The organism is Mucilaginibacter sp. UYNi724, from assembly GCF_054057495.1.
Map to the genome: position 1 here is coordinate 115,343 of NZ_JBSRZI010000003.1, position 113,366 is coordinate 228,708.

The following is a 113,366-nucleotide window of genomic DNA, read 5'->3' on the forward strand; positions in this document are numbered from 1 at the left end:
TATTGAGCGCGTAGGAGAGCTTGCCGAGGCCTACAATGCCCTTTACCATAGCGATACGGTACAAACGGTAGGCCATTATAAACACGATCTTACGAAGCTTAAATTGCATTTTATGGTTTGTGGCGCGCATAAATTGCACGGGCCAAAAGGCGTAGGCTTCTTACACATCAACCATAAGGTTAAAATTAATCCTATGATCTACGGTGGTTCGCAAGAGCGTAACATGCGTGGCGGTACCGAGAACGTTTACGGTATTGTAGGCATGGCCAAAGCGCTTGAACTTGCTTATGCCGATATGGACGGCCACCAGGCGTATATACAGGGCTTAAAAAGCTATATGATAGCGCAATTGGAACAAAACATCCCAGGTGTTGCTTTTAATGGCGAAACAGATCCTTCTAAGAGTTTATATACGGTATTAAACGTATCATTCCCCGAAATGGAAATGGCCGATATGCTTTTGTTTAATCTTGATATTGCAGGTATTTCGGCTTCGGGCGGTAGCGCATGCAGTTCGGGTACGGATATTGGTTCGCACGTGTTAACGGCTATAGGCGCTAACCCAAACAGGCCTGCGGTTAGGTTTTCATTTTCTAAATACAATACAAAAGAAGAGATTGACTACACGGTAGCCAAACTGCGCGAAATGTGCATGGTGAACGTTTAATTGAGCGCTAATTTCTATTTTGTTAAAACATGGCCTCGTTTTTGATCGTTTATTACTTAACAATTAAAAACTAATAATATGGAAATCAACGAAACAAACCCGGAATATACTCCGGACCACAACCCGAACGAAACTCCTGAAGAGCAACAGTCTAACAACGAAGGCACAGGATATCGCCAACAAAATGAGCAGGAGCAGCAGCAGGAAGGTGCCGATACATCATTTAGCGAACAAAATGATGTAACACCGCCTGATCAGCACGAATTCCCATCAACGGGTACGGCTACAAAAACTGACTTTACCAGTCGTGACCAGGGCCGCACAACAGGCCGTATGGTAGGCCACGAACCGGGTACTGAAGGTATATAAGTTACATCCCTGCCCTTTAACGGAGAATAGAACTCAATAAAAAAGGCCATTCGTAAAACTAACGAATGGCCTTTTTTCATAGATATATTTCTTAAGCCTCAGCCTCAGTTTTTTCTTCTTTTGAAGGTGAAGGTGCAAGCATTTTTAAGAATGATGCCAGTTTCTCTTTCATTTCCCTGCGATCAACAATAAAATCAAGGAAACCGTGCTCCTGTACAAACTCTGCCGTTTGGAAACCTTTAGGCAGGTCCTTTTTAATAGTTTCTTTAATAACTCTTGGGCCGGCAAAGCCAATCAATGAACCCGGCTCGGCAATATTAATGTCGCCCAACATAGCATATGATGCGGTAACACCACCTGTGGTAGGGTCGGTTAATAACGATATGTAAGGTATTTTAGCCTGGCTCAATAATGCAAGCTTAGCCGATGTTTTAGCCATTTGCATTAACGAGAATGCAGCTTCCATCATACGTGCACCGCCCGATTTTGAGATCATCAGGAAAGGAACTTTGTTGGCGATGCTATAATCTATAGAACGTGCGATCTTTTCGCCCACTACAGATCCCATTGAACCACCTATGAAATTAAAATCCATACAGGCAATCATTAACTCCTGCCCGTTCATTTTGCCATGCGCAGCGCGGATAGCATCTGTTAACCCGGTTTTGTTTTTGGTCTCCTTTAACCTGTCGGTATATTGTTTGGTATCTGTAAAGTTTAGGGGGTCGCCAGAATGCAGGTTGGTAAACAGCTCAGTAAACTGGTTGTCATCAAACAAAATAGAAAAATATTCTTTTGAACCAATGCGTAAATGGAAACCACAGTAGTGGCAAACGTATTGGTTTTCAACCTGTTCAGAGTAGTGTAAAGGTTTTTTACAGTTGGGGCATTTATTCCAGATGCCATCAGGGGCTTCCTTCTTTTCCTCAGTAGTCGTAATTATCCCTTTAATTTCTCGCTTAAACCACGCCATGTCTATTTCTAAGTCTTTCAAGTACTGCAAAGAAACAAAAAATATCACAACAAGTTTGTAAATGTTAACAGAAGTTAAAGTTGTTGTAGGTGTATTTTTGGAGTAGCTAAGTGTAAAAATAACACCCTATATATTGCAGCAGGCAGGTTTTATGCACATTTATTGGCATTTAGCTAAGCATAATTGGCTAAAACTTTAATAATGATATAGGTAAAACCCATAATTTTTATAACTTCGAACCCCAAACATACGCTCATGGATTTAAAAAATATTAAAGGTGTTCTGCATGGTGACCAAGTGCAGGAACTATTTGAAGCAGCTAAAAAACATAAGTTTGCTTTACCGGCCGTTAACGTTATCGGCACAAACACTATTAACGCGGTAATGGAAACAGCTGCGGCTGTTAATTCACCTGTTATTATCCAGCTATCAAATGGTGGTGCCCAGTTTTACGCTGGTAAATCATTAGATAACTCAAAATTACAGGCCTGCATTTTAGGCGGTGTATCTGCTGCCAAGCACGTGCATTTATTAGCCGAGCACTACGGTGTCGCGGTGATTTTGCATACCGACCACGCCGCTAAAAAATTATTGCCGTGGATAGATGGTTTGTTAGAGCATGGCGAGAAATTTTTTGCTGAAACAGGCCAACCGTTGTTCTCATCGCATATGCTTGACCTTTCTGAAGAGCCTATTGAAGAAAATATCGAAATATCTGCTAAATACTTAGAGCGCATGGCCAAAATGGGCATGACCGTTGAGATCGAACTGGGTGTAACCGGCGGAGAAGAAGATGGCGTTGACAACTCTGATGTTGATAGCTCACGTTTATATACCCAACCAGAAGAGGTTGCTTACGCTTACGAAGAACTATCTAAAGTTAGCCACCGCTTTACCATTGCTGCTGCATTCGGTAACGTGCATGGTGTTTACAAGCCGGGTAACGTTAAATTACAACCGGTTATCTTACACAACTCGCAAGAGTTTTTGAAAGAGAAACATAACCTTACTGCCGAGAAACCAATCAACTTTGTATTCCACGGTGGTTCGGGCTCAAGCCAGGAAGAAATTCGCGAAGCGATATCTTATGGCGCTATTAAAATGAACATCGATACCGATATGCAGTTTGCATTTTGGGAAGGTATAAGGGATTACTACCAGGCCAAAGAAGGTTATTTGCAAGCACAGATTGGCAGTCCTGACGGCGATGATTCTCCAAACAAAAAATATTACGACCCTCGTGTTTGGTTACGCAAAGCAGAAGAAACTTTTGTAAAAAGGTTAACCGAAGCTTTCGGCGATCTTAACTGTATCGACGTTAATAGCAAACTATAGTAGTTTAAAACCACCTGAATAAAAAACCGCCCATGTTATAAACATTGGCGGTTTTTTTAGGTTGTAATGTAAATTAAATGCAATGGCTAAAGGGAAAAAAAATTTATTTGAGAGGTTTTCTAATTGGGCAACAGCTGCAACGGGCAGTTCGGCAGCGTTTTTAATTGCCATTAGTACTATTATAGTTTGGCTGGTCACCGGGCCGGTTTTTAAATACTCGGATACCTGGCAGCTTATCATCAATACAGGCACAACCATTATCACCTTTTTGATGGTGTTCCTGATTCAAAAATCGCAGAATAAAGATTCTAAAGCCGTACATCTTAAGCTGAACGAGCTGCTTGCATCGCACCAGGGTGCCAGCAACCGCATGGTTGATATTGAAGACCTTACCGAAAAGGAACTTGACCAGTTGCATAAATTTTATGTTCAATTATCAGACCTTGCCGAGAAAGAGGATGATCTTACCTGCACCCACTCGATAGATGCTGCCGAAGAGAACCACGAATCTAAATTATCCGGCTACCGTACAAAACCACATTACCAACATGCCGTCAAAAATAGAAGTAAGGCAAATAACTAATCCTACCGACATGCAAAAGGCCTTCGCCATAAGAAACGAAGTGTTCGTTTTAGGACAGAACTGCCCTGCCGACCTTGAACGCGCTAACGAAGAAGAATCGCACCATTTTTTAGTTACGGTTGATGACATACCTGCCGGTGCATCGCGGTGGCGCAAAACTGCCGATGGTTATAAACTTGAACGTTTTGCAGTCTTGTCAAAGTTTCGCGGCTTTGGCGTTGGGCAAGCCCTTGTGAAAGCCGTACTGGCTCATCTGCCTGCCGATGCAGACTATGTTTACCTTAATTCGCAAACACCTGCCATAAGCCTATATGAGCGCTTTGGCTTTAAGAAAACAGGCCCTGAGTTTGAAGAAGCGGGGATGATGCATTATAAGATGGTTTTAACCCGATAAAATCAGGAAGCAAGAAAACATTGCTCATGCGTCATTGCCACGTCGCTATTGCGCCTCGCAATGCACGCGCGTAAGAAAAGTGAATTAAGCTCACCCGAAAACCTTTCCAGAATAATCCATCGCTTCGCTTAATTTGTCAAGATCAAGCCCTAAGTCGAGGTTTTGATGCAAGAGGTACGCTATTAGGTTTTCGGTGGCGATGTTGCCTGTAAGGTCATCCGCGGCCATCGGGCAGCCACCATATCCTTTTAGCGCTACATCAAACTTTTTACAGCCCACTTCATAGGCCGCTGCTACCTTCTCTTGCCAGGTATTGGGTGTGGAATGCAGGTGTACGCCAAACTCTGTAATTTCAGACATTTGGGTTAGGGCAGGGTATAACGTGGTTATCTGTTCGGGTGTGGATGCGCCGATGGTGTCCGATAGCGCGATATAGCCAATGCCTTCATCAATCATTTTTTGCGCCCAATGCTGCACAATTTCGGTGTTCCATTCATCCCCGTAAGGATTACCAAAACCCATAGACAGGTAAATCAACAAACTTTTATTGTTTGCACCACATAGTTCGTTAATGCGCTTCACAGTATCAAACGCTTGTTCAATGGTAGTATTGGTATTACGTAACTGAAACGTTTCTGAGATGGAGAACGGGTACCCGAGGTAATGGATCTCCGGGTGAATCACCGCATCTTCCGCGCCACGGTAATTAGCTATAATCGCTAATAGTTTCGATGTAGTATTATCTAAATTGAGCTTGCTCAAAACTTCGGCTGTATCTCGCAATTGGGGGATAGCCTTTGGCGATACAAAACTGCCAAAATCAATGGTATCAAAACCCACTTGTAATAGCAGGTTTATATAGGTGGCTTTTACATCTGTCGGCACAAAATTATGCAGTCCCTGCAAGGCGTCGCGTGGGCATTCGGTAATTTTTATATGGTCGGCCATTGATTAATCGGGTTTAGAAACCTGCTCGTCTTTTTGTACAAGCTCTTCGCGTTTAAAGTTACGGATTATCAGCCTGCTGCCACCATTGTAGGTAACGTAGCTGGCAATCCAGTTAATAAAAACAATAACACGGTTACGGCCACCCATAAGCGATATCAAGTGTACAAACATCCATATCAACCAGGCAAAAAAGCCCTGGAATTTTAGTTTTCCCAGATCCGCAATGGCCTTGTTACGGCCAATGGTTGCTAACGATCCTTTATCGTTATACTTGAATGGTACAGTTTGTTCGCCCTTTATCAAACGGTATATGTTTTTACCTGTCGCTTCGCCCATTTGTATGGCAACCTGTGCTACCCCAGGGTGCCCTTTTGGGGTTTCTTCGGTAATCATAGCAGCAACATCACCAATAGCGAAGATATTGTTGCTGCCTGCAACGCGGCAAATGGTATCGGTTTTAATTTTGTTGCCTTTTTCTATGGCGTCTTTAGAAACGCCTTCTGGTACAACTCCCATAACACCCGCCGACCAGATCACATTTTTAGTAAGGATGCTCTTACCACCCTCAAATTTTATCTCGTCGCCATTATAGCTGTCCACTTTTACATTTAATAAAAGTTCTACACCCATTTTATGCAAGAAATCTTCCGCAGCTTTTGAACCTTCATCACTGAACGGACCTAATACCTTCGGAAGGAAATCTACAAGATAAACCTTCATTTCCTCTTTGGCAAGTTCGGGGTAGTCTTTGTTAAGCACATGATTGCGCAACTCGGCTAACGCGCCTGCAAGCTCTACGCCGGTAGGGCCTGCACCAACCAGCACGAAGGACAGGAATGGCGCGCGTTCTTCTTTAGACGGCTTTAAAATGGCCTCCTCCAAGTTTTGCAGCACCATATAGCGCAGGTTCAATGCCTCGGGTATAGATTTCATGGGCATAGCAAAATGCGCTATCTCTTCATTACCGAAAAAGTTGGTAGTTGAACCTGTGGCCACAACTAAATAATCATACGCTATATCGCCTATGGATGTTGCGACGATATTACGTTCGGTATAGATCTTATTAACTTCGGCATGGCGAAAACGCAAGTTTTTTTGACCCTCAAAATTTTTACGTAATGAGAACGCAATGGACTCCGCCTCCAGGCTCCCCGTTGCTACCTGATATAACAGCGGCTGAAATGTATGGTAATTGTGTTTATCTATCAGGACAATTTCTACAGGCTTATCTGCAAGTTGCTTAGCTACCTGTATGCCGCCAAAGCCGCCGCCTATAATGACTACCGTTGGAAATTTTGATTGACCAGTAGGGTTCATGAGAGTATGTTTTGTGTTTACGCCAAGTGGCTATAGTTGTAAACAAAAAAGGCTCCAAATGTTCTTTGGAGCCTTTGATTTTTATGTTGAAATGACTATTTCAGGTCTTTCTTTCCAAAGTCGATGATAACCGGTGAGGCTACACATATCGAAGAATAAGTACCAAAAATAACACCAATTAGCAACGCGAACGAGAAGCCTTTGATAACATCGCCACCAAATATGAACAATATCACCAATATCAATATCACTGTAAATGCAGTAATAATGGTACGGCTTAAGGTATTGTTAATAGCGTGATTGATTACTTCTTTCGGATCGGTATTTTTCTCGTTCAATAAGAACTCGCGGATACGGTCAAATACTACCACGGTATCGTTAATTGAATAACCAATAACGGTAAGCAATGCCGCGATAAACGCCTGGTCGATATCTAAAGAGAACGGAAGTACGTCTTTAAATAACGAGAAGAACGAAAGTACCAGCAATGAATCGTGCGCGGTAGCGATCATCGCACCAAGGCTAAACTGCCATTTACGGAACCTGATCAATATATAAGCAGAGATTACGATGATAGCTAAAATGATGGTCCACTTAGCAGAAGCCTTAATTTCGTTTGCTATAGTAGCCTCCACTTTTTGGTGGCTTAATATCTGGCTTTTCTCAATTTTGGTAGCCGGGTTAGCAGCTAAAGCTTTAATAAGGGCATCTTCTACTTTATCATCCGCAGTTGCAGAGTTATCATTGATAAGGTAGTTGGTGTTGATACTCATTTTATTATCAGTACCGTAAGTTTTAACCTCGGCGCCATGGCCAATAACACCATCGATAGATTCGTGGATCTGCTCGGTAGTAACCGGGCGGTCAAACTTGATGACGTACGTGTGGCCACCACCAAAATCTACACCATAGTTAAAACCACGAGTTGCCATTGATATTAAACCAGCGACGATAAATATACCAGAGAAGATATAGAATTTGTAACGGTTTTTAACAAACGCATAGTTGGCGTTTTTGAAAGTATGTGAGCTCCATGGGCGTGAGAAGGTGATGTCCCAGCCTTTTTCTAACATAAATTCAAAAATCAACCTCGAGATCAATAAAGAACAGAACAAGGTTGTTATAATACCTATCATCAATGTAGTTGCAAAACCCTGTATAGGGCCGCTGCCAAATAAGAACAAGATAACACCTGTTAAAAATGTACTGATGTTGGCATCCAAAATAGACGGTAAAGCATGTTTAAAACCATCTGCAACCGCTATACGAATAGATTTGCCTAAACCAAGCTCTTCGCGCACGCGCTCGTAAACCAATACGTTAGCATCAACTGCAACACCTAATATCAGGATTATGCCGGCTATACCAGGCAGTGTTAACACCGCACGGATACTTACCAGTACACCAATCAGGAAAAATACGTTAATCAATACCGCTATTACAGCTACCGTACCTGCACGTTTGTAGTAAGCTATCATAAAGATAAGGATAACCACTAAACCAAGTACACATGATAGTAAACCTGCGTTGATCGCCTCCTGGCCTAATGATGGGCCTACAACTTCCTCGCCAATGATACGGGCAGGTGCCGGTAAGCGGCCTGCTTTAAGGATGTTGGCTAAATCTTTTGTATCTTCTTGTGTAAAGTTACCACCGGATATTGATGATACACCACCGGAGATTTCATTTTGAACGTTAGGGGCAGAGTACACGTTATCATCTAACACGATAGCGATAGCCCTTTTTTGTGCTGACGCCGCAGCTTCGGCAGTAACGGTTTTCCATTTTTGGGCACCCTGGGCGTTCATATACATGGTAACCTCAAAGCCGCCCTTTTGCTGATCTACATCGGCACGTGCATCGTTTATTACATCACCTGATAATACCGGGCCATTTTCGGCACCCGCCAGTTTAATAGCATATAGTTCAAATACCTTTGTGTTTTTTATAGGTTTTACACCCCAAAGGAATTTCATGTTTTGCGGAATAACAGATTTCATATCTGCACTGTGCAGGTATGTGTTAACCTTAGCGGTGTCTTTAACTGCAGAGTAACCTACTACAGGGCCTTGGCTTAATTGCTGCTGTCCATCCTGGCCCTGAACAGTAACCGGCGACATTACCGCGAACAGCGGGTTTTGCGCGGCAATTTGTGTTTTATTCAAACCTGCAGAATCTTTACCGGTAGCAGCATTTTTTAATTTGCTTAGTAACGAAGCGGCAGAATCTTTTGCAGTTGTTGGTTTGGAAGTACCTGCAAGTTTTGCTTTAGTAGTGTCTGCTTTTACAGTGTCTTTTTTAGGGGCCGCAGTTTTTGCTTTAGCAGCTAATAAGCCATTAATGTTGTTTAACAGGCCGTAAACCTCGGTGTTATCATAAGTTTGATAAAACTCCAATTTAGCAGTTCCTGACAAAAGCTTGCGCACACGCTCAGGCTCCTTAACACCCGGTAACTCAATTAAGATCCGGTTGGTACTTTTTTGCAGTTGGATGTTCGGTTGGGTAACACCAAACTGATCTATACGGGTATGTAATACCGTGTAAGATTGTTGTACCGCTGTAGATGCCTGGTCTTTCAGGTAAGTCTCAACTTCGCTGTTTGATGAATTGAATTTTAATTTATCCTGGTTGTTGCTATTTGCAAATATGGCGGCAAGTTTACTGTTTGGTGCCAATTTCTCATACTCGTCAACAAAAAGGGTAATATAATCTTTTTGCTCGGTTACGCTGCGGGTTTGCGCGTTTGTTAAAGCTTGGTTAAAGGCAACATCGGCATTGTTGTTTGATAACGAAGTCACCAGCTCGCGTAACGAAATTTGCATCGTAACGTTCATACCGCCTTTTAAATCGAGGCCCAGGGCAAGTTCCCTGTCTACACAATACTGGTAAGTATGGCCAAAAACCGGGTAAACCGGTAGTGTTGAAACAGAATCGAGATAGGCTTTTTCCTTATCAGGATTGCCTTTAGAATACGCTTTGGCATCATTCTCAACTTTGTGGGCCACCCATGTAAATGAAAGCTGGTATAAACATACCACAGCCAGCAGAATGGCGAAAAATTTAATAACCCCTTTACCTTGCATCGCGAATTAAATATGTAATTAATTAGTTTATAAGCTTTTTAAATAAGACGGCAAATCTAATAAAATTTCACAAGCCTGAAATTTTTAATTGAAACAAAATAATCTGAGTTTTTGTTATCGCCGGTTTAGTGTAATAAATGAATAGGGAAGCGGGTTTTTCTCATCCGGCTCGTTGTATTCCCGGCTTGCTTCGTCCCATTTCAAGTAGTCAATTTCGGGGAAAAAGGTATCAGCATCAAATTCTTTATGGATGATGGTAAGGTAAATACGGTCGGTTTTATCCATCGCCTGGCGGTAGATCTCGGCACCTCCACCAATAAATACCTCGTCCTCTTGCGCGCAAAGGCTCAGGCCCTCTTCAATGGATTTTACAACCTCGCAGCCGGGGATTTGAATATCCTGCCTGGTCACCACTATATTGCGGCGGTTTGGCAGCGGTTTACCAACCGACTCGTAAGTTTTGCGCCCCATAATAATGGTGCGCCCTGATGTAATCTCTTTAAAATGTTTCAGGTCCTTCGGCATATGCCAAAGTAACTGATTGTTTTTGCCAATGGCGTAGTTTTGGGCTATGGCTACTATGATTGAAATGGTCATTGGGTTTTAATTGAATGCCGAGTGATCCAATCTTTAATTTGATCGAAGTTTATTTGGCCCATACTCGCGGCTATGGCCATGTTATATTTTTCTTTTTGCGATGCCACCATGGATATGTTTTCTTCCCGCAGAGTAACGCGAAGCAATAGGTAAGCTATACGCTTATTGCCATCCATAAAAGGGTGATTGATAATAAGACTTTCAAATATAGCAGCAGCCTTTTCAATGGCTGTTGGATAAAGTTCTTGCTGGTCAAACGTCATGTAGGGCCTGGCTATTGCAGCCTCTAAACCAGCAATGTCCCTAAATCCCTTACTTCCGCCAAATTGATCAATTAAACCGTTATGATATTTTTCGACTTCCTGTAAATCAATCATTGTGCAAGCTTCCTGAATACTTCTTCGTCCTCAGCAATTATTTCTTTAACATATTCGGCGCGCTTTGCTTTCTCTGCAATTTTAGTGTTCACGTCTTGTATATAACCTAAAACTTCTTGCAGCAAATTTTCAGGGGCACTCTCTGGGATTTGCCCAATAGCTTTCTGGATCTCTTCTTTTAATTCTGCAGTACTCATAACATCAAATTTACAAATTTACAACTTAAACCGCAACAACCCCTTTAATATGCGGGTGCGGGTCATAGTTCTCCAGGGTGAAATCTTCAAACTTAAAATCGAAGATGCTTTTTACATCGGGGTTTATTTTCATGGTTGGCAATGGCCTTGGGTCGCGGCTTAGTTGCAGCGCGGCTTGCTCCAGGTGATTATTGTAAATGTGCGCGTCGCCAAAGGTGTGGATAAAGTCGCCGTAGTTAAGGTCGCATACCTGTGCCATCATCATGGTGAGCAATGCGTATGACGCGATGTTGAAGGGAACGCCTAAAAATATATCGGCACTACGCTGGTAAAGCTGGCAGGATAGTTTGCCCCTTGTTTCGCCTTTTGATGCATCAGCAGGTTGTACGTAAAACTGAAACAAGCTGTGGCAGGGTGGAAGGGCCATTTGGTTTACATCGGCCACGTTCCACGCCGATACCATCATGCGGCGCGAATCCGGGTTGTTTTTAATTTGGTTTACCACCTGGGTTATCTGGTCTATGTGGCCGCCATCTGGTGTTGGCCAGCTGCGCCATTGGTAACCGTACACCGGGCCAAGGTTGCCGCTCTCGTCTGCCCAATCGTCCCAAATGCGTACGCCGTTATCTTTCAGGTACTGGATATTGGTATCGCCGGTTAAAAACCAGATCAGTTCATGGATGATAGATTTTAGGTGTAGCTTCTTTGTTGTCACCATCGGGAAACCATCTTGTAAATTAAAACGCATTTGGTAGCCAAAAACGCTAAGAGTGCCTGTACCTGTGCGGTCATGCTTTTGCGCTCCGTTCTCCATCACATGCTGCATCAGGTCGAGGTACTGTTTCATTTTAGGATAATTATTGATTTCGTGAATTGTTGAATTAGTGATTTCCGATCTTTTGGACGAAACCAACAATCCATAACTATTATTTAGTTGGCATTAAGAAACCAATCTCCCATTCACTTTATAAAACACTACAAATAAAAATAATCTATTTTTGGTATCCTACTGATGTGTATAAATACATGCGGTGTTAATTGAATTTTTGATGATAGCATTTCCCAACGCCAAAATAAATATAGGCCTTAACATTATTGCCCGCCGCCCCGATGGTTACCACGACCTGGAAACCGTTTTTTACCCCATCAAAATTAATGATGTGCTGGAAGTGGTAGAGGCTGATAAACTGAGTTTCGAATTATCTGGTTTAGACATTCCCGGGACGATGGAAGACAACCTTTGTATCAAAGGTTACCATTTGTTAAAAAAAGACCACGACCTGCCGCCGGTAAAAATTTTTCTGGAGAAGAATATCCCGATAGGTGCGGGACTTGGAGGAGGATCTGCCGATGCGGGGTTTTTCATTAAATTGATGAGCGATAAATTTGGCCTTGGGCTAAGCGATGACCGCATGGAAGAATACGCACGGATGCTTGGTGCCGACTGCGCTTTCTTCATCCGCAACAAACCGGTATTCGCGTTTGAGAAGGGAGATGAGTTCGAACCTATCAATCTCGACTTGTCCGCCTACAAAATTGTATTGGTGATGCCCGATGAGCACGTATCTACCGCAGAAGCCTACAGAGGCGTAAAACCTGCCGCGGTTCGCGATTCGTTATACGACCAGGTAAAAACGCCCCTTACAGCATGGAGAGGGCAGATTAAGAATGACTTTGAGGCCCATATCTTCCGCGATCATCCCGTTATACGTGGCGTAAAAGCAGAACTGTACGAGCATGGCGCCATATACGCCAGTATGAGCGGGAGCGGGGCGTCAGTTTTTGGTATTTTTGAGACATTGCCAGACCTTGGGAATATGAAAGAAAACTACCAGGTTTTTGAAAATGTGTAACAAGGCATGGGGTGTACAGCTATCTCAAATCTTAGGTCTTAAAACTCCTATCTAATCTTTGCTGATATATTCCCGGTCTTCGTCACTTAGTGTAGTTTTATCTTCATCGGCGTGTAGCTCATCGTAGTGCTCGCTGATGTTGTATTTCTTGTTTTTTGGGCGGCCCACCAATACGCCTAAAATAAACGCTGCAACCGCGATGGCCGTCATTACCGGCACCTTAGACATATAGGTAGTAGAGAATAGAATTGTGAACTTTACCTCATCAGTGTTTTGCATAATGATGATGGTTAGCAACACCACAATTACAAGCGCGATAATATTTTTAATGCTCATTTTTTCTCCCCCTGGTTTTAGTTTCTACAAGATGCGATTTTAAAACGTGTTTTTAAAATGTTGGATCTCGAGCGACATTAAACACCGGATAAATATTTGAACCGTAGGAGGTGGCCGGGCTCGCGAAAAATCAACTCTTCAATATTCTAACATGCAGATGCCCGCCTTGATTTGGCCACCAAATTTCATCAATTTTTATGGCACGATAATCGCGTTATGTCAATCGATTGTGCGTTAATTTTTAAGCCTGAAATTTCGCTCGAAAATCAAATTGGTATACAAGATCTGCACTTGTACCAGTTTCTATAAAATCTCACATCCGGACTTCGGTACACTTTCTTCCTGAAAATTGACTGTTTTAACAAATTAAGTTTATACTTTATTTAACTTGATATAAATACCTCATTTATAATCCACTAAGCGGTGTATTTAACTTCGAAAAAGGCAATTGCTATTATTTTTAGTATTTGCTTATTTTTTAAATTTGATATGCGTTAATTAATAATTTATATGTACTTAATAAATATTTGATTTTCAAGTATATATATAATTACTATAATTTTTATATTCAAATGTTTTTGTAAAAATATACCACTCTTCCGTGCTGTTTGTAAATAAAAACTGTAATCAATTTCAATACACTATTTGATTTTAAAAAATGCGTCAGTTTCCCTCGGATTTGTTGTGGCGGGAAGATGTATCGCTAAAATATAAGATGGCTTAGAATGGCTTAAAATGCCTTAGATATTGAAGTTTACTTTGCCCCTACCCTGGAGATTTGAGGTGAATTACGGGCGTAATTAGTTAGAGCAAAACGGCAGATTAACGGTTACGGCGCTTAGCTACTTGCTTCTGGGCGACAGGAAAAAGGAAGACTGTAGAAAGGATAATAGCAGAGCCTACCCAAAAACCAGCGGACATTTTATTCATCTCGCCAAAGAAAAGGAACGACATAATGATGCCATATACAGGCTCCAGGTTGGTAACAAGTGCTACCTTAAAGGCCGAAATTTCGCGCATTACCGATACGCCCGCAACATAGGCAAGCGCTGTACATACGGTGCCAAGGATAACAAGGTAACCAATATCAGATAGGTTTGGTAAGGCAAATTCAATGAGCCCACCTGTTACAAAAAGGTAAATAGTGATCCATAAAAGGGCGCCGCTTAGCTCATAAAAAGCAATCACAGGGGCTTCCAGTTTCTTTACAAAACGGCTGTTGATGATGGAAAACAGGCTTGCAAGAATAGCGCTAATTAGGCCTGCTATAATACCCTTAGTGTATTTAGATTCGAATTTAAAGATCAAAACAATGCCGGTAATAATTAAAATTCCGGCTATGATCTCCATTTTTGAGATGCGTGTTTTGTTGATCAGTGGCTCAAAAATAGCGGTAAAAAGTGTAATGGAAGACAAGCAAACCAAGGCCACCGGGATGGTGGAAAGTTTGATAGAAGCGAAAAATAGGATCCAATGGCCGCCCACTAAAGCGCCAGTAAAAGCCAATTTTAGTATCGTTTTAGCCTCTATTTTGAACGCGGTTTTGCTGAATTTGAAGTATAGAAACAACGATACTGCGGCAATTAGCACCCGGTACCAAACTAAATTTACCGCAGATATGGTGATAGCCTGGCCCAATATGCCGGTAAATCCCCAGATAAAAACGGTAAAATGGAGTATTAAAAGGTTTTTATTTAGTCCCGGAATCACCTTTTTTCGCCCCAAATTAGCCCCTGTTTCGGTCATTATTTGGGTGCTTTAATGATAAGGATGTAGGCTAATGTACCAAAAATGAGGCTAGGTGTAAGCACTGCTATGAGGGGTGGGAAGCCTCCTTTTATGGCAAAAACCAACGCGAATTTGTTAACTACAATGTAGGTAAAACAGATGAAAATACCAATCCCCAGGGGTAGGCCAACACCCCCGCGCACCTTTCTGGAAGAGATGGCAACGCCAATACAGGTGAGTACAAAGGTGGATAAGGGCTCTACAAACCGCCTGTATTTTTCAAATTGCATGTCAACAATTACGCCAGTGCTGCGAGTCTTTTCTTTCTCTATTCCCTGGTTCAACACTGCTAAACTCATAGTGCCGTAAATGTTGCTTATCACATTATCATGGGCTTCAAAGTCAATTGGACGCATGTCTAAGGCGGTATCTATAGGGGGTAAATTTGTTTTTAAAGTTTCTTTTAAACCGTTTACATAACGTATAGTTGCCATATTCAGCGTCCACTTATTTTTAAGCGAATCGTACTTTACACTGGTTGCTGTCAACTTCTCTTTTAGCTCATCGCCATCAAATTTTTCGAGCGTAAAATTGTACCCTGTTTTTAAGTTTGGGTCGTAAGTTTGGAGGTAAACAAAGGTGCGTTTATCCAATTGTATGTGCACTTCGCTCTTGGAAGGGTCGTCGTTTTTAAAGAAATGCGAACTCTCAAAAGATACTTTTAGCTTGTTTGTATAAGGTAAAACGTAGATATTTAAGAGCAGAGAAATAACAAATATCAATGATGCCGATATGATATAGGGCCTTGTAAAACGATAAAAACTGGCCTTGCTGGTTAAGATGGGCACAATTTCGGTTTGGTTGGCCATCTTCGCCGTGAAGAAAATTACAGCTAAAAAGTTGATGAGCGGTGATAGCAGCATCATATAAAACGGGATAAACCCGGCGTAATAAACAAATATCACATCATGTATGGTAGTAGCATCACCCAAAAAATTGTCCAAGTGTTCAGAAACATCAAACACTACCGATATCACCAAAAAAATACCCAGCGTAAACACAAATGTGCCCAGATATTTCCTCATGATAAAGGAATCGATAATGGTTAAATACTTATCTAAAAAGCGTTTCATTTATAATCTTTGGCCTAAACGGGTTACCATAACTTTCTTCCAGTCGTAAAACTCACCGCTGATGATTTTATTGCGTGCTTCCTGAACTAACCAGATGTAAAAGTGCAAGTTATGCAAAGTTGCTATCTGCGCCCCCAACATTTCGCCGCTATGGATCAGGTGGCGCAAGTAAGCTTTGCTGTAGCAGGTATCGGCATAAAGGTCGCTATCGGCCTCAATGGCGCTAAAATCGTTCTTCCACTTTTCGTTACGCATGTTCATGACGCCATTTTTGGTGAACAACATGCCGTTGCGTGCGTTACGGGTAGGCATAACACAATCAAACATATCAATGCCTAAGGCTATGTTTTCCAGCAGGTTAATTGGCGTGCCTACACCCATCAGGTAACGCGGTTTATGTTCGGGCAGTATATTACACACTACCTCTGTCATGGCGTACATCTCTTCGGCCGGTTCGCCTACGCTAAGGCCACCAATGGCATTACCTTCGCGTTCAAAAGAAGCGATAACCTCGGCAGAACGGATGCGCAGATCCTTATAAACAGATCCCTGTACAATAGGGAACAGCGTTTGATCGTACCCGTATTTAGGTTGGGTAGCATCAAAACGGTCGCAACAGCGCTTAAGCCAGCGGTGCGTCATCTCTATAGATCGTTTTGCGTAATTATAATCGCAGGGGTAAGGCGTACATTCATCAAAAGCCATAATGATATCGGCACCAATAGTGCGCTGGATATCCATCACATTCTCGGCCGTAAACAGATGTTTAGACCCATCTACATGCGAACGAAAGGTTACGCCCTCTTCCTTTATCTTACGTACCTCGGTAAGCGAATATACCTGGTAGCCTCCGCTATCCGTTAAAATAGGGGCTTCCCAGCCGTTAAATTTGTGTAGGCCGCCGGCCTGTTCAATCGTGTTTAACCCCGGCCGTAAGTATAGGTGGTAGGTGTTCCCTAAGATGATCTGTGCCTTAATATCGTCTTTCAACTCGCGCTGGTGGACTGCTTTTACCGTGCCGGCTGTGCCAACAGGCATAAAAATAGGCGTTTGTATAACCCCGTGGTCTGTAGTAACCTCGCCCGCGCGGGCCTTAGAAAGAGGATCGTGTGCTGTTAAATTAAATTTCATTTATCGGCACAAAATTAACAAAAGCTACCTTATTGTTGTAACCTTTAAAGGTAGCAAAGTGGTAATGTTTGTTGCTGATAGCTAAATGTTTTGCACATTTTGATGAAGTAATACCTTTAATATAAAATATGTTAACATTTCAGCTTTAAAACATGACAACATTACAACCTTTTTTAACAACTTTGCACCTTATTATTAAGGGGTTTGGAAGGTTATATACAAGAGGCATTATTTGTTTTATTTCAGTTATGTTTTATTGTACAGCTGTATTACCTCATTAGTAATCACAGCAAGCTAATGCGCTACACCCCGCAGGATAAAATGCCTGCCCCGGGTGTGGCAATTTCTGTTATTATCAGCGCCCGTAATGAGGCACGCAACCTTATACAAAACTTACCTTATATACTACAGCAAAATTACCCCGATTACGAGGTAGTTGTAATAAACGATTGCTCGAGCGATAACTCTCACGAGGTTTTGCAGGATATCCAGCGCGAGTTTGCGCACCTTAAGGTGGTGACCATTACCGAGCATGTACGCTTCAAAACCGGAAAAAAATTCGCGTTAACCCTGGGCATTAAAGCTGCTAAACACGAGCACCTTTTATTTACCGATGCCGATTGCAAGCCCGCTACTTTAAACTGGATAACCCGCATGGCGGCTAAATTCATCGGCGATACGCAGATCATTTTAGGCTACTCGCCATATACCCATACCGGTAATTTGTTAAACCCGTTCGTCAGGTTCGAGACGTTGAAAACCGCGCTCAATTATCTGTCGGCAGCGCTAAATGGTAACGCTTATATGGGCATTGGCCGTAACCTGGCCTATACCAAAACATTATTTTTTGGGGCGAAGGGTTTTGCGGCGCACATGCACGTAATATCCGGTGATGACGACCTTTTTGTAAACCAAAACTCAACAGCAACAAATACCGTAATTGAGATACACCCCGATACTTTTACTTATACCGATGCCAAAACAACTTTGGGCAGCTGGTTTAGGCAAAAGAAAAGGCACATGGGTGTTGGTAAACTGTATAAAAATAACCACAGGCGCATGCTTAGTTTTGATGCGGTAAGCGGCTTTTTATTTTACGTTTTATTTATATTGTGCCTGGTGTTTAAGTTTGAACCGCTATTAGCCATTGGCGTAGTGGTTTTTAGGTTAGCACTACAGCTAATTATTTACCGCAAGGTATTTAAACGGTTGGCTTGCGGTGATCTGGTATGGTCATTGCCTTTTGTTGATATGATATATTATATATATTTAAACGTGTTTGGATTGATAGGTACCTTTATTAAAACCACCAGATGGAAATAAATAAAAATTTCACCGAGAATGCGAAGAACGATTTTCACCTGGTTGTAAAGGCAAGGGAGGGAAGCCAAAAAGCTTATGCCGACCTGATGCACCGCTATAAAGATTCTATTTACTTTATGGTGCTGAAGATGGTGAACAATAAGGAAGATGCCAACGACCTTACCGTAGAAACCTTTGCCAAAGCCTTTGAAAAGCTGGAAAAATATCAGCCCGAGTATGCCTTTAGTACCTGGCTTTTCCGCGTGGCTACCAATAATTGTATCGATTTTATCCGTAAGAAAAAACTGAATACGCAGTCGATACATGGGATGCTTGATGAGGATGGTGACGAAAAGCCGCTGCAAATAAAATCGGATATACTAAACCCCGAGGAGTTTTCCATCAAAAAACAGCAAACCGAAGAACTTAAATTACTGATAGAGAGTTTACCCATCCGTTATCGTAACCTGATAACATTGCGTTACTTCGACGAGTTGTCGTACGAGGAGATAGCGCAACAGCTCGACTTGCCTTTGGGCACCGTTAAGGCACAATTGTTTAGGGCGAGATACCTGTTAGGTAACATCATTAACCGACATAATAAGGATGACATCTGATATCCTGCTTAAATACTTCCCCGAAATAACAGCCGGGCAACAAGCACAGTTTGCTCAGTTAAAAGAGCTTTACAGTCTTTGGAACAGCCAGATAAACGTGATATCCCGTAAGGATATCGACTTGCTTTACGAACGCCACGTGCTACACTCGTTAGGCATTGCTAAGGTGATGACCTTTTTACCCGGCGAAAACGTGTTAGATGTTGGTACCGGCGGTGGTTTCCCCGGCATTCCACTGGCTATTATGTTCCCCGAAACTAATTTCCATTTGGTTGATTCTATCGGCAAAAAAATAAAGGTAGTTAACGAAGTTGCCGCTGCTTTGGGGTTGCAGAACGTTAAGGGCACCCATGCCCGTGCTGAAGAGATTAAGGAGCAGTTTGATTTTGTTGTGTCGCGCGCGGTTACGCAGCTAAAAGATTTTTACCCCTGGGTAAAGGGCAAATTCAACAAAAGATCTAACAATAAATTAGCTAACGGAATCCTGTATTTAAAGGGTGGCGACCTTACACAAGAAATTGCCGAAGCGGGTTTAGCCGTTCAGCAATATCATCTCAAAGACTACTTTGAGGAGGAGTTTTTTGAAACCAAGGAGGTTATTTACGTGAAGGGGTAGAGTAGTCGTTAAGCCCAACAATTAATACCACTCCTGCATAATTAACTTTTTCTTCAATTTTTTGATCAACCAGCCCTGCTGAATGAAACCCGTCTTTGCCGGCAATATTAAAACTGCCGGAAATTAAATATTCTCCCGGCGAGATGTTTATTTGGCCTTTAAACGAGTTTAAGGCAGCCGTCATCTGTTCGTCACAACCACCTCCTATGCTTTTTACAAGCTTAATGCCATTGATCTTGTGATTACTGTTTACTTTGTAAGACACGATAACATTACCTACAGTATTATTTTCTCTCGCTTTTTTAGGATAAACCAATGCGTTTAACAGGTGATTGGAAAGACTGTCATAAGCCCAATCATTCAAGTTTAAATATGAACGTATTTGTACACGATTGCCAGGGATTAATTTCTCAACTGCCGGCACTGTTGACGTTGGGACCGGCCTTACCAGACTTGTAGCATTCCTGTTAACAACCGGGGTATCTATCACTATAGAAACAGCTGGCGGGGATTTTACGCCTTTTAGCTTTTTGTTTTCGATCGGCGGCGGTGGCGGCGGAAGTTTTATTTGATCTTTTACATTAGGGCGCGCCGGCAGCGGGAGCTTTACCTGGTCCTTTACTTTAGGGGGAGCTGGCGGTGGCGGCATACGGTTTTGTTTTGGCGGTGCAGGAGGCGGTGGCGGGCGTTTCCCGGTATCAGCCAGTTCTTTGGGGCGCTCAATAATGGCAAGGTTGTAGCCGCGTGCTTTTAACTCTTTTTTATCATTATCAGATAGTGTGTTTACGGTATAGGTGTGTTTAAAATTTGTTTTGGCATCCTCAACCATTACGATATCTGATGTGCCTTTGGTGCCATCGGGTGCTGTTAATTGCAGGGTGTGTGTCGCGCTATCGGTTCTTACAATGCGCTCGATGATAAACCCACCGTTTTTCAACGCCTCTGCTTGCTTTTCAGGAGTAAGATTAGCGGGGGTATAAGTAGTTTTTTCACCTGTTTTTTCATCAGTGTGCACCATCTTGTCTGATATTACAGTGATGCCACTTCGTTTTTCAGTTACTTTTAAAGTGTATTTAGCACTATCGATAGCTGGTTTTATAGCCTTTGCTTTCCTCGGAGCCAGTTCAATAAAGCCATAATCTTTACTAAACACCAGTGTTGATGCGCACAGCATGCCCGCGCAAAGCGGGACGGCTGCCAAGTACTTTAGCCTTGCTAACTTACCCGATCGATTTTTGTTTAACATAATGATCCTCTTTTTTAATAGGTTATAATTGAAAAATGAATGCGCTATAGAATTTCCCTGTATGCCGTAGGCGTTGTTCAATAAAAAAGAAGAGTAGGCGAGGGTGTCCTGCTCGTGGGCAGCGGTTTGCTCGTCGGCTATGTATTCATGAATGGTTTTAAGGCTGCGCTGTATCAGGTAGATAAAGGGGTTAAACCAGTTAAAAATTTTTACTATCTCCAGGAAAATTATATCTGCCGAGTGCTTTTGGCGGATGTGCACCAATTCGTGCGCTATAACGGTTTCGGGTTGTGGCACATTGCTGCCAATGAACAGGTAGTTAAAAAAAGAGAAGGCGGTGTTTTTATCTTTAAGTTTAACCAACTTATATTGGTTTGTATCTAACGCCTGGTTTTTACGGGTAAGGATGTACAACTTACGCAGGCGGAAAATCAGCACCAAAAGTGCAAGGGCCACACCTGCAACGTATAAATTAATTACTACATCATCAAAGGTGATTTTAGACGCAGGCGCGGCGGCTGTAGGGGCGTTTATTACAGGGTGGATAACTGAGCCTGTAAATGTTGGTTCCTCTATCAACGGCGCTATAATTTCGGCGGGTTTAAGGATGCTGAGTTGGGTAACGGGCAGCACAAAGGCTACTACGCAACTAAAAATCAAGTAAACGCGACTTAAAGTATAATGCGTATCGCGAATCAGAAACAGGCAATAGCACAAATAAAATACGCCCAGGTATATATTTGCCTCGATAAGGTAATGCAACCAGCTCATTTTTTTTGAGATTTAAGTTTGTTAATCAGTTCGGTAAGTTCATCCAGTTCTTTCAAGCCAAGGTCTTTTTCATCGGCGATGAACGATACCAGGCTCTTATAGGAATTATCAAAGTAGTTGCTCATCAGCTTATCAAACGTAAACTTCTTGTAGTCGTCCTCACTAATGAGGGGGAAGTACACGTGCGAGTTGCCATAGGCTTTATGGTCGATGAATCCTTTACCTTCCAACACTCTAACTACAGTTGATACCGTGTTATAGGCGGGTTTGGGCTCAGGGATCTTCTCGATAATATCTTTTACTATCCCTTCTTTTAATTGCCACAGTATCTGCATGATCTGTTCTTCGGCTTTGGTAAGTTCTTTAAGTTTCATAGCAAACTATTTTTGTAGTTGAATAAAGGTATAACTATTTCTATAGTTTGCAAACTATTTTTGTAGTTTCTATAGATTATTTTTTATAAAATATATTGTTACCTATAAATGCTAATTATTTTAGGAAAATATTTACTTTAGAAGTTCAGAAAAACGCATGTCTCTACTACACCAGGTTGCTTTAACATTTGTAAATAAGATAGGGCCGGTGCTTGCCCGGTCAATGGCAAGCCACTTTGGTGGTGCCGAAGAAGTATTCAAAAAATCTAAAGAGGCTTTAACGCAAGCCCGCGGGGTAGGCGCGAAACGGTTAGAACTATCCGACTTTGATGAAGCCTTGCGCAGGGCAGAGCAGGAGTTGAAGTTTATCCAAAACAACAAAGTAGATGTATTATATTATACGGATCCACGATTTCCGCGCAAGCTAAAGACTTGCCATGATGCGCCTTTGTTGTTATATTCAAAGGGTAATGCCAACCTTAACAATCATCGCATTATTAGTATTGTGGGTACACGCAACGCTACGGATTATGGCCGTAATTTATGTAAGCAATTGGTTGAGGAATTACAGGACTATAATGTACTAATTGTAAGCGGGCTTGCCCTTGGCATAGACACAGCCGCCCATCGCGAAAGCATAGCTTTAAATGTGCCCACGATTGGTGTGCTTGGGCATGGTTACGATAAAATGTATCCTTCACAAAACCGTTCCTTAGCTGAGAAAATGCAGGGTAACGGCGGCTTACTTACCGAATATCCATCGGGCACGATACCCAACCGCGAGAATTTTCCGCAGCGTAACCGCATTGTAGCCGGCATGGCCGATGCTACCGTTGTGGTAGAAGCGGGCTTAAAGGGTGGCGCGTTAATTACTGCCGAAATAGCAAACTCGTATAACCGTGATGTATTTGCTTTTCCAGGAAGGTTGGGAGACGAGTATTCTGAGGGGTGTAATTTTCTGATCCGCAATAATAAAGCTGCCCTGCTTACCTGCGTTGCCGATTTGGCTTACAGCCTCGGTTGGGAAATGAATAGTGATATTACCAGCGCCCCGGAACAATTAATGCTACCGATAGATCTATCCGCAGAAGAACGTGCGGTGTATGAAATTATCCAGCAGCACAAACTCCCGCTGGCAATAGACGACTTATCTATCAAAGCAAATATGCCTATGAGCCAACTTACCATGACCTTGCTGGATATGGAATTGCAGGGCTTTATCCGGTCGTTACCCGGCAAAACGTATAAGGTGAATTAATCCTCTTTAGGGCTATCGTAAAAGGTAAGTTTGCCGGTTGCTTCATAGATCTCTGTCCAGGTATCTAATTCAAATTCGATCAGCGCTACCGAACATGGCGGCACATCCCTGATTGCCCCGCTCAAGTAATAAAGTACCTGGCTTATGCCGGGGTTGTGGCCAATCAAAGCTATAAAATCTTTATCCTGCGGTAAGCTTTCTATCACTTTTAAAAGCGCGCTTTCGCTGGCATCGTAAATTTCTTTATCGGTAATAGCTTGTGGCAGATCTAAAACCTGGCTAAAAACATTTGCGGTAGATAACGTGCGTAAGGCGGGGCTTGCCACCAATATCTGAGGCCAAATGCTGTTCGCTTGCAAACGCGTTGCCATCAGTTCGGCCTGTTTAAAACCTTTGTCGGTAAGCGGGCGTTCAAAATCAGCGAAGCCAGATTCGTGCGCGGCTTTGGCGTGGCGGATAAGTAATAACTTTTTCATGAGCATAAAACAAAAAAGAGGAACGTTTGTCCCTCTTTTTTTGTTTGTAATTTAAGCTTTAAGTCTTAGAATTTGTAACCGATAGAAACACCGAATACACGGTTTTTAGTTTTAACTGTATCATCATTAGAGATGTTAGACAGACCAAGGTCGTAGTTTAAACCAGCCAGGAAACCGCCTTTAAATTCAACACCTGCAATGCCATTTAAACCAAAATCAGTACGTTTAATGTCACCGGCATCACTACCAAAACTAAGGTCTGTGCTCTCAGTTACACCACCACTGGTATTTTTTGATTTAGCAATTACACCTACTGCGGCATAAGGGCCTGCACCCAAATATATGTTACCGATAACTACAGGGATGTGATAAACAATGTTTACTGGCACCTGTAAGTAGTAAAGGTTTATTTTTGCAACATCGCCGTCACTTTCTTCTTTACCACCTTTGCCGGTAAAGTTTAAAGCTGGTTGTATAGAAACACCGCCTAATTTAAAATCAGCAAATACACCGGCAGAAAACGTGGTTAAAGTACCTGAAGTGTAGGTAACAGATGAGCCGGATGCTGATGCAGACGCCGATAAAGTTGCAAAATTTACACCGCCCCTGATACCAAAAGTTGGTAATTGCGCAAACGCTGTTTATGCCGCAAACGCGCAGCAAAGTAATAGTAATAATTTTTTCATGTGATTAGATTATTGTTTGCGTTAAAATAAGAATTTAAACCAACTAATTCGTTTAAATTACTTATTTACAAATGCAGCTATAGGTTCTTCGGGTATATCATGCATACATTTAAAATGGCCGAGCGGACATTTTTCCAACCCGAATTTTGAGCAGGGGCGGCAGCTTAAATCAATGCCGGCTACCAAAACATCCTTTACCATGTAGGGTTGTACGCCCAAAAGATTGGGTACGGTTCCCCCCCAGATAGATATGATGGGCCGGTCGAAAGCTTCGGCAATATGGGTGAGGCCGGTATCAAATCCAATAATGCTTTTGGCCTGCGACACCAGGAAAACTGATTCGTCAAGCGTGGTTATCCCGCAGGCATTATAAATTCTTGTGCCAATGGCCGCGGCAATTTCTTCGCCATTGGCCTTTACATCGTTACCACCTAAAAGCACAATTGGTGCATTGACCTGCCTGCAAATGTTGATGATTTTCTCATTTGGCATCCTTTTGGTAAAGTGTGTAGCGCCAATTACAAATGCTACATAGTTTTGGTGCGATGCAGGGAGCAGGATAGATAGCTGATAATCCTGTTTGATGTAGTAATCTATCGGCTTGCCATCATTTGTTACCCCTAAAAACTGTACTGTTTTTAAATACCTATCCACTAAATGTGTGGGCGGCACAAGATTTAAATTAAACTTAAGGCTTAGCCATTTGCGGATGGTTTGTTTTTTATAGGTTGACGCCTTGATGCGCGTGCGCAGTTTTATGAGCGCGGTACGCAGGTTATTATGCAGATCGATGATGTGATCGTAACCCTCTGCTTTGATATCGGAAATGGTTTCGCCAAGAGTTGGATTCAGGAGCAATAACTTATCCACGTAGGGGTTATTGTCGTAAATATATTTGAACGCGGATTTGGTTAGGAAGTGCACCTCAGCATCCGGTAATTGCATTTTTAAGCAACGCACAACAGGTGTGGTATATATAATATCACCCATCGAGCTAAAGCGGATAACCAGGATCTTCATTAGATTATTAGTGATTTATTGATTTCGAATTTCGAATGTTTGGTTTCGGATTTATAAATTTGTGGTTTTATATCAACCTTTTTTCGCCTCACTTTGCGCTTTTATCCTGTTAATGATGGATGTGGACGAGTACCCATCAACAAGCGTAATGGTTTTTACTTCGCCGCCATTGGCTAATACTTCCCTGGCCCCGGCAATTTGGTCTACCGTATAATCGGCGCCTTTAACCAATACATCAGGCAGCAGTTCAGAAATAAGGTCACGTGGCGTATCTTCTTTAAACAGTACCACAGCATCAACAAAAAACAGGGCAGCTAATAGCGCGGCACGGTTATTTTGATCGTTTACGGGGCGGCTTTCACCCTTTAACCGCTTTACAGATGCATCAGCATTTAGGCCGATGATGAGTTTATCGCCCAGTTCCGCAGCTTTGGATAGATAGGTAATATGCCCTAAATGCAGCAGATCGAAAACACCGTTGGTAAACACCACTTTTTTGCCCTCTCTTTTCCACCCGGAAATGGCAGCTTTAAGCTGGGGTAAGGTAACTATCTTACTAAGAAGCGTTTTTTCGAGATCGTGGCGCATGCTATAAATTTAGTAAAAATTAATAGGCATCATCCACCGCTTTGCACAGAATGTGGCCAATAAGGATATGCATCTCCTGTACACGCGCCGTTACATCAGATGGCACAATAATATTCAAATCGCAAATGCCATTCATTTTGCCACCATCGCGGCCGGATAACCCAAGTGTTTTACAACCGATTTTACCTGCTGCATCAAACGCGTTCAATATCCCCTGGCTATTACCACTTGTAGAAATGCCTATAAAAAGGTCGCCAGGTTGTGCAAGTGCTTCTACCTGGCGCGAGAATACATGGTTGTACCCATAATCGTTAGCTATAGCTGTAAGTGCCGATGTATCAACCGTTAAGGCTATGCCCGGCAGGGCTTTGCGCTCTTTTACAAAGCGGCCGCTCAATTCTGCCGCTATGTGTTGCGCATCGGCAGCACTGCCACCGTTACCTGCAATCAATACTTTTTTACCATCTTTTAATACAGCTACCATGGTACGGCAAGCCACCTCAATATCGTTAGACAGGCTTTCGATAACCTTCTGTATTAATTTTTGATGCTCGTATAGTTCTTCAATAACCATCTGTTGTAAATCCTAATTTCTAAAACGCTAAATTCTAAAGTAGACTTTAAATTCCAAGATTAAATCCTAATCTGTCATCACAAACCACTAATCTCTGCCTCGAATATCTTCCAGTATTTCTTTAACCGTTGTAACCGCTGCGCCGGTTTGTCTTATCACGATGGCGGCGGCGTGGTTTGCCAGTTCGCAGGCTTCTTCTACATTTAAGCCTTGTGCCATAAAGTAAACCATGGTGGCAATAACGGTGTCGCCTGCGCCGGTAACGTCAAATACGGATGTGGCCGTAACCGGTAATAGTTTGTATGTTAATTCGCTGATGATAACCATGCCTTGTTCGGATAAGGTTACCACAATATATTCTGCCCCGGTTTGTTTCAGTATGATGCGGGCCGCCTGCTGCAGTTCGTCAATATTGGTGATCTTTTCTGTTTTGGCAGCCTCGGCCAGTTCCTTACGGTTGGGCTTGATGATGTAAGCACCTTTGTATTTACCGTAGTTAAGTCCTTTAGGGTCTATAACTACTTTTTTACCTTGTTTATTGGCTTCAGCTATTAATTCCTGTGTAAGGCCTTCAGAGAATAACCCTTTGTTATAATCAGAAAATATTACAATATCCGCTTGCGCGATACCTGCTTTTATCTGCCCGATAAAATCAGCCTGCAAAGATTCTGTTAGCGGGCTTGTTACTTCTCTGTCCACTCTTACCAATTGATGGCTGCCGGCCATTACGCGGGTTTTTACCGTAGTAGGGCGGGTATTATCCTTAAAAATGCCATCAACGTCAATGCCTTCTTCAATCAAAATATTGGTTAATCGTACAGCATCAGTATCATCGCCGGTAATACCTGCTAACGAAATTTTGGCGCCGAGCGATAACAAGTTTTGCGCTACGTTGGCTGCGCCGCCGGGGGTAGTGAATTCTTTTTTTACATTTACGATAGGCACGGGTGCCTCGGGCGAGAGCCTGGTGGCATCACCTATAATATAATGATCGATCATCAAGTCGCCAATTACCAAAATGTTTGGCGTTGGGCCCGTTTTTTGAAGCTCTCGTACTTTATCTGTTAGGGTCATTCTTTCGTGTCATTGGTCATTAAGTCATTTCGACTTGCCGACTTTACAGTGTTTACTTGCCGCCTCTTTTCTTTTCAAATACCTTTGTAATCTCGACTAAAGACAGGGCATTAAGGCACATTTCTTTTGTTAAACCGCCCTTGCGGGCAACATTTATGCCGTATTCCATATCATGGAAACCGCTGTTACGGTGCGCATCGGGATTAATAGATAATGTAACACCTTTATCCAGCGCATATTGGTGCCATCGCCAGTCGAGATCGAGCCTCACCGGGTTGGCGTTAATTTCTATTACCACATTATTGGCGGCACAGGCATCAATAACCTTTTTGTGGTCGATATCATACCCCTTTCGGCTAAGTAAAAGCCTGCCGGTTGGGTGGCCCAAAATGGTGGTATATGGATTTTCTATCGCTTTAATTAAACGTGCGGTGGCTTTATCTTCGGCCATTTTTAGGTTAGCGTGCACCGATGCCACAATAAAATCAAATTTTTTTAGGATTTCGTCCGGATAATCCAGCCCGCCATCATTTAAAATGTCCGATTCGACACCTTTAAAAATGTGGAATCCGGTTATCTTTTTGTTGAGGTGGTCTATCTCTTCCTGTTGCTGCAATACACGCTCGATGCTTAAACCTTTAGCGTAGAAAGCACTTTTGCTGTGGTCGCAAATACCAAGGTATTCCAGTTTTAGCTCGTCGCGACAGTATAGGGCAATTTCTTCAAGGGTGTTTACACCGTCGCTCCAGGTACTGTGGTTGTGCAGGGCGCCTTTCAGGTCGTGATAACTTATCAGGGTGGGAAGCTTATTTTCTGCAGCTTTTTCAATAAAGGTAATGCCTTCGCGCAATTCGGGCTGCATCCAGGCAAGGCCGGCCTTTTGGTATATTATTTCTTCTGTTTCGGGCTGCTCCAAAGGGATATTGATGCGCGATAGCACTTCATCAACATGCTCAATTGTGCCTGTGTTAACAAAAAGCTCATAATAGTAATCAGCCTTATCTACGCAGATGATATCAACCAGTAGCCCGTTTTTAAGTTCGGCAGAGATATGGGTGCCGTTTAAAACAACGTTTTGCAGGGTATCCAATTCGGCTAATGCATTAAAGGCTATCTGCTGGCTTAGGCTGCCCACAACAATAACCAGTTCGCTGATGATCTCGTTCAACCTGCGAAACTCGCCTGCCACATGTTTAAGCGCGTCCGGGAAGATTCCTTTGATCTCCTGCATCAGGTTTTTAACTTCCTGCTCCACCTGCGAATAAAGGAACTTACCATTCCCCGCCATGCGAAATTCGATAACCTTCTTTATCTCGTCCTGCGTTTTTAAACCGAAGCCTTTAGCTTCAACAAGGCGGTTTTCGTTACAGGCATAATATAGCTCACCAACGTTTTCGATGCCAAGCTCTTTCCAGATGATCGCTACTTTTTTTGCACCGATGCCCTTAATGCCCATCATCTCTACCACACCCTCAGGCGTTTTATCAAGCATATCCTGCAGTTCGGCCATGGTGCCGGTTTTTAGCAGTTCGGCAATTTTTGCGGCCAGGCTTTTGCCAATGCCATCTATCTTCTCCAGTTCGGCAACGGTTTTACCCGCCAGTTGGAAAGGCAGCTTATCTACCTTAAGGGCAGCATTAGCTATCGATTTTATTTTGAAGGGGTTAACCTCGTTTAATTCCATCAATTGCGATAATAAACGAAGCTTGCGTGCTATGGGTTTGTTCTCCATAATTTAGATATGCTGTAAAAATACAAATTGAGGTTTAAAGCTATGCTTAATTTGTGTGTTTTATTCCTTTAGGCAGAATCATCTTATATTTACCAGCAAACGATAAGCCGTGCTTGAAATTGATCAGGAAAAATTCGATAGAAATTTATTATTAACACAAATTTACTGCGAAGATCAGCTCGCCAGTAGCGAAAGTCCTGTTGCAGAAGTATTACGCAGTTTTAATCCGGAGTATAAGGGAGAGAAGATATTTTCATACCAATACCAAAAAGACAAATATGTGGTTTGGGCTGTAGAGCCCTGGTCGGATGATCTTTATGATAAACTATTTGATGATCAATTGCGCCATAAGGAAAGTATCGTAAATCCAACCGCGGCGAATGCTTTATATAAAGGACGAATATTGATCGCAGAAATTGATTCCTCGGTTACTGATGGGGCATCAGAAGCTGAATCTGATGGCTTTATCGATATTTACGATTGCCCGCCAATTGATACTTGGTTTTATAAGTCTTCTAATGATACCGGGCGAGTTTTTTATGCCTGGATACCGGAGCGCTTTGTTGAACTAACACAGAACGCGATAGATGTAAATGCTTTGGAATGTTTTACTTGGGAGGACGCTTTCGTGCTCAGAAAAGAGGCTAATACTCCTTATCATTATACCTATCAAACGCAGTTCCCTCCGGCGAAAAAAAATAAAAATACTTTTTTTTGGATATTAGCCATTATGCTGTTAATTAGGCTTATAGTTTCTTTAGTAAAATAAAAAAAGCCACCTGTTAGGGTAGCTTTGTTCATCAAATATCAAAAATTTAGTACGTGGTACCGTCTTCTCCAAGCACTATAGCTTTTGACGTCAAAATGGTATTGGGTAGTGGGTACTGCCAGATTATAGCACCTGAGGCGTCATTAAACGCAGTAAAGTGACCAATGCCATCGCCGTTATCGGCGCTGCCCATAAATATCCTACCAAAAGCAGCTGTTGGCGTACTATCGCTTACAAGGGTGTTCGCCTCCCATATTTGTGCACCGGTATTGGCGTTAACGGCATACAGACGATTAGCGCCATTGCTTGCATATAATATGCCTTTAGACAAATAAGGCCCCTGCTTGAACCCTCCCTTCCCTACGAGGCCTTTCCACTTAAGGATGCCATCGACTTCCGTAACCGCGTATAAACTGCCTGCTTTGTTAGGGTCATCAGGATCAAACTGGCTTCCAAAATAAAGTATCCCTTTATCAATGATAATTCTTGAAGCCTCAAGGGATAAGTTGTCATTGGCGTTAAAGGTCCACGTTAGTTGCCCCTTGTACATATTAATTGCGCTTACAGTACCGCTTCTGTTGCCAATAAAAACAACTCCGTTTGAAACTTCGGGCTTTGCCTAGATCATTTCACCGCCGGTAGCGCAATCCCATTTTTCAACTCCGCTCGCAATATCGAAGGCGTATACGATCCCGGCTGAACTGCCAATGAATACCACCCCTTTTGATGTCGTAGGGGACGAATCAAGATTATAAGGTGTTCTGAATTTCCATTTTAAGGTGCCTGTTGCGGCATTAACAGCATACATATAATGGTTCCTGGCGCCAAAAAATACAATACCATTATCTATAACGGGGCTCGATAGTATTTCACCGGTGGCAGTAAATTTCCATTTTACCGCTCCTGTAGCAGCATCAAACGCATATAAACCCGAACTGATGTTGGTGGCGTAGATCACTCCATTGTCGTATACGGGGTAGCCGTATGTAAAATCTCCGGCGGTGTCCTGGAACTTCCAGATCAACGTGCCATCATGCCCATTAAGGGCATAAAAGAGGCCATTTTGAGACCCAAAAAAAACGGTATAATTTTGTTCCGGTTCGGGATCAGGGTCGGGATGCGGATGTGAGCCTTTCTTGCAGGCCATGCTCAAAGTTATTAATGCTAAGACAAGGATTTTAAATAATTGCTTATTTGGCGAAAGGTTAAATTTGTTTTGTGACAGGTTATGTTTTTTCATGATAACTACTTGTTTAAGTGGGTAAATGATGTATTTATCAATAAATTAATATCAGGTATTTAAATATAAAAGGGAAAGAAAGCCACCGTTACCGGTAGCTTTCTTCAATCAAAATTTAGTATACTGTGCCGTCTTCTCCAAGAACTATCGCTTTTGACGTTAAAATAGTATTGGGGAGTGGATACTGCCAGATTATGGCACCCGAAGTGGCATCAAACGCAGTAAAATGTCCAATGCTGTCGCCATTGTCTTCGCTGCCTATAAACAACCTGCCAAAAGCAACCGTTGGCTGACTATCGCTTACAAAGTTATTAGAATCCCATATTTGTAAACCGGTAGCAGCATTAACGGCATACAAATGATTAAAGCCATCGCTTGCATATAGTACACCGTTAGACAAATAAGGCCCCGGCTTGAACCCCCCTTTGCCCTTAAGGCCTCTCCATATAAGGGTGCCATCGCTTTCGTTAATAGCGTACACACTGCCTAATAGGTTAAACGTCTCATGATCAACCCAGCTCCCAAAATATATCACGCCACTCTTAATGGTAAGTACCGCATACTCAAGGGATATGTCATCATTAGTATTAAAACTCCATTTTAGTAGCCCGGTAGTTGCGTCAACGGCGCTTATAATGCCGGTTCTGTTGCCAATAAAAACAACTCCGTTTGAAACTTCGGGCTTTGCTTGTACCATGGCATTGCCCGTAGCATATTCCCATTTTTTAATTCCGGTTATTGCATCAAATGCGAATAAGACCCCGGCAGCACTGCCAATGTATACCACCCCGTTTGATACTGTAGGGCCCGAATCAAGATTATATGGAGTTTTGAATTTCCATTTTAAGGTGCCTGTTGCGGCATCAACAGCGTATATATAATGGTCCCTGGCGCCAAAATATACAATGCCGTTAGCTATAGTGGGGCTTGATAGTGTTTCTTTGGTGGCAGCAAATTTCCATTTTACTGCGCCTGTAGTAGCATCAAAAGCATATAAACCATACGCGATATTGGTAGCGTAGATGACCCCGCTTTCATATATCGGGTAGCCATATGTAAAGTCTGCGGTGAGCTCCTCGTACTTCCAAATCAGAGTGCCGTCCGTTCCTTTAAGGGCATAAAAAAGGCCATTTTGAGACCCGAAAAAAACGGTGTAATTTTCAACCGGATCAGGATCTGGGTTTGGATGAGTGGGTGTCGTTTTATCTTTTTTGCACGCCGTGCCAAAAAATATCAACGCTAAGAAAAGAATTTTAAACAACGGATTGTTTAAGGAAAGGTTAAATTTGTTGTTTGAAAAGTCGGATTTTTTCATGATAGATAACTTATTTAAATTAATAATCGGCTTATTTATCAATACGTTAAGTGCTTAGGTATATAAATGTAAATAAATTTTAATTTAAAAGCAAAAAAGCCGCCATTACAGGCAGCTTTCATACTCAGGATATTATCATCTTATTTTATAACCACATCGTAAGGCATACGTGCCTGAGGGGTGCGCATCATTTTGGTGACGCCCTTTATTTGTTCGTAATAGCGGTAATTGTCGCCAAGTTCGGCTTTTACAAAGCGCGCTTTTACTTCGGCGGTAAGGCCTGCGCCAAAACGGTCGAGCGTGCTTTTTTGCTCGGGGTAGGATACCAGCTTGTAATCTTTTAGGTTCGCTTTTTTGGCGGCCGATTGTATGGCATCGTTGATGTTACCCAACCTGTCAACCAAGCCAATTTTTAATGCCTGGGTGCCTGTCCATACGCGGCCCTGGCCAATGCTGTTAATATACTCCTGTGTTTTACCGCGGCCCTTTGCTACAGCTTTGGTAAAATCATCGTAACCGTGGTTGACGCTGTTTTGTAGGATAGCCCTTTCTTCGGGGGTAAGGGGACGGCTAACATCACCCAGATCGGCATACTTTCCGGTTTTTACACCATCGAAATTAAGGCCCAGTTTATCGGTAAATAATTTTTGCATATTAGGCAAAATGGCAAAAATACCTATCGAGCCGGTAATGGTATTTGGTTCGGCAATAATAGAATCGGCCGCGCACGCTATGTAATAACCGCCCGATGCTGCCACATCACCCATAGAAATTATGATAGGTTTTACTTTTTTGGTAAGCATCACCTCGCGCCAGATAACATCTGATGCCAGCGAACTGCCACCAGGTGAGTTAACCCTTAAAACTACAGCTTTCACTTTATCATCGTTACGCACTTTACGTAACTCTTTGGAAATGGTTTCAGACCCAATGCTATTATCGTCGCCATCGCCGCCAGCTATTTCGCCCGATGCGTATATTACCGCGATACGGTTTTTAGAAGAAATAGCGTCAGGATCGGTAGTAGATGCTACGTCGCTCCTTAAGTAATTGTCAAGCTCGGCGGTTGCTATATCGTTTTTTTGTTTTGTGCCGGTGCGTTGTTTCAGGTCAGAAAGGATCTCGTCTTTATACTTAAGGCCGTCAACAAGTTTATATTTTAAGGCGTCTTCGGGTTGTTGTATCAAACCCGTATTGGCGTAATTAAATAACGAATCTTTATTAATGTTACGGCTTTTGCCAATGCCCGTTAAAAAGTGATCATACATCGACCCTAAGTACGAGGTAACCTGCAGGCGGTTGGCATCACTCATTTTGGTTAAGATGTACGGTTCAACCGCGCTTTTATAAGTACCAACCTTTATCACCTGTGCCTCAATACCCAGTTTATCTAACGCACCTTTCAGGAAGGTTATCTGGGAACTAAATCCTCTAAATTCGAAGATCCCTTTTGGATTAATGTAAACTTTATCGGCAACGGATGCCAGGTAGTAAAAGCCCTGGGTATAAATTTCAGAATATGCTATGATGAACTTTTTAGATTTCTTAAAATCGATAAGCGCGTTCCGGATCTCTTCGGTAGTGGCCTGGCCATTCATCATGTAACTTTCGTCTAAAAAGATGCCTTTTATCTTATCGTCTGTTTTGGCTTTTTTAATGCTTGCAAGGATATCGTTCAGGCCCAGGTCGCGTTTTTTATCCAGCCCTAAAAACGGCAGGTTACTAAACGGGTTGTTTGGCGTGCGCTCGTTTATCTGGTAATCAAACTTGATATGAAGTACCGAATTTGCATCAACCTCTTCCGCTTTCTCACTACCGGCCGCAGCAATCAGGCCAATTAAAATTGCAAATCCGATAACGAAAATAAGCGTAACACCAACTATGGTGGCCAATACAAATTTGAAGAATTGTTTCATTAACTGTTATAAATAATCTATATATGCAAACTTAGTAATTAGCACACCATTAAGAGCCTTATACATAATAATTGTTACAACATGATTAACGTTTTTTTACTACTTGGCAGTAACCTGGGCAACCGTAAATCGTTTTTGCATATGGCTATTGAACATGTGGGGCAGGAGGTCGGCACTATCATACAAAAATCGCCCGTTTACGAAACGCAATCATGGGGAAAAACAGACCTGCCCGACTATTTAAACCAAGTTATACTATTACAAACCACGTTAACAGCACAACAAGTATTAGAAAAAGTATTAGGTATTGAGATACAACTTGGCCGCACCCGCGAAGAGAGGTGGGGCTCGCGCACTATTGATATTGATATTTTATTTTATGGTGATGAGATCATTAATGATGAAAATTTAACGGTGCCTCATCCGCAATTGCACAACAGAAAGTTTACCTTAGAGCCTTTGGGGATGATCGCACCTGATTTTATACATCCTGTGTTAAATAAAACTATATTAGATTTGAAAAATAGCCTTAACGACGATTTGGTCGTAAAAAAGTTATAAATTTGATTATCATAAACTTTGCAGATGCCTGATAATTTACCACCACAAGACCTCGACCTGTCGTTTTTATACGAGATTGCCGATGGTAGCGATGATTTTATTGTTGATTCTATAGGGATGTTCCTGGAACAAACACCGCAATTAATAACCGCTATTACCAATGCCATTGATACCGGCGAATGGGTTGTTGCTGCACAAGCTGCTCATAAACTTAAACCAAACCTTGGCTTTTTTGGAATGCCCCAAAGCCAGGCTAATATTCAAGATGTTGAACTTGCCTGCAAAGCAGGTGGTGCAGACCCCGCAGATATAAAAACCAAATTTGAAGCGGTTAAAGCAGTAGTGGAAACTAACCTGATAGAGCTGGAGAAGATAAAGAAAGAGAAAAAAGCGAACCTATAGCAGTTTAAGGTTCAAAGTAGAATTTTTAAAGTTGAAAAAAATATAAAAGGAAAGGCAATCACACATGATTGCCTTTCCTTTTATATTGTATTAAATTTTAGCCCGCTTTAGGACTTTCTATTTTTAACTTTCTACCATTAAGCTACTTCTTCCAGCTTAAAGCTGTAGCTTTCCATAATAAGGTTGGCTAACAGGTTTTTGCAGGCCTGGTCAACTTTGGCGTTAGCTGTTTCGGTGCTGTCGGCTTCAATTTCAAGGGTGATGTGTTTACCTATACGCACGTTTTGTATTTCAGATAAGCCCAGGTTTTTCATGCTGCCAGTTACGGCTTTTCCTTGTGGGTCAAGTATTTCTTTCTTCGGCATTACATCAATTTCGGCCAGGAATTTTTTCATCTGTTTGTTTTTGTAGGGCGATAACGGTAATAAGCTTAACTATGTTTATGAGTATTGCCTATTACGGTGCTATCCGCAAATTTTAGTTGAATAATTGATAAGGTGATATACATTACGATAACCACCGGAACTGCCGCAAATTTAAAAAATAGAATGAGTATTGCCGAGAATAACAACAATATATAGCGATAAAAATTTTTGTTGAAATCGCGGTTCTTAAATTTAAGCGACATTAAAGGGATCTCGGCCACCAGCAGCGTACACATAACAATTATGAACGCCGTTAAACCGTAGGGGTTAAGTATATAACGCGATACGTTGCTGTATTGTACCAGTATCAATGGAATAGAAGCTATCAGGATGGCATTAGCCGGAGTTGGTAAACCAATAAAACTTTCGGCCTGGCGTGTATCGGTGTTGAACTTGGCAAGCCTTAATGCCGAGAATACCGGGATAAGGAATGCTATAAAATTAAGGTATTCGCTTACGTGTTGTATTTGCGGGGCTTGTAGCAGCAACTCATACATAATGGCTGATGGCAATACGCCAAAGCTTACCATATCTGCAAGGGAGTCAAGATCCTTACCAATGCCCGAAAAGGATTGTAAAACACGTGAGGCAAATCCGTCGAAAAAGTCAAAAATTGCAGCCAGGAAAATGGCATAGGCGGCAAAAACAAGATTATCCTGAAAAGTAAAAACAATGCCTATGCAACCGCTGAACAGGTTTGCACACGTTATAGCATTTGGAAGATGTTTTTTAACCCGTCGCCTCATAATGTGATGAAGGTATCATAAAATTTACAAAAACCCAAAGGAGTTGTAATTAACCTTCTGTTAACTATTAACTCCTTTAGGTGTAAAGATATTATGAATTCATTGATATCAAAAATTCTTCGTTGGTACGGGTGCCTCTAATTTGCGCCTGTAAAAATTCCATCGACTCCTGCGAGTTCATATCTGCGAGGTGGTTACGCAGTATCCAGATCCGTTGCAGGGTGTCGCGGTCAAGCAGCAAGTCGTCACGACGAGTGCTTGATGCGGTGATATCGATAGCAGGGAAAATACGTTTGTTAGATAGTTTACGATCCAATTGTAACTCCATGTTACCTGTACCTTTAAACTCTTCAAATATAACCTCGTCCATCTTAGAACCGGTTTCTGTTAATGCTGTCGCGATGATAGTTAATGAACCGCCATCCTCGATGTTACGGGCAGCACCAAAAAAGCGTTTTGGTTTATGTAGCGCGTTGGCATCAACACCACCCGATAATATTTTACCTGAAGCAGGCGCTACCGTATTGTAAGCACGTGCCAAACGGGTGATAGAATCCAGCAGGATAACTACATCGTGGCCACACTCCACCATACGTTTTGCTTTCTCCAAAACAATGTTGGCAATTTTTACGTGGCGTTCTGCAGGCTCATCAAAGGTTGATGAAACCACTTCTGCGCGTACACTGCGGGCCATATCCGTAACCTCTTCAGGGCGTTCGTCTATAAGTAAGATGATCAGGTAAACCTCAGGGTGATTTTTGGCTATTGCGTTAGCAACATCCTTTAGCAACATGGTTTTACCCGTTTTTGGCTGTGCCACAATTAAACCACGCTGCCCTTTACCAATAGGCGAGAACAGGTCCATGATACGGGTAGAATAATTACCGGCATCCGTAAACAAATTCAACTTTTCTGATGGGAAAAGCGGTGTTAAGTGGTCAAACGGTACACGGTCGCGTACTTCGGCAGGTATGCGGCCGTTAATAGCTTCTACACGTACCAGCGGGAAATATTTTTCACCCTCCTTTGGCGGGCGGATGCTACCGCGAACGGTATCACCTGTTTTTAAGCCGAAAAGTTTTATCTGCGATTGTGATACGTAAATATCATCAGGAGAGGTAAGGTAGTTATAATCTGACGAGCGCAAGAAACCGTAACCATCGGGCATTATCTCTAAAACGCCTTCGTTAACAATAACGTTATCAAAATCAAGGTTAATAGCCGGCTCCTGGTTTTTGGACTGTTGAGGGGCGCGGCGCTCAAATTTTTGAGGGCGGCTTTCAGTTGCAGGTTGTTCCGGCTGGCCGGCTTGCTCTGTTTTTTCACCGGCCTGCTCTTCGGTAGTTTCTGTAGCAGGCGCGGCCTCTGCAGTTACCGTAGGTTCATTATGGTTGTTACCGTCTTTTTCCTGCTCTTCATCTTCTTCCTCCTGGTTAAACAGGTTGGTATCATCTAAAGGCACCTCAACACGTGGGGTATCTTTGGTTTTTACAGAACGGGTACGCTTCCGTGTTTTCTCGTTATTATCTACAGCGGCTTCGGGAGCGGGCTTTTCTGCGTAGTTATTTTCAACAGTGTTATGTTGGTTCCTGGCGGCTTCAATTAACTGTTGTTGTTCTACTATTTTGGTGATCAGTGATGCTTTTCTAAGCTCATCTGCTTCTGCAATACCCAAACTTTTAGCAATTTCGCGCAACTCAGAAACGAGTTTGTCGTTCAATTCGGTTGTATCAGACATGATATGAATTATAGTTCAAAAGGATTTTTTGTGTGAAAATTGTTTTGTGAAACCCTGATTATGCAATTAAACGCCAGGTAAAGTATTAGCTAATAAAGTACGTGGAGATAAAATTGTTTCTTTAGTGCAAGAAAATAATGCAGGAAAACAATGCAATTTTAATCAAATTATCTTAAAATGCAAATTTATTAAAAAAATAAAGGGTTGATTTTAATTTTTTAGTTTTGCCAACCATAACAAATTCAAAATCTACATGATATCCCGCGCCCAACTCATCGAACAGATAAAACAGAAAAAATCATTTTTATGCGTTGGCCTTGATACCGACATAGATAAGATCCCCGAGTTTCTGCTGAATTACCCAGACCCGGTTTTTGAGTTCAACAAACGCATTATTGATGCCACTAAAGATCTTTGTATCGCTTACAAACCAAACGCCGCCTTTTACGAAAGCCGGGGTTTGAACGGATTGCAAAGCCTAATAAGTACCGCGCAATACGCACCAAAAGATATCCTGAATATTATAGATGCCAAACGCGGCGATATCGGCAATACATCTGACAACTACGCAAAGGCATTTTTTAACGAAGAAACATCGGGGATGAACTTTGATGCCATTACCGTTACACCATATATGGGTAATGACAGCGTAACGCCTTATTTAAAATATGATGGTAAATGGGTAATTATCCTGGCGCTAACCTCATCTGTAGGGAGCAAAGATTTCCAGTACCTGGAAACCGAAACAGGCTTTTTGTACGAAACCGTTATTCAAAAGGCCAATACCTGGGCGGGGGCCGATAGGCTGATGTTTGTAGTGGGTGCTACCAAAAGCACTGAGTTTACCAATATCCGAAAATACGCGCCCGATAACTTTCTGCTGGTACCAGGCGTTGGCGCGCAGGGTGGTAATCTTGCAGACGTTTGCCAATATGGTATGACCAAAGATTGCGGCCTCATCGTTAATTCATCCCGCGGGATCATTTACGCCGGCAACGGCGAAGACTTTGCAGATGCCGCCCGTGCCGAAGCCCTCAAATTACAACAGCAGATGCAGGGTGAGTTGGAGAAAGCAGGAGTTATTTAGGAAGAGTCAAGAGCCAAGAAACAAGAATCAAGAGCTAAAATATAAGAGCCAAGAAACAAGAATCAAGAGCTAAGATATAAGAACCAAGAAATAAGAGTCAAGAAACAAGAGCTAAGGCCACGAGAATAAATTTTTTGTCATGGTTCTTGTTTCTTGACTCTCAAAAACTATACTTCCAGTTTTCCTTCTATTGAATCATCAAGTGTTTTACCAAGGGCGGCGCCTACCAGTTGTTTTACAAACGCTACAGCGTTGCCGTGTTTGTTATCCCAATAGTATCCTTGCGTTGGCGAAACCTTGATAACAGAGATCCGCGGGTCGTCCACACCTTCAGTAAACCAGGTTTTTAAGATGGGTTCCCATAACTCTTTAATTTTTTCCTTGTCTTCGGTTATTTCGGCGATGCCATAAATATTCAGGAAGTCGGAGTATTTAGATCCCTGGAACAATAGCTGAACCATCGGATCGGTAGCAATCTCCGCATTCTTGTGGCTGTCATTTGCACTCAGGAACCATAGGTCGCCGTTATCATCAATTTTTTGTGGCGACATAGGGCGGGTCGAGAAAGGTAACCCTGTTTTAATATTGCTACAGAAAAAGCAGCTGGTACCCTCAGCCATTTCTTTTAATTTTTTCCAGGCTTCATTGCCTTCCAGGTTTGCAAAATTATCTTCGGGTTGATTTTGGTTAATGCTGTCCATTGCTTAGTTTTAGTAGTTAAATGATAATATATTAACCTATGAGAAATTTATTTGTTTGAGCGATGGAAAGTAAATTTATGATTTTAATTACTCCTTAGGGAGAGGTGTAGTGGAAAGTGCGGCAGCAGGGACGCCATTGATCACTTAATATTTTATATGAACAACGTGGTGACACTGTTTTGTCAATAATCAAATATTGGAAACGTTTGATTATTAGTAATATACAAAAAATTGTGTGTGTTCACGGCCGTGAACGTGAACATTTTGGCTCATTATTACAAAATAGAAGCATGTCAGCATAAACTTGTTTAAGACTTAGGGGTGCCTAACGTTTCAAAAGGTCATCATGGCGGTTATCACGCTGAAAAACTCACTTTCCTCTGCGGAAACCGCTCTGCATAGCCGGTTACAATATTGCGGATATAATCGTTACCGGGATAGGGGGTAAGGTAATTCTTAAGTGCCTGGATGTTGCCGACATCATAATAGTGAGAAATGTAGCCCATACCATAAAAGCGGCCTTCTTCTATCAGGATGCAGCTATGCTCATCATCGGTACGGCCTTCATCGCGGATAGCAAATGTTGGCAGTACTTTCTTTAACTCATTAATCGCACACTGAATACGCTCGTTATAAACTTCCGGCGATTCGTGACCTTCGCAGGCGCAAGAGCCAACATTGACACCACTACATGGTTGGTCGTTTTTTTGGATGAAGCAGAGTTTCGGGCAAAGGCCAAAAGTATCTATCAAATTTAATAACAGGCTGCGGCCTTCGTAAAGCGAGTTGCAGGCATAAACTGCCGGCATGTGTTTGCGGTGCTTATCAACGGCCAGTCGCAGGTAACCGCGCTGGTCCTCATACATGTAAATGCCAAACGTATTCTCGAAACGTTTAAGTGAACGGTTATATTTTGGCCAAAGGCGTTTTATCTCCACAGCTTCCGTTACCAGTGCGATCAACTCGTTCCCGCAAACCTGGTGACTAATGCGATAAATATTCTTTAAGAACTCCTGGCGTTGCAGGTTGGGGTTATTGCCGGTAAAGTGGCTGCAAACGCGTTTCTTTATATTCTTGGCTTTACCAACGTAAACAACTTTGCCTTTTTCATCGTGGAAATAATAGATCCCCGGTGATGTTGGTAACGCTTCAATATCTGTTTTAGGCAGGTTGGCAGGTAATACCTGTTCCTTACTGTTCTGCTTTAAGGCCGTATTAATATGGTTTGAAGCATCCTGTTTTAAATATAAACCGAACAGTTGGGCGGTAGCCTCCGCATCGCCCATAGCACGGTGGCGGCTGTTGTTTGGGATGCCTAAATGGGTACATAGCTTACCTAAGCTGTATGACATCAGCCCCGGCATAATTTTACGGCCCAAGCGAACAGTGCAAAGCTTGTTAGCATTCAGTTCGTAACCTGCGGCATTCAGGTGGTATCTCAGGAAAGAATAGTCGAAGTTTACATTGTGGGCTACAAAGATCTGCCCTTTAAGCAAGTGGTAGATCTCGTGCGCTACATCCTCAAATAACGGGGCATCCTGCACCATTTCATTGGTGATGCCGGTGAGGGCACGGATGTAAACAGGAATATCCCTTTGCGGATTAACCAGCGACTCGAACCGGCGGGTTACTTTTTTTCCATCGTGGATGCATATAGCAATCTCGGTAATGCCATTAGCGCTGGCATGCCCACCCGTCGTCTCGATATCCACAATTGCATACATGGTTTCAAATGTAAAACAATTTTGCTAATAATATTAGTTGATTTTTAAAAAAGTCGGCGAGTCTGAAAGTCGGCAGGTCCGAAAGATTTAAACGGATATATTATACATAGCCGCAAAAAAAAACCGACAACATAGTTATCGGTTTTTTCTTTCTGTCTTGCGGACTTTCTGTCTTTCGGACTCTCTATTTCTTCTTTGGCTGTAACTGCTGTTGCTGGCGCATCATTTCTTCCATTTTTGCACCGAAGCCTGTTTTTTTCTTTTTGTCCTCAGGTTTGTTTTTGTTCTCCTGGATCTGGGCGTGGATCTTTTTATCATCAACCATAAACTTAATCAGGTACTGCTGTAAAAAGGTTAGCATGTTGGCCAAAAAGTAGTAGTAGTTCAAACCTGATGGGTAGCTGTTCAGCGTAGCCAGGAATATAATAGGAGTAATGTAACCTATGTATTTCATTTGGCCTGTAGCACCCGAGATCTGGTTATTGAAGTACGTATAGATCAACGTAGATATCGTCATCAATAAACACATTAAACTGATGTGGTCACCAATAAAAGGGATCTTAGCGAAGGTAATTACCGCGTCATAAGTCGATAAGTCATGCATCCAAAGGAAGCTTTCGCCCCTAAGTTCAAACAAACTTGGGAAGAAACGGAAAAACGCGATCACGATAGGCATCTGTATCAGCAATGGTAAACAACCACCTAATGGGTTTACCCCGGCCTTTTTGTAAAGCTTGAGGTATTCCTGCTGTAAAAGGGTAGGGTTGTCTTCACCAACTTTACCTTTTATTTCGTCCATTTCCGGCTTTAAAACGCGCATTTTCGCCATTGATAAATACGACTTATAAGTAAGCGGCGACAATACCAGTTTAAGCACAATGGTTAATATCAAAATGATAATACCGTAGTTCCAGTTAAACTTGTTCAAAAAGTTAAACAACGGCAATACCGCAAACTGGTTAATGTATTTTAACGGCCCCCAACCCAGGTTAACTAACTTTTGCAGGTCGTAACCCTGGTCTTTTAAGGTGTTGAAACGGTTAGGGCCAAAATAAAACTCTAAAGGCACCGCACCCGCCGCGTTTGGTGTAAGGGTTAGGTTGGCCTTCATTTTTTTAACGTTGGTTGTATCGGCAACATCGGTAGCAACCTCAAAATCAGATTTCGAGATGCCCTCTTTGGCGATCAGCACGTTGGAGAAGAAGTGTTGCTTGAATGCAACCCATTGCATTTTTTTCTCTACAATAGCCTTTTTATCGTCCTTGGTTTCGCTAAGGTAGTCAACTTCGTTATCGGTATTTTTATAATACACAGTAGAGTATTGACGCTCCTGCGTCATGTCCTTTTCCTTTTTAGGCAGGCTTGCGCTCCAGTTAAGGTTGTAGCCGCCTGTCGTAGACACTATCTGATTCAATCCGGTCGATTTGATATTCAGCCCAACTTTAAAGCCTGTGCCTTTAAGCGAGTAAATATAATCTACATATTGTGTTGGGCTGTAGCTTAAACGCATGGTAACAGACGACGAATCCTGACCAGCCACCTGTAAACCTGCGCCGCTCGGCGCAAAATAAAGGTCATTGGTGTTTAAGGTTCTGTCGCCGGCTTTGAGCGCGATGCCGAATTTGTTATCGTTACCATCAAATAATATCAATGGTTTTTTATCGAACGTTTTGTAGTTCTTAAGTTCGGCTGAGAATATGCGGCCACCCTTGGTAGATAGCTTTAAACGCATCTCTTTGTTCTCGATGGTTACAAATTGCTCGGTGCCAACTGTGGCAGCGCCAAAAGGGGTTTTTAAAAGGGCCGAATCAACAACACCTGCTTTTTTAACGGTGTCTATTTTGGTAGCAGCCTTTGCCGCGGCTGTAGCAGCCGGGTCTTTTATCAGTCCTTTTTTGATCGAGTCAAGGTGAACGGTAAGCTGCTCTTTTTTGATATCAGCTTCAGAAGGTTTCATGAAATATATGGAAGCACCCATAATAATCATGATCAGGAATAACCCTGTAAACGTATTTTTATCCATTATGTATTGTATCGTACTATTAATCAGTTCTTGCGGGCATAAGCCAGCGAAGCGGCGACAAAGTTAATAAAAAGTGGATGCGGATTAGCAACTGTTGATTTTAATTCGGGGTGAAATTGCGCCCCCACAAAAAACGGGTGATTTTTCAATTCCACAACCTCAACCAGGCCGTTATCCGGGTTAATGCCGGACGGGGTTAAACCTGCTGCTTCGTAATCTTTTAAGTAACTGTTATTAAACTCATAACGGTGCCTGTGGCGCTCGCTAATGTGTGTTTTACCGTATGCTAATGCCGCCTTGCTGCCTTTTTTAAGATCGCATGGGTAAGCGCCTAAACGCATGGTGCCGCCTTTGTTTATCACCGTTTTTTGGTCTTCCATCATGGCAATAACCGGGTGAGGGGTATCGGGATTCATCTCGGTACTGCTGGCATCTTTCAAATTAAGTACGTTACGGCCAAACTCCACAACCGAACATTGCATGCCCAAACAGATCCCGAAGAACGGGATATTGTTTTCGCGTACGTAACGGATCGCTTCAATTTTACCTTCAAAACCACGCTCGCCAAAGCCCGGTGCAACAAGCACACCATGCAAGCCACGCAATTTGTCTATCGCGTTCTCGGGCGTTAAATGTTCCGACGGGATGTATTGTACTTTCACCTTGCACTCGTTTTTAGCACCCGCGTGGATAAACGATTCGATGATAGACTTATAAGCATCCGGCAGTTCTACATATTTACCAACCAGGCCGATCTTTACTTCGGATGTCGGGTTTTTTAAGCGGCCCAAAAAGGCTTTCCAGTTATCCAGGTTGGGCTCGTTTTTATGCGATAGCTTTAATTTGGTTAAAACTGTTTTATCTAATTGTTCTTTCAGCATCAGCAACGGCACATCATAAATTGTTGATGCATCCATCGATTCGACAACCGCGTTGATGTTAACGTTACAAAATAAAGCGATTTTTTTTCTGATGTCCATATTAATATGGTGCTCGGTACGGCAAACCAAAATATCCGGCTGGATACCGTACTCCAATAACATCTTAACAGAGTGCTGTGTTGGTTTGGTTTTTAACTCGCCCGCTGCAGCCAGGAATGGGATAAGCGTTAGGTGGATCACCAGGGCGTTACCCGGGCCGGCTTCCCATTTAAACTGCCTTACGGCTTCCACAAAAGGTAACGATTCGATATCGCCCACGGTACCACCAATCTCGGTAATAACAATATCGTAATCGCCGGTTTCGCCAAGGATGCGCATGTTGCGTTTTATCTCATCAGTAATGTGGGGTACAACCTGCACGGTTTTACCAAGAAATGCACCCTCGCGTTCGCGGTTGATCACATTTTGATAGATACGGCCGGTGGTAATGTTGTTGGCTTTTGAGGTTGGCGTGTTCAGGAAACGCTCGTAGTGGCCAAGGTCAAGGTCGGTTTCGGCGCCATCCTCGGTAACATAACATTCGCCATGTTCATAAGGGTTTAAAGTTCCCGGATCAATATTAATGTAAGGATCGAATTTTTGGATGGTTACGCGGTAGCCGCGTGCCTGTAAAAGTTTAGCTAATGAGGCCGAAATAATGCCTTTTCCTAACGATGAGGTAACTCCACCCGTAACAAAAATGTATTTAGTCATGATTTTTTTGAAATCCGGTAAGCGGTTTTAAGGCCGAAACCATTGTTTGTGTACGGGATACAAAAGTAGGAAAAATAACGGCATTTGGGTAGGAAAAGTGTAATTGTTGGGAAGTTAAAGGTTGTGGCAGGTTGTAAGGTTTTACACTGAAGACTTTAGGAAGATTAAATAAAGCTACTTATAAATTGCCAATTTCTCATAAAAATTAACCGTAAATTATTATCTTTCCAAATGGACTCAACCCAGCTAATACCCCTATTGAGAGAAGTTAAAAAAATCGATGATTTTTATGAACTGAAAGCAAAAGAAAGTGGGGATAATTTTAACATTTTTAAGATACTAGAATTAGAATCATCCGAAGTTAGATTGCACAGTCGTTTTTTAGCCGAATTACTTAATTCTTTCGGAAGATGAGTGGGCCTATTATCAAATTTCCTTTTCAATTAGGTGATTTTGGACGTGTTTACAAATATGGAATTGCAGCGATTGAAGATCCTGCAAAAGTGTATATCCCAATTGATTTGTTGTCGTTAATTCAAACTAAAACTGGGGTAATAACAAATGAGCCATGGTGGGCGGTTAAAAGATCCCCTGAACCGCCGTATACAAAAAACTGGGAGACTTCTTATGAACCATGGGAAGCAATAGCTCAAGGCACCTTTAAAGACGTTATTCGTAAGCAAATTATAGAAATGCTTAACCTTATAGAAGGGATTGACTTATAGTTTCATATATTGATTAAGTCTACCTGGTTCTCCTAAAACAACCCATTCACTTCCCGCTCTATCTTCTCTACAATAGATGCCATATCTTCGGTATTGTTGGCAAAGTCGAGGTTGTCTTTATCAAGCACAAGCAGTTTGCCCAGTTTGTAGCCGTTTATCCATTTGTCGTATTTCTCGTTCAGTTTGGACAGGTAATCTATTCGGATGCCAATCTCGTATTCGCGGCCGCGGCGTTGGATGTTATTTACCAGGGTAGGTACAGATGCTTTAAGATACACCAGCAAGTCCGGTGGTTTAATAAACTCCGTGATGTTATCAAACATGCTTTGGTAGTTCTCGTAATCGCGGGTGGTCATCAGGCCCATATCGTGCAGGTTCTCTGCAAAAATGTAGGCATCCTCGTATATAGTACGGTCCTGGATAATATCGCGGCCACCTTTTTGGATATCCACTATCTGGCGGTAACGGCTATTCAAGAAATAGATCTGCAGGTTAAAACTCCAGCGTTTCATTTCGTTATAAAAATCTTCCAGGTAGGGGTTGTTATCAACCGCCTCGTAAAGGGGTTCCCAGCCGTAATTTTTCGCTAACATTTCGGTAAGTGTAGTTTTACCGGCGCCTATATTTCCTACAATAGCTATGTGCATCTTTATTTTATTGCGATTATTTGTTCATGGTCAATAGATAATAGTTCATGGTCAGTAATCATCGCGCGAACATCATTAGCTACATCGCTAATATACGTTATGAACCATGAACCATCAACTATGAACTATCTAAAAATTCCTGAAACCGATAATTTCTCTTACCTCTTTGATGGTTTTCGCGGCGCTTTCTCGAGCCTTGGCAGCACCGTACCGTGCAACCTGCCTTAACATTGGCGCATCGTTAGCTATATTGGCAATTCGTTCGCGGATAGGCGTAGTCGCGATGATCATATCCTCGGCAAGCTGTTTCTTCAGGTCGCCGTAACGGATGGCGCAAGTATTATACAGGTTATCGAAATGTTCAATAGTATCGGGTGTAGATACCACCTTCATCAGGTCGAACAAGTTTTGAATCTCTTGTGGTTTGGGTTGATTATCTTCGGTTGGGCCGCTATCGGTAACGGCGCGCATTACTTTTTTGCGGATGGCTTCCGGCGTATCACTCAGGAAAATGGCATTGCCTTCGCCTTCACTTTTCCCCATTTTACCTTTGCCGTCAAGTCCCGGTATTTTTACCAGGCTCTCGCCCATGCTAAAAGCGTATGGCTCGGGGAAGTAATCGTTATTGTAGAGCCTGTTAAAGCGGTTGCCAAATGTGCGCGACATTTCAAGGTGCTGCTCCTGGTCTTTACCTACAGGTACTTTTGTTGCTTTGTGGATCAATATATCTGCAGCCATTAAAACCGGATAGGTTAAAAGGCCTGCGTTTACGTTATCGGGATTGTCGCGTACTTTATCTTTAAAAGAAGTTGCGCGTTCCAGTTCGCCCATATAGGCGTTCATGTTTAGGTACAAATATAGCTCTGTAACCTCGGGCACGTCACTTTGTACGTAAATGGTCGCTTTTTCAGGGTCGATGCCCGCCGCCAAATACTCTATCAAAACCTGCTTTACATTGCCATGCAGGTTGGCGGGTGTAGGGTGCGTAGTTAACGAATGCAGGTCGGCTATAAAAAAATAGCACTTGTATTCGTGCTGCATTTTAACAAAATTTTGTACCGCCCCGTAGTAATTACCCAGGTGCAAATTCCCGGTTGACCGGATGCCGCTAACAACAGTTTCCATATAGGGGGCGAAAGTAAGTATTTTTTCTATTTTTGGGGGCGATGAAAATGATATTGAAGAAAGTACACCTATACCTTTACCAGGGCAGTGTGGGGCTTTTTTATTTTCTGTTATGGCCTTTAATGTACTACTTTTCGCGTAAGCCGCAAAGGTATAAGCACCTGAACCGTTTACGCCGTATCTGGGGGCTTATAAGTTCGTTTTGTGTTGGCATAAGGTATAATTACAAGTTTGAAGAACCTATAGACTGGAGCAAAACGTATATTGTTTGCCCCAACCATACCAGCAATCTGGATATTACCGCCCTTAGCCTGCTGGTAAAAAGTAACTGCTGTTTTATGGGGAAAGAGGAACTGGTGGACGGCATTGTTACGCGCCTTTTCTTCCGTACGGTAGATATCCCGGTGAACCGCGAAAGTAAAATAGCATCCTTCAGGGCGTTTAAACTGGCTATGGGCAGGCTGGAGAATGGTATCACCGTAATTATTTTCCCCGAGGCTACCATCCCTGATAATTACCCGCCCCAACTGCATGGTTTCAAAAATGGTCCTTTTCGTATGGCTATAGAGCTTAAGGTGCCTATTATCCCGGTATCATCGCTAAACACCTGGAAGATTTTTTGGGATGATGGCAAGAAATTTGGCAGCAAGCCGGGGGTATGTGATATATTTGTACATAAGCCGATAGAAACGGCGCACTTAACGATTGATGATGCCGATGCGCTGCGCGACCAGGTGCACGCCATTATTAGCAATAAAATAAACGAGCATGACCATAGACGAACAAACGGTTGATAAAATAGCCCACCTGGCACGCCTTAAACTGGCCGACAGCGAAAAGCAGGGCATGATCAAAGACATGAACAAGATATTGGGGTTTATGGATAAACTGAACGAGGTAGATACTACCGGTGTTGAGCCTTTAGTTTATATGACCGCCGGGCCAAACATACTGCGCGAGGACATTGTTAAACAACAAATTACCACCCGGGAAGCGTTACAAAACGCACCCGACCACGACCAAAGCCACTTTTTGGTAGAGAAAGTGATAAAGTAAAGGGGCAGCCAAGATATTAGAGTCAAGAATTAAGAAAAGGCACAATTTATCTTCATCCTGGTTCTTGGTTCTTAACTCTTGATTCTTTTTTCTAAGCGTGTAACATTTTATACCACTCTGCTGTCAAAGTAACAAAAAACGGAACATGGCAATAGCTACAAAAAAGGAAGAGCCTCTTATTATTATTAAAGATATCGGCCGTAAATACGTTATTGGTGCGGAGATCATCCACGCTATAAAGTCGGTAACCTTAAATATTAACAAAGGTGAATTTGTAGCGCTGATGGGCCCTTCGGGTTCTGGCAAATCAACCCTGATGAATATTTTGGGCTGTTTAGATACCCCAACCAAAGGCGAATACATCCTTAACGGCATCAACGTGAGCCACATGACGGATAATGACCTGGCTGAGGTTCGTAACACCGAGATCGGGTTCGTTTTCCAGACGTTTAACCTTTTACCACGTAACAGCGCTTTAGATAATGTTGCCCTGCCATTGGTTTATGCAGGCATCAGCAAAGAAAAACGTAACGAACGTGCACGCCAGGCTCTTGAAAATGTAGGCCTTGGTAACCGTACAGATCACCGTCCTAACGAATTATCTGGCGGGCAGCGCCAGCGTGTGGCCGTAGCCCGCGCCCTTATAAACGACCCCTCCATCATCCTTGCAGATGAGCCTACAGGTAATCTGGATACCAAAACATCCATTGAAATTATGGGCCTGCTCGAGGATATCCACGCTAAAGGCAATACCATTATACTGGTAACACACGAGGAGGATATTGCCATGCACGCCCACCGTATTGTGCGCATGCGCGATGGTTTGGTAGAGAATGATTACATGAACGAGAACATCCAAACCGTAAGCAGACGCGTACCAGAGACAGCCGAAAAAGAAGGCATCAACTTAGAAAAATAATAGTTTGATATCTCTCAAATGCCTTTAAAAATCGATAAGACAAATTACGAAATATATAAAAAGGTTTATGAAGTACTGTGGCAGTATCAGTTGAATTTAATGCAATCGCAAGGACTCCCTTCGGGTTTAAATCTTGAAGAGCTTTCTCCAATTAGCGTGCTTAATAAGTGGGAGTCGAAAAGTCAAGCTATAGCTTTGAAAGGCTTAAAAGCAGGATTTACGGATATTGTTATTCAATTAGCTAATCATCCACAGGAATCTTTACATGCATTGGATATTGAATTAAAAGCTGCCAATCTTCCTGGTTTCTTTGAAATCTCCTCAGAATTGAATGGTACTTTGCAAAAAATTTTAAAAAAGCAACAAATCAAAAAGCTGGAGGAATATTATTTAATTGTTGAAATTCTTTCTGATACAACTAATGGCCTTGCCCAACAACATACAAAAATATTAAACGAGGCTATAGTGGCATTCGAGTTAAAACAAAGCAAGATAATTTCCTGATCAATATCAACACTTCAACTCTGCCAGCCTTGCCACAAAATCGGCAAGGTAAAGGGTGTGCGCCGGCGTAATAGGTTTGCGGTTGCCGATGATGAGGGTATGCTCGTAGATCTCAATCACAAAATCGGTTTCTTTAATAGCCATCATGGCATCACGAAACTCTTGTGTCATAGCAAATTCGGCTTTTCGCTTATCATCGGTTAATACGTAGTAGCGGTCGCTGAACAGTTTGTCTTCCTTAAAATCGAGCTCAATTGGGAATATGATCTCGCGGATCTTATCAATAATGGTTTCGGTACGGATGAAAACCCGGCCAAAGTCGCGCTTTAAATAGGCGAGGCCCCAGGGTTGGTATTCGGTGATGATGGTTTTACGCCCTTTTGCGGGGGTATGCTCGGTATCCATGTCCACAAACAACAAGTAGCTATCGCCGCAGGCGTTTTTGATAGCAAAGGTGTCGCGGATATTTACCTCCTTATGGTGGTTCAAAACCTCGAACTGCTCCAGCTGAAAATCAATAAAACCCGGTACCTCTATCCTGAACTTTTCCTTTAATGCCTGGCTGGTCGCTTCAAAATTATTGGTTTCGGTTAGATGTAGCCCGGTTGTGTCAAATAAAAATTTATCCATCAGTTACCATAAAAAAATGAGACTAAAGATAATAACAGATGTTACAGTTTGATAATAAATTCATTATCAACGAGCGGCAAATAAAAAAAATCCTAAATTAAATGTATTTTGCGTTACTAACATTTATCAATTAATATGAAGAAATTATTATTCCCGCTTGTTGCGCTTTTAGCTGTTGCGCTGATATTTCAGTCGTGCAAAAAGGCTAAGGAAGTTACAATAACCAACGGCATAACCATCCAGGGGTTATTATCTATAACAGGCAGTGGCAGTAGCCTGGGTATAACATCCAGTGCAGCCATGCAGGTTGCAGCAGAGGATGTTAACGACTACTTTGCTTCAAAAGGATATAATTACAGTATTGGAGTAAATATTGTAGATACCAAACAAACGGCAGGCCTGGCCGTGTCATATTTTACTAATGCGAAAAACAACGGCATTCACTTTATAGTTGGCCCGCAAAGCAGCGCCGAACTTGCAGCCTTGAAACCATTAGCAGATCAGTCAAACATCATTGTTGTAAGCCAAAGCAGTACTGCAGGCAGCCTTGCTATTGCCGGCGATAATATATTCCGCTTTTGCCCGTCAGATAAGATAGAAGGCGCTGCAATGGCCAATACCATTTATAAAAAAGGCCAAACGGCTTTAGTTACTGTAGCGCTTGACGATGCCGGCAACAAAGGCTTGCAAGCATCTGTAGGTAATGCATTTGTTTCTAAAGGCGGTGTTGTAAACCCGGTTACACCATACCCCGTTAACACTACCGATTTTACCGCTGTAGTAGCCAGTATTAAAACCAAAGTTGCCAGCTATAACGCAACCTACGGTGCCGGTAAAGTTGCAGTTTACCTGGCATCATTTGATGATGGTGCCCTGCTGATGAAATCCGCTGCTGCCGAGCCAACTTTAGCTGCTGTAAAATGGTATGGCGGTGATGGTTCTGTATTAAACACCAAATTTACAGATGATGCAGTTGTAGCAGATTTTGCTATTGCTACAGGCTTTTTCTCTCCATCGCTGGGGTTACCTGCCGCTTTTGAGCCGCAGTATGCGCCAGTAGCAAAACGTATAAAAGATAAAACCAAGTTAGATGCCGATGCCTTTGCATTAGCCGCCTACGATGCAGTATGGGCAATTGCTTACACTATTGAAGCTAACAATGGCGATGTAAGCGATTTTGCCAAGCTAAGAACAAGCTTTGTAGAACAAGCCAACAAACATAAGGGCATAACAGGCGACGATAAGCTTGACGAATTTGGCGACCGCGCAAGCGGCACTTTCGATTATTTTGGTATTACCAAAACAGGTGCTATTTACAGTTGGGTGTTAGTAGGCAAATCTGATGATTAGGTAATGTTTGATAAAGAGCCTAATTGGAGAGAACAAAAAGGGAAATGAACTTTAACTTTATTTCCCTTTTTTAAACTGACTCAGTTACTCCCACCATTTTGCCTTCTCAGTTTGCAGTGCTTTTGTTTTATTTGCTGATGATGTGTAGGCGTCCCGTAAAGTTTGCCAACCCGCCGGCAGGTATTTATCATCCGGAGAAAATTCGCCTGCCCCAATATCAAAACCTTTTGAATTTGGGATGCGGTAGTCGCCCCAATTACACCGTTTAATTATTTTGTTGTTGTGGCTTACCCATTGGCCTACATACTGGTTATTTAAATACCCGTCGGCATTTTTCTTGATATCATCGTAATAAACGGAGTTGTTTTTATCAAGATAAAACCCGGATGTAAAAGCGCCTTTAAATACGCCGGCGTGTTCTTGCTTTGTGCCTTCGGTTAAATTATAAGAGCCTATCAATAAATATTCGCCTTTAATGCCTTTATCTTTAAGTTCATCATCTACTCCAAACGAAGTTTTTTTGTACTTACGGATATTAGTTATTTTAATCGTACCACGAAATTCATTAATATTGTTTTTAACCATTGATTTGCCGTAAACATTGTAAGTATTAGGCAACGATGAGTTTTTGACCAAAGAAATGATCTTTATTCTGATGCGTTGAAATTTATCACCAATAAAACCATATACAAAAGAGTTATCTGTTGTGATAAAAAGTTTTGAATAATCATAGCGGATAAGCTTACTTTTTAATTCTTTGGACGATAGAAAACTATCGGCTAAATTTTTATTCTTGAATTTTTCAGCCTCGGTTTGCGCAAATACAATTACAAATTTTAAAGTAATAATTGCAACGAGCAGTGCCTTTTTCATCATTATGGTTAAACCATTAAGTTAAGTAATTTATCTTAATACTTATATGGCTGCATCTTGCCACAGCTACAAGCGCAGTTATCGTCGGTAACGCCCAGTTTCTTTAGGAAGAACTGGTAAAAGCCAATGCGGTCTTTCATGCTGTAGTTGTCTTCGCCTTTGTTGCATTCCAGTTCGCCGTTTACGATCAGTATCGTCATCCCGAAGCCCGGAGCGCGGCCTTTGGCTTTGTCGGTAGCGCTTGGCTGCCATTTGCCTATCATTACATCGTGTGCCGATGGTTTGTGAGTTTCGGGTGTCATCCAAAAATAGATTGCGGTTTTAAAAGCAACAACCGGGTCGGTTTCTATTAGCGCCGGGTTATTAAGCAAAACGTGCCTGTCGCCAAAAATACAATCTGAAGCATAGCCGTAGTTACCGTTGTAGCTTATCTGCATTGGCCCGCGGCCATAATATTTCTGCCCTTTAACGGGAGGGTACTCGTCGCTGTCGCTAACGTAGGTGGCGTTGGTATTATCTTCGTGGATCAGCATCAGGCCGTCGGTGTAACTTTCATTACGGCCGTGGCGCGTTTCATGAGCAATCTGCGCGAAAAAGGCTGCCAGTTCGCGTTTTTTACCTGCGGCATCTTTTTCAGAACAAAAATTTCCGTAATCTACAGTATAGGTGCTATCCGGTTTTACTTTGGCCCAAGCCTCGTTCCAGTCGCCATCCTGGCGCACAGTTATGGCCTTGCCGGTGCTTTTATCGGTACGGATAAATTGATATACGGAGACGGCCCTGCGCGTAACCTGCACCTTTATTTGCGCCAACTCGTTAACGGCTTGTATAAAGGCTTTGTAGGTATAAAATTTATCTCGCTCGGGGAATAGGGCGTTAAATTGCTGCTCGGTTAAAAAGGTGGCAAAATCTGCCTTGGGTTTTGGCGCTATGGCAACAGTTTTTGATGCTGTGCCGCTGCTGCATTTAAAGCTTAGTAATGCAACTGTAATTAAACAAATAAGCCCTGCCCTGGCAGATGATATTATGGGTTTCATAGTTTCTAAATAATATATTTGAACAATATAATACTGTACAAGTTTAGCACAATATGTTAAAACGCCGCTAAAAGTGTAAAATTGCTATTGTACTTATGAAGATATACACCAAAACAGGAGATAAGGGCTATACATCATTAATTGGCGGTACCCGTGTGCCCAAGCACCACCTGCGGATAGAGAGCTATGGAACGGTAGATGAACTGAACTCATACATCGGCCTGATACGCGACCAGCAAATTACCGACTATGATAAGGACATCCTGAAACAAATACAGGACAGGTTGTTCACTATTGGCTCGTCGCTGGCGGCCGATCCCGAAAAATCTAAAATGGTAATACCCGACCTTTACCCCCAAGATATTGAACTGCTGGAAAAAGAAATGGACCGCATGAACGAAACCTTGCCCCAGCTGCGCCATTTTATTTTGCCGGGTGGTAATAATACCATATCTTACTGCCACATAGCGCGCTGTGTTTGCCGCCGGGCCGAAAGACTGACCGTGCATTTGGCCGAAGAAAGCAAGGTTGACGAACAAGTGAACATTTATCTGAACAGATTGAGCGATTACCTGTTCACTTTAGCCAGGATGGTTGGGCATGCCGATAAAGTGCCTGAAAATCAATGGATACCCCGTGTTTAAAAAAATTACAAAAAAATAATAAAAATCAATTTAAAAATATTATACTTTTGCGAAAAAGCAAAATTTACCACTTTAACATAAAAACATGTATTGGACACTTGAATTAGCATCGCACCTTGAAGATGCGCCATGGCCTGCCACAAAAGACGAATTAATTGATTACGCCATACGTTCCGGAGCGCCGGTAGAGGTTATTGAGAACCTGCAGGCACTGGAAGATGATGGTGAACCGTATGAAAACATAGAGGAAATATGGCCGGATTACCCTACTAAAGACGATTTCTTTTTTAACGAAGACGAGTATTAAATATGCTACGGTTAAATATTTAAAGCCCTGTTTACAGGGCTTTTTTTATTTTGACTACTTTTTGGAATGATTTTGGTATAGGTAAATTTAAATACATTTACTTAAACATAAAACATTTTACCATGAGAAGCTTATTGTACCTTATCGCTGTTATCCTTGTTATAGCCTGGATCTTCGGAGCATTTATATCACCGTTTGGTGGTAATATTATACACGTATTATTAGTTATAGCTATTATAGCCGTAATTTTAGGTGTTATAAGAAGGGCTTAGTAAAGCTTTCAAATAGTATTAAACCCGGTTTAAGCCGGGTTTTTTTTATGCCAAAACTTTTTATAATAACGTTGGTTTAATATTTATATCTATAAATAAACATTAACTAAACACACAACACTATGAGAAGCTTATTGTACATTATCGCGGTTATTTTGGTAATAGGATGGATCTTCGGATTCTTTGTAAACCATGCAGGCGGTTTAATCCACATTTTATTAGTAATAGCGATCATCGCTTTAATATTAGGCGTAATAAGAAGAGCCTGATATATGTATTAAATACATAGCCATCAGCTTAACGCTGGTGGCTTTTTTTGTTTATTAGTGCCTCGGCGATGGTAATGTCCTCAGGGAAGGTAATCTTGATATTACTGAAGCTGCCTTCAATAAGCGTTATAGCAACGCCGCTTTGTTCTACTACCGATGCATCATCAGTAAAATTATTTGTATAGGGCTGCTCGTACGCTTTTTTTAATATTTCAGATTGGAAGGTTTGAGGCGTTTGCACCAGGTATATGTTATCACGATTTATACTTGTAGATACGCCATTGTTTACCTGCCTTATCGAATCGCGGCTTTTAACAGCTGTTACGGCGGTTCCTTGGCTTAAAGCACATTGGTAGGCTTTGTCTATAATTGCAGTGCTTACAAGGGGCCTTACGGCGTCATGTACTGCAATAAGTGCATTCTCATCCTCCATTGTGTCTATTGCGTTTTTTACCGAATGGAAACGTGTTTCGCCACCGGCAATGATGGTGTGAGGGATAGAGAAAGAGTGTTTGCTGCACAACTTTGACCATAGCTCATGATAGGTGGTATGTAGCGCCAAAATAATTTGAGGCGATGAATTACTATCCTTAAAAGCCCTGATAGTATGCATTAGTACCGGCTCGCCGCAAAGTTCAATAAACTGCTTAGGCAATACCGATTGCATCCTGCTACCTGAGCCACCGGCTACGATGACTGCGTATGTGGGTTTCGGATTTGAGATTTCGGATTTCGGATTTGAGGACTGCATGTGCCGCTAATTTACAGTTTGATAAGCAAAAAAAAGTCATTCCGGTTGGGAATGACTTTTTGTATGATAAATCCGACAGCCGAATTATATGATCAGCATCGCGTCGCCGTAGCTGTAGAAACGGTATTTTTCTTTTACCGCTACTTCGTAGGCGTTCATCACGTGATCGTAACCACCAAATGCTGCAACCATCATCAATAAGGTAGATTCCGGTGTGTGGAAATTCGTGATCATGCAGTTGGCGATACTAAATTCGTACGGCGGGAAAATGAACTTGCTGGTCCAGTCATTAGCAGGTTTTAAGATCTTACCTGCAGATACGGCCGATTCAACCGCGCGCATAGATGTTGTACCTACCGCGCAAATGCGGTTTTTTCTTTCGATACCGCGGTTAACTATTCTTGCTTGTTTGTCTTCAATGATGAATTGCTCAGAATCCATTTTGTGTTTGGTCAGGTCTTCAACCTCAACCGGGCGGAAGGTGCCTAAACCAACGTGAAGTGTAACCTCAGCAAATTCAACACCTTTTAATTCAAGGCGTTTCATTAGCTCGCGGCTAAAGTGTAAGCCTGCTGTAGGGGCAGCAACAGCGCCTTCATGCTTGGCAAATATGGTTTGGTAACGTTCTTTATCGTCGGCAGTTGCCTTGCGTTTTATATATTTTGGAAGCGGTGTTTCGCCCAGGATCTCCACATTGCGCCTAAACTCCTCGTCGGTACCGTCAAAAAGGAAACGGATGGTACGGCCACGTGAAGTAGTATTATCTACAACCTCTGCAATAAGCAGGTCGTCGTCGCCAAAGTAAAGTTTGTTACCAACACGTATTTTGCGGGCAGGGTCAACTAATACATCCCAAAGGCGTAATTCTTTATTTAATTCGCGAAGCAAAAATACTTCGATGGTAGCGCCGGTTTTTTCTTTGTTACCATACATACGCGCCGGGAATACTTTGGTGTTGTTCAGGATCATTACATCCTGGTCATCAAAATAATCCAATACATCCTTAAATATTTTATGCTCAATTTTACCAGAATCGCGGTGTAAAACCATTAAACGGGACTCGTCACGTATATCTGACGGGGAATGAGCAATTAATGATTCGGGTAAATTGAATTTAAATTGAGATAATTTCATGCTTATATATATGAATTTTCAGGGCGCAAATGTACGGAATTTTTGTTATTTTTCACGCTTTTTTTGATAGGGTTATACTGTTAATAGTAAAAGTGAAAATTACTGTAACTTAAGTGGTTTAACACAGTCTAACAAATACTGTTTTAAAACAACGTTAAATCAATACCAGGCACGCCTGGTTACATCAAAATAACGATATGATCATACTTAAACTTATTCGTGAAAGTTTCCTATTCGCGTTTGACGCGCTTAGGCAAAATAAGCTGCGTACCATGCTGTCGTTATTGGGGGTAACCATCGGTATTTTTACCATCATCGCGGTATTCTCAGCAGTTGATACCTTGCGTAACAATCTGCAAAAAAGCGTAAATAAATTAGGTAGTAACAGCATATACGTACAAAAATGGCCCTGGGTAGGCGAGGACAACTTCCCGTGGTGGAAGTATATGCAACGCCCGGTACCAAAACTGCGCGATTTTGACCAGCTAAGCCGCCGCAGCCAAACAGCCAAAGCCCTTTCATACGAAATAAGCATAGATAACCGTACCGTTAAATACCTTAGCAACACTGTTGATGGCGCGCAAATAGATGCCGTATCTCACGACCATGATAAAACCTGGAACTTCGATTTTCAGGATGGCAGGTACTTTACAGATATTGAATCGCGCACGGGCGCGCCGGTAACCGTTATTGGCGCTGATATTGCTGATGCGCTTTTCCCCGGTGGTACTGGTGTTGGCAAACAAATAAAAATTATGGGCCGCAAGGTTACTATTATCGGTGTTTTTGCGAAGGAGGGGAAAGATATTTTGGGCATTACCAGCGATAACGAGATCCTGTTACCGCTAAATTTCGCTAAAAACGTAATTGATATTGAGAACGAAAAGTATAACCCGCAAATAGTTGTACGCGGCCAGGATAACCTGAGCGATGTAGAGGTGGAAAGCGAAGTGCGTGGATTAATGCGTTCTATCCACAGCATCCGCCCGGGCGGCGAGGATGATTTTTCACTTAATAAATCAACGATTCTTACCAATCAGCTCGACCAGTTATTTGGTATTGTAAATATTGCAGGGGCTATCATTGGTGGCTTCTCGATACTGGTAGGTGGTTTTGGTATCGCCAACATCATGTTTGTATCTGTAAAAGAACGTACCAACATAATCGGGATCCAAAAATCATTAGGGGCAAAAAACTACTTTATATTACTTCAATTTTTAATAGAAGCGATATCATTATGCCTTATGGGCGGGCTTATAGGCCTATTCCTGGTTTACCTGGGAACGCTTGGCGTAAAGGCAGCGTCTGGTATAGAGGTCGTGCTTGACTCAGGCAATATCATATTCGGTATTGGAATATCGGTAGCCATCGGTATGATATCGGGTATCGTTCCCGCCTGGTTTGCCTCAAGGCTTGACCCGGTAGAGGCTATAAGAACTAATTAATTTGAGAGGGATGCAACGCCAATACCGCATCCATAAATTCCTTCATCGTAATACCCCTCAAAACCCGGTTAAATTATCCACGGGTATTACAACCTTACGGTATTTTGATACCGTGTCAAACAGGACATCGGGTACAAAGGGTTTGGTGAGGTAATCGCACATGCCTGCTTCGTAAGCTTTGCTATGCGTTTCGGGCATGGCATCGGCGGTAAAGGCTATAATAGGGATACCCGGTTGACTTTGTTTGATAATCCTGGTAGCTTCAAAACCATCCATCACAGGCATTTGCAAATCCATTATTACCATATCGTAGCTATTGGCGCTTACCATGTCAACCGCTATCTGGCCGTTAATAGCCTCGTCAACAGTCGCCTGCCACTTCTTTAAGAACTTGGAGGCAATCATCAGGTTCATCTTGTTATCATCAACCACCAAAATATTCATACCGTTAAGGTTTGGCGGCAATACAATATTTTCAATAGCGCTAGTAGGTTCCGGTTCGTTAACAGGCATGGCAGTTTTAAATCGGATACTGAATGTAAAGCAGGTGCCTTTACCCAGATCACTAAACACGTTTATGCTGCTTTCGTAGAGCTCGATAAGGCGTTTGGTGATGGCAAGCCCAAGGCCGGTACCACCATAATTATGGGTGATGGTTTGTGGCCCTTGTATAAACGGATCAAACACTATGGCCATATTTTCGGCAGCTATACCAATGCCCGTATCGTTAACCGTAAATTTGATAACTACCCCATCATTACTAAATTGCTCTTTTTCAAGCAGGATGCTCACTTTTCCCTCGTGTGTAAATTTAACAGCGTTGCTTACCAGGTTTATCAATATCTGGCCAAGGCGCGTTTGGTCGCCCATTAGAAATTCGGGAATGCTCTCGTCGGCAATCAACTCGATATCCAGGTTTTTTTCAACCGCTTTTGCATAGAACGACTGCTTTATGTTTTGCGCGAGCTGATGGATGTTGAACGGTATATTGCTCAGCTGTAGCTTACCGGCCTCTATCTTATTATAATCTAAAATATCATTTATGATCGCAAGCAGGTTATCGCTGCTAAATTTTAATGTGTTCAAATACTCTAACTGCTCGGGCTTAGGGTTTTCTTCTAACAGTAAATTAGTTGTACCGATAACCGCGTTCATCGGCGTACGAATCTCGTGACTCATTATAGACAGAAACTCCGATTTAAAGTGCGACGAGCGCTCTGCCTGTTCTTTGGCAGAGATCAGTTCCTGCCTTACCTTTTGCTGTACGGTAATATCCTCGCCAATGCTGGTAGTTTCTTTAACGTTTCCATTCTCATCATAACTAACTGTGTTTTGCCAGCTTATGGTACGCAGTTCGCCATCGCGGCATATAATAGGGTTAACGTAATGCGCCCGTATGGAGTTGTTTTTAAACCAGCCGGTAAGAATGTCTTTATGTTCATCGGTCACAAAGTGCTCCATCCAATCCATACCCAATATTTCCATTTGGCTGTAGCCAAGCAAGTTTGCCAGATATTTATTACAAAAATTCACTTTACCATCGGCATTTAATGATACTGCTGCCAGTTTAATGGTTTCCAGCACCAGGCGGTATTTATTTTCTGTACGCCGGTAATCAATCTCGGCTTGTTTACGCTGTGTAATATCCTGCAAGGTGCCAATGATTTTGCGCACGCTGCCGTCTTCGCGGTACATAAGTTTACCCGTAATAACACTGATGTGCTTAACATTACCCTTTGAAGTAATAATACGGTACTCATAAGATGAGCCGCTATTTTCGCTGCTTTTAAACAGGTGCTTTACAATATATTTATCATCGGGGTGGATGTGGTTTAGCAGCAAACGGCCAAAGCGCGATGCCGAACCCTTGTATCCTTCAACCTCATGAATTGAATTAACCTCGTCGCTCCATTGCAGCATGTGGGTAGTGCAATTGTATTTCCAGTTACCAATTTTGGCAATGGTTTGGGCTTCTAATAACTCGGCCTGGCTTACTTTTACAGCTTTTTCGGTCAGTTTAGATTCAGTAATATCTTGTATAATGCCTACTACACGTTTAAGGCTGCCGTCTTGGTTTTGCGATATTTCTCCGCGCAGTATCCTAAGGAATTTAAGATTGCCTTGTGGCGTTATCAACTTATGCTCCAGGCTGTTTTCGGTAACCGAATTGATATTTGTAAAATAGTAAACAGCAGATTCCTGATCATCCGGGTGCACCAAACTCATGTAAAATTCAAAACGGCTTAGGCCCTCGGGGGCTTCTTCAACCTCCATTATTTTAAAAAAGCTTTCAGACCAGTAGTTCTCTTTGGTTTCATCGTCGTACCACCAATTACCGGTTTTGGCAATATCCTGAGCCTGCAGCAACAGGTTCTTGTTTTCTATAAGGGCATCGGCATGTTTCTTTTGTTCGGAAATATCCGTTACAGACACTGAGATGCGTTTGGTATAATTGCCATGAACATCAAATACCGGCGATGCCTTGGCAACAAACCAGCCCGGCTCGCCATAAACCGATTGAAACTCTACCGTGGTGGTTTTTTGATAGCGCATTACATCTTCATACACTTCATCAAAAGGCTTAGCCCTCTCGGGGCCAATGGCTTCTATAATCGTTTTATTTAAGAATGCATCAACTGTTAAATAATCGGGGCTGTTGGGGCCAAACCATACATTTATACAAATTCGGTTCTCATCAAATTCAAAAATAGTGTCGTTAATAGAGCTGATCAAAGCGTGCATTTGCTGCTGGCTGTTACGCAGCTTCTCGGTATTGGTTAAAAGCGATTCGTTAAGCTGTACTATATTGGCCACCGCTTTTTTAAACTGCATTTTATAAGCCAGCATCACTAAAAAAGATACGTAAGCTATAACGGTGAAAATGCCGAGTAATACTATCAATATAGTAACAGATATGGCAACCTCGGGTGCTGTGTAATAAGCGGCAACTACTGCTATAAAGTTTACCAGGCTAATGCTTACAAATTCGCGCCGTTGCTTGCAGAACAACGATAAAGCGATAAATATGGTGATAGAACTAAAAACATAAACGTGCGAAAATCCGTTTACACTAAGCAGTACAAAATTGTTTACAAACAGGTATGAGCACATGGTAACATAAACCATGGCTTTAAAAAGGCCTTTATTTTTACTGTATGATAAACCCAATGTTAGCAAGCAAAAAGCGCAGTTAACAGCGCGCAGCCAAAGCGGGTCGTAAGAGTTTTCGAAACATAGGTAATGTAGCGATGGGCTGGCTATTAATAAGCCCAATAAAATAAGCCTGTATATGGTTATGTCGTTTTCAACTAATAGCAGTGCCCTGTTTTTAAATGACATATACAGTAGGGGAAATTTTATTTAAGCCAAACAATATTGGGGATTTACCCATAATTACTTAATAAGAATTTTACAAAGAGTAAATATATCTTACAGGGCATTAATACGCAGATTTATTTACATTTGTTGCAAATACATATTTTTTCTATGTCTGAAACTGCACAATTAAAGATTGGTGATAAAACCTACGATTTGCCGGTGATAGAAGGTACCGAGGGCGAAAAAGCTATTGATATTTCTAAACTGCGCGACCAAACCGGTTATGTTACTTTAGATATTGGTTATAAAAATACCGGTGCTACCAAAAGCGCCATCACATTTTTAGATGGCGAGGTAGGTATTTTAAAATACCGGGGTTATTCTATAGAGCAACTGGCAGAGAATTCGACCTTTACAGAGGTTGCCTACTTGTTAATATATGGCCAACTGCCAACTGCCGATCAGTTACAGGCTTTTGAGTTTGAGATAAGCCACCATACCCTTGTACACGAGGATATGAAGAAATTTTTTGATGGGTTCCCTTCGGGTTCGCACCCAATGGGGCAGTTATCATCATTAATTGGCGCGTTAGCTGCATTTAATCCTGCATCGTTAAAACCAGGCTTATCTGCCGAGGAGATAAACGTAGAAATCATTAAGCTGATCGCTAAAATGAGCACGATAGTCTCGTGGATCTACAAAAAATCGTTAGGGCACCCGGTTATTTACCCGCGCAACAAATTAGATTATGTGACAAACTTTATGCACATGACCTTTGGCCAGCGTACCGAGGATACCGAGATTGACCCGGTTGTAGTAAGCGCGATGAATAAACTGTTGATACTACATGCCGATCACGAGCAAAACTGCTCTACATCTACAGTGCGTATCGTTGGTTCATCAGATGCTAACCTGTATGCTTCTATATCCGCAGGGATCTCTGCACTTTGGGGCCCGCTGCATGGTGGTGCTAACCAGGCCGTTGTAGAGATGCTGCAGAAAATTAAAGAAGATGGCGGCGACGTAGATAAATGGGTTGCTAAAGCTAAAGACAAGAACGATCCTTTCCGCCTGATGGGTTTTGGTCACCGTGTGTATAAGAACTTTGACCCACGCGCCAAGATCATTAAAAAAGCTTGCGATGATATCCTGGAGAAATTAGGCATCAACGACGAAACCTTGGAGATAGCCAAGAAACTGGAAGAAGTTGCCCTTAGCGACCCTTACTTTGTTGAACGTAAACTTTACCCTAATGTAGATTTTTACTCGGGTATCATTTACACCGCGCTTGGTTTCCCTACAGAAATGTTCACCGTGTTATTTGCCTTAGGCCGCCTGCCGGGATGGATTGCCCAGTGGAAAGAAATGAAAGCCAACAAAGAACCTATCGGTCGCCCGCGCCAGATCTACGTTGGCGAAACTGATAAGGATTATACTGATATTAAAAACAGGTAAGAGTACTCGCAGAGGTAACTCACCCCGACTACGCTACACTGGTCGACCCTCTTTGCGTCGCAAAGAGGATAATAAGAGAAATCCCTCTTTACGCGCAGCGAAGGTGATCGAGCGAAGCAAAGACCGGGTGAGTAAACTAACCTGCATACACATTATCCTAAGCCCGCCACACGACGGGCTTTTTTTATACAAAAGATGACGCCACGCGAGATACTAAAACAATATTGGGGACATGATAGCTTCCGGCCGTTGCAGGAGGAGATCATTACGTCGGTATTGCAGGGTACAGATACGCTGGCCTTGTTACCTACAGGTGGTGGTAAATCGATATGTTTCCAGGTGCCGGCGCTGGCTATGGATGGGATCTGTATTGTAGTATCGCCGCTTATCGCGCTGATGAAGGACCAGGTAGAAAACCTGAAAGCCAAAGGCATCGAGGCAATAGCTATCGTATCAGGCATGGGCAAGCGAGAAGTGGATATCGCCTTGGATAACTGTGTTTACGGCCCTGTGAAGTTTTTATACCTATCACCCGAGCGTTTATTATCTGATCTGGTGCGCGAACGGATCAAGTACATGAAGGTAAACCTGTTCGCGGTCGATGAGGCGCACTGTATTTCGCAATGGGGGTATGATTTCCGCCCATCGTACCTGCACCTTTCCGATCTGCGGGAGTTGCACCCCAATGTGCCTGTACTTGCCCTAACAGCAACCGCAACTGCCGAGGTACGCGATGATATACAAGAAAAATTGCTTTTTAAGAACGGCATTGTTTACCAGCAAAGCTTTGAGCGTAAGAACCTGCGCTACGTGGTTCAAACCACCGAGGATAAACTGCGCAAGCTATTGGATGTTGCACACGGCATTAGCGGCAGCGGCATAGTATATGTGCGCAGCCGAAAGGAAACTTTTGACATTGCCAAACATTACAATCAGCACAACATCAGCGCAGATTATTACCACGCCGGTTTGCCCAGCGACGAGCGCTCTGCCAAGCAAGAGGCCTGGAAAGATAACCGCACCCGCATTATTGTAGCTACCAATGCCTTTGGGATGGGGATAGATAAACCCGACGTTAGGTTTGTGATACATAAAGATATGCCGGATAGCCTGGAAGCTTATTACCAGGAAGCCGGCAGGGGAGGGCGGGATGAGAAACGCGCATACGGAATACTATTATACAACCCAACCGACAGGCTTAGGCAGGAGAAGCGCTTCGTGCAGAACTTTCCATCTGTGGAAGAGATAAAACAGATCTACCATTTTTTGGCGAATTATTGCCAGATAGCTTATGATGCCGGCGAAGGTATAAGCTTTGACCTTGACCTGGGCGAGTTTTGCAGCCGTTTCCAGTTAGATGCCATAAAAACCATTAACGCCCTCAAGTTTTTAGAGCAGGACGAATATGTGGCTTTTAACGAAAGCGTGTTTTTGCCGTCGCGGTTTAGGTTTGAGGTACTCAACGAAGAGCTTTATAACTTCCAGATCCAAAACCCTGGGTGGGATCCGTTCATTAAAACGCTGTTGCGGTCATACGGAGGGTCGTTCGAGAATTATGTGCGGGTGAAGGAGTATGATGTTGCCAAACGTACGGGTATGAATACCCAACAAGTGATAGATGGCTTAACGCAACTACAGGATTTTAATCTGTTGAGTTACCTGCCCAAAACCGATAAACCGCAAATAACCTGGCTTAAGCCAAGGCAGCATGCCAATAACTTATATATTAATAAGGGTTTTATTGATCAGCGTAAAGAAACCTATCGCCAAAAAATGATAGCCGTATTTGCTTATGCCGAGCATAAACGCTGCCGCAGCCAAATGCTGCTTGGCTATTTCGACGAAACCAATGCCCCCAAATGCGGCGTATGCGATGTTTGCCTGGAAGAACGCCGCCAAAAAAATGCCGACGAGATCTTTGATGATATCACCAACGAGATAGTACAGCTGCTAAGTACAGATGCCTACGCCATAGATGAATTGATCACCTCCATAAAACTTGGTACCGAAAAAGAACGCATCGAAACCATCCGCCTGCTGCTTGATGCCGGCAAGGTGAAGACCGATGGCGGGAATTACTATTTGTAGGTATTCCTATAAAAATATAGCATTAAGCAGTCTTTCGTCAATTGTCATTAAATCGGCGTAACGATAAAACGCCACAATTCACATCTTCCCGCCTCTGTTACAGGTTGCCTCAAAAAAAAAATGCCATTTCGCCGTCACAATCGGGGCGTTTACCGACATAATCAGGGTGTACATCTATTTGGCTCAAAACGGCTGTAACGTTTGCCGGATGGGGGCGTCATATGGGTGTATTTAAAAACAAGAAAATAATTAACACACTCACATTCAAATAATAATAAAATGAAAACTTCAGTTTTAACCATAGCAACCATCTTCGCATTAGCATTAGGTACAGTAACATCAACCTTTGCATCTGTTACAAACAACAACAACGAAGAAGTAAGCACAGTGCTTACCAATGTTAGCAAGATCAACAAAATAGAATTACACGGAAACGTGGAACTGTTCGTATCTGACGGCAGCGCAGACGAGGTGAAAGTTTACAACAAGTACTACGCAGAAAGCGCTTTGGTACAAAACCAAAACGGTACGTTACGTATCTCATCATACACGGATAAAAAATTAGTGGTTTGGGTAAAAGCTGCCGATCTGCAATCAATTGTTGCCAACGACAACTCATCAGTAAAATCATTTGGCAGCCTGCAGAAATTAGACCTTGATGTAACGCTTAACAACAATTCGTCTGCAGATTTGAACCTTGACGCTTATAAAGCAAGCATCAACGTAAACGACCGTGCTAAAGCAAACATCAGCGGTACTGTTAACGACTATAACCTGGTACAAGACCAGTCTGCGACTGTTAACCAGGCAAACCTGGCTGCTGCTAACCGCAGCAAAACAGTAACCAACAAATTTGTTAAGGCTAACGTATCAGAATTAGCCATACTGTAAGTACTACTTTTGCAAAAGTTCAACATATATTTTAGGAAGCCACCGCAAAAAGCGGTGGTTTTTTTGTGGTTCACCGCCCTGTCTAAATCGCAAATTTTAGAACTTACTCACCCTAACATTGCTTCGCTCGTCAACTCTCTCTTCGCTGCGCGAAAGAGGGTAGGAAAAAGTAGGGTAGCTTAATCTTGTTTATTGTTTCTTGACTCTTGATTCTTGACTCTTCTCTTTCCAACATGCAAATTCCCCGCCCTTTCACCGACTGTTTTATACCCTTTACCGACATAAACCTGCACTGTATCTAATACACCCAAAGTGCCTGTAACGTTTATGCGGCACGGTCGTCATATAGGTGTATTTAATAACACAACACAACTTATAGTATTCATAATCAAAATATTAATAAAATGAAAACATCAATCTTCACCATGGTAGCCGTAATGATTATGGCAGTGGTAACCACAACAAACACCTATGCAAACGTTAATAATAATAACGACGAAGCCGTAACCGTATTAACTAACGTAAACAAAATCAACACGATCGAAATTCACGGAAACGTTGAACTTTATGTATCTGATGGCACTGCCGACCAGGTTAAAGTTTACAACAAATACTACTCAGAAAGCGCCCTTGTACAAAGCAAAAACGGTGTGCTAAGGATCTCATCTTACAAAAACCAAAAATTAGTGGTTTGGGTAACAGCAGCCGATTTGCAATCTATCAGCGCTTATGATAATGCTGAAGTAAGATCATTTGGTAAATTAGAAAAGTTAGACCTTGAAGTTAACTTGTACAACACCGCAACTGCCGACTTAAATGTAGAAGCCTACAAAGCAACCGTAAACGTTAACGACAACGCCAAAGTGAACTTAACCGGAAACGTAAACGATTACAACTTAACCTGCACCCAACCTGCAAACGTTAGCCATAAAAACTTTGTAGCCGTAAACACCACCGCGCAAACTACCAGCGTAGCCATAGCAAAGGTTAAACAAAGCGAATTAGCAAATTTGTAATCAACAGCACTGCTGCATAAAAGTCCTTCTTATATCAAAAAGCCGTTAGATAATCAGCGGCTTTTTTTACTTTTAGTGTAACTTCAACCCATAAATCATCGTCCAAAAACTAAACTGATAAAACATGAAAAACTTAAACTTTAAAATAGTACTGCTGGTAGCAGCTGTATCAATCACATTGTTCTCATCGTGCAGGCGGTTCAGGTGTATAAAGGGCAATGGCAGCCAACGTACCGAAGCCCGTAAAATGACAAGCTTTACCAAAATAGATGTATCTGGCGGTTACAAGGTTGTTTTAAAACAAGATAGTACCGAATCTATTTCCATCACTATTGATGATAACCTGTTTAAATACGTAGAAACTACTGTTGAAGGCGGTACCTTAAAAGTACACAGCCGCCGTAATATTTGCCCAAGCGGCGAAAGCGTATTGATTATTGGTGTTAAAAACCTGGAGGCAATTGGCGCATCTGGCGCGGTTGATGTAAGATCAGAGGGTCGCTTAAATGTTAAAGACCTTAATATCGACCTATCCGGTTCAACTAAAATCGATCTGGATCTTAGTGCCGGCAAAGTACACACAGGCGCAAGCGGTTCAAGCGAGATCTATTTAAAAGGCCAGGCGGCATCACACGATATTGATATGAGCGGGTCTGGTAAGGTGGAGGCACTTGATTTTGTGGTAGGTAAATATAAGATCAGCACATCGGGCGCGAGCGAGTGTAAAATAAATGTTTTGAACGAGTTGGATGTTCATACCAGCGGCTCGAGCGATATTCAATACCGTGGTAACCCTTCAAAAGTAAACAACGATCAATCTGGCGCTTCATCTGTTAAAAAGATAGACTAAAAAAATATTATTTCGAGGCTATAATTTAAACAGTGGCGGCTTTTGTCCGCCATTGTTGTTTAAGTGCGATTTAAAAATCTCTATAGTGTTTAACGCCTATCTTAAAACGCTTAAACCTGTAAACAACAGCGCAGTTAAATTGCAAAGCAAGCCAAATGCATGACTAAATTCAAAATAAATTTATACTTTTGCGCCTCTAATTTTGTGCGCTTAAGGGCTGTACTATGAATAAAGATTAACTAATAACAGGTAAAAAGATGAATATATCACAGGAAAAAATTGATAACCTGAATACAGTTGTTAAAATCAACATCAACCCGGAAGATTACCAGCCACGTGTTGAAAAAGCAATGAAAGACCAGGCTAAGAAAGCGAAACTACCAGGTTTCCGCCCGGGTATGGTGCCGGTTGGTCACATTAAAAAAATGTATGGTAAAAGCATTTTGGTCGATGAGATCAACAACATGCTATCTGATACTTTAAACAAATATTTAGAGGAAGAGAAACTTGAAGTATTAGGCCAGCCTTTACCAAAAGTGGATGACAAGAAAGAGTACAACTGGGATTTTGCCGATAACTTTGAATTTAACTACGAAGTTGGTTTGGCGCCCGAGTTTAACATCGATTTTTCATCCAAAGATAAAGTTACCCAGTATGTGATAAAAGTTGATGAGGAAACATTAGCATCACGTATCAAAAATATCCGTCGCAGCTATGGCAAAATGACAAATCCTGACGTATCGGCAGATGATGACGTTCTTTATGCTGAATTAACGCAACTTTCTCCGGATGGTTCTGTTTTTGAAGGAGGCATAAGCAATATCACGTCTGTACGTTTAGATCAGATCCAGGACGAGGCGATCAAAAAATCGCTGCTTGGTTTGAAAAAAGGCGACGAGTTGGTATTTGACATCAACGCGGCTTTTGATAACGACGCGGCCAAGGTTGCCGGTTTATTAAAAATTGAAGAAGATGAAGCGGCTGACTTAAAATCCAACTTTAATCTAAACGTTAAAAATGTTAACCGTTTAGAAGAAGGCGATTTAAACCAGGAGTTCTTTGATAAATTATTTGGTGAAGGTGTAGTTACCGACGAGGCCGGTTTTAGAGCTAAAATTACCGAAGAGTTAGAAATGATGATGACCCAGGATGCTGAGCGCAAACTGCAGGACGAAATTTACCACTACAGTATTGGTAAAGTTGATTTTGAACTACCTGATGCATTTTTAAAACGTTGGTTAAAGGCTACGAACGAAAAACTGACCGGGGAAGAATTGGAAGGCGGTTACAACGATTTTGCAAAAAACCTTAAATGGACGCTTATCGAAAATAAATTGATGAAGGAAAACAACATCGATATTAAATACGAGGAAGTGTTTGAGTTTGCAAAAGGCAGTTTAGACCAACAGTTCCGGATGTATAGCCCGCAGGCGTTAACCGATGAGCAGTTAGGCCAGTACACTGTGCAATACCTTCAGAATAAAGAAAATGCTAACAAAGTATTTGAACAAGTAAAAGCGCTTAAGGTGTTTGATTACATCAAAAGTGTTATTACGCTTGATAAAAAAGAGATCTTGTTCTCTGATTTTAACAAGCTTGCTGCATAAACAGTAAAGTTCAAATAATATATTACCAAAAGCATTTGCCCAACAGCAAATGCTTTTGTGTTATAGGCCCCCCCTAAACCCTCTCCGAAGGCTTTAAAGAGATTTTTTAAAGTCTCCCCTTACGGGGGAGATTTAGAGGGGGCTCGTTTTTTTACTTTCACCAAACTAAATAGTATAAAATCTATTCAACTAAAAACTATATTTATTGCGGGCTAATCAGCCCGTGCCATAACAACTAAATTACATACACATGAACAGTAATCCAGATAAAAACGAATTCAGAAAATATGCTGTTAAACACCACCGTATCAGCAGTACCTATGTAGATAGGTTTATTGGCGGTGTAAACCGTAACAGTATGCCAACGGGTATTGTAAACCCGCCAATGGGTTACACGCCTTACATTATCGAAGAGCGCCAGTTAAATATCTCTCAATTAGACGTGTTTTCGCGTTTAATGATGGACCGGATCATTTTCCTGGGCGATCCTATTTATGACCAAAACGCAAATGTTATCCAGGCGCAATTATTATTCTTGCAATCTGCCGATGCAAAACGCGATATCCAGCTTTACATTAACTCGCCGGGTGGTTCTGTTTATGCAGGTTTAGGCATTTACGATACCATGCAATTGATCTCAAATGATGTAGCTACTATCTGTACAGGTATGGCAGCATCAATGGGCGCGGTATTATTATGTGCCGGTGCCGAAGGTAAACGCGCGGCATTGCCACACTCGCGTGTAATGATTCACCAGCCATCGGGTGGTGCACAGGGCCAGCAGTCTGACATTGAGATCTCTTACCACGAGATCACTAAATTGAAAAAAGAATTGTACCAGATAATTGCTGACCACAGCGGTGCATCATACGACAAAGTTTATGCAGCATCAGACCGTGACTACTGGATGATTGCCGAAGAAGCTAAGGAATTTGGTATGATAGACGAAATATTAAAAGGCAATAAAACAAAATCAAAATAAAATTAGTAGTAGTGAATAGTTGATTAAGTTGGTCGTATGGTGTAGTTAATAATAACGTTCACGAGCAACTTAATCAACCACTTACTTAAAATTGGTTTATAAAAAGCCAAATCCTTATCTTTGATAAAACCTTATAAAATGAACAAGAACAGCAAGGAGATCAGGTGCTCATTTTGCGGCGCCGGCAAACAGGACTCCCTGATGCTGATAGCAGGGCTCGACGCGCACATTTGTGATAAATGCGTTGACCAGGCTAACGAAATACTGGCCGAAGAACTAAAGGTGCGCAAAGTAAAAGCTTCGCCCGCGGTGCCTTCTATGCTTAAACCTGCCGAAATAAAAGCACACCTCGATCAATACATCATAGGCCAGGACGATGCCAAGAAGGTATTATCGGTTGCGGTGTATAACCACTATAAAAGGTTAAACCAACGTATTGATAAGGATGAGGTAGAGATAGAAAAATCTAATATCATTATGGTGGGAGAAACCGGCACAGGTAAAACCTTGCTGGCAAAAACGCTTGCCAAAGTGCTTAATGTTCCTTTTTGCATTTGTGATGCTACCGTACTTACCGAAGCTGGTTACGTAGGCGAGGATGTGGAAAGCATCCTAACCCGTTTGCTGCAATCTGCAGATTATGATGTGAACACTGCCGAGCGTGGTATCGTTTATATTGACGAGGTTGATAAAATTGCCCGCAAAAGTGATAATGCGTCCATAACCCGTGATGTAAGCGGCGAAGGTGTGCAACAAGCCTTATTAAAGATACTGGAAGGTACCATGGTTAACGTACCGCCGCAAGGTGGCCGTAAACACCCGGACCAGAAAATGATTACGGTAAACACCAGTAATATCCTTTTCATTTGTGGCGGCGCATTCGATAGCATCGAAAAAAAGATTGCTAACCGTTTGCGTACCCAAACTGTGGGTTACAAAATGAAACGCGATGACAGTGAAATAGATATGAAGAACCTGTATAAGTATATTACTCCGCAGGATTTGAAATCGTTTGGTTTGATCCCTGAGTTGATAGGCCGTTTACCGGTATTAACTTATCTTAACCCGCTTGACCGTGAGGCACTACATAATATCTTAACCGAGCCTAAAAACTCGTTACTTAAACAGTACAAAAAACTGTTTGAATACGAAGGCGTGAAGCTTGAGTTTGATGTTGATGTGCTTGATTTTATTGTTGATAAGGCAATGGAGTTTAAACTTGGCGCACGTGGCTTACGCTCGATATGCGAGGCTATTATGATTGATGCCATGTTTGAGTTTCCATCACAAAAAGATGTGAAGCGTTTAAACGTAACGTTAGAGTACGCGAGAGACAAATTTGAGAAGAGCGACCTTAAAAAGTTAAAGGTAGCTTAACAATTATTTGATAGTATAAAAGTATTTTCGTATATTACACACTAACCCTGGTGAAAACACACCGGGGTTTGCTGTATAAAAAGGTTTTATAGCCTTAAAATACACATACATACACACAAAAAAGAGGACAAAAAAGATGAACGAAGAATTAGACGTAAAGAAAGATGACCACACAAACCCATCAAAAAAGATCAAAGAAGTTTCTACCCCGGTAAAATCGGGTTTAAAAACCAAAGAAGCCATTGTAGCCAACTGGCTGCCCCGGTATACCGGCCGGCCGCTTGATGCCTTTGGCGAATATATTATCCTGACAAATTTCTCCAAATACCTGCAGCTGTTTTCTGAATGGCATAATAACGAGCCTATCATGGGCCTGGATAAACCAATGCAAAGCGTAACAGCCGATGGCATAACCATCATTAACTTTGGTATGGGCAGTTCGGTAGCTGCTACCGTAATGGACCTGCTAACCGCCATACATCCAAAAGCCGTAATATTTTTAGGCAAATGCGGCGGCCTTAAAAAGAAGAATAACGTAGGCGACCTGATACTGCCTATAGCTGCCATAAGGGGCGAGGGTACATCAAACGATTACTTACCCCCGGAAGTGCCTGCACTGCCATCATTTGCGCTGCAAAAAGCCATCTCGACAACCATACGTGACCAGGCCCGCGATTATTGGACAGGTACCTGCTACACCACCAACCGCCGCGTTTGGGAACACGACAAAGAGTTTAAGAAATATCTGAAAAGCCTGCGCGCCATGGCGGTGGATATGGAAACTGCAACCATCTTTACAACCGGTTTCGCCAACAAGATCCCTACAGGTGCATTGCTGCTGGTATCAGACCAACCGATGATCCCTGAAGGTGTTAAGACTGCCGAAAGCGACAGCAACGTTACCACTCAGTATGTAGAAACACACCTGCGGGTAGGTATCGAATCTTTAAAGCAACTTATAAACGGCGGCTTGACGGTTAAGCACCTAAAGTTTTAAAGTGTAAGGCGGTTTTAAGTAAATAAAGAGTGGTTTTACTATCGGTTTGTCGCCTGCAAGTAACTACTAATTATTCAACTACTCACTTTCATCATTAATTATTAATTTTGTACCTGTCCTGTTAAACCTACGGGATAAGTAGATAATATAATATGTGGCATAATAATATACTCGAAACCATTGGTAATACCCCTATGGTGAAGCTTAACAAGATAGTAAAGGACATCCCTGCTACTGTTTTGGCTAAGATAGAAACAACCAACCCGGGCAACTCCATTAAGGATCGTATGGCCCTTAAAATGATAGAAGATGCCGAGAAAAGCGGTAAACTTAAACCCGGCGGCACAATTATAGAAGGCACATCAGGCAACACCGGTATGGGTTTGGCTATAGCGGCTGTCATTAAAGGCTACAAGTGTATTTTCACGAGTACTGATAAACAATCGAAAGAAAAGTTTGATGCGCTGCGCGCTTTTGGTGCGGAGGTTATTGTGTGCCCTACTAATGTTGAGCCGGAAGACCCGCGTTCGTACTATTCAGTATCATCACGTCTTGAGCGCGAGGTACCTAACTCATGGAAGCCCAACCAGTACGATAACCTGAGCAATTCGCAGGCGCACTACGAAAGCACCGGCCCCGAGATATGGGAGCAAACCGAAGGTAAAATTACCCACCTAATAGTAGGTGTAGGAACAGGCGGTACCATATCCGGCACTGCCAAATTTTTGAAAGAAAAAAATCCGGCTATCCAGATCTTGGGTATTGATACTTACGGCTCGGTGTTTAAAAAGTATAAAGAAACTGGTGAGTTTGATAAAAACGAGATCTACCCATACATCACCGAAGGTATTGGCGAAGATTTCCTTCCGCAAAACGTTGATTTTAGCCTGATAGACCACTTTGAGAAGGTAACCGATAAAGACGCTGCCCTAATGACCCGCGAAATAGCCCGTAAGGAAGGCATTTTTGCAGGTAACTCAACTGGCTCTGCCGTTGCAGGTTTATTGCAGATGAAAGATAAATTTAAAGAGGGGGATGTTGTGGTGATCATTTTCCCAGACCATGGTACCCGTTACCTGGGCAAAATGTATAACGACGATTGGTTGCGCGACCGCGGCTTTATCAAAGAAGAAAAGCTGACCGCACGCCACATCATCAGCAAAAAAGAAAACCAGGAGATAGTAACTATAGATTGCGAAAAGACTGTTCTGGAAGCCATAAATACGATCAAATCGCTTAACATAAGCCAAATCCCTGTTACCCAAAAAGGTATGGTTATTGGCAAGATAACAGAAAGTGATATCCTGGATTCGCTGATAGAGAACCCCGGCATTAAATCACAGCCGATAAAAAATATCTCAACCGCGCCATTCCCTTTTATCGACCTAAATACGTCTATTGATAAGATCTCGGGTATGATCAACAAAGATAATATTGCGGTGTTGGTTGAGGATGACAATGGTAAGATCGAGATCATCACCCAGTATGACATCATCAATGCTATATCAGCTTAGATCGGTAAGTATTACCGCAAATAAATTAGTTGTAGAGACGCGATACCTCGCGTCTCTTTTTTTATAATTTAATCTCTCCTGTTAATTAAACACCCATCTGGCCGCTGCATATTAAATATTCCACAGTGTTGGTGACGATATTCTGTCATGTACTTAAATTAAATAGTCCTGATTGTTAACCATTTATGAATATTCATTACGTTCACGGCCGTGAACGTGAACATTATACCTGTAGTATGTGAAGTAAGAGCGGAGGACGTTCTTACCTAATTTAATCTGCACATTTGCATATCCACGCATCTGCATATCAACATCACCACTTCTTAAATATCACAAAAACCGCAAGCACGATAAGCGCAAAGCCTACCAAATGGTTCCAGCCAAGCTTTTCGGTTTTGAAGAACACGACGGTGAATACCATAAACATGGTGAGCGTAATAGCTTCCTGTATGGTTTTAAGCTGAACTAATGTGAACGGCCCACCATCTTCTTTAAAGCCTGCGCGGTTTGCCGGTACCTGGAAAACGTATTCAAAAAACGCCAGCCCCCAGCTGATGAGGATAATTGAGAAAAGGCCAAGATTTTTCCCCCAATCATATTCCTTAAATTTGAGGTGCCCGTACCAGGCAAACGTCATAAACATATTAGATATGGTGAGGAAAAGGATAGTTTTTACTCCGCGCATGGTTGAATAAGGATTTATAGAATTGGAGAATTAACAGAATAATTGCGCAATAGTTTAGTTTCAGCTAAACTACTGCAATCTTTTCTTAGCCAACTCTGCTTTATAGATCTCGTTTAGCTTTGGCGATGGGTTGGTGATCAAATAGATTCTTGACCCATGCTCGAGGGCTAAAGGGTTTAGTACCTGGCCTGTTTCGCGGTAACTTTCTACGACTTTGCTAAGCCTGCGTTTAACGTTGTCATCATCGTCCACATAAATAATGTAGTGCGCGCTCAGGCTATCGGCCGCCCAAAGCTGGAAACTGCTGTTTAGGCTGGTAACCTCAGGCAAGTTGTATTTATGTCTGTAATGATGCAGGGCGCCCGCCTGGCCATAGTTGTCGGCAAACAGCTGCGTGTGTTTTTGTTGTTCAGGGGTAAGGCTGTCGTAAGTGTCGGCAGCTTTTTTAGCCATTTCGTCCCAGCCCAGCATGTCAGCGTAATCTTGTGTTAGGGGGTGTTGTTTCTGGTCTTCCCATTTTGTTATGAAACTCAAAAAGGGCATACGGCGCTCGGTGTTTTTTATGAAAGTAACTGTTCTGTCTAACGGTAATATGGGTAATACCAATGGCAGTAAAAGCAAGTTTGGAACTACAACAATCAATACAGCAACCGTGCGTAATATGTAATAAGTGCGTTTAAGCATGCGCTCTAAAGCGAAACCACCGGCGGCAAACAGCATAGGGTAGGCGCCAAAAAGGTAATAGCTTTTCCCGTTCATCTCCAGTAAAAACAAAAATATCAAGACGTAGGCAATTGCCAGGTACCTAAACCTGCGCAGCTTGAACGAGAACAATAAAAAGCAAAACCCGGTGAACCAAACAAGTAACGCGACGCCGTTTACCAACACCTGCTGCATTACAAAATCCATAGGTTTTACATAGTCCAACTGGGTTTCGCGCAATTCCTGCATGTGGTGGATAACCGGCAAATGATGTGCGAATTGCCAGATAATATTGGGCAGAAATATCAGGATGGCTATTAATGCCGAATAAGCAACATGTTTGTTAAAAAGCAGTTTCCGCTCGCGGCTTATCAAGATACCCACTATAAGCGATGCAGTGAAAAACGCCATGGTGTACTTGGTAAGCATGCCAACACCCACAGCCACACCAAGCCAATACAGGTATTTTACGTCGGCAGTGTTGAGGTATTTGGCAAATAACCAAACCGTTACCACCCACCAAAGCTGATCGAATACCACGGGTTGGAACAAATAACCACTTGCCGCGAAGGCAGGGGCAAAGATCAACGCTAAACAAGCGATGGTGATGGCGTACCTGCGGCCGCCAAGTTCGGCAGTTATCTGACCGGTGAGCCAAATGATTAATCCGCTTGCTATGGTGCTGAAGATGCGTGCCGCGAAAACCGAATCGCCAAAAACGTTAAGGGTGATTTTTGCCAGCAAGGCAATAAAAGGTGGTACTTCTTTATAGCCCCAATCCAGGTGGTCGCCTAAAACCAGGTGCAAAAGTTCATCGCGGTGAAAGCCAAAATTGCTGATGGCAAACAGGTTTAGGATGATTTTTAACGCAACAAAGATCAGTATAAAGGTAGAATACGATGACCTCCGGTTTTTATAAGGCATTATTGGCTATTGGTTGGTTGCCATAAAAATAGTATAAAAACGAATAATATCGAATGTTGAATTTTGAACCCCGAAAAACGAGGTATAAAGCCACTCCATTATTCGGGGTTCAATGTCTCGTGTGATAATATTTTAAACGCGTTTTATATCGGCACCAAGCGCGATAAGGCGCTCATCGATGTTTTGGTAACCGCGTTCTATCTGCTCAATGTTGTAAATGGTAGACTGGCCTTGTGCCGAAAGCGCAGCAATCAATAGCGATACACCCGCACGGATATCCGGCGAGGTCATGGAGATGCCACGTAGCTGCACCATTTTATCTAAGCCGATAACAGTAGCGCGGTGTGGATCGCAAAGAATGATGTTGGCGCCCATATCCAGCAATTTATCTACGAAAAACAAACGGCTCTCGAACATTTTTTGGTGGATAAGTACCGATCCTTTAGCCTGTGTGGCTACTACCAGCACAATGCTCAGCAAGTCGGGGGTAAAGCCCGGCCACGGCGAATCTGCAACGGTTAGTAACGAGCCATCTATGAAGGTATCTATCTCGTAATGGTCTTGCGATGGGATGTAAATATCATCGCCACGGCGCTCCAGTTTAATGCCCAGGCGTTTAAACACGTCAGGTATCATACCCAGTTCGTCGTAATGCACATCCTTAATGGTAATCTCGGAACCTGTCATGGCAGCAAGGCCGATGAATGAACCTATCTCTATCATATCAGGCAGCATGCGGTGTTCGGTACCACCAAGTTCGGTTACGCCTTCAATAGTTAGCAGGTTTGATGCGATACCGCTGATCTTCGCGCCCATGCGGTTAAGCATTTTGCAAAGCTGTTGCAGATAAGGTTCGCATGCGGCGTTGTAAATGGTGGTTGTACCTTTTGCCAAAACTGCTGCCATCACAATGTTAGCCGTGCCGGTTACCGATGCCTCATCAAGCAGGATATAGGTACCCTGCAGGTTTGATGCATCTACATTGTAAAAGCCGTTGTCGGGGTTGTAATCAAAACGTGCGCCCAGTTTTTCGAAACCCAAAAAGTGGGTATCTAATCTACGGCGGCCAATTTTATCGCCACCCGGTTTTGGGATAGATGCTTTACCAAACCGCGCCAACAGCGGGCCTAATATCATAATAGAACCGCGCAGACCGCCGCCCTTGGTTTTAAAAGCTTCCGAAGTGAAAAAATCCTGGTCTATTTCTTTAGCTTCGAAAGTGCAGGTATCGCGCGAGATGCGGTTAACCTCAACACCCATGTCGCCCAGTAACTCAATCAGTTTGTTCACATCCTGTATATCCGGGATGTTGCTGATGGTCATTTTTTCGTCGGTTAATAAAACCGCCGCTATAATTTGTAATGCTTCGTTTTTAGCGCCCTGTGGGATGATCTCGCCTTTAAGCTTTTTACCGCCCTGTATTTCGAATGCGTTTCTCATTTAGTTAATGGTTGATGGTTGATAGTTCATAGCCAAACCAAATTCGACTGATTTACCTCTGCAAAGATTATAAAATAATCGGCAAAAGGTCAGCCATATTTACAGGATTATCTATGAGCCATGAACAATGATCTAAGAACTGATTAATATTTTTTAGCGCCTCCCGGGTTTCGGTTACGGTTATTTTGGTTGTTGTTATTATTGCTGCGGGGATTATTATTGTTGGTACGAGCGCCGCCGCCATTGCTGCTACCGCCGCCGCCGCGGTTATTTTGGTTATTATTATTGTTACGCCCGCGGCTGTTATTATTGTTCTGGTTATTTTGATATGGGTTAGCGCGGAACTCGACACGGTTTAGGTTTACGTTCTCTTCCAGTTTTAAGGTGCCGCCGGATAAGGCGTAAAGATCCGACAAGATAGTTTCATCAGCAACCGAATCTTTGTTCCATTGCACGTAGGCCATTTTCATGAAGTTGGCAATAGCCTGTACCATGTGGCGTTTACGTTCCGGCTCTTCAATGGCTTTGGCCTTCTCTATCATCATTTCGATAGTTTTACCGTAGTGCTTATACCGGATGCGCTGGTTAGGGTATTTAAGCGGCTCGGGTTTCATGTGGATGGCCTCCGGGCTTGGTTTTGGATATGGTGAATCTACATCCAGCTGAAAATCTGATATGATGTGCAGGTGATCCCAAAGCTTGTGTTTAAAATCGGCCACATCGCGCAGGTGGGGGTTTAAGAAGCCCATCAGGTCTATAACCACTTGTGCGTATTTGTTGCGCTCTTCTTTAGTTGGTAACGCCACAATGTATTTCACCATGTTTTGCACGTTACGCCCGTATTCTGTTAATAAAAGTTTATTTCTGGTTGAGTTATAATCAAACGGACCAGGCAAATTTGTTAATGCCATGTATATTTTTTAATTAAATAAATTGTCGTGAAGTTGGATTTCGGCGCATGGACGGTTTCTTAGATAGAGGGGCAGAAACCGGAGAACCGAAATGAAATAGTACGATGTACTAACGCAAATATAAGCTAAATGTGTTAATGTGCAAATTTTGCTAACGGGTATTTAATTTCTGCTATTTTAGCAATTAAGCAATACAGCCATGTCAGCAATCATAACCACCATCGATATCTACCGTTTCAGCATCCCCATGGAGCCGTTCACCATTGCCACCGGCACTATGGACCATGCGCAGAACGTTTTCATCCGCATACATACCAATAAAGGGTTCTATGGTGTAGGCGAGTGTTCGGCGTTCCCAATGATAGTAGGTGAAACGCAGAATACCTGTTTGGTCATGGCTAAGTATTTCGCAGCATTGTGGATTTGGCAGGATGCGCTGGATATCCCGGCCCGGATGCAGCAACTGCATGAAGCCGCCGCCGGCAACACCACAATAAAAAGTGCTTTTGATATGGCTTTATATGATATTGCCGCTAAAAATGCGGGGTTACCATTATACAAGTTTTTGGGCGGAGAAAAGCGCGTGGTGGAAAGCGACATCACAATCGGTATCAGCACACCGGAAGCGATGGCCCAAAAGGCTATCCACTTTAAAGCATCTGGGGCAAACATCCTTAAAGTAAAATTAGGCAAAGGCGCTAAAACGGATGTAGAACGTATTAAGCAGATCCGCGAAGCTGTTGGTCGCGAGATGAAGATCCGTGTTGATGCTAACCAGGGCTGGACCTTTGACGACGCGTTATTTGCCTTGCAAACGATTGGTGCTTATAACATTGAATTTTGCGAACAACCCATGCGCATCTGGTACAACGACCGCCTGCCCGAACTTATGAAATTATCGCCCGTAAAGATTATGGCTGATGAGAGCGTTTATAACCACCACGATGCACGGATGCAGATTGAAAGCAAATCCTGCGATTACATCAATATCAAAATGGCAAAATCGGGAGGGATATTGGAAGCTAAAAAGATCCACGATACTGCCGCCGAGCGGAACATCCACTGTATGATGGGCGGGATGCTGGAAAGCCGCATAGCCCTAAGCGCCAAACTGCATTTTGTCTACGCCAGCCCTAATATTAGATTTTATGATATGGATACCTGCATGCTGGGCCACTTGGTTGACCCATGCGTGGGCGGTGTAACTTATGATGGCTACAGGCTCAACATCAGCGATGCTGTTGGGATAGGCGCAGATGCAGATGAGGTTTTTTTGGAGGGGTGTGAGAAGATAACAATCGTCTGAACTCGAATTGTAAGAATTTATTGAATTGACAGAACGCGAGCATTAATAATTCAATAAATTCTTACAATTCCTGGAATTCGAGTTTAGACTACTTACTCAATTCCGCAAAATACTTATGGAATAATGGGATAGTCTCAATTCCTTTATAATAATTAAAAATATCATATTTCTCGTTTGGCGAGTGCAGGGCATCGCTGTCAAGTCCGAAACCCATTAGCACCGTTTTTAGGCCCAGTTCGGCTTCAAATAAAGCTACGATTGGGATGCTGCCGCCACCACGTGTTGGGATAGGTTGCGTACCGAATGATTCCGCAATGGCTTTTTGCGCCGCTTTGTAGGCAATGCTATCGGTAGGGGTAACCACCGGTTCGCCGCCATGGTGCGGGGTAACTTTTACCTTAACGTATTTAGGTGCTATCTTCAGGAAATGATCTGTAAACAGCAACGTGATTTTCTCTGAAGTTTGGTTTGGTACTAATCGCATCGATATTTTAGCACTTGCTTTTGATGGTAATACGGTTTTAGCGCCTTCGCCAATATAACCGCCCCAGATGCCGTTCACCTCAAGGGTCGGGCGGGTGCCGGTACGCTCGAAAGTGGTATAGCCTTTTTCGCCCCATGTTTCGGCAATATCAAGGTCTTTTTTGTATTCATCCTCATCATACGGGGCAGCATTAAGCTCGGCACGCTCAGTAGCGGTTAATTCGATAACGTCATCGTAAAAACCGGGAATGGCGATATGATTGTCATTGTCATGCAGGGAAGCTATCATTTTTGCCAAAATGGTTGCAGGGTTAGCCACCGCGCCACCGTAAACGCCCGAGTGCAGGTCGCGGTTAGGGCCGGTTACTTCCACTTCCAGGTAAGATAGGCCACGTAAACCAGTCTCTAAAGACGGGTGCTCCATGCTGATCATCGAGGTATCAGATATCAATACCACATCAGCTTTCAAGCGCTCTTTGTTGGCTTTAACAAAGACGCCCAGGTTGTTGGAGCCAACTTCTTCCTCGCCCTCTATCATAAATTTGATATTGCATGGCAGGGTATCGGTTTGCATCATCAGTTCAAATGCCTTTACGTGCATGTAAAACTGGCCTTTATCATCACAAGCGCCGCGGGCATAAATTTTACCATCGCGCACGGTTGGTTCAAAAGGAGGGGTATGCCAAAGTTCTAAAGGGTCGGCCGGTTGCACATCGTAGTGGCCGTAAACCAATACGGTTGGCAGCGAAGCGTCAATTATTTTGTCGCCGTAAACAATAGGGTATCCTGCAGTTTTGCAAACCTCCACATTATCGGCACCTGCATCGGTTAGTTTTTTAGCTACGTAATCGGCAGCGTTTAAAACATCAGGGGCATATTTTGGGTCGGCGCTAACAGATGGGAAGCGCAGTAGTTCAAATAACTCGTCAAGCAAACGTTGCTTATTTTCTTCTATATATTGCTTTATTACTTGCATGAGAATGTAATTTGAAGCAAAGATAGAAGTTTATTTTACGGTGCGATTGATACAATGTCGTTTTTTGTCAGTCTGAGCCTGTCGAAGACTTATAAACCCGACAGGCTCACAATGACATATTATATAATTACTCGGCTACCTTTTCAACAACCACAGCGGTACCGTAAGCGAGTACCTCGGTAATGCCCTGCATCACTTCGTTGGCATCATAACGCATCCCTATAATGGCGTTTGCGCCAATAGCCTGGGCATGTTGTATCAATAGGTGAAAAGCCTCTTCGCGGGCGTTTTCGCAAAGCTCTACATAAACAGAAAGCCTCCCGCCAAACAGCGATTGGATGCCACCGGCAAAGTTGCCCACAACGCTGCGGCTACGCACGGTAATGCCGCGTACAACGCCTAAATGTTTAACAACTTTATAACCGTCTAACCTGGTGCTGGTGGTAATTAACGAAGTGTCCATAGTGTATTAATTAGTGTTTGTTTATAGTTAGATGCTAATTCTTCAAAAATGTTACCAAAGCGGGGTTAACAATATTTGCCTGCTCAATAAAAGGCAGGTGCCCGGCATCATCCACAGGTAAAAATTCTGTTTTAAGCACGCTGCGTACCGAGTCGCTAAATCTGAACGGCACGGTATTATCCTCTTTACCCCAAATAAGCAATACCGGTTTATGTTTATCATTCAGGGCGGTATTTGCTTCGCGGGCGTTGTAGTTGTAGTTATATATTGTTGATACCAACGCCCCGCGGAACCCTTTATATTTCATTTGTGGCTGGTATTGCTCGGCCCAGCCAGGATGGCGGGTTGGGTATTTAAAATCGGAAATTTGGCCAAGTGCACGCTCTTCTGCATGGGTGGCCTCGTAAAAATCAAGCACGAAAGATGGATAGTTTGGCTTGTTGGACACGTAACCCGGGTCTATCAAAACCACCTTGTTTACGGCATCTGGGTAGGCAGCGGTAAAATCGGTTGCTACTTCGCCACCGAATGATACACCTACCAGGCTCACCGATTTTTTAAGGTGGAGCTTATCAAGCAGTTCGTTCAATTGCTCAAAATAAAGCTGTTTGTTATAGGTTACGTTCGGCCGGTCAGAAAAGCCGCGGCCGAACTGATCATAGCGCAGAACGCGGAAACCGTGTTCGGTCAAATATTCATAAGTGCCGTTCCAGATGTAGTAGGGCACGCTAAAGCCGTGGATCAGGACCACCACTTTACCGGTATCGGGCCCGTCAAGTTCGTAATGGGTAACGCCGTTGGTAAGTTCGATGTAGCTGCCGTTGCTGTTTTTACGGAGTTCGTAAGTAAGTTCTTTTTTTTCCACGTTGTAGTGGTTGTAGATAATGTAAGCTGCAACGGCTCCAAATGTCAATAGGATCACAATGGTCAACATAAGGCTCTTCAAAAATTTCATATCAATTAGATTGATTGATTTTAACGAATAAAAATACTTTAAATATTTAATTTAGCGCCATCTATTTATATAGCTGTTATGCGTATTACTATTATAGGCTCGGGCAATGTTGCTACACATTTGGCGGCAGCATTTAAAAATGCAGGCCATCGCATTGCGCAAATTTACAGCCGTAACCTGCACAATGCCGCTTTGTTAGCTTACCATGTGGGCGCAGAGGCGGTTGATAACCCCCAGGACATCAGCCCCGATACCGATGTCTTTATCCTTGCTATTAAGGACGATGCCATCGCATCATTTGTCCCACATTTATCCAGGCATAATAAGCTTATTGTACATACTTCCGGCGCGGTTGATCTGCAGGAGGTATTAAATTTCACCCCTAATGCGGGTGTGTTTTATCCGCTGCAAACCTTCAGCAAAACAAAAGAGGTTAATTTTAGGGAAGTACCGCTTTGTATAGAGGGTGTAAACGAAGCCATTACCCAAACCCTTGAAAGCCTTGCGCGCGACATCAGCAATAATGTTTATCGTGTAAATTCTGCGCAGCGCAAAGTATTGCACCTGGCTGCTGTGTTTGCATGCAATTTTACCAATCACCTGTACAGTATTGGCGAGCAGCTTTTGGCAGGAAGCGATATGAGTTTTGATATGATGCGCCCGCTGATAGCCGAAACTGCCGACAAAATAAGAGAGCATTCGCCGGTAAGCGTACAAACCGGCCCTGCTGTGCGCAACGACGAACAAACCATGCGAAGCCATTTGCAAATGCTGAATGATGAGCCCAATTTGCAGGAAATTTATACACGTTTAAGTCAGGATATTATCAAAAACCAAAACAGCCGCGACGGGGATAAGTAATTTTGTTACTTTTGCCAAAATGAATATTTTTAAAGTAAAGATTAACTTTGAGGAGAAGGACCACGAAAGCGTGGAACTTGCTATAGCCGAGGGGGAATCTGTTTTAGACGTTTGCCTGGAAAACGGCATCGACCTGCAGCACAACTGCGGTGGCGTATGCGGTTGCAGTACCTGCCATGTATATGTTAACAAAGGGATGGATAACATTCAGGAGATATCTGATAAGGAAGAAGACTTCATTGATAGGGCTGTAAACCCGCGCATTACATCGCGCCTGGGTTGCCAGTGTGTTATCATTGATGGTGATATAGAAGTTACCCTCCCGGATCAATCGGGCTTTATGGGCCACTAATATTTAAGAGTCAAGATATTTAGAATCACGAATCAAGAAATGATAATGAACGACGATAAATTCGCCCTGCCAATACACTGGAACGACCACGAGGACATTGCCATGAGCCTTTACGAAAAGTTTGGTGACGATTTTGGCGAGTCAAAAATATACCGCATCCGCTTTACTGAGTTGTTGGACTGGGTGCTTAGCCTGCCAAACTTTAAAGGCACGCGCGAGGAATCAAGCGAAGGCCACCTGGAGCAGATACAAAGCGCCTGGGTGTACGAGTGGAGAGATAACCAATAATTTGCAGTAGGCAGTTGATAGTTTGCAGTTAATAATCGGTAAAATCAAAAAATCAGTGTAATCCAACAAAATGGAATCCTTTTTAACCAAGCTTAAAGATATTACCACATTTATTTTTGATGTGGATGGTGTGCTTACCGATGGGTCGATATTTGTGACCGAAACCGGTGTACAAAGCCGTGCCTTTAATATTAAGGATGGTTACGCTTTGCAGTTAGCTGTTAAATGCGGTTACAATGTTGCAGCAATATCTGGCAGCAGGTCAAAAAGCGCACTCTTCCGTTTAAATAGTTTGGGGATAACCGATGTTTATATGGGTGCGCATACCAAGTCTGAACGTTTTAAGATCTACATCGAAGAGAAAAGTATTAACCCGGCCAATATCCTTTACATGGCCGATGATATCCCGGACCTGGCGGTAATGAAACTGGTTGGCCTGCCTGTTTGCCCGGCAGATGCAGCCGAAGAGATAAAAGCCATCAGCGCCTATGTATCGCCTTACGCCGGCGGCAAAGGCTGTGCCCGCGACATTATTGAGAAGGTAATGAAGGTACAAGGCAAATGGATGAGCGCCGAAGCGTATAGCTGGTAGGGGTTAGTATTGTAGGTCATGGTTAATAGTTCATAGTAGCTACCATGACATTTTCGAAGTACCATGAACCATGATCTATTACCATGAACCCAAAAATCATTCTCGCATCCAAATCACCACGCAGACAAGAACTTTTAAAACTGATGGATATTGATTTCCGTGTGGTTTTAAAAGAGGTTGATGAATCATATCCCGACGGTTTAACACCCGCGGAGATAGCCCTGTACATAGCCGCCAAAAAAGCCGAAGCATTTGATGAAGACGTTAACGACGAGATTGTACTTACAGCCGATACCATAGTAGCGATCGACGGCCTGATCTTAGGTAAACCAGAATCAACCGAGCATGCTATTGAAATGCTGCAACGCTTATCCGGCAAGGTGCACGAAGTTTACACAGGCGTTTGCCTGCTGTACAAAGGGCAATACAATAAATTTTACGACAGGAGCGAGGTGTTTTTCCGCAAGCTTACAGATCTTGAGATCCGTAGTTACGTAGAGGAATACCAACCCATGGATAAAGCCGGCTCATACGGTATCCAGCAACGCATCGGTCTTATCGGCATCGAGCGAATCAATGGCTCTTACACCAATGTTGTAGGCTTACCTACCGAGAAGGTTTATCAGCAGTTGATGAAACTAAATAAATAACGTCATTGCGAGGTACGAAGCAATCTCTTTACTATACAGAGTGGCTCTGCCTAGGTAGAGATTGCTTCGTACCTCGCAATGACTAGCGGATTATTACTTTTTTACAATTTCCTACTATTATTCTTCCTATTCACATCCGGCAAGGCATTATCTGGATCAACAGTAACGCTTTCAACATCTTGGGTAGTTGGTAAAATGTAGTTGGTAACCTTATTTTGCAGCCAGGTTTCTACAGGGAAATAGGTGCGTTGCTTGCTGCCGTCTTTAAGTTTGGCTTCAACGGTGAACGGCATAGCCATCATTTCTTTATTGGCGATGGTTAGTTTTACGCCTTTGCTGTGGTCTTTATCAAGGTATTTAGCATCTATCAGGGCTATATCCAATTTGTAGTTATTGTAGAACCAGCCTTTCCAGAACCAGCTCAGGTCTTCGCCGGCACCGTTCTCCATCGAACGGAAGAAATCATCGGGCTGCGGGTGTTTGTATGCCCACTTGTTAATGTAGTTTTTAAACGCGTAATCAAACCTGTCTTTCCCAAGGATCTGCTCGCGCAGCAAAACCATCCCAAAAGCTGGTTTAAAATAGGTTAGGGGGTGGCGGTATTTTTCGGGAATTGCATCCGGCGCGCTCATAATACTTGGCGAATTTGGGTCGATGATATGCTCTATGATCTCATCGGCAGGGTTACCACCGCCGGGTGCATATTCACCGTCGCGTTTAGGGGCGTATTCGCCTTTGTTAAAAGCATCCGACGCGTAAATGTCGATAAAGGTGTTAAATCCTTCGTCCATCCATGCAAAGCGGCGCTCATCGCTGCCTACAATCATCGGGAACCAATTGTGGCCTATCTCGTGCGCGGTAACCCAGTAAAGTTCTTTGCCTTTGTCGTTTATCCCGTCGAACACAATGCCGGGATATTCCATACCGCCTGCAATACCAGCCTCGTTAATGGCGGTAGGCCATGGGTACACAAACCATTTTTCGGAAAAGTATTCCATCGAACCTTTTAGGTATTCTGTAGCGCGGCCCCATGCATCATTGCCCTGGCTCTCAACGGGGTAAACCGACATCGCCATGGATTTTTTACCGCCTGGCAAGTTCACCCTCGCGGCATCCCAAATAAATGCTTTAGATGCGCCGAAGGCAACGTCCCGGGTGTTTAGCATCTTATAATGCCAGGTTAATGTGCCTTTGTTTACGGGGTGGGATGATGGATCTTTAATTTCTGCCGCAGTGCGGATCATGATGGTTTTATCGCTGTTGCGGGCTGCATCTAAACGTGCAATTTGTTTGGCGGTTAGTACTTCTTTGGGGTTTAGCAGGTCGCCGGGGCCGGCTACCAGTACATCCCATGGGGCGGTTACAGTGTAATCGATATCCCCGTATTCGCAATAGAACTCACCACTGCCCAAAAATGGTGCGGTTGCCCAGCCACGGCTATCGTCATACACGCACATCCTCGGGAAAAACTGAGCTATCTCGTAGATCTTGCCGTTTTTGGTGTCCACATAATCGGTGCGGCCGCCAAAATTGCCGGGGATCTTATAATGGTATTTGATGTTTAGTTTAATAACGCCTTTTAACAACGGTGTAGCCAAACGCACTTGCATGCGGGTGTCAGTTATTTTGTAATTGACTTTGGTGCGTAGGTTTCCGCTGACAACCTCTACAGATTCTATATCATAACCTGTAGTATGTTGCGTAGTCTGCATCCCGGTAACAAAGTTAGAGCGGGCATCTTTTTTATAGGTGTTCTGATCCAGTTGTAACCAGAGGTATTGCAAGGCATCGGGGCTGTTATTGGTATAAGTAATATCGGCAGTGCCGCTAATGCTTTGCGCGGCGGTATCCAGCTTTACGGCAAGCTTATAATCAACACGGTTTTGCCAGTACTTTGGCCCCGGGTCGCCATTTACAGAATGGAACTCGTTCCCTTTTTCTGTATAAGGGATAGGAGAGAACAGCAGCGCGGGCTGATAGCTGGTGATAATGGTATCGTTGGAATTTTTCTGTGCCTGCGCAAAAGTGGCAGAAAGTACTAGCAAAGACGCGCCGATAATTTTTTTCATGTGTAATGACGATAAGGTAAGCAATATAAAAAAACCTCACCTTATGCCGAATTTATTTATGGAAAGTAGACTTACGCTGCATCATATAATAAAACGAAACTTTATGCAACCTATACAAAGTATCAGCATCCCACAGCCCTGCAACGAAAACTGGAACCAGATGACACCCGTTGAGCAGGGCCGCCATTGTAACGTCTGCAGCAAAACGGTTACAGATTTTACCATGATGACCAATAGCGAGATCATCAATTATTTTACTGAGCATATTAACACTTGCGGCAGGTTTGACACCCATCAACTTGCAAGTGTAAATAATTACCTGGAGTTACAGGATAAACCGAAATTTTCTTGGAAGAGGGCTGCATTGGCCGCAGCTATTACGAGTCTATTTGCTACAACTGAAGCCAGTGCCCAAGAAACTGTAGGGGAAATTGCAGTATCGCAATCGTTTAATACGGTAAAAAAAATGTCTACAGGAGATACGGTTAAATATAACACCATAAAAGGTAAAGTGCTTGACGATAGCAAATTGCCTGTGCCGGGCGCACAAATAAAAATCCCCGGTACTGCATTAGGTGCTTTTACTGATGTAAATGGAAATTTCCAACTTAAAACTCCTTCAAATATCCAGATATTTACAGTTTGTTACATTGGGATGCAAACCGAAAAAATAGCTATAGATTCTAACCTAACTGGAGCATATAATATTGGAATGAAGGCTTTATCCGGGCAGTTAGGTGGTGCAGTTGCGGTTGTGCGTGTTAATAAAGTACCCTTTTACAAAATGTGGTGGTATAAACTAAAGCGCGTGTTTTAACCAAGCATCTGCGCCAATACACCTTCTTTTAAGGAGTAGGTTGACATGCTTACATCGGGCACGCCCATTTTTTGCATCATGTAAATGGTAAGCAAACTGGCTACTACGATCATATCTACCCGTACCGGAATAATGCCCTTTATGCTTGCGCGCAGGCTGTGGTTAGATTTGATTAGCAGCTCGATCAGGTCAAGCAGGTTGTCGGTATCAAACTCGTACGCCTTGGTGTTCTTTAGGTAGAAGGTGCGGCCTTTAGTGCGTTCTATTACCTCGGCAAAGCTTTCGAATGCGCCCGATGAACCAATTATCCTGACCGGTTTGTGCTGCAATGCGGCGCCAAAAAGGTCTATAAGCTTGGCATCCAGATAGCGGCTCATTTGTTTGATAGAGGTAACCGGGATAGGATCTGTTTGGTGGAATTTATCCATAAGGCGGGCCGCGCCAATTTCAAAGCTTTCTTTCCAAAGCACTTTTTTATTGTTGCCGATAATGAACTCCACGCTGCCGCCGCCAATGTCCATGATCAGCGCATTCTCATTAGTGAGGCAGCCGCTGGCTTTGATGCCTTCGTAAATGTAAGTTGCCTCCTGTTCTCCGTTTATCAGTTCGATATCGATGTGTGCCTGTTCTTTTACTTCGCGGATAAAATCCTGCCCGTTAGCCGCACTGCGGATGGCCGAGGTGCCAATAGCTCTGCTTTCTGTTACGCTGTTTGCATCAATGTGGCTCCGGAAGCGTTTCATGGTAGCTATACCACGCTCAAATGCCTCGGGTTGGATAAGGCCTTTATTGATGCCGCCTTCGCCAAGTTTTACACCTTCGTTAAGGTGCAGTATCTCGGTAAAGTTCTCTGCGGTTCCCTCTGCTACCAGCAGGTGAAAGGTATTTGTACCGAGGTCCATTACGGCAATGCGCTTGTTAATCATCGTCTGCTAAAGTAAAAAATCCCCGTAAAAGTTTTGGCTGATACAGGGATTTTTAAATTATGAAAAGGTTTAGGTTGTTACTCTTTATAAAAGAACCATTTGGTCAATTCTTTAAAGCTTGCTTTTTTGCCGTACATCAAAATACCAACACGGTAAATGCGGGCAGCCACATAGGTGGTGAACAAAAAGCCGATGACCATCATAAACATCGATAGCGCTAATTGCCAGTCGGGCACGCCGCCAAACGGAATCCTCACCATCATGGCAACCGGGGCAGTAAACGGGATCATAGATAGCCAAACCGCCAGCTGACCATCCGGCGCCCTAAATAATACCGTTACTGATAGTATGTAGGTGAACAACAGGGGCAGGGTTATAGGGAACATAAACTGCTGTGTTTCTGTTTCGCTGTCTACAGCAGAGCCTACCGCTGCAAATAGCGCACTGTAAAGCAGGTAGCCTGTTATAAAGTAAAACAAAAAGCAGCCCAGTATATAGCCGAACGGTATGTTTTGCAGCGTTTGTAAAGCGCCCATTATCCCGCTTGTAGGGCTGTCACCTGCAATTTTTGTGGCAATTATCGATAGTACTATCCACGCCGTAAACTGGGTTAGCCCTACCAGGCCCACACCAATAATTTTACCCAGCATCAGCTGAAATGGCTTTACCGACGAGATAATAACTTCGATTATGCGGCTTGTTTTTTCCTCAATAACTCCACGCATTACCTGCGCGCCGTATATAAACAGCGACATATAGATCAATATCGCGCAAGCAATACCAACCCCCATGGATGTACCCACATCTGCATCTTTTGTACCGGACTCGGTTACCTCCAGGGCACTTACACTCACTTTATTTCTTTTAGCCTGGTTAAGCAGGGCGGTATCAATATGGTTAGCCAACATGGTGTTGTTTGATGCTATCTCGTTCATCTGGTTCTCTACCTCGCCGGTGAGCGTAAACGATGGTTTCTTTTTTGAAAAGAACTGCACCGGCGTTTTGGCGTAATTTTTTGAGATGAGCAGTATTGAAAGGTCTTCGTTATCCTTTAACCCGGCTTTGGCCTTTTCAATAGGCTCATTGGTAGGGATGAATTGGATGTTTTTAGCATTTTTTAATTTGCCCTCAAATAAATGGCTTTGGTCTATTACCTTAACTATTTGTGGCCTGCTGAGTACGTCGCTATCTTTTGCAACATAAGCGATAAGCTTGGTCATGCCGGCCAGTAGCAAGGGCACCGCCAACAGCATCACAATAAAGGCCTTTTTGCGCACGCGGGTAATGTACTCGCGTTGTATAATAAGTAATACTTTATTCATGGCTTAGGCTATTAGGTTTACTTTTTCGATAAAGATCTCGTTCATGCTCGGGATAACTTCCTGCAACATATTGATGCGTGTTTTTGGCAGCAAGTATTGCAACACGTCATTAGCGCTGTTGTTGCTCAGCTTTAGCTTAATGGTGTTGCTATTATCTTCGCCGGTGGTTTCACTCAATATCTCAAAAGGCTGCGAACCATCAAACGCAAGTTGCTCACCGGTATATTCTACCAGGTAAGTTTCGTTTTTGTAAGAGTTGCGGATATGCTTAACCCGGCCATCCAGGATCTTGTGCGATTTATGGATAAGAGCGATAGAATCGCATAGCTCCTCAACAGATTCCATGCGATGGGTAGAGAACAGGATGGTAGCACCTTGTTTATTTAATTCTAATATCTCGTTCTTTATCAATTCGGCATTAACGGGGTCAAAACCGCTGAACGGCTCGTCAAGGATGATCAGGTCGGGCTTGTGCAATACGGTAGCCACAAACTGGGCTTTTTGCTGCATTCCCTTTGATAGCTCTTCTATCTTTTTCTTCCACCAGGTTTCCATTTCCAGCCGCTTAAACCAAAATTTTAATCTTTTGGTTGCTTCGGCGCGGGTAAGGCCTTTTAAACGGGCCAGGTAGATCATTTGCTCGCCTATCTCCATTTTTTTGTAAAGACCACGTTCTTCGGGCAGGTAACCGATCCGCTCGATGTGCGACTGGTTCAATTTTTCGCCGTTGAAGAACACCTCGCCGCTATCCGGCGCTGTAATTTGATTAATGATACGGATGAGTGAGGTTTTGCCCGCGCCATTTGGCCCAAGCAGGCCAAATATTTTACCGCTTTCTACCTCAAGGCTCACATCGTCTAACGCGCGGTGGCCGGCGTATTGTTTAACAATGTTGCGAATGCTTAGCATAACTGGGTTAAGTTTTATGCTAAATTAGATATTACGGGGCACTTATTGTTACAATATTCTTTTTAGGAATAGTGTTTGAACATGCTATATGTAGCGGCTTTTTGGTGTTTAGGGATTATTGGCAGTAATTATTAACTTTAAAACATGAACCTCGATCTGGAAATAGAATTTAGTAAAGCACCGATATTACTGGAAGTAGATAGCCTAAAGAAACAAATTGACGCTATGCGACCATTGCCTGCTGATGTAGAAGGCCGTGTAATGCAGAAACTACGCCTTGATTGGAACTATAATTCAAATGCTATTGAGGGTAATAAATTAAGTTACGGTGAAACCGTAGCTTTTTTAATGGAAGGAATAACTGCAAAAGGTAAACCTTTAAAAGACCATTTGGATATTAGGGGGCATAATGAAGCTATACACTTCCTTACTGATTTAGTGAAAGATGGACGAGGTATTTCTGAAGCTGATATTAGGGCTTTACACAAGATGATTTTGGTAGAGCCTTACCAGGTTGATGCACAAACTGCGGATGGTGCGCCCACTAAAAAGACAATAAAGTTGGGCAAATATAAAGCGATGTCAAACCATGTGCAAACAGCCACAGGCGAAACACATTACTATGCTACACCCGAAGAAGTGCCTGCGAAGATGCAGGGTTTGATCGAGTGGTATAAGGAAGCGAACAGCTTTGAAAACATTCACCCGGTTGTAGTTGCTGCTTTATTTCATCACAAATTTGTTTCCATTCACCCATTCGATGATGGTAATGGAAGGCTTTCCAGAATATTGATGAACCTGATTTTGATGCAAAAAGGTTTTCCGCCTGCCGTTATAAGAATGGATGATAGAAAGAATTATTATTCCTTATTAAGCAGGGCAGATAGTAATGAGAATTGGCCTTTTGTGGAATATATATTAGAGCGAGTTCAAGGTTCTTTAAATGTTTATTTAAAAGCAATTAGCGGAGGAGATATTGATGAGGATGAAGATATCGATAAGGAAATAGCTTTACTCCAGATGCAATTTAATAAAGAATTAATCTCTAATCTTAAAAAAGATTCATATTCAATTGAGCAAATTCTGATAGGATCTATTGTTCCGTTACTTCGAGAAATAAATATAAAATTAAGTGGCTTTGATGCATATTTTTTTGATAAAAGCAATTTTTTAGTTTTCCCTATTTCTACAATACTCGGAAACTTTAATGTTAATATAGATTTAGATGATAAATTTCCAATTATTTATCAAAATCAAATAATCCAAAAAAAATATATTCCTGATGAAATCAAAGTTTTTATAGTTTTCGAGGAATATAAAAACATAGAGAATCGGTTTAGTTTAGGAATCAACACAAAAATCCTTTTCAACGAATTTAATTACTCTATAATTGTTGATAATGAAACTATAGTTAGTAAGCCTTATAATAAAAGCCTTGATTTAGGTGATAGAGATAAAATAATTAAACGAATATTAAAATATTTTAAACAGCAAATGGAAATCAAACTACAAAGCCCAAAATCTAATTGATTTCAGGCTATAGTTTTATTTTAGACTTTCCTTACTCAAAGTATTCCTTCATCCGTTCGAAAAAGCTTTTTTCGTTTTTGCCGGGGTTGGGTTTAAAGTTTGGCGAGGCTTGTAGTTTTTCTAATGCTTCGCGCTCTTCGCGGCTCAGGGCTTTTGGCGTCCAGATGTTGATGTGGATCAATTGGTCGCCGCGGTGATATGAGTTTACCTCAGGTACTCCTTTGCCTTTAAGGCGCAATATTTTGCCACCCTGTGTGCCGGGCTCCAGTTTTATTTTTGCTTTACCATCAATGGTAGGCACTTCTATACTTGTACCCAGTGCTGCATCAACAAAGTTTACATGCAGGTCGAATATCACATTGTTACCGTCGCGTTTTAAAGTTTCGTGAGGGATCTCCTCGATCAGGATGATCAAATCGCCGGGCACACCACCGCGCGGGGCAGCGTTACCTTTGCCGCTCATGCTTAGTTGCATGCCTTCGCTTACACCTGCAGGTACGTTTATGGTAATGGTTTCTTCGCCACGTGTAACACCTTCGCCATGGCAAACCGTACATTTTGAGGTAATAGTAGATCCTTCGCCATTACAGGTAGGGCAGGTGCTGGTGGTTTGCATCTGGCCCAAAATAGTATTGGTTACCCTGCGTACAGCACCCTGGCCGCCACAAGTTTTACACGTTTGAAACGATGATTTATCTTTAGCACCTGTGCCGTCACAGGTTGTACAAAGTATCTGCTTATTTACTTTTATCTTCTTTTCGGCACCGTTGGCTATCTCTTCTAAAGAAAGCCTTACTTTGATGCGCAAGTTACTGCCACGGGCAACCCTGCGGCCACCACCCTGGCGGCCACCGCCACCACCACCAAAGAAACCTTCAAACGGGCTACCCCCGCCAAATATATCACCAAACTGGCTAAATATGTCGTCCATATTCATGCTGCCACCACCGTAACCACCGCCACCGGCCGAGCCTGCGTTTGCCGCATGGCCAAATTGGTTATAGCGCTGGCGTTTTTCGGGGTTGCTTAAAACCTCGTAGGCTTCGGCAGCTTCCTTAAACTTTTCTTCAGCTTCTTTATCGCCCTCGTTTTTATCGGGGTGATATTTAATAGCCATTTTACGATATGCCTTTTTTATTTCATCGGCCTCTGCACCTTTGCTAATCCCCAGCACATCGTAATAATCTCTCTTAGCCATTGTTTATTAATTATAGGTACTATATTTTATTTCGAATGTCGAATTTTCAATTTCGAAATTGTTTTTATTGTCAAATTCATCAAATGTTCAATGTTGTAAATTCGAAATTGAACATCCGAAATTCGAAATCATTTACGCTCCAACAATTACTTTGGCGAAACGGATAACTTTCTCGTTAAGCTCGTAACCTTTTTCCATTTCATCAACTACCTTGCCCTTCATATCATCTGTAGGCGCAGGGATGTTGGTGATAGCTTCGTGCAAGTCAGGGTCAAACGTGGTACCTATAGATTGCATTTCTTTTAAACCCTTTTGAGTTAAAAGGTTTTTCAGTTTGTGCTGTATCAAAGTAACTCCTTCTTTGACCGGTCCAACATCGGTAGTGTTATCCATAGCACGTAAAGCACGTTCAAAATCGTCTAATACAGGCAATAGCGCAACAATAATGTCTTTACCCTCGGTTTTGCGTGCATCCTCTCGCTCCTTAATGGTACGGCGGCGGAAGTTGTCAAACTCGGCATATAACCTTAAATATTTATCGTTGGCCTGGCTAAGCTCTTCTTTATGTTTTTCTTCAACAGAAGGACCATCTTCAGTAGTTTCCGCAGTTTGTTCCTGTCCGTCAGCTTCGATGTTTTCGTTAGCCACCTCGGCGGTATTTTCAGGGGTTTCTGAATTTCCTTTATTTTTTTTCTTTAGCATGTCGTTAAAATTCATAGCAAGTAGTGCTAATCAAGTATCCTGCCATCGGTCTAAACCCGACAAGCTGGCAGTAGTCAATTAAAAATTCGGTTAAGTTTGCAGATGGGGCATTGGTTGGCAGTTTTTAGTTGGCAGTTTTGCACCATGCAAAACTGCCAACTAAGAACTGCCTATCGCGTCTGATTAAGCTATCTGTACGTCCTCTAAAACCTTACCATTCTCGCATTTAATGATTCGCGATGGGAAGGTGCGGATGATGTGATAATCGTGTGTGGCAACTACAACAGCGGTACCGCTCTGGCTAATTTGTTTGAGCAGCAATACAATTTCTTCGGATGTATCCGGGTCAAGGTTACCGGTAGGCTCATCGGCCAATATGATTTCGGGGTTGTTAAGTAATGCACGGGCAATAACCACGCGCTGCTGCTCGCCACCCGATAATTCATGAGGCATTTTCTTCAGTTTGGAGCGAAGGCCCACCTTTTCCAGTACGTCTAAAATGCGGTCGGCAATTTGTTTTTTATCGTCCCAACCGGTTGCGCGCAACACGAAATGCAGATTTTGCTCAACCGAGCGATCTGTCAGCAATTGAAAATCCTGAAAAACTATGCCCAGTTTACGGCGCAGGTAGGGTACATCTTTGGTGGCAAGTTTACTTAACTCGTAACCACAAGCGTGGCCTGTACCGCTGGCAATGTTAAGGTCGCCATAAATAACTTTCAGCAAACTGCTTTTACCTGATCCTGTTTGGCCAATAAGCCATACAAAATCGCCTTTATCTATATGCAGGTTAACGTTCGATAAAACCAGGTGCTTTTGCTGAAAAATATCAACGTTATTTAGTTTTATAATAGAGTTTCCAATCATCTTATTTACAGCTCTAATTTTAATATTTTACCAAAGGGCAGGTCATTAACAACGCCCATAATGTATTCGTACTTATCGGTAAGGCCAATTTTTTCTAATGATTTTTCGGGCCTATCCACCCTAAAGTATGCCAGCAGCGTAAACTTATCGTCGCGCAGCTGTACGTAGTCGGGTATTTTGGCAACGCCTTTTACTTTAATAATGTACATTTTGTTGAGTTTAAAGTATAAGGTTTAAAGTTAAATAACACTTTTTACTTTAAACTTTTGGCTTTTACTTACTCCCCCAAAGGTATTGTAATTTTAAAGATTTGACAAAAATTCCATCGTATCTACACCATCGGCATAATCCCATAGTTGCGGGTGCTGGCTTTGGCCGAAAGTTACCACCTGGTTTTCTGTTTTTATGTCAGCATTTGTTACGATGCATTGCAGGTTTTCGCTTTGCTCTGCTAATTGTTGCTGGGCTGATGCCAGATCAGCATAATTATCATAGAACAGGCAAGCAAGGGGCGATGTTAAACGGGTATCTTGTTTCAATAGCAGGAAGCCGTTATCAAGGTGCTTATCGCCATTTACGAGGTATATAGATTTATTATAGTCGTAATTATTGTTGTACTTGTGGTGATTAATAATAGGCGCAAAATGCTCTATCGATTCAAAGAAGAAGTTGAATACATAACCTTCGGGCACTAACACCTTAGATACATTGCGGCAGCCAAGGCCAAAGTAATCGAAAATGTCATGGCCCAAAGCCGCTAATTGTTCGGCAGTTTCGTCGCCGGTAAGCAAAGCAATACTGTTACGATTTTTGCGGATAATGTTGGGCACCTTGCCAAAATAGTAATCAAAGTAACGCGAGGTATTGTTGCTACCCGTAGCGATGATGGCGTCGAAATTTTCTAACCGTTCTACAAAGCTAAATTTATCGGCATAAGAGGCATCAATTTCTACCAGCTTGTAAAGCACATATTTTATAAGCCGCGAATCCTGCGATGACGCCTTTATAAGCGCATGGTTGCCCGTTGCCAATACACAAAGTACATCATGAAAACCCACCAGTGGAATATTACCTGCAAGTACCAAACCTACCTTTTTATTGCTGCCAGGTATAATGTTATAATTAGACAGCCATTTTTCAAGGTCGGCTTTGTTTAGCATTTCGCCATTGGCTTTAACTGCGTTTAATACACTTTCGGGCGTAAACCAGGCGTTATACTGGCGCTCTGTCTCTATTACTTCCATCAGCCTAAAATCGGGCTCGGCAAGCAATTTTCCCAGTGCCGAAAATATATTTATTGTATCTGTACTATTAAATTTTGACATATATATGTTAACGAGCTAAACCCTTGAAGCCTTTTTTTGTTATATTTGCAGAGCGCTATTATAGGGCAAAGGTAAATAGAATACTACAAGAATATTTAAATAATATGGCGATTATAATCACCGATGAATGCATAAACTGCGGGGCCTGCGAACCAGAGTGCCCAAATAATGCTATTTATGATGCAGGTGCTGCGTGGCGTTTTAGCGACGGTACAGATTTAAAAGGGATAATTGATTTTGGCGACGGTAATACCTTAAATGCCGAAGAAACTCAGGCCGCATTGTCAGACGATATATATTATATAGTTCCTGATAAATGTACCGAGTGTGTTGGCTTCCACGACGAGCCGCAATGTGCTGCTGTTTGCCCGGTTGATTGCTGTGTAGATGACGAAGATGTACGCGAAACTGAAGAAGAGCTGCACGCCAAAAAAGATTGGTTGCACCAGAACGGATAATTAAAAAAATATTTATTTTGAAAGGGGAACGCAGATAATGCTTTCCCCTTTTTGTTTAACAAAAGTTTATAACTAATTTACGGGATAATCTGTGATTGTAACACATGGAATACGGGATCTGTAATTTAGCTATTGTACCCCTGCGCGCCGAACCTAACGACCGTAGTGAAATGGTATCGCAGGTTTTATTTGGCGAAGCTTTTGAGATATTGGAGTGGAAGGATAAGTGGGTTCAAATTACCACCGCTTACGACAATTATACCGGTTGGATAGACCGTTTGCAATTTGTTATGCTTGCCCACCTGGCGTATAAACGCCTTTTACAAACCCCGCCGCCGGTAACTTTTGGCGCTGTTACCCAAGCTTGGAAAATTATAGATAATACGGTAGTCCATCTTCCTGCTGGTGCCTCCCTTGCTTTTTTAGAAGGTACAACCAGTTATATTGGGAACCAAAAGTTTGAAATAATTGGCACTATAGGAGATACCAATAGTATATTAAATATCGCCCAAACATTTTTAAATGCACCTTATTTATGGGGAGGCCGCACGCATTTTGGGATAGATTGCTCGGGCTTTACGCAGGTGGTTTACAAATTGAGGGGAATAGTTTTAAAACGTGATGCTTCACAACAGGCAGAGCAGGGCGAATTGGTAGACTCGGTTTTAAAAGCAAAACCCGGCGACCTGGCTTTTTTCAATAACCCCGAAGGCCGTATTACCCATGTAGGTATTATTATGGGTGGCGGCAAAATTATTCATGCATCTGGGAAAGTCAAGATAGACTCTATTGACACCGAGGGTATTTATTCGGAAGAACTGAAACGCCATACTCACCGGCTTAAAGCGGTGAAACGATACTTTTAAAAGTGTCTCGGTATTTAAAGTAAATGCCGCACTAATCGTCAAACTGATGGGGATATTTTAAAAATCTATATTCCAAACGATTATCCTTTTATCATCACCGGCAGAGAGTAATTGATGCCCATACCAAGCCAGTTTATTGATTGAAAGTGAATGGCTGGCGTAACCTTTTTCCCTGCTGATGATCTTTCGGAGTCTAAAATCGACCGCATCCCAAATTTTTATGCTCTTGTCCATACTCGCTGTTGCAAAATAAGGCCGGGTAGGATGAAACAGGATATGATTAACCGCGAAGAGGTGCGCAGGGATATTTTGAATGAGCGTGTAGGTTTTCAGATCCCAGATCTTTACCTGTGCATCCCGCGCGCCGGAGACGAGATAATCTCCGGACGGAGAATATTGTAATGAGAAAACTGCCATGGTATGGCCAATCAAAGCTTTAATGAGGCTGTAATCCTCCAGGTCGTAAATTACTACACGGCTATCGCGGCAGCCAAAAGCAATGCGGTCCTGGGCAGGGTTTATGGCAATGCAGCGCACGGTATCGTTTGATACCTGGATGCTGTGCAGCAATGCTAACGTTTTTAAACTCCATACCGATACGGTGCCATCCTCGGATGCTATAAGCAATTCATCCTTTTTTGCAGATGATTTGATATCAAAAATAGGTTTAACGTGGTGCCTTAACCGATGGGTTATTTTTTGCTCTATAAAGTTAAAAACCAACACCTCGCCGCTGCGTAATCCCGCAAAAACCAATGGGTAACCTGCAGGGCAGTGGATAGCATAAATGGATGCCATTACCGGAAACATCACTTTGATAAACAAGTTAGTTTCCAAACTCCATTCCACAAGGCCTTTATCATTGCCGCCACTAAACAATATCCCCGGCTTTTGAGAAAGCTCCAGACTAAATATAGGGTTGCTATGGCCGGTTAATTCGGCTAATTTTTGTACTTCCATTTCAGTTTGCAGTGCGCGGTTCTCAGTTTGCAGTCTTGTTGGTCTGTCAATGCAAACTTATAACTGCCAACTATTTATGTCTCTGCTCTAAATTCTTCGCGATGCGCTCCAAATTTAAGCCTTTTTCTTTTAGCAGTACCAATAGGTGGAACATCAGGTCGGATGCTTCGTCAACCAATTCTTCCTCGGTTTCGTACAAGGCGGCTATCACTACCTCAACGCCTTCTTCGCCGACTTTTTGGGTGATCTTTTTCAGCCCTTTTTTGCGCAATTTATTGATGTACGAATCCTCAGTAGGGTTTTCGTATCTGTCAGTAATGATATTTTCCAGCTGCATCAAAAAGTTTTGGTTGTAATCCGTTTTAAAACAGCTGCGTGAGCCGGTGTGGCAGGTAGGTCCATCGGCTTTAACTTTTATCAGGATGGTATCATTATCGCAATCGATATGCATACTTTTTACATGCAGAAAGTTTTGGCTGGTTTCGCCCTTGGTCCACAGTCGGTTTTTTGAGCGCGAAAAGAATGTGACGATGTTTTCTTGCGCGGTCTTATCGTATGCTTCCTGGTTCATGTAACCCAGCATCAGTACCTCAAGCGTTTGCTCGTCCTGTATAACTACCGGCACTAAGCCGTCCGTTTTATTAAAGTCGATGTTCATAGTTCTTTATTTTTATCCCTCTTGAGAGGGGGCGGGAAGGATAGTGCGTCGGGCGGGGTGTGTTAATCAAGCGACGAACACACCCCTAACCCCTCTCAAGAGGGGAAACAGTTTTACACCCTTACCTCAATATTATTCTCTCTTAAAACCGATTTCAGATCGGGTATCAGTATCTCTCCATAGTGAAATACAGAAGCTGCCAGCGCGGCATCTACGTTTGTTTTTTGGAACACATCCACAAAATGCTGTACCGAACCTGCACCACCTGATGCTATTACCGGGATGTTAACCGTATCATTAACTAATTTAAGCAAACGGTTGTCAAACCCGGCCTTTGTACCATCGTGATCCATAGAGGTTAGCAGAATTTCGCCAGCTCCGCGGCTCTCGGCCTCTTTTATCCAGTCTAAAGTCTGTTTTTCTGTTGGCAACCGCCCGCCATTTAGGTGTACAATATTTTTATCGCCAATTACCCTTGTATCAACTGCGATCACCACAAACTGTACGCCAAAGGCTTTTGCCAGTTCGTCTATCAATGCCGGGTTACGTACCGCTGCCGAGTTGATGGAGATCTTATCGGCACCCGCGTTCAACAGGGCATCTGCATCGGCAATTTCGTTAATGCCACCACCAATGGTAAATGGGATGTTGATCTGTCTTGCTACCGATTTAACCAGCTCCACCATAGTTTTGCGGCGTTCTACAGTGGCTGTAATATCCAGGAACACCAATTCATCGGCACCTTGATGCGAGTAGTTCCAGGCCAGTTCTACCGGGTCGCCGGCATCGCGCAGGTCAACAAAGTTAACACCTTTTACAGTGCGGCCGTCTTTAACGTCAAGGCAAGGGATAATTCTTTTAGTTAACCCACCGGAGCCCCCTAACCCCCTGAAGGGGGAATTTAATTCCATTTGTATAGTTGTCAATACTTTTTCTAATTGATTGAATATTTCCTGATTACTAAACCGCAAAATTTTGAATCCATCTGATTCAAGATGCTTTTGTCTTATCAAATCATTTGCAGCCACTTCTGGCAGTTGATGGATATTTCCATCTAATTCTATAATCAGTTTATATTTATGACAATAGAAATCTGCAATATAAATACCCAGTGGATGCTGCCTTCTAAATTTTACACCAAGTTGGTTTCCTTTTAAATAACCCCAAAGAACTGTTTCAGCTTGGGTCATGTTATACCGCAATGCCTCAGCATTTTTAAATAGAAGATGATTAGCGCCTAAAAAGAGTTTCTTACTCATTGCTATTCAAAAACTCCCCCTTCAGGGGGCCGGGGGGCTTATTAGATAGACATCAAGCTTTCCAGATTCCAATTTTTAATTTCTTCGATGCTGATGTGGTTTTCGTAAATGGCTTTACCTACAACGCAGGCTTCAACCTTTATTTTGCTCAGATCTTCAATATCAGTCATTGAGCTTACACCACCCGACGCGATCAGTTTAATGAACGGCGAATGGTCCAGCAGTTTGCTGTATAGGTCTACACCTGCACCGCCCAGTTTGCCATCTTTATTGATATCGGTACACAAGAAACGGAAGAAACCAAGTGCCAGGCACTTATCCACGTAATCCATTAATTTTATGGGAGAGCTTTCCATCCAGCCCGAGTATTTGATCACCTCGTCCAATACGTCGATGGCAATAACCACCTGGTCGCTGCATTTATCGCGGCCGCAAATGGCTTTGCTCAGGTCTTCCAGGAAAGCCGGGTTGGTGATGGCTTGCGTACCCACAATAACGCGGTGTACGCCTGCATCAATCAATTCCTTAACTTTATCTATACTGCGGATACCACCGCCGTACTGCACCTGCATATCTGTTTTGCGGATCACATCAAACAGGTATTGCTGATTACTAAAATCGTTTTTAGCGCCGTTAAGGTCAATTATATGGATGAAATTTGTACCGTTACTCTGGTACCTTTCTATCATTTCTTCGAGGGTAACATCGTATTCTGTAACCTGCTGGTAGTCGCCCTCGCGCAGGCGCACAACTTTTTTATTCAGAATATCAATGGCAGGAATAATATACATGTTTTATATTTTAGAGAAGTTTTTTAATAATGTTTCGCCATACGGCCCCGACTTTTCCGGGTGAAATTGTACACCGTAAAAGTTATCATGCCAAATTGATGCCGAAAATTTATTTATGTAACTGGTTGAAGACAAAGTGAATGATTGATCGTACTCAATAAAGTATGAATGTACGAAGTAAAAGTGTGACCCAAGGGGTATATTTTCAAATAAGGGATTTTCTTTTTCAGCGAATACCTGGTTCCACCCGGTATGTGGTACCTTAAAATTGGCCTGATGAGGAAATTTTAAGGTTTTTATCGGGAACAGGTTCAGTAAATTAGCATCGCCTTCTTCGCTATAAGCGGTAAGTAATTGCATGCCCACGCAGATTCCCAAAGTAGGTTTTTTAAGTGCTTTAATAGCAGGTACAAGTCCCGTTTGTTCCAATTTGTGCATGGCAGCACCCGCATGCCCTACACCCGGAATAATATAACGGTCGAACTGTTCAAGATCAGCCTTGGTGTTCACCATGCCATAGGCAATGCCCAGCCGCTGTAAAGCAGCAGTAAGCGAGAAGATGTTCCCGGCGCCGTATCTTATTATACCTATCATATTTATAAGAGTCAAGATATAAGAGTCAAGAATTAAGAACGCTTCATATCTTGCTTCTTGATTCTTGTCTCTTGATTCTATTCTACAAAAGCCCTTTAGTACTTGGTAAAACCATTTTGTTAACGTCGCGCTTTACGGCCATTTTTATGGCTTTGGCAAAGGCTTTAAATATAGCTTCTATTTTGTGATGTTCGTTTTGCCCTTCGGCTTTAATGTTTAGGTTACATTTCGACGCATCGCTGAACGATTTGAAAAAGTGGTAGAACATCTCTGTAGGTACGTCGCCAACTTTCTCTCTGTTAAATACGGCATCCCACACGATCCAGTTTCTGCCGCCGAAATCTATAGCGGCCTGCGCCAGGCAATCGTCCATTGGCAGGCAGAAACCATAACGCTCGATCCCCATTTTATTGCCCAGTGCGGTCGCGAAAATCTCACCCAAGGCAATGCCGGTATCTTCAATGGTATGATGTTCGTCAATATGCAGGTCGCCCTTGGCGGTAACCTCCAGGTCAATGCTGCCGTGGCGGGCAATCTGATCCAGCATGTGGTCAAAAAAGTGCAGCCCTGTTGATATTTTGGCTTCGCCCGTGCCGTCGAGGTTTATTTTGATGCGGATGTCAGTTTCTTTAGTAACCCGGCTGTGCTCAAAAACACGCTGGCCAAGTTTCAGGAACTCATAAATTTCTTTCCAGTCGATAGTTTGCAGGGCTACAACACCGTCAATATCACTATCAATCTGCGGTTTAAATTCCCCATCGCCTAAGCCCGACTTATTGTTTATCCAAATGGATTTTGCACCCAGGTTTTTAGCCAGCAGCACGTCGTTTTTGCGGTCGCCAATGGTAAAGGAATTTGCAAGGTCGTATTTGCTTCCGTCAAGATATTTGGTCAATAATCCGGTCGCCGGTTTACGGGTGGGGGCATTATCTGCCGGGAAGGTGCGGTCTATCGCTTGGTCCGAAAAGTGTACGCCCTCGTTCTCAAACGTTTTAAGTATGAAGTTGTGAACGGGGTAAAAAGTATCCTCGGGATAAACGGCTGTGCCTAAACCATCCTGGTTGGTAACCATTACCAACTCAAAATCAAGCTCGTCAGCTATTTTTGGGAGGTATTGCAAAGCGCCGGGAAAAAACGTCAGCTTCGCGAACGAATCTATCTGCTCATCGGGAGTTTCGTTGATGATGGTACCGTCGCGGTCAATAAAAAGTACTTTTTGCAGCTTAGTCATTGTTATTTGTATTGCTGTAGGGTTTCTGTCAGTGTCTTATTTTCATCAGGAGTGCCGATGGTAATGCGCAGGCAGCCTTCGCAGAGCTCGACCTTAGAGCGGTCGCGGATGATGATGCCATGCTGTACCAGAAAATCGTAAACGCCACGTGCATTGATAGTTTTTACCAGGATGAAGTTGGCATCAGACGGGTAAATGTCCAGCACGAAATCAAACTCCTTTAAAGTGAGCACCAGTTTATCGCGTTCCTGCAAAGTTTCCTTTATCCACTCGTTCACCTGCGCTACGTTGCCCAATGCTTCGAGTGTTAAAAGCTGCGAAGCTTCGTTAACATTATAAGGCGGCTTCACCTTGTTCATCACCTCGATGATCTCCTCGCTGGCGAAAGCCATACCCACTCGTAAACCTGCCAATCCCCATGCTTTAGAAAGGGTTTGCAACACCACGAGGTTACTGTATTCGGTAAGTTCTTGTATAAATGTTTTTTGGCGACTGTAATTAATATACGCCTCATCAATCACAACGATGCCGTTAAAATTTGCCAATAGGGTCTCGATATCATCGCGATTGATGGAATTGCCCGTTGGGTTATTGGGTGAGCAAATGAAGATCAATTTGGTGTTTTTGTCGATAGCCTCGGCAATGCCCTCAAGGTCTAACTGGTATTCTTCGGTAAGCAAAACCTTTTTAGCCTCAACATCATTGATGTTGGCCGATACCTGGTACATGCCGTAAGTTGGCGGTACGATGACCACGTTATCGACCCCCGGGTTACAAAAACTGCGGAATAGGATATCGATAGCCTCATCACTGCCGTTGCCCAAAAATATGTTACGCACCGGTAACCCTTTAATAGCACTTAAACGCAGCTTTACCTGGTGCTGCATTGGGTCGGGGTAACGGTTATAGGCATTGCTAAGCGGCGAACCGTAAGCGTTTTCATTGGCATCCAAATACACACTTGCCTCACCGGTGTACTCATCACGTGCGGACGAGTATGGGATTAGGTTTTTGATGTTTTCGCGTAGAATGTTGTTTAACTCGAACATTGTATTCTTTTTAATTCCGTCCGTCATTGCGAGGTACCTCGCAATGACGCGCTTTTTAATATTTATTTATTCATCCTCACACTCACCGCATTCCTGTGCGCGTGCAGGCCTTCCATTTCGGCCAGTATCTCTACAGATGGGCCGATATTTTGGATCCCTTCTTCCGTTAAATGCTGAAAGGTTATTTTCTTCACAAACGAATCTACCGATACACCCGAATATGCCCTTGCATAACTGCTGGTTGGAAGTGTGTGGTTGGTGCCGGATGCATAATCGCCGGCACTTTCCGGGGTTAAATTCCCCAGGAAAACAGAGCCGGCATTAATGATCTTTGGCGTTAATTCTTTCCATTTTTCGGTCGCTAAAATTAAGTGTTCAGGCGCGTACTCGTTACTAAAATCCATCGCCTCATCCAGGTTTTGGGTGATGATGATGTAGGAGTTATCCAACGCTTGCTTAGCGATCTCGGCACGTGGTAAAACGGCCAGTTGTTTCTGCACTTCGGCCAGGGTTCTATCGGCAATATCCTGCGAGGTACACACCAGTATCGACTGGCTGTCTATCCCGTGCTCGGCTTGTGCAAGCAGATCGGCGGCTACATAGACTGGCTGGGCAGTCCTATCGGCAATAACCAATACTTCGGACGGTCCTGCAGGCATGTCTATCGCGGTTGTGGTAGTGCTTTGTATAATGGTTTTGGCCTTGGTTACAAACTGGTTACCCGGCCCAAATATCTTATCTACCTTAGTGATAGTTTCGGTACCGTAAGCCATGGCCGCTATAGCCTGCGAGCCACCTGCAAGATATACCTTTTCAATACCCAACATCAATGCGACGTAAGCTATAAAGGCATTAACCTTACCGTTTTTTTGCGGCGGCGAGCAAACCACAATTTCCCTGCAACCCGCTATTCGTGCCGGGATACCCAGCATCAGAAAAGTAGATGGTAAAACAGCGGTGCCGCCGGGGATGTAAAGGCCAACTTTTTCAATAGCCCTTAACTCGCGCCAGCAGGTTACACCCGGCATGGTTTCCACCTTGTCCTCGGGTTTTATTTGTGCTTTGTGGAATTTATAAATATTGGAATAAGCCACCTGTAATGCTTCCTGCTGGTCTTCAGTAACTGCCGCTGCCAGTTCTTCCAGTTCGGCTTTGTCCAGGTAAAGTTTGGTCAGGTCAACCTTATCAAACTGGCTGGCGTAGTCAATAAGTGCGCCATCGCCGTTTTGCTTAACTTGTTCTATAACCCCCTCCACCAAAGTGCGGATCTCGTTGGCAGGGTCAACATTACGTTGAACCAGGCGGGCGATATCTATTTTACTTAAGTCAGAATAATTGAATGTCTCCATTTCAGTTTGCAGTTATCAGTTGGCAGTTGGCAATGAGCTTTTTGAACTAACTGCAAACCGGCAACTGCCTACTTATAATATTATCTTCTCTATTGGCATTACTACAATACCTTGCGCGCCGGCTTGTTTAAGCTGGCTTATGCGGTCCCAAAAATCACGCTCGGGTATAACGGTGTGTACAGCAACCCAATCAGCCTCGGCCAATGGTACTACCGACGGGCTTTTTACACCAGGCAACAATGCGATAACCGCGTCAAGATTTTTGCGCTCTACATTCAGTACTACATACTTGGTTTCCTTTGCACGCAATACGGATTGGATTCGCTGGATCAGTTCCTTGATCAGGTCTTCATTTTCGCTGCCTTTTTGGCCTATCAATACCGCCTCGCTGCTCATCACATCCGCAAATGGAACAAGTCCGTTGCTTTTTAATGTGCCACCTGTAGATACCAGGTCACAGATAGCATCACTTAAACCTAAACCTGGCGAGATCTCTACCGAACCCGATATAGTGCGGATATCTGACGTAATACCTTGCTCTTTTAGGTATTTACCGAGAATGACAGGGTAGGTGGTAGCGATAGCTTTGCCATTAAGCTGATCTAAAGCGGTGATGCTGTTGTTGTTTGGCACAGCTATTTTTAACGAGCATTTACCAAAGCCAAGCTTTTGCAGGTAGCTAACTTCCACCTCAGTTTCTTGTATTACGTTTTCGCCAACTATGCCCAGGTCGGCAATGCCGTCTTGCACGTATTCGGGGATGTCATCATCACGCAGAAAAAGGATCTCTAACGGAAAATTCGATACGGGGGAGATAAGCGAGCTCTTATAATTTTCAAAATTAAGGCCGCAATTTTTTAATAATTCAACGGATTTTTCGTTGAGCCGACCCGATTTCTGGATCGCTATTTTTAATGTTTTCACAAATTGATTTTTAGGAAATGAATATAAACGGAGGACGATATTTCGCGTAGAAACATATATTATCTGATCACCACATGGTGGTGATGGTGCAGATGTAAATAATATGTGTTAAGTCCGTTCATTTTTTTGTATTGCTGCTATGGGTTAGCGATGCAAATATATAGCCTATTTTATTAAATCAAAATTTTATATGAAATTGATTATCAAAAATATAATTTTAAGTGCGGTTTTTTATAAGAATGGCAATATGTATAAGTGCTTATGTAATTTTGTCTAGACTTTAATTTGTTGAATTAAGAAATTTACAGAAACAAAATTTATCAAGTCAAATTCGCAAATTCAATTAATTTGGGTTCAGACTATCATACTCATAAATAGCACCCTCTTCAAACTGCTTAATTACCTTTAGTTTTTTTACCTTTTGGATGTCTTTTATATTAATGAGTTCCGGGTTCTCAAGGTTGTTGAACCAGATGAGGTAGAAGCGTTTTATCTTGTAAAATTTCTCCACATCCTTTTTAAAGAATTTGTGCGGCACCAGGTATGATGACATGCCCGAGAAAAAGTAAACCGCTTCGTGGGCATCAGAGTAGATGCCCACTTTAGGAGCAAACATGCCTTTATCTATCGTTTTTAAATATTTGGCAAATTCCGAATCCATCCAATCGTTATCGGTGTAGCCGGGATTGCCGTATTCGTCGGCTATTTGGTCTTTATAACGCTGGTTATCTACCAAAAATATCTTGGTGATATAACCCAGCATCATCAGTATGAATATAGCGGCTACGGCTGTGCGGATGCGTTTATCCATAACCCTTTTGAGGAGCAAGAGCCCCCAACTGGTGTAACCCCATAAAGCGGGTATGTAAATAGGGGCCAACAAGCGCGGGTTGATCCGCTCGTACCGCGAAAAGGTGGACGACAGCACAATAAACAACCCGTAAACCAACGCGAAGGTGATAGCAATATTCTCAAAATTATCCAATTTGCGGCGGGTAAAGTTAAAGGCAAGCGCAACTATAAATCCAACCAAAATAACTATCCCCAGCGGCAAGGCAAAAATGGTGTACATATTGGGCGTCATGCCCATCCACTCGCAAAACACGATACCAAAATAGTAAAGGTTTTGGCTGAACGAGGTTATCGAAGGTTCCCTCGGGCCGGTTACGGTGCCGGTATGTAAAGCGTTAAACGTAAGGTTGGCAACCAATAATGAAATACAAACAACGCCGTATATCAATATATGGCCTATTTTTTTCTTTATAGGTAGTTTCCTGTCCAATAATAATAATAAACCGCCTGTGCCCACAATGGTTACCGCGGCATAGCGCGTTACACAAGCCACCGCGGCAATTCCGGCGGCAAATATCAGCCATTTGCCCGCGTGGGTAAGCAGATACTTGCGAAAAACGATGATAAACAGTAGCACTTCCAGAATAAAAAGCGTCTCCGACCATAGGTAGGAGTACACCTGCAGCAAGCCGGGGTTTAAAATGATGGCGGCCAGCACCAGCCATTTATATATATGCGATGATGGTTCAAAGCGCGACATGATCCACCCGCTGGTGAATATCAGCGTGGCAAACATAAACATGTTAAGCACCGCCCCATATGCAACGGGGTCTGTCTGGCTTACAAAGCTGATGACGCCTAAAAACAGCGGGTAAAATACCGGGAAATCAACAATAGGGATGTTATTGAACGTATGCAACGTACCATGGGCAACAAAACTACGGGCGGCGCTTGTGTACATAATAGAATCGGGCGAAATGCCTATGCCGCTATAAATGGTAAACAGGTATATGGCATAAAATGCTATGGCGGCGAACAGTAGCGTGTCGTAATTTTTTAATTTGTCGGGTATCTGCATTAATATCTTTTACTGTTTGTCGGCAGGTTCCAAATTTTGGATCCACCTGTTTAATAGGGCCTCGGGGCTTTCCATGCCAACGTCGTCCATCAATTCGGCAAAGTAAGCACAAATACGCGTTTTATCGTCTGCATCAAGTTCGGCATAAAAACCATTAAAGCGCGATAACCCCAGCTTTACATCCTCCACAAACTTCTTCTGTGATGGCCCGTTGTTCAACGTTCTTACAAAGTCATCAGCAGCAACGTTTAAGATGTTATTTAGTTTGGATTGCAGCTCGGGCTTAGACAAACCGCGGTAATTGATCTCACCGGTTTCGGGTTTAAGCTTGGCCTTTATCTTAAATTGCTGTAGCTGCTGTTTGGCCTGGTAATTTTCATCCTGTGCCGATGCTGTGGCAGATACAAAAGCTACTACCATCAATACGATAAAAGATATTTTCTTCATGGATATTATGCTATCTGATCCAAAATAGTGCTTATTGGCTGGTCGCTATCTATTAAAATGCCTTTTACGCCGGCAGCTGTGCCTGCTTCCACGTCACGTTCGCGGTCGCCAATAAAATATGACTGTGATGGGTCAACGTTATATTTCGCTATTCCCTGTAAAAGCAGGCCCGGTTTTGGTTTGCGGCAATCACAGTCGCCGGTAAAGTTGGGGTGGTGGGGGCAATAAAAAAAGTCGGTTATTTCCACACCGTGTTCCTGGTAAACCTGTTTTAAGTGGGCGTGCATTTTGCCAAGTTCGGTTTCATCGTACCAGCCTTTGGCAAGGCCGCCCTGGTTGGTGGCTACCAGCAGCATGTACCCGCGGTTTTGCAATTCCTTAAGCGCGTCAAAGTTATCCAGCACGTGGAAGTCTTCAAGCTTACAAACGTAATCGCCCATTTCTCGGTTCAAAACCCCGTCCCTGTCTAAAAATACCGCTTTAATTTTACTGGCCATATATTATAATGTGTAAGTGCTTTTCGGCAAAATTAGATTATTATGTTTATTTGCTATGTGTGCATATTAAATAAACGTTAAGAATTATTAAATTCATACATAAAGTATATGATTATTGTCGACTTAATAATTGAATTGCAAAAAAACGCCATTTTTTTGATAAATTTAAAAAAATAAGCATCTATTTTATAAAAATATGAAAATTTGGTAATTTCGTTATTACCCGCGTCACTAATAAGCGGATAAAATAATGGATCAAACAGATGGCAACCAGCAGGGCCTTTACAGGTCGGAATTTGAGCATGATTCCTGCGGAACAGGGTTTATAACACATATAAACGGTCATAAATCGCACAGTATTGTTAGCGATGCACTCACTATGTTGGAGAACATGGAGCACCGCGGTGCGTGTGGTTGCGACCCCGAAAGTGGCGATGGCGCAGGCATCCTCATTCAGCTTCCACACGAGTTTTTGATGGAAGAATGCTCTGACCTGGAGATAAGTTTGCCGGAACCGGGCGAGTACGGTGTAGGCATGTTATTCTTCCCTAAAGAGCCTGCTTTAAAAAAGGCAAGCCGCAAAATAATTGCTGCCGCAATAGAAAAACTGGGCTTTACTTTACTGGGTTACCGTAAGCTGAATGTTGACTCATCTGTAATAGGCGAAACTGCCCGCCAGGCCGAGCCGGACAGCGAACAATTGTTTGTTGCGCGCCCCCGCGCCGTTACCAATGCCGAAGATTTTGAGCGTAAATTATACGTATTACGCCGCTATATAAATAAAACCGTTACTGAAACTATCCCGGCAGCAGCCGAGCATTTTTACTTTACCTCGTTCTCTTGTAAAACCATTATTTACAAGGGGCAGGTAACCACTTACCAACTGCGTAAGTACTTCCCGGACCTGGCTGATCCCCGCGTTACGTCGGGCCTGGCTTTGATCCACTCACGTTTCTCAACCAATACCTTCCCGTCGTGGAAACTAGCGCAACCGTTCCGCTTAATTGCGCACAACGGCGAGATCAACACCTTAACCGGTAACCTTAACTGGTTCTATTCGGGCGTAAAATCTTTCGCATCGGCCTATTTCACTAACGAGGAAATGGAGATGCTCTTACCGGTTATTGATAACAACCAATCGGATAGCGCCTGTTTGGATAACATTATCGAGATCCTGCTGCACACGGGCCGCTCATTACCACACGTGATGATGATGCTGATACCCGAGGCTTGGGACGGCAACGAACAAATGGACCCGGTTAAAAAGGCGTTCTACGAATACCATGCCACCTTAATGGAGCCATGGGATGGGCCGGCTGCTATCAGCTTTACCGATGGTAAACTGGTTGGTGCCTTGCTTGACCGTAACGGCCTGCGCCCGCTTCGTTTTGTGATCACCAATGATGGCCGCGTTATAGCAGCATCAGAGGCCGGTACGTTAAAGATCGACGAAAGCACGGTTATCCGCAAAGGTCGCCTGCAACCGGGTAAAATGTTGCTGATAGATACCGAAAAAGGCAAGATCATCACCGACGAAGAAATTAAGAGAGAAATAAGCGGCCAGCAGCCTTATGGCACCTGGTTAGATAATTATAAGATTCGTTTGGGCGAACTGCCCGAGCCTCGTTTATCATTCGCCAGCCTGAGTGCTGACGCTGTTTACCGCTACCAGCAGGTATTTGGTTATAGCCGCGAGGATATAGATACCATCATCAAACCAATGGCTTTGGATGGTAAAGAA

The 113,366-nt window shown here is 42.8% G+C and carries 113 protein-coding genes and 2 pseudogenes (2 of these 115 running past the window's edge); 46 read left to right on the forward strand and 69 right to left on the reverse strand.

What is annotated here, in order from left to right; translation table 11 throughout:
* Both ACVW0P_RS05790 and ACVW0P_RS05795 read left to right on the forward strand, forming a co-directional pair.
* On the forward strand, positions 1-667 hold the 3' portion of the coding sequence (locus ACVW0P_RS05790) for a cysteine desulfurase family protein (RefSeq protein WP_457131244.1). The gene continues 470 nt to the left of window position 1, outside the view; 667 of the gene's 1,137 nt are visible here — the last part of the coding sequence; its start codon lies beyond the left edge, outside the window; it ends in the stop codon at positions 665-667.
* 78 nt (positions 668-745) lie between these two features.
* Complete coding sequence (locus ACVW0P_RS05795) at positions 746-1,036, forward strand: hypothetical protein (protein WP_457131245.1); 291 nt, start codon at positions 746-748, stop codon at positions 1,034-1,036.
* A gap of 91 nt (positions 1,037-1,127) precedes the next feature.
* Here ACVW0P_RS05795 and accD read toward each other — a convergent pair whose 3' ends face one another.
* Positions 1,128-2,009: an acetyl-CoA carboxylase, carboxyltransferase subunit beta gene (gene accD, locus ACVW0P_RS05800; protein WP_457131501.1), complete on the reverse strand. Its 882-nt coding sequence runs from the start codon at positions 2,007-2,009 to the stop codon at positions 1,128-1,130.
* A gap of 255 nt (positions 2,010-2,264) precedes the next feature.
* On the opposite strand from accD, the gene fbaA reads away from it, so the two are divergent.
* The 3 genes from fbaA (at position 2,265) to ACVW0P_RS05815 (ending at position 4,321) form a co-directional block, all read left to right on the forward strand.
* Positions 2,265-3,344 carry a class II fructose-bisphosphate aldolase gene (gene fbaA, locus ACVW0P_RS05805; protein ID WP_457131246.1) on the forward strand — a complete coding sequence of 360 codons (1,080 nt, stop codon included), beginning with the start codon at positions 2,265-2,267 and terminating at the stop codon, positions 3,342-3,344.
* A gap of 82 nt (positions 3,345-3,426) precedes the next feature.
* A complete protein-coding gene (locus tag ACVW0P_RS05810) occupies positions 3,427-3,927 on the forward strand; it encodes a low affinity iron permease family protein (protein ID WP_457131247.1) in 501 nt (166 codons plus the stop codon).
* Positions 3,893-4,321 (forward strand): GNAT family N-acetyltransferase, encoded by a 429-nt coding sequence (locus tag ACVW0P_RS05815; RefSeq protein WP_457131248.1) that lies wholly within the window; start codon positions 3,893-3,895, stop codon positions 4,319-4,321. The genes ACVW0P_RS05810 and ACVW0P_RS05815 overlap by 35 nt, the downstream gene beginning before the upstream one ends.
* A 90-nt stretch (positions 4,322-4,411) precedes the next feature.
* On the opposite strand, the gene ACVW0P_RS05820 is transcribed toward ACVW0P_RS05815, so the two are convergent.
* The 7 genes from ACVW0P_RS05820 to ACVW0P_RS05850 form a co-directional block, all read right to left on the reverse strand.
* A complete protein-coding gene (locus tag ACVW0P_RS05820; RefSeq protein ID WP_457131249.1) occupies positions 4,412-5,269 on the reverse strand; it encodes a hydroxymethylglutaryl-CoA lyase in 858 nt (285 codons plus the stop codon).
* A gap of 3 nt (positions 5,270-5,272) precedes the next feature.
* On the reverse strand, positions 5,273-6,586 hold the full coding sequence (locus ACVW0P_RS05825; RefSeq protein WP_457131250.1) for an NAD(P)/FAD-dependent oxidoreductase: 1,314 nt from the start codon (positions 6,584-6,586) through the stop codon (positions 5,273-5,275).
* 95 nt (positions 6,587-6,681) lie between these two features.
* Entirely contained in the window at positions 6,682-9,669 is a 2,988-nt protein-coding gene (gene secDF / locus ACVW0P_RS05830) for a protein translocase subunit SecDF (RefSeq protein WP_457131251.1), read from the reverse strand.
* A gap of 114 nt (positions 9,670-9,783) precedes the next feature.
* Positions 9,784-10,266, reverse strand: coding sequence for a dihydrofolate reductase (locus ACVW0P_RS05835; RefSeq protein ID WP_457131252.1), 483 nt, complete (start codon positions 10,264-10,266; stop codon positions 9,784-9,786).
* Complete coding sequence (locus ACVW0P_RS05840; protein ID WP_457131253.1) at positions 10,263-10,643, reverse strand: type II toxin-antitoxin system death-on-curing family toxin; 381 nt, start codon at positions 10,641-10,643, stop codon at positions 10,263-10,265. Before ACVW0P_RS05840 ends, ACVW0P_RS05835 begins: the two co-directional genes overlap by 4 nt.
* The gene (locus ACVW0P_RS05845) at positions 10,640-10,840 is read right to left on the reverse strand and encodes a hypothetical protein (protein ID WP_354429501.1); all 201 of its coding nucleotides are present in this window, start codon (positions 10,838-10,840) and stop codon (positions 10,640-10,642) included. The genes ACVW0P_RS05840 and ACVW0P_RS05845 overlap by 4 nt, the downstream gene beginning before the upstream one ends.
* A gap of 25 nt (positions 10,841-10,865) precedes the next feature.
* Positions 10,866-11,687 carry a thymidylate synthase gene (locus ACVW0P_RS05850; RefSeq protein WP_457131254.1) on the reverse strand — a complete coding sequence of 274 codons (822 nt, stop codon included), beginning with the start codon at positions 11,685-11,687 and terminating at the stop codon, positions 10,866-10,868.
* A gap of 202 nt (positions 11,688-11,889) precedes the next feature.
* On the opposite strand from ACVW0P_RS05850, the gene ispE reads away from it, so the two are divergent.
* Positions 11,890-12,693 carry a 4-(cytidine 5'-diphospho)-2-C-methyl-D-erythritol kinase gene (ispE, locus tag ACVW0P_RS05855; RefSeq protein WP_457131255.1) on the forward strand — a complete coding sequence of 268 codons (804 nt, stop codon included), beginning with the start codon at positions 11,890-11,892 and terminating at the stop codon, positions 12,691-12,693.
* A 51-nt stretch (positions 12,694-12,744) separates the two neighbouring features.
* Here the strand turns inward: ispE and ACVW0P_RS05860 are convergent, their stop codons facing one another.
* From ACVW0P_RS05860 to tgt, 4 genes are all read right to left on the reverse strand, one after another.
* Positions 12,745-13,029: a hypothetical protein gene (locus tag ACVW0P_RS05860; protein ID WP_354429506.1), complete on the reverse strand. Its 285-nt coding sequence runs from the start codon at positions 13,027-13,029 to the stop codon at positions 12,745-12,747.
* A gap of 822 nt (positions 13,030-13,851) precedes the next feature.
* Entirely contained in the window at positions 13,852-14,775 is a 924-nt protein-coding gene (locus tag ACVW0P_RS05865) for a DMT family transporter (protein ID WP_457131256.1), read from the reverse strand.
* The gene (locus ACVW0P_RS05870) at positions 14,775-15,890 is read right to left on the reverse strand and encodes an LptF/LptG family permease (RefSeq protein ID WP_354429510.1); all 1,116 of its coding nucleotides are present in this window, start codon (positions 15,888-15,890) and stop codon (positions 14,775-14,777) included. The genes ACVW0P_RS05865 and ACVW0P_RS05870 overlap by 1 nt, the downstream gene beginning before the upstream one ends.
* The gene (gene tgt, locus ACVW0P_RS05875) at positions 15,891-17,021 is read right to left on the reverse strand and encodes a tRNA guanosine(34) transglycosylase Tgt (protein ID WP_457131257.1); all 1,131 of its coding nucleotides are present in this window, start codon (positions 17,019-17,021) and stop codon (positions 15,891-15,893) included.
* A 297-nt stretch (positions 17,022-17,318) separates the two neighbouring features.
* Between tgt and ACVW0P_RS05880 the strand changes: the two genes are divergently transcribed.
* Genes ACVW0P_RS05880 through rsmG form a run of 3 tightly spaced genes read left to right on the forward strand, consistent with a single transcriptional unit; the run spans position 17,319 to position 19,556 of the window.
* Positions 17,319-18,344, forward strand: coding sequence for a glycosyltransferase (locus tag ACVW0P_RS05880; protein ID WP_457131258.1), 1,026 nt, complete (start codon positions 17,319-17,321; stop codon positions 18,342-18,344).
* The gene (locus ACVW0P_RS05885; protein WP_354429516.1) at positions 18,335-18,940 is read left to right on the forward strand and encodes an RNA polymerase sigma factor; all 606 of its coding nucleotides are present in this window, start codon (positions 18,335-18,337) and stop codon (positions 18,938-18,940) included. The genes ACVW0P_RS05880 and ACVW0P_RS05885 overlap by 10 nt, the downstream gene beginning before the upstream one ends.
* Positions 18,930-19,556 carry a 16S rRNA (guanine(527)-N(7))-methyltransferase RsmG gene (gene rsmG, locus ACVW0P_RS05890; protein WP_457131259.1) on the forward strand — a complete coding sequence of 209 codons (627 nt, stop codon included), beginning with the start codon at positions 18,930-18,932 and terminating at the stop codon, positions 19,554-19,556. The genes ACVW0P_RS05885 and rsmG overlap by 11 nt, the downstream gene beginning before the upstream one ends.
* On the opposite strand, the gene ACVW0P_RS05895 is transcribed toward rsmG, so the two are convergent.
* Positions 19,537-21,573, reverse strand: a complete 2,037-nt coding sequence (locus tag ACVW0P_RS05895) for a M56 family metallopeptidase (RefSeq protein ID WP_457131260.1) — start codon at positions 21,571-21,573, stop codon at positions 19,537-19,539. The two genes, rsmG and ACVW0P_RS05895, sit on opposite strands and share 20 nt — an antisense overlap.
* Positions 21,570-21,947: a BlaI/MecI/CopY family transcriptional regulator gene (locus tag ACVW0P_RS05900; protein ID WP_457131261.1), complete on the reverse strand. Its 378-nt coding sequence runs from the start codon at positions 21,945-21,947 to the stop codon at positions 21,570-21,572. The genes ACVW0P_RS05895 and ACVW0P_RS05900 overlap by 4 nt, the downstream gene beginning before the upstream one ends.
* 157 nt (positions 21,948-22,104) lie before the next feature.
* On the opposite strand from ACVW0P_RS05900, the gene dprA reads away from it, so the two are divergent.
* Positions 22,105-23,205: a DNA-processing protein DprA gene (gene dprA, locus ACVW0P_RS05905; RefSeq protein WP_457131262.1), complete on the forward strand. Its 1,101-nt coding sequence runs from the start codon at positions 22,105-22,107 to the stop codon at positions 23,203-23,205.
* Here the strand turns inward: dprA and ACVW0P_RS05910 are convergent.
* The 7 genes and pseudogenes from ACVW0P_RS05910 to ACVW0P_RS05940 all read right to left on the reverse strand — a co-directional run bounded on the left by ACVW0P_RS05910 (position 23,202) and on the right by ACVW0P_RS05940 (position 29,355).
* On the reverse strand, positions 23,202-23,681 hold the full coding sequence (locus tag ACVW0P_RS05910) for a SixA phosphatase family protein (RefSeq protein ID WP_457131263.1): 480 nt from the start codon (positions 23,679-23,681) through the stop codon (positions 23,202-23,204). The genes dprA and ACVW0P_RS05910 overlap by 4 nt on opposite strands.
* 65 nt (positions 23,682-23,746) lie before the next feature.
* Positions 23,747-24,304, reverse strand: a pseudogene (locus ACVW0P_RS05915) (porin family protein); the annotation flags it as partial.
* A gap of 120 nt (positions 24,305-24,424) precedes the next feature.
* Positions 24,425-25,387, reverse strand: coding sequence for a glycosyltransferase family 9 protein (locus ACVW0P_RS05920; protein WP_457131264.1), 963 nt, complete (start codon positions 25,385-25,387; stop codon positions 24,425-24,427).
* 72 nt (positions 25,388-25,459) lie between these two features.
* Positions 25,460-25,975, reverse strand: coding sequence for a D-glycero-beta-D-manno-heptose 1-phosphate adenylyltransferase (gene rfaE2, locus ACVW0P_RS05925; RefSeq protein ID WP_457131265.1), 516 nt, complete (start codon positions 25,973-25,975; stop codon positions 25,460-25,462).
* A gap of 19 nt (positions 25,976-25,994) precedes the next feature.
* Positions 25,995-26,549, reverse strand: coding sequence for a D-sedoheptulose 7-phosphate isomerase (locus tag ACVW0P_RS05930; protein WP_457131266.1), 555 nt, complete (start codon positions 26,547-26,549; stop codon positions 25,995-25,997).
* Positions 26,550-26,636: 87 nt separating this feature from the next.
* Positions 26,637-27,623, reverse strand: coding sequence for a D-glycero-beta-D-manno-heptose-7-phosphate kinase (rfaE1, locus tag ACVW0P_RS05935; protein WP_457131267.1), 987 nt, complete (start codon positions 27,621-27,623; stop codon positions 26,637-26,639).
* Positions 27,624-27,675: 52 nt separating this feature from the next.
* The gene (locus tag ACVW0P_RS05940) at positions 27,676-29,355 is read right to left on the reverse strand and encodes a helix-hairpin-helix domain-containing protein (protein ID WP_457131268.1); all 1,680 of its coding nucleotides are present in this window, start codon (positions 29,353-29,355) and stop codon (positions 27,676-27,678) included.
* A gap of 109 nt (positions 29,356-29,464) precedes the next feature.
* Here ACVW0P_RS05940 and ACVW0P_RS05945 point away from each other — a divergent pair, with 109 nt between their 5' ends.
* Positions 29,465-30,124: a hypothetical protein gene (locus tag ACVW0P_RS05945; RefSeq protein ID WP_457131269.1), complete on the forward strand. Its 660-nt coding sequence runs from the start codon at positions 29,465-29,467 to the stop codon at positions 30,122-30,124.
* A 46-nt stretch (positions 30,125-30,170) separates the two neighbouring features.
* Here ACVW0P_RS05945 and ACVW0P_RS05950 read toward each other — a convergent pair whose 3' ends face one another.
* From ACVW0P_RS05950 to sppA, 4 genes are all read right to left on the reverse strand, one after another.
* On the reverse strand, positions 30,171-30,674 hold the full coding sequence (locus ACVW0P_RS05950) for an outer membrane protein assembly factor BamB family protein (protein WP_457131270.1): 504 nt from the start codon (positions 30,672-30,674) through the stop codon (positions 30,171-30,173).
* Positions 30,675-30,743: 69 nt separating this feature from the next.
* On the reverse strand, positions 30,744-31,364 hold the full coding sequence (locus ACVW0P_RS05955) for a PQQ-binding-like beta-propeller repeat protein (protein ID WP_457131271.1): 621 nt from the start codon (positions 31,362-31,364) through the stop codon (positions 30,744-30,746).
* A gap of 115 nt (positions 31,365-31,479) precedes the next feature.
* Positions 31,480-32,679, reverse strand: a complete 1,200-nt coding sequence (locus ACVW0P_RS05960) for an outer membrane protein assembly factor BamB family protein (RefSeq protein ID WP_457131272.1) — start codon at positions 32,677-32,679, stop codon at positions 31,480-31,482.
* A 140-nt stretch (positions 32,680-32,819) separates the two neighbouring features.
* Positions 32,820-34,595 (reverse strand): signal peptide peptidase SppA, encoded by a 1,776-nt coding sequence (gene sppA, locus ACVW0P_RS05965; RefSeq protein ID WP_457131273.1) that lies wholly within the window; start codon positions 34,593-34,595, stop codon positions 32,820-32,822.
* A gap of 81 nt (positions 34,596-34,676) precedes the next feature.
* On the opposite strand from sppA, the gene folK reads away from it, so the two are divergent.
* Together folK and ACVW0P_RS05975 are read left to right on the forward strand one after the other, a co-directional pair.
* Positions 34,677-35,156 (forward strand): 2-amino-4-hydroxy-6-hydroxymethyldihydropteridine diphosphokinase, encoded by a 480-nt coding sequence (gene folK / locus ACVW0P_RS05970; RefSeq protein WP_457131274.1) that lies wholly within the window; start codon positions 34,677-34,679, stop codon positions 35,154-35,156.
* 24 nt (positions 35,157-35,180) lie between these two features.
* Positions 35,181-35,558: an Hpt domain-containing protein gene (locus tag ACVW0P_RS05975; RefSeq protein WP_457131275.1), complete on the forward strand. Its 378-nt coding sequence runs from the start codon at positions 35,181-35,183 to the stop codon at positions 35,556-35,558.
* A 137-nt stretch (positions 35,559-35,695) separates the two neighbouring features.
* Here the strand turns inward: ACVW0P_RS05975 and purS are convergent, their stop codons facing one another.
* The 3 genes from purS to rho form a co-directional block, all read right to left on the reverse strand.
* Positions 35,696-35,953 carry a phosphoribosylformylglycinamidine synthase subunit PurS gene (purS, locus tag ACVW0P_RS05980; RefSeq protein WP_354429541.1) on the reverse strand — a complete coding sequence of 86 codons (258 nt, stop codon included), beginning with the start codon at positions 35,951-35,953 and terminating at the stop codon, positions 35,696-35,698.
* A 35-nt stretch (positions 35,954-35,988) separates the two neighbouring features.
* Positions 35,989-36,729: a CDP-diacylglycerol--serine O-phosphatidyltransferase gene (gene pssA, locus ACVW0P_RS05985; RefSeq protein ID WP_354429543.1), complete on the reverse strand. Its 741-nt coding sequence runs from the start codon at positions 36,727-36,729 to the stop codon at positions 35,989-35,991.
* A 91-nt stretch (positions 36,730-36,820) separates the two neighbouring features.
* Positions 36,821-38,467: a transcription termination factor Rho gene (gene rho, locus ACVW0P_RS05990; RefSeq protein ID WP_354429545.1), complete on the reverse strand. Its 1,647-nt coding sequence runs from the start codon at positions 38,465-38,467 to the stop codon at positions 36,821-36,823.
* Positions 38,468-38,723: 256 nt separating this feature from the next.
* Here rho and pyrF point away from each other — a divergent pair, with 256 nt between their 5' ends.
* Entirely contained in the window at positions 38,724-39,554 is an 831-nt protein-coding gene (pyrF, locus tag ACVW0P_RS05995; RefSeq protein WP_457131502.1) for an orotidine-5'-phosphate decarboxylase, read from the forward strand.
* Positions 39,555-39,721: 167 nt separating this feature from the next.
* Here the strand turns inward: pyrF and ACVW0P_RS06000 are convergent, their stop codons facing one another.
* From ACVW0P_RS06000 to ACVW0P_RS06015, 4 genes are all read right to left on the reverse strand, one after another.
* Positions 39,722-40,255 (reverse strand): pyridoxamine 5'-phosphate oxidase family protein, encoded by a 534-nt coding sequence (locus tag ACVW0P_RS06000; RefSeq protein ID WP_457131276.1) that lies wholly within the window; start codon positions 40,253-40,255, stop codon positions 39,722-39,724.
* 356 nt (positions 40,256-40,611) lie between these two features.
* On the reverse strand, positions 40,612-41,979 hold the full coding sequence (locus tag ACVW0P_RS06005; protein WP_457131277.1) for an exonuclease domain-containing protein: 1,368 nt from the start codon (positions 41,977-41,979) through the stop codon (positions 40,612-40,614).
* Between the two features lie 184 nt (positions 41,980-42,163).
* Entirely contained in the window at positions 42,164-44,002 is a 1,839-nt protein-coding gene (gene yidC / locus ACVW0P_RS06010; RefSeq protein WP_457131278.1) for a membrane protein insertase YidC, read from the reverse strand.
* A 23-nt stretch (positions 44,003-44,025) separates the two neighbouring features.
* Positions 44,026-45,636 (reverse strand): CTP synthase, encoded by a 1,611-nt coding sequence (locus tag ACVW0P_RS06015; RefSeq protein ID WP_457131279.1) that lies wholly within the window; start codon positions 45,634-45,636, stop codon positions 44,026-44,028.
* 410 nt (positions 45,637-46,046) lie between these two features.
* Here ACVW0P_RS06015 and ACVW0P_RS06020 point away from each other — a divergent pair, with 410 nt between their 5' ends.
* Positions 46,047-46,361: a hypothetical protein gene (locus ACVW0P_RS06020; RefSeq protein WP_457131280.1), complete on the forward strand. Its 315-nt coding sequence runs from the start codon at positions 46,047-46,049 to the stop codon at positions 46,359-46,361.
* Positions 46,362-46,393: 32 nt separating this feature from the next.
* On the opposite strand, the gene ACVW0P_RS06025 is transcribed toward ACVW0P_RS06020, so the two are convergent.
* Entirely contained in the window at positions 46,394-47,008 is a 615-nt protein-coding gene (locus ACVW0P_RS06025; RefSeq protein ID WP_354429557.1) for a deoxynucleoside kinase, read from the reverse strand.
* Positions 47,009-47,137: 129 nt separating this feature from the next.
* Positions 47,138-48,133 (reverse strand): tryptophan--tRNA ligase, encoded by a 996-nt coding sequence (gene trpS / locus ACVW0P_RS06030; RefSeq protein WP_457131281.1) that lies wholly within the window; start codon positions 48,131-48,133, stop codon positions 47,138-47,140.
* Between the two features lie 41 nt (positions 48,134-48,174).
* On the opposite strand from trpS, the gene ACVW0P_RS06035 reads away from it, so the two are divergent.
* From ACVW0P_RS06035 to ACVW0P_RS06050, 4 genes are all read left to right on the forward strand, one after another.
* Positions 48,175-48,927, forward strand: coding sequence for a lysophospholipid acyltransferase family protein (locus ACVW0P_RS06035; protein ID WP_457131282.1), 753 nt, complete (start codon positions 48,175-48,177; stop codon positions 48,925-48,927).
* Entirely contained in the window at positions 48,902-49,189 is a 288-nt protein-coding gene (gene gatC, locus ACVW0P_RS06040) for an Asp-tRNA(Asn)/Glu-tRNA(Gln) amidotransferase subunit GatC (RefSeq protein ID WP_457131283.1), read from the forward strand. The genes ACVW0P_RS06035 and gatC overlap by 26 nt, the downstream gene beginning before the upstream one ends.
* Positions 49,190-49,334: 145 nt before the next feature.
* The gene (locus tag ACVW0P_RS06045; RefSeq protein WP_354429564.1) at positions 49,335-50,108 is read left to right on the forward strand and encodes an ABC transporter ATP-binding protein; all 774 of its coding nucleotides are present in this window, start codon (positions 49,335-49,337) and stop codon (positions 50,106-50,108) included.
* Positions 50,109-50,126: 18 nt separating this feature from the next.
* A complete protein-coding gene (locus ACVW0P_RS06050; RefSeq protein WP_457131284.1) occupies positions 50,127-50,612 on the forward strand; it encodes a hypothetical protein in 486 nt (161 codons plus the stop codon).
* Positions 50,613-50,618: 6 nt separating this feature from the next.
* Here the strand turns inward: ACVW0P_RS06050 and ACVW0P_RS06055 are convergent, their stop codons facing one another.
* Positions 50,619-51,242 (reverse strand): hypothetical protein, encoded by a 624-nt coding sequence (locus ACVW0P_RS06055; RefSeq protein ID WP_457131285.1) that lies wholly within the window; start codon positions 51,240-51,242, stop codon positions 50,619-50,621.
* A 135-nt stretch (positions 51,243-51,377) separates the two neighbouring features.
* Here ACVW0P_RS06055 and ACVW0P_RS06060 point away from each other — a divergent pair, with 135 nt between their 5' ends.
* Positions 51,378-52,592, forward strand: a complete 1,215-nt coding sequence (locus ACVW0P_RS06060) for an ABC transporter substrate-binding protein (protein ID WP_457131286.1) — start codon at positions 51,378-51,380, stop codon at positions 52,590-52,592.
* An 84-nt stretch (positions 52,593-52,676) separates the two neighbouring features.
* On the opposite strand, the gene ACVW0P_RS06065 is transcribed toward ACVW0P_RS06060, so the two are convergent.
* Positions 52,677-53,468, reverse strand: coding sequence for a hypothetical protein (locus ACVW0P_RS06065; protein WP_457131287.1), 792 nt, complete (start codon positions 53,466-53,468; stop codon positions 52,677-52,679).
* Between the two features lie 32 nt (positions 53,469-53,500).
* On the reverse strand, positions 53,501-54,502 hold the full coding sequence (locus ACVW0P_RS06070) for a chitinase (protein WP_457131288.1): 1,002 nt from the start codon (positions 54,500-54,502) through the stop codon (positions 53,501-53,503).
* A 95-nt stretch (positions 54,503-54,597) separates the two neighbouring features.
* Here ACVW0P_RS06070 and ACVW0P_RS06075 point away from each other — a divergent pair, with 95 nt between their 5' ends.
* The 4 genes from ACVW0P_RS06075 (at position 54,598) to ACVW0P_RS06090 (ending at position 55,994) form a co-directional block, all read left to right on the forward strand.
* Positions 54,598-55,146 (forward strand): cob(I)yrinic acid a,c-diamide adenosyltransferase, encoded by a 549-nt coding sequence (locus tag ACVW0P_RS06075; protein WP_457131289.1) that lies wholly within the window; start codon positions 54,598-54,600, stop codon positions 55,144-55,146.
* Between the two features lie 85 nt (positions 55,147-55,231).
* A complete protein-coding gene (locus ACVW0P_RS06080) occupies positions 55,232-55,453 on the forward strand; it encodes a DUF2795 domain-containing protein (protein WP_002996718.1) in 222 nt (73 codons plus the stop codon).
* A 122-nt stretch (positions 55,454-55,575) separates the two neighbouring features.
* Positions 55,576-55,725, forward strand: coding sequence for a lmo0937 family membrane protein (locus ACVW0P_RS06085; protein ID WP_322227803.1), 150 nt, complete (start codon positions 55,576-55,578; stop codon positions 55,723-55,725).
* Between the two features lie 122 nt (positions 55,726-55,847).
* Positions 55,848-55,994 (forward strand): lmo0937 family membrane protein, encoded by a 147-nt coding sequence (locus ACVW0P_RS06090; protein ID WP_354429576.1) that lies wholly within the window; start codon positions 55,848-55,850, stop codon positions 55,992-55,994.
* A gap of 28 nt (positions 55,995-56,022) precedes the next feature.
* Here ACVW0P_RS06090 and ACVW0P_RS06095 read toward each other — a convergent pair whose 3' ends face one another.
* Together ACVW0P_RS06095 and queA are read right to left on the reverse strand one after the other, a co-directional pair.
* A complete protein-coding gene (locus ACVW0P_RS06095) occupies positions 56,023-56,745 on the reverse strand; it encodes a 2-C-methyl-D-erythritol 4-phosphate cytidylyltransferase (RefSeq protein ID WP_457131290.1) in 723 nt (240 codons plus the stop codon).
* An 84-nt stretch (positions 56,746-56,829) separates the two neighbouring features.
* Positions 56,830-57,879 (reverse strand): tRNA preQ1(34) S-adenosylmethionine ribosyltransferase-isomerase QueA, encoded by a 1,050-nt coding sequence (queA, locus tag ACVW0P_RS06100; RefSeq protein ID WP_354429580.1) that lies wholly within the window; start codon positions 57,877-57,879, stop codon positions 56,830-56,832.
* Positions 57,880-58,076: 197 nt separating this feature from the next.
* Between queA and ACVW0P_RS06105 the strand changes: the two genes are divergently transcribed.
* Entirely contained in the window at positions 58,077-59,324 is a 1,248-nt protein-coding gene (locus ACVW0P_RS06105; RefSeq protein WP_354429582.1) for an ABC transporter permease, read from the forward strand.
* A gap of 57 nt (positions 59,325-59,381) precedes the next feature.
* Here the strand turns inward: ACVW0P_RS06105 and ACVW0P_RS06110 are convergent, their stop codons facing one another.
* A complete protein-coding gene (locus tag ACVW0P_RS06110) occupies positions 59,382-62,663 on the reverse strand; it encodes a PAS domain S-box protein (RefSeq protein WP_457131291.1) in 3,282 nt (1,093 codons plus the stop codon).
* Positions 62,664-62,810: 147 nt separating this feature from the next.
* Between ACVW0P_RS06110 and ACVW0P_RS06115 the strand changes: the two genes are divergently transcribed.
* The 10 genes from ACVW0P_RS06115 to ACVW0P_RS06160 all read left to right on the forward strand — a co-directional run bounded on the left by ACVW0P_RS06115 (position 62,811) and on the right by ACVW0P_RS06160 (position 75,419).
* Positions 62,811-64,097, forward strand: a complete 1,287-nt coding sequence (locus tag ACVW0P_RS06115) for a citrate synthase (RefSeq protein ID WP_354429586.1) — start codon at positions 62,811-62,813, stop codon at positions 64,095-64,097.
* 195 nt (positions 64,098-64,292) lie between these two features.
* Positions 64,293-66,185 (forward strand): RecQ family ATP-dependent DNA helicase, encoded by a 1,893-nt coding sequence (locus tag ACVW0P_RS06120; protein ID WP_457131292.1) that lies wholly within the window; start codon positions 64,293-64,295, stop codon positions 66,183-66,185.
* Between the two features lie 279 nt (positions 66,186-66,464).
* Positions 66,465-67,076: a GIN domain-containing protein gene (locus ACVW0P_RS06125; RefSeq protein ID WP_457131293.1), complete on the forward strand. Its 612-nt coding sequence runs from the start codon at positions 66,465-66,467 to the stop codon at positions 67,074-67,076.
* A gap of 404 nt (positions 67,077-67,480) precedes the next feature.
* Positions 67,481-68,092, forward strand: a complete 612-nt coding sequence (locus ACVW0P_RS06130; protein WP_457131294.1) for a GIN domain-containing protein — start codon at positions 67,481-67,483, stop codon at positions 68,090-68,092.
* A 124-nt stretch (positions 68,093-68,216) separates the two neighbouring features.
* Positions 68,217-68,942: a head GIN domain-containing protein gene (locus tag ACVW0P_RS06135; protein WP_457131295.1), complete on the forward strand. Its 726-nt coding sequence runs from the start codon at positions 68,217-68,219 to the stop codon at positions 68,940-68,942.
* A gap of 257 nt (positions 68,943-69,199) precedes the next feature.
* Positions 69,200-70,549 (forward strand): trigger factor, encoded by a 1,350-nt coding sequence (gene tig / locus ACVW0P_RS06140; RefSeq protein WP_457131296.1) that lies wholly within the window; start codon positions 69,200-69,202, stop codon positions 70,547-70,549.
* 250 nt (positions 70,550-70,799) lie between these two features.
* Entirely contained in the window at positions 70,800-71,531 is a 732-nt protein-coding gene (locus ACVW0P_RS06145; protein ID WP_457131297.1) for an ATP-dependent Clp protease proteolytic subunit, read from the forward strand.
* A gap of 138 nt (positions 71,532-71,669) precedes the next feature.
* Positions 71,670-72,908, forward strand: a complete 1,239-nt coding sequence (gene clpX, locus ACVW0P_RS06150) for an ATP-dependent Clp protease ATP-binding subunit ClpX (protein WP_354429599.1) — start codon at positions 71,670-71,672, stop codon at positions 72,906-72,908.
* A 136-nt stretch (positions 72,909-73,044) separates the two neighbouring features.
* Positions 73,045-73,905, forward strand: coding sequence for an AMP nucleosidase (locus ACVW0P_RS06155; RefSeq protein WP_354429601.1), 861 nt, complete (start codon positions 73,045-73,047; stop codon positions 73,903-73,905).
* 152 nt (positions 73,906-74,057) lie between these two features.
* Positions 74,058-75,419, forward strand: coding sequence for a pyridoxal-phosphate dependent enzyme (locus ACVW0P_RS06160; protein ID WP_457131298.1), 1,362 nt, complete (start codon positions 74,058-74,060; stop codon positions 75,417-75,419).
* Positions 75,420-75,732: 313 nt separating this feature from the next.
* Here ACVW0P_RS06160 and ACVW0P_RS06165 read toward each other — a convergent pair whose 3' ends face one another.
* The 4 genes from ACVW0P_RS06165 to ACVW0P_RS06180 all read right to left on the reverse strand — a co-directional run bounded on the left by ACVW0P_RS06165 (position 75,733) and on the right by ACVW0P_RS06180 (position 80,081).
* Positions 75,733-76,104, reverse strand: coding sequence for a DMT family protein (locus ACVW0P_RS06165; RefSeq protein ID WP_457131299.1), 372 nt, complete (start codon positions 76,102-76,104; stop codon positions 75,733-75,735).
* A 69-nt stretch (positions 76,105-76,173) separates the two neighbouring features.
* Entirely contained in the window at positions 76,174-77,730 is a 1,557-nt protein-coding gene (locus ACVW0P_RS06170) for an ArnT family glycosyltransferase (RefSeq protein ID WP_457131300.1), read from the reverse strand.
* Positions 77,731-77,862: 132 nt separating this feature from the next.
* A complete protein-coding gene (murA, locus tag ACVW0P_RS06175) occupies positions 77,863-79,170 on the reverse strand; it encodes a UDP-N-acetylglucosamine 1-carboxyvinyltransferase (RefSeq protein WP_457131301.1) in 1,308 nt (435 codons plus the stop codon).
* 143 nt (positions 79,171-79,313) lie between these two features.
* The gene (locus ACVW0P_RS06180; protein WP_457131302.1) at positions 79,314-80,081 is read right to left on the reverse strand and encodes a DUF4290 domain-containing protein; all 768 of its coding nucleotides are present in this window, start codon (positions 80,079-80,081) and stop codon (positions 79,314-79,316) included.
* Positions 80,082-80,280: 199 nt separating this feature from the next.
* Between ACVW0P_RS06180 and ACVW0P_RS06185 the strand changes: the two genes are divergently transcribed.
* Positions 80,281-81,387: a mandelate racemase/muconate lactonizing enzyme family protein gene (locus tag ACVW0P_RS06185; RefSeq protein WP_457131303.1), complete on the forward strand. Its 1,107-nt coding sequence runs from the start codon at positions 80,281-80,283 to the stop codon at positions 81,385-81,387.
* An 88-nt stretch (positions 81,388-81,475) separates the two neighbouring features.
* On the opposite strand, the gene ACVW0P_RS06190 is transcribed toward ACVW0P_RS06185, so the two are convergent.
* The 3 genes from ACVW0P_RS06190 to ACVW0P_RS06200 all read right to left on the reverse strand — a co-directional run bounded on the left by ACVW0P_RS06190 (position 81,476) and on the right by ACVW0P_RS06200 (position 84,264).
* Entirely contained in the window at positions 81,476-82,846 is a 1,371-nt protein-coding gene (locus tag ACVW0P_RS06190; protein ID WP_457131304.1) for a dipeptidase, read from the reverse strand.
* Between the two features lie 127 nt (positions 82,847-82,973).
* Positions 82,974-83,309: a YbjQ family protein gene (locus ACVW0P_RS06195; RefSeq protein WP_457131305.1), complete on the reverse strand. Its 336-nt coding sequence runs from the start codon at positions 83,307-83,309 to the stop codon at positions 82,974-82,976.
* A 34-nt stretch (positions 83,310-83,343) separates the two neighbouring features.
* Positions 83,344-84,264: an alpha/beta fold hydrolase gene (locus ACVW0P_RS06200; RefSeq protein WP_457131306.1), complete on the reverse strand. Its 921-nt coding sequence runs from the start codon at positions 84,262-84,264 to the stop codon at positions 83,344-83,346.
* A gap of 78 nt (positions 84,265-84,342) precedes the next feature.
* Between ACVW0P_RS06200 and ACVW0P_RS06205 the strand changes: the two genes are divergently transcribed.
* From ACVW0P_RS06205 to ACVW0P_RS06225, 5 genes are all read left to right on the forward strand, one after another.
* Complete coding sequence (locus ACVW0P_RS06205) at positions 84,343-85,125, forward strand: Rossmann-like and DUF2520 domain-containing protein (RefSeq protein WP_457131307.1); 783 nt, start codon at positions 84,343-84,345, stop codon at positions 85,123-85,125.
* A gap of 19 nt (positions 85,126-85,144) precedes the next feature.
* Positions 85,145-85,477 carry a 2Fe-2S iron-sulfur cluster-binding protein gene (locus ACVW0P_RS06210; protein WP_354429622.1) on the forward strand — a complete coding sequence of 111 codons (333 nt, stop codon included), beginning with the start codon at positions 85,145-85,147 and terminating at the stop codon, positions 85,475-85,477.
* Between the two features lie 45 nt (positions 85,478-85,522).
* Positions 85,523-85,765 carry a Fe-S cluster assembly protein IscX gene (gene iscX / locus ACVW0P_RS06215; RefSeq protein WP_252756468.1) on the forward strand — a complete coding sequence of 81 codons (243 nt, stop codon included), beginning with the start codon at positions 85,523-85,525 and terminating at the stop codon, positions 85,763-85,765.
* Positions 85,766-85,835: 70 nt separating this feature from the next.
* Entirely contained in the window at positions 85,836-86,357 is a 522-nt protein-coding gene (locus tag ACVW0P_RS06220; RefSeq protein ID WP_354429626.1) for a KdsC family phosphatase, read from the forward strand.
* Positions 86,358-86,440: 83 nt separating this feature from the next.
* Positions 86,441-87,007: a Maf family nucleotide pyrophosphatase gene (locus ACVW0P_RS06225; RefSeq protein ID WP_457131308.1), complete on the forward strand. Its 567-nt coding sequence runs from the start codon at positions 86,441-86,443 to the stop codon at positions 87,005-87,007.
* Positions 87,008-87,108: 101 nt separating this feature from the next.
* On the opposite strand, the gene ACVW0P_RS06230 is transcribed toward ACVW0P_RS06225, so the two are convergent.
* Complete coding sequence (locus ACVW0P_RS06230) at positions 87,109-89,076, reverse strand: M1 family metallopeptidase (protein WP_457131309.1); 1,968 nt, start codon at positions 89,074-89,076, stop codon at positions 87,109-87,111.
* Between the two features lie 103 nt (positions 89,077-89,179).
* On the opposite strand from ACVW0P_RS06230, the gene ACVW0P_RS06235 reads away from it, so the two are divergent.
* Positions 89,180-89,893 carry a carboxypeptidase-like regulatory domain-containing protein gene (locus tag ACVW0P_RS06235; RefSeq protein ID WP_457131310.1) on the forward strand — a complete coding sequence of 238 codons (714 nt, stop codon included), beginning with the start codon at positions 89,180-89,182 and terminating at the stop codon, positions 89,891-89,893.
* Here the strand turns inward: ACVW0P_RS06235 and ACVW0P_RS06240 are convergent.
* The 3 genes from ACVW0P_RS06240 to ACVW0P_RS06250 all read right to left on the reverse strand — a co-directional run bounded on the left by ACVW0P_RS06240 (position 89,890) and on the right by ACVW0P_RS06250 (position 93,050).
* The gene (locus ACVW0P_RS06240; RefSeq protein ID WP_457131311.1) at positions 89,890-90,819 is read right to left on the reverse strand and encodes a Ppx/GppA phosphatase family protein; all 930 of its coding nucleotides are present in this window, start codon (positions 90,817-90,819) and stop codon (positions 89,890-89,892) included. The genes ACVW0P_RS06235 and ACVW0P_RS06240 overlap by 4 nt on opposite strands.
* A gap of 77 nt (positions 90,820-90,896) precedes the next feature.
* The gene (locus tag ACVW0P_RS06245) at positions 90,897-92,141 is read right to left on the reverse strand and encodes an ABC transporter permease (protein WP_457131312.1); all 1,245 of its coding nucleotides are present in this window, start codon (positions 92,139-92,141) and stop codon (positions 90,897-90,899) included.
* A 3-nt stretch (positions 92,142-92,144) separates the two neighbouring features.
* The gene (locus ACVW0P_RS06250) at positions 92,145-93,050 is read right to left on the reverse strand and encodes an ABC transporter ATP-binding protein (RefSeq protein ID WP_457131313.1); all 906 of its coding nucleotides are present in this window, start codon (positions 93,048-93,050) and stop codon (positions 92,145-92,147) included.
* 144 nt (positions 93,051-93,194) lie between these two features.
* On the opposite strand from ACVW0P_RS06250, the gene ACVW0P_RS06255 reads away from it, so the two are divergent.
* The gene (locus ACVW0P_RS06255; RefSeq protein WP_457131314.1) at positions 93,195-94,580 is read left to right on the forward strand and encodes a Fic family protein; all 1,386 of its coding nucleotides are present in this window, start codon (positions 93,195-93,197) and stop codon (positions 94,578-94,580) included.
* Positions 94,581-94,611: 31 nt separating this feature from the next.
* Here the strand turns inward: ACVW0P_RS06255 and dnaJ are convergent, their stop codons facing one another.
* The 5 genes from dnaJ to ACVW0P_RS06280 form a co-directional block, all read right to left on the reverse strand.
* Positions 94,612-95,778, reverse strand: coding sequence for a molecular chaperone DnaJ (gene dnaJ / locus ACVW0P_RS06260; protein ID WP_457131315.1), 1,167 nt, complete (start codon positions 95,776-95,778; stop codon positions 94,612-94,614).
* Positions 95,779-95,910: 132 nt separating this feature from the next.
* On the reverse strand, positions 95,911-96,495 hold the full coding sequence (locus tag ACVW0P_RS06265) for a nucleotide exchange factor GrpE (RefSeq protein WP_457131316.1): 585 nt from the start codon (positions 96,493-96,495) through the stop codon (positions 95,911-95,913).
* Between the two features lie 168 nt (positions 96,496-96,663).
* Positions 96,664-97,347, reverse strand: a complete 684-nt coding sequence (locus tag ACVW0P_RS06270; protein ID WP_457131317.1) for a cell division ATP-binding protein FtsE — start codon at positions 97,345-97,347, stop codon at positions 96,664-96,666.
* Positions 97,348-97,352: 5 nt separating this feature from the next.
* Positions 97,353-97,556, reverse strand: coding sequence for a fructose-6-phosphate aldolase (locus tag ACVW0P_RS06275; protein ID WP_354429644.1), 204 nt, complete (start codon positions 97,554-97,556; stop codon positions 97,353-97,355).
* A gap of 93 nt (positions 97,557-97,649) precedes the next feature.
* Complete coding sequence (locus tag ACVW0P_RS06280) at positions 97,650-98,672, reverse strand: acyl-CoA reductase (protein WP_457131318.1); 1,023 nt, start codon at positions 98,670-98,672, stop codon at positions 97,650-97,652.
* A gap of 104 nt (positions 98,673-98,776) precedes the next feature.
* Here ACVW0P_RS06280 and ACVW0P_RS06285 point away from each other — a divergent pair, with 104 nt between their 5' ends.
* Together ACVW0P_RS06285 and ACVW0P_RS06290 are read left to right on the forward strand one after the other, a co-directional pair.
* Positions 98,777-99,130, forward strand: coding sequence for a 4Fe-4S dicluster domain-containing protein (locus ACVW0P_RS06285; RefSeq protein WP_323514632.1), 354 nt, complete (start codon positions 98,777-98,779; stop codon positions 99,128-99,130).
* A gap of 104 nt (positions 99,131-99,234) precedes the next feature.
* The gene (locus ACVW0P_RS06290) at positions 99,235-99,996 is read left to right on the forward strand and encodes a C40 family peptidase (RefSeq protein ID WP_457131319.1); all 762 of its coding nucleotides are present in this window, start codon (positions 99,235-99,237) and stop codon (positions 99,994-99,996) included.
* Between the two features lie 57 nt (positions 99,997-100,053).
* Here the strand turns inward: ACVW0P_RS06290 and ACVW0P_RS06295 are convergent, their stop codons facing one another.
* The 13 genes and pseudogenes from ACVW0P_RS06295 to ACVW0P_RS06355 all read right to left on the reverse strand — a co-directional run bounded on the left by ACVW0P_RS06295 (position 100,054) and on the right by ACVW0P_RS06355 (position 111,625).
* The gene (locus ACVW0P_RS06295; protein WP_457131320.1) at positions 100,054-100,956 is read right to left on the reverse strand and encodes a WD40 repeat domain-containing protein; all 903 of its coding nucleotides are present in this window, start codon (positions 100,954-100,956) and stop codon (positions 100,054-100,056) included.
* 70 nt (positions 100,957-101,026) lie between these two features.
* On the reverse strand, positions 101,027-101,614 hold the full coding sequence (gene hisIE, locus ACVW0P_RS06300) for a bifunctional phosphoribosyl-AMP cyclohydrolase/phosphoribosyl-ATP diphosphatase HisIE (RefSeq protein WP_457131321.1): 588 nt from the start codon (positions 101,612-101,614) through the stop codon (positions 101,027-101,029).
* A gap of 113 nt (positions 101,615-101,727) precedes the next feature.
* On the reverse strand, positions 101,728-102,525 hold the full coding sequence (gene hisF / locus ACVW0P_RS06305; RefSeq protein WP_457131503.1) for an imidazole glycerol phosphate synthase subunit HisF: 798 nt from the start codon (positions 102,523-102,525) through the stop codon (positions 101,728-101,730).
* A gap of 3 nt (positions 102,526-102,528) precedes the next feature.
* Positions 102,529-102,873: pseudogene (locus ACVW0P_RS06310) on the reverse strand (endonuclease domain-containing protein); the annotation flags it as partial.
* A gap of 41 nt (positions 102,874-102,914) precedes the next feature.
* The gene (locus ACVW0P_RS06315; RefSeq protein ID WP_457131322.1) at positions 102,915-103,664 is read right to left on the reverse strand and encodes a 1-(5-phosphoribosyl)-5-[(5-phosphoribosylamino)methylideneamino]imidazole-4-carboxamide isomerase; all 750 of its coding nucleotides are present in this window, start codon (positions 103,662-103,664) and stop codon (positions 102,915-102,917) included.
* Between the two features lie 3 nt (positions 103,665-103,667).
* Entirely contained in the window at positions 103,668-104,258 is a 591-nt protein-coding gene (gene hisH / locus ACVW0P_RS06320) for an imidazole glycerol phosphate synthase subunit HisH (protein WP_457131323.1), read from the reverse strand.
* An 82-nt stretch (positions 104,259-104,340) separates the two neighbouring features.
* Positions 104,341-105,489, reverse strand: coding sequence for a bifunctional histidinol-phosphatase/imidazoleglycerol-phosphate dehydratase HisB (hisB, locus tag ACVW0P_RS06325; protein WP_457131324.1), 1,149 nt, complete (start codon positions 105,487-105,489; stop codon positions 104,341-104,343).
* Positions 105,490-105,491: 2 nt separating this feature from the next.
* On the reverse strand, positions 105,492-106,538 hold the full coding sequence (hisC, locus tag ACVW0P_RS06330) for a histidinol-phosphate transaminase (protein WP_457131325.1): 1,047 nt from the start codon (positions 106,536-106,538) through the stop codon (positions 105,492-105,494).
* A gap of 62 nt (positions 106,539-106,600) precedes the next feature.
* A complete protein-coding gene (hisD, locus tag ACVW0P_RS06335; protein ID WP_457131326.1) occupies positions 106,601-107,887 on the reverse strand; it encodes a histidinol dehydrogenase in 1,287 nt (428 codons plus the stop codon).
* Between the two features lie 72 nt (positions 107,888-107,959).
* Positions 107,960-108,811: an ATP phosphoribosyltransferase gene (gene hisG, locus ACVW0P_RS06340; protein ID WP_457131327.1), complete on the reverse strand. Its 852-nt coding sequence runs from the start codon at positions 108,809-108,811 to the stop codon at positions 107,960-107,962.
* A gap of 343 nt (positions 108,812-109,154) precedes the next feature.
* Positions 109,155-110,681, reverse strand: coding sequence for a hypothetical protein (locus ACVW0P_RS06345; RefSeq protein WP_457131328.1), 1,527 nt, complete (start codon positions 110,679-110,681; stop codon positions 109,155-109,157).
* A 9-nt stretch (positions 110,682-110,690) separates the two neighbouring features.
* Positions 110,691-111,128: a DUF4844 domain-containing protein gene (locus ACVW0P_RS06350; RefSeq protein ID WP_457131329.1), complete on the reverse strand. Its 438-nt coding sequence runs from the start codon at positions 111,126-111,128 to the stop codon at positions 110,691-110,693.
* A gap of 5 nt (positions 111,129-111,133) precedes the next feature.
* Positions 111,134-111,625, reverse strand: coding sequence for a D-glycero-alpha-D-manno-heptose-1,7-bisphosphate 7-phosphatase (locus ACVW0P_RS06355; protein ID WP_457131330.1), 492 nt, complete (start codon positions 111,623-111,625; stop codon positions 111,134-111,136).
* 250 nt (positions 111,626-111,875) lie between these two features.
* On the opposite strand from ACVW0P_RS06355, the gene gltB reads away from it, so the two are divergent.
* Positions 111,876-113,366: the 5' end (the start) of a glutamate synthase large subunit gene (gltB, locus tag ACVW0P_RS06360; protein WP_457131331.1), read on the forward strand. It continues 3,033 nt past the right edge of the window; the window shows 1,491 of its 4,524 coding nt (coding positions 1-1,491); the start codon lies at positions 111,876-111,878; its stop codon lies off the right edge, out of view.

What these genes read in the sequence shown, in the direction of transcription:
- ACVW0P_RS05900 (WP_457131261.1), bottom strand. Translation starts at nt 21,947, where the DNA reads ATGAAACTTAAAGAACTTACCAAAGCCGAAGAACAGATCATGCAGATA.
- hisIE (WP_457131321.1), bottom strand. Translation starts at nt 101,614, where the DNA reads ATGAACATCGACTTTAATAAAACGGACGGCTTAGTGCCGGTAGTTATA.
- dprA (WP_457131262.1), top strand. Translation starts at nt 22,105, where the DNA reads ATGTCTCTACTACACCAGGTTGCTTTAACATTTGTAAATAAGATAGGG.
- ACVW0P_RS06230 (WP_457131309.1), bottom strand. Translation starts at nt 89,076, where the DNA reads ATGAAAAAAATTATCGGCGCGTCTTTGCTAGTACTTTCTGCCACTTTT.
- ACVW0P_RS05820 (WP_457131249.1), bottom strand. Translation starts at nt 5,269, where the DNA reads ATGGCCGACCATATAAAAATTACCGAATGCCCACGCGACGCCTTGCAG.
- ACVW0P_RS06130 (WP_457131294.1), top strand. Translation starts at nt 67,481, where the DNA reads ATGAAAACATCAATCTTCACCATGGTAGCCGTAATGATTATGGCAGTG.
- ACVW0P_RS06080 (WP_002996718.1), top strand. Translation starts at nt 55,232, where the DNA reads ATGTATTGGACACTTGAATTAGCATCGCACCTTGAAGATGCGCCATGG.
- ACVW0P_RS06050 (WP_457131284.1), top strand. Translation starts at nt 50,127, where the DNA reads ATGCCTTTAAAAATCGATAAGACAAATTACGAAATATATAAAAAGGTT.
- ACVW0P_RS06020 (WP_457131280.1), top strand. Translation starts at nt 46,047, where the DNA reads ATGAGTGGGCCTATTATCAAATTTCCTTTTCAATTAGGTGATTTTGGA.
- ACVW0P_RS05840 (WP_457131253.1), bottom strand. Translation starts at nt 10,643, where the DNA reads ATGATTGATTTACAGGAAGTCGAAAAATATCATAACGGTTTAATTGAT.
- ACVW0P_RS05850 (WP_457131254.1), bottom strand. Translation starts at nt 11,687, where the DNA reads ATGAAACAGTACCTCGACCTGATGCAGCATGTGATGGAGAACGGAGCG.
- ACVW0P_RS06315 (WP_457131322.1), bottom strand. Translation starts at nt 103,664, where the DNA reads ATGTATATTATTCCTGCCATTGATATTCTGAATAAAAAAGTTGTGCGC.
- ACVW0P_RS05930 (WP_457131266.1), bottom strand. Translation starts at nt 26,549, where the DNA reads ATGGTTATTGAAGAACTATACGAGCATCAAAAATTAATACAGAAGGTT.
- murA (WP_457131301.1), bottom strand. Translation starts at nt 79,170, where the DNA reads ATGAGAAACGCATTCGAAATACAGGGCGGTAAAAAGCTTAAAGGCGAG.
- ACVW0P_RS05895 (WP_457131260.1), bottom strand. Translation starts at nt 21,573, where the DNA reads ATGAGCTGGTTGCATTACCTTATCGAGGCAAATATATACCTGGGCGTA.
- ACVW0P_RS05910 (WP_457131263.1), bottom strand. Translation starts at nt 23,681, where the DNA reads ATGAAAAAGTTATTACTTATCCGCCACGCCAAAGCCGCGCACGAATCT.
- ACVW0P_RS06235 (WP_457131310.1), top strand. Translation starts at nt 89,180, where the DNA reads ATGCAACCTATACAAAGTATCAGCATCCCACAGCCCTGCAACGAAAAC.
- queA (WP_354429580.1), bottom strand. Translation starts at nt 57,879, where the DNA reads ATGAAATTATCTCAATTTAAATTCAATTTACCCGAATCATTAATTGCT.
- ACVW0P_RS06285 (WP_323514632.1), top strand. Translation starts at nt 98,777, where the DNA reads ATGGCGATTATAATCACCGATGAATGCATAAACTGCGGGGCCTGCGAA.
- ACVW0P_RS06185 (WP_457131303.1), top strand. Translation starts at nt 80,281, where the DNA reads ATGTCAGCAATCATAACCACCATCGATATCTACCGTTTCAGCATCCCC.
- ACVW0P_RS05940 (WP_457131268.1), bottom strand. Translation starts at nt 29,355, where the DNA reads ATGGAGAACAAACCCATAGCACGCAAGCTTCGTTTATTATCGCAATTG.
- ispE (WP_457131255.1), top strand. Translation starts at nt 11,890, where the DNA reads ATGATAGCATTTCCCAACGCCAAAATAAATATAGGCCTTAACATTATT.
- hisH (WP_457131323.1), bottom strand. Translation starts at nt 104,258, where the DNA reads ATGATAGGTATAATAAGATACGGCGCCGGGAACATCTTCTCGCTTACT.
- ACVW0P_RS06295 (WP_457131320.1), bottom strand. Translation starts at nt 100,956, where the DNA reads ATGGAAGTACAAAAATTAGCCGAATTAACCGGCCATAGCAACCCTATA.
- ACVW0P_RS06345 (WP_457131328.1), bottom strand. Translation starts at nt 110,681, where the DNA reads ATGCAGATACCCGACAAATTAAAAAATTACGACACGCTACTGTTCGCC.
- ACVW0P_RS05795 (WP_457131245.1), top strand. Translation starts at nt 746, where the DNA reads ATGGAAATCAACGAAACAAACCCGGAATATACTCCGGACCACAACCCG.
- ACVW0P_RS06000 (WP_457131276.1), bottom strand. Translation starts at nt 40,255, where the DNA reads ATGGACAGCATTAACCAAAATCAACCCGAAGATAATTTTGCAAACCTG.
- ACVW0P_RS06165 (WP_457131299.1), bottom strand. Translation starts at nt 76,104, where the DNA reads ATGCGCGGAGTAAAAACTATCCTTTTCCTCACCATATCTAATATGTTT.
- hisD (WP_457131326.1), bottom strand. Translation starts at nt 107,887, where the DNA reads ATGGAGACATTCAATTATTCTGACTTAAGTAAAATAGATATCGCCCGC.
- ACVW0P_RS06070 (WP_457131288.1), bottom strand. Translation starts at nt 54,502, where the DNA reads ATGAAACCCATAATATCATCTGCCAGGGCAGGGCTTATTTGTTTAATT.
- iscX (WP_252756468.1), top strand. Translation starts at nt 85,523, where the DNA reads ATGAACGACGATAAATTCGCCCTGCCAATACACTGGAACGACCACGAG.
- rsmG (WP_457131259.1), top strand. Translation starts at nt 18,930, where the DNA reads ATGACATCTGATATCCTGCTTAAATACTTCCCCGAAATAACAGCCGGG.
- ACVW0P_RS06105 (WP_354429582.1), top strand. Translation starts at nt 58,077, where the DNA reads ATGATCATACTTAAACTTATTCGTGAAAGTTTCCTATTCGCGTTTGAC.
- ACVW0P_RS05960 (WP_457131272.1), bottom strand. Translation starts at nt 32,679, where the DNA reads ATGAAAAAATCCGACTTTTCAAACAACAAATTTAACCTTTCCTTAAAC.
- yidC (WP_457131278.1), bottom strand. Translation starts at nt 44,002, where the DNA reads ATGGATAAAAATACGTTTACAGGGTTATTCCTGATCATGATTATTATG.
- ACVW0P_RS06075 (WP_457131289.1), top strand. Translation starts at nt 54,598, where the DNA reads ATGAAGATATACACCAAAACAGGAGATAAGGGCTATACATCATTAATT.
- sppA (WP_457131273.1), bottom strand. Translation starts at nt 34,595, where the DNA reads ATGAAACAATTCTTCAAATTTGTATTGGCCACCATAGTTGGTGTTACG.
- ACVW0P_RS06060 (WP_457131286.1), top strand. Translation starts at nt 51,378, where the DNA reads ATGAAGAAATTATTATTCCCGCTTGTTGCGCTTTTAGCTGTTGCGCTG.
- ACVW0P_RS06255 (WP_457131314.1), top strand. Translation starts at nt 93,195, where the DNA reads ATGAACCTCGATCTGGAAATAGAATTTAGTAAAGCACCGATATTACTG.
- ACVW0P_RS06045 (WP_354429564.1), top strand. Translation starts at nt 49,335, where the DNA reads ATGGCAATAGCTACAAAAAAGGAAGAGCCTCTTATTATTATTAAAGAT.
- ACVW0P_RS06280 (WP_457131318.1), bottom strand. Translation starts at nt 98,672, where the DNA reads ATGTCAAAATTTAATAGTACAGATACAATAAATATATTTTCGGCACTG.
- tgt (WP_457131257.1), bottom strand. Translation starts at nt 17,021, where the DNA reads ATGAAATTTAATTTAACAGCACACGATCCTCTTTCTAAGGCCCGCGCG.
- ACVW0P_RS06200 (WP_457131306.1), bottom strand. Translation starts at nt 84,264, where the DNA reads ATGAAATTTTTGAAGAGCCTTATGTTGACCATTGTGATCCTATTGACA.
- ACVW0P_RS06350 (WP_457131329.1), bottom strand. Translation starts at nt 111,128, where the DNA reads ATGAAGAAAATATCTTTTATCGTATTGATGGTAGTAGCTTTTGTATCT.
- purS (WP_354429541.1), bottom strand. Translation starts at nt 35,953, where the DNA reads ATGAAAAAATTCCTGGCCGAAATTGATGTAATGCCGAAGAAAGAAATA.
- ACVW0P_RS06355 (WP_457131330.1), bottom strand. Translation starts at nt 111,625, where the DNA reads ATGGCCAGTAAAATTAAAGCGGTATTTTTAGACAGGGACGGGGTTTTG.
- ACVW0P_RS06225 (WP_457131308.1), top strand. Translation starts at nt 86,441, where the DNA reads ATGAACCCAAAAATCATTCTCGCATCCAAATCACCACGCAGACAAGAA.
- ACVW0P_RS06110 (WP_457131291.1), bottom strand. Translation starts at nt 62,663, where the DNA reads ATGTCATTTAAAAACAGGGCACTGCTATTAGTTGAAAACGACATAACC.
- ACVW0P_RS05920 (WP_457131264.1), bottom strand. Translation starts at nt 25,387, where the DNA reads ATGAAGATCCTGGTTATCCGCTTTAGCTCGATGGGTGATATTATATAT.
- ACVW0P_RS06275 (WP_354429644.1), bottom strand. Translation starts at nt 97,556, where the DNA reads ATGTACATTATTAAAGTAAAAGGCGTTGCCAAAATACCCGACTACGTA.
- ACVW0P_RS05815 (WP_457131248.1), top strand. Translation starts at nt 3,893, where the DNA reads ATGCCGTCAAAAATAGAAGTAAGGCAAATAACTAATCCTACCGACATG.
- ACVW0P_RS05880 (WP_457131258.1), top strand. Translation starts at nt 17,319, where the DNA reads ATGCGCTACACCCCGCAGGATAAAATGCCTGCCCCGGGTGTGGCAATT.
- hisB (WP_457131324.1), bottom strand. Translation starts at nt 105,489, where the DNA reads ATGACTAAGCTGCAAAAAGTACTTTTTATTGACCGCGACGGTACCATC.
- ACVW0P_RS06015 (WP_457131279.1), bottom strand. Translation starts at nt 45,636, where the DNA reads ATGACTAAATACATTTTTGTTACGGGTGGAGTTACCTCATCGTTAGGA.
- ACVW0P_RS06170 (WP_457131300.1), bottom strand. Translation starts at nt 77,730, where the DNA reads ATGCCTTATAAAAACCGGAGGTCATCGTATTCTACCTTTATACTGATC.
- rho (WP_354429545.1), bottom strand. Translation starts at nt 38,467, where the DNA reads ATGTCTGATACAACCGAATTGAACGACAAACTCGTTTCTGAGTTGCGC.
- ACVW0P_RS05870 (WP_354429510.1), bottom strand. Translation starts at nt 15,890, where the DNA reads ATGAAACGCTTTTTAGATAAGTATTTAACCATTATCGATTCCTTTATC.
- folK (WP_457131274.1), top strand. Translation starts at nt 34,677, where the DNA reads ATGATTAACGTTTTTTTACTACTTGGCAGTAACCTGGGCAACCGTAAA.
- trpS (WP_457131281.1), bottom strand. Translation starts at nt 48,133, where the DNA reads ATGGAAACTGTTGTTAGCGGCATCCGGTCAACCGGGAATTTGCACCTG.
- ACVW0P_RS06190 (WP_457131304.1), bottom strand. Translation starts at nt 82,846, where the DNA reads ATGCAAGTAATAAAGCAATATATAGAAGAAAATAAGCAACGTTTGCTT.
- ACVW0P_RS06125 (WP_457131293.1), top strand. Translation starts at nt 66,465, where the DNA reads ATGAAAACTTCAGTTTTAACCATAGCAACCATCTTCGCATTAGCATTA.
- rfaE2 (WP_457131265.1), bottom strand. Translation starts at nt 25,975, where the DNA reads ATGCGCCACGATCTCGAAAAAACGCTTCTTAGTAAGATAGTTACCTTA.
- ACVW0P_RS05810 (WP_457131247.1), top strand. Translation starts at nt 3,427, where the DNA reads ATGGCTAAAGGGAAAAAAAATTTATTTGAGAGGTTTTCTAATTGGGCA.
- ACVW0P_RS06195 (WP_457131305.1), bottom strand. Translation starts at nt 83,309, where the DNA reads ATGGACACTTCGTTAATTACCACCAGCACCAGGTTAGACGGTTATAAA.
- ACVW0P_RS06265 (WP_457131316.1), bottom strand. Translation starts at nt 96,495, where the DNA reads ATGAATTTTAACGACATGCTAAAGAAAAAAAATAAAGGAAATTCAGAA.
- ACVW0P_RS06090 (WP_354429576.1), top strand. Translation starts at nt 55,848, where the DNA reads ATGAGAAGCTTATTGTACATTATCGCGGTTATTTTGGTAATAGGATGG.
- ACVW0P_RS05975 (WP_457131275.1), top strand. Translation starts at nt 35,181, where the DNA reads ATGCCTGATAATTTACCACCACAAGACCTCGACCTGTCGTTTTTATAC.
- dnaJ (WP_457131315.1), bottom strand. Translation starts at nt 95,778, where the DNA reads ATGGCTAAGAGAGATTATTACGATGTGCTGGGGATTAGCAAAGGTGCA.
- ACVW0P_RS05860 (WP_354429506.1), bottom strand. Translation starts at nt 13,029, where the DNA reads ATGAGCATTAAAAATATTATCGCGCTTGTAATTGTGGTGTTGCTAACC.
- ACVW0P_RS06290 (WP_457131319.1), top strand. Translation starts at nt 99,235, where the DNA reads ATGGAATACGGGATCTGTAATTTAGCTATTGTACCCCTGCGCGCCGAA.
- ACVW0P_RS06095 (WP_457131290.1), bottom strand. Translation starts at nt 56,745, where the DNA reads ATGCAGTCCTCAAATCCGAAATCCGAAATCTCAAATCCGAAACCCACA.
- ACVW0P_RS06035 (WP_457131282.1), top strand. Translation starts at nt 48,175, where the DNA reads ATGAAAATGATATTGAAGAAAGTACACCTATACCTTTACCAGGGCAGT.
- ACVW0P_RS05865 (WP_457131256.1), bottom strand. Translation starts at nt 14,775, where the DNA reads ATGACCGAAACAGGGGCTAATTTGGGGCGAAAAAAGGTGATTCCGGGA.
- ACVW0P_RS06160 (WP_457131298.1), top strand. Translation starts at nt 74,058, where the DNA reads ATGTGGCATAATAATATACTCGAAACCATTGGTAATACCCCTATGGTG.
- ACVW0P_RS06065 (WP_457131287.1), bottom strand. Translation starts at nt 53,468, where the DNA reads ATGATGAAAAAGGCACTGCTCGTTGCAATTATTACTTTAAAATTTGTA.
- ACVW0P_RS05885 (WP_354429516.1), top strand. Translation starts at nt 18,335, where the DNA reads ATGGAAATAAATAAAAATTTCACCGAGAATGCGAAGAACGATTTTCAC.
- ACVW0P_RS05955 (WP_457131271.1), bottom strand. Translation starts at nt 31,364, where the DNA reads ATGAAAAAACATAACCTGTCACAAAACAAATTTAACCTTTCGCCAAAT.
- ACVW0P_RS06025 (WP_354429557.1), bottom strand. Translation starts at nt 47,008, where the DNA reads ATGCACATAGCTATTGTAGGAAATATAGGCGCCGGTAAAACTACACTT.
- gatC (WP_457131283.1), top strand. Translation starts at nt 48,902, where the DNA reads ATGACCATAGACGAACAAACGGTTGATAAAATAGCCCACCTGGCACGC.
- tig (WP_457131296.1), top strand. Translation starts at nt 69,200, where the DNA reads ATGAATATATCACAGGAAAAAATTGATAACCTGAATACAGTTGTTAAA.
- hisF (WP_457131503.1), bottom strand. Translation starts at nt 102,525, where the DNA reads ATGGAATTAAATTCCCCCTTCAGGGGGTTAGGGGGCTCCGGTGGGTTA.
- ACVW0P_RS06240 (WP_457131311.1), bottom strand. Translation starts at nt 90,819, where the DNA reads ATGATTAACAAGCGCATTGCCGTAATGGACCTCGGTACAAATACCTTT.
- ACVW0P_RS06220 (WP_354429626.1), top strand. Translation starts at nt 85,836, where the DNA reads ATGGAATCCTTTTTAACCAAGCTTAAAGATATTACCACATTTATTTTT.
- secDF (WP_457131251.1), bottom strand. Translation starts at nt 9,669, where the DNA reads ATGCAAGGTAAAGGGGTTATTAAATTTTTCGCCATTCTGCTGGCTGTG.
- ACVW0P_RS06145 (WP_457131297.1), top strand. Translation starts at nt 70,800, where the DNA reads ATGAACAGTAATCCAGATAAAAACGAATTCAGAAAATATGCTGTTAAA.
- ACVW0P_RS06210 (WP_354429622.1), top strand. Translation starts at nt 85,145, where the DNA reads ATGAATATTTTTAAAGTAAAGATTAACTTTGAGGAGAAGGACCACGAA.
- ACVW0P_RS06205 (WP_457131307.1), top strand. Translation starts at nt 84,343, where the DNA reads ATGCGTATTACTATTATAGGCTCGGGCAATGTTGCTACACATTTGGCG.
- clpX (WP_354429599.1), top strand. Translation starts at nt 71,670, where the DNA reads ATGAACAAGAACAGCAAGGAGATCAGGTGCTCATTTTGCGGCGCCGGC.
- ACVW0P_RS06180 (WP_457131302.1), bottom strand. Translation starts at nt 80,081, where the DNA reads ATGGCATTAACAAATTTGCCTGGTCCGTTTGATTATAACTCAACCAGA.
- ACVW0P_RS06250 (WP_457131313.1), bottom strand. Translation starts at nt 93,050, where the DNA reads ATGCTAAGCATTCGCAACATTGTTAAACAATACGCCGGCCACCGCGCG.
- ACVW0P_RS06120 (WP_457131292.1), top strand. Translation starts at nt 64,293, where the DNA reads ATGACGCCACGCGAGATACTAAAACAATATTGGGGACATGATAGCTTC.
- hisC (WP_457131325.1), bottom strand. Translation starts at nt 106,538, where the DNA reads ATGTTCGAGTTAAACAACATTCTACGCGAAAACATCAAAAACCTAATC.
- ACVW0P_RS06055 (WP_457131285.1), bottom strand. Translation starts at nt 51,242, where the DNA reads ATGGATAAATTTTTATTTGACACAACCGGGCTACATCTAACCGAAACC.
- ACVW0P_RS05835 (WP_457131252.1), bottom strand. Translation starts at nt 10,266, where the DNA reads ATGACCATTTCAATCATAGTAGCCATAGCCCAAAACTACGCCATTGGC.
- ACVW0P_RS06245 (WP_457131312.1), bottom strand. Translation starts at nt 92,141, where the DNA reads ATGAATAAAGTATTACTTATTATACAACGCGAGTACATTACCCGCGTG.
- ACVW0P_RS06135 (WP_457131295.1), top strand. Translation starts at nt 68,217, where the DNA reads ATGAAAAACTTAAACTTTAAAATAGTACTGCTGGTAGCAGCTGTATCA.
- ACVW0P_RS06005 (WP_457131277.1), bottom strand. Translation starts at nt 41,979, where the DNA reads ATGTATGCAATTGTGGATATCGAGACGACGGGTGGGCATGCCAGCGCT.
- ACVW0P_RS06085 (WP_322227803.1), top strand. Translation starts at nt 55,576, where the DNA reads ATGAGAAGCTTATTGTACCTTATCGCTGTTATCCTTGTTATAGCCTGG.
- fbaA (WP_457131246.1), top strand. Translation starts at nt 2,265, where the DNA reads ATGGATTTAAAAAATATTAAAGGTGTTCTGCATGGTGACCAAGTGCAG.
- ACVW0P_RS06270 (WP_457131317.1), bottom strand. Translation starts at nt 97,347, where the DNA reads ATGATTGGAAACTCTATTATAAAACTAAATAACGTTGATATTTTTCAG.
- pssA (WP_354429543.1), bottom strand. Translation starts at nt 36,729, where the DNA reads ATGAGGCGACGGGTTAAAAAACATCTTCCAAATGCTATAACGTGTGCA.
- ACVW0P_RS06155 (WP_354429601.1), top strand. Translation starts at nt 73,045, where the DNA reads ATGAACGAAGAATTAGACGTAAAGAAAGATGACCACACAAACCCATCA.
- ACVW0P_RS05950 (WP_457131270.1), bottom strand. Translation starts at nt 30,674, where the DNA reads ATGTACAAGGGGCAACTAACGTGGACCTTTAACGCCAATGACAACTTA.
- ACVW0P_RS05845 (WP_354429501.1), bottom strand. Translation starts at nt 10,840, where the DNA reads ATGAGTACTGCAGAATTAAAAGAAGAGATCCAGAAAGCTATTGGGCAA.
- ACVW0P_RS05825 (WP_457131250.1), bottom strand. Translation starts at nt 6,586, where the DNA reads ATGAACCCTACTGGTCAATCAAAATTTCCAACGGTAGTCATTATAGGC.
- rfaE1 (WP_457131267.1), bottom strand. Translation starts at nt 27,623, where the DNA reads ATGACCCTAACAGATAAAGTACGAGAGCTTCAAAAAACGGGCCCAACG.
- accD (WP_457131501.1), bottom strand. Translation starts at nt 2,009, where the DNA reads ATGGCGTGGTTTAAGCGAGAAATTAAAGGGATAATTACGACTACTGAG.
- ACVW0P_RS06115 (WP_354429586.1), top strand. Translation starts at nt 62,811, where the DNA reads ATGTCTGAAACTGCACAATTAAAGATTGGTGATAAAACCTACGATTTG.